Consider the following 112256-nt stretch of genomic DNA (forward strand, 5'->3'; position numbering starts at 1 on the left):
CCGCCATTGGCCAGTGGTCCCCAGCGACAGCGCCGTGCTCGAGATGCGGAAGGCCTGCGGCGAGATGTAATCATAGCCGTTTAGAAGTTTGCGACCTCCTGACCTGTGTCTGCTTTGCGCAGTAATTCCCTCGACTTGATCTTCCCCTTGGCCTCTTTGGAGCTGTGCCGGAAACGGTATGACTCATTGCCGGTCTCAACGATGTGGCAGTGATGGGTAAGTCGGTCAAGCAAGGCCGTGGTCATCTTGGCATCCCCGAACACGGCCGACCACTCAGCAAACGTCAGGTTGGTGGTAATCAGAACGCTGGTGTGCTCGTAGAGCTTGGACAGCAGATGGAAGAGCAAGGCACCTCCTGCCTGGCTGAATGGCAAGTAGCCCAGTTCATCCAGAATCACCAAGTCCATACGCATCAAACTCAGGGCTATGCGTCCTGGAATTCCTTTGGCTTTTTCATGCTCCAACGCGTTGACCAGATCCAATGTTGAATAGAACCGCACACGCTTGGAATGGTGGGTCAAGCCAGAGATTCCCAGCGCAGTGGCCAAGTGGGTCTTGCCGGTAGGCCACCAGCCAGAAGGCACGGCTGACCGCGCCCGCTGCAATGCAGATTCCGTTGGAGATGGCTTCAGGCTGGTTGCGGACGTTCACTACGGTCGACTTTGTGATGGTCTAGTTCAACATCGTTCAGAAGTGGTTTATGGCTCTCGGCATCTTGCCTTCAACTCAATCTTTATAGCTAGTTTTGCTGAGCCGCCTCCTGATGTAACCAGGTTAAAAATGCCTCGACGGGTTTGCGCTTGGAGTACCGCGGTGGGTAAACCGCGAAATGGGCTTTCACCTTGATGGCCATGTCCATCGAAAACACCGGGCGCAGCTTTCGTTCTTTTAAATGCAAATTGGCCGTCGTTGTGCTTTCCAGCGCCACCCCCAGACCTTGTGTGGCTGCGTCCAGTGACATTTGGGCGCGGTCGAAGCGCACAGCAAAACGCTCAGGTACGCGCAGGTTGGTGAATTCTGAGAACCAGTTGGACCACTGCACCACACTTACGTTGCTCTGAATTAAGGGGATGTCAAGCAGCTGTTCAGGTCTGCGCAAACGGTGCTCCTTGATAAAGGCAGGGCTTGCCAGCGGAACAATGCGCTCCTCGAAGAGCGGCTCCACCACCAGATCGGGCCATTGAGGAATGCCGTATCTGATGTCAATGTCGGCTTGGCCCAGGGCGAAGTCGCTAGGCGTGTGTGCTGCGGACAGGTTCAGAGAAATATCCGGATAGGCCGTGGCAAACGCGCGTATGCGCGGCATCAGCCATAGGCTCGCAATGCTGGGTGCCGAGTGCACGTACAAACTGTTGCTCACACCTTGGCGCAAGTCCTCACTGGCAGCGGTGATGGCAATCAAAGCACCGCTGATCCGGGTGAGGTATTGCTCTCCTGCCATGCTTAGTTTGACGCCGTGGGCACTGCGCTCGAACAGGCGCACACCCAGGTGTTGCTCCAGCTTGGCGACTTGGTGACTGACGGCGGAGGCAGTCAGGTGTAGCTCGTTGGCGGCCAGGCTGAAACTGCGGCGCCTGGCGACCGACTCGAAGGCCTGGAGGTTGGATGTGGGCGGAAGACTGGCCATAGGGTGAACCCCTGCTTTAAATGAATATCCATCATCTTAGACTGATGAAACATCGCTTGTCATCAGCTTGGGGGCATTTGAGAATCCGCTCACACCAACTTCTGAGAGATTCCACCCATGCTTCTGAAAGACAAAGTTGCCGTCATCACCGGTGGCGCCGGACTGAACGGTCTGGGCTTCGCGACCGCACGCCATATGGTCGCCCAGGGCGCCAAGGTTGTGATTCTGGATCTGGAGCGTGCCAAGCCTGCCGATGCGGCAGCCCAACTGGGTGCCGATCACCTAGGCCTGGTGACCGATGTGACCAACAAAGACCAATGCGAAGCCGCTGCCGCTGCCATCGTCAGCCGCTACGGCCGCATTGACATTCTGGTGAACAACGCGGGTATCACCCAGCCCGTCAAAACGCTGGAGATCACCGGCGCCGACTACGACCGCATTCTGGACGTGAGCTTGCGTGGCACGCTGTACATGTCGCAAGCGGTAATCCCCCCCATGCGCAAGCAGCAGTCCGGCTCCATCGTTTGTATCTCATCGGTGTCCGCACAGCGCGGCGGCGGCATTCTGGGTGGGCCTCACTATTCCGCCGCCAAGGCCGGTGTGCTGGGCCTGGCCAAAGCCATGGCGCGGGAGTTCGGGGTTGAAGGCATTCGTGTGAACTGCATCACGCCGGGGCTGATTGAGACCGACATCATCCAGGGCAAGCTCGACGATGCCAAAAAGGCCGAAATCGCCACAACTATTCCCATGGCACGCCTGGGCCACGCCAGTGACATCGCGGGCGCCTGCGTGTTCCTGGCCAGTGACTTGTCGGCTTACTGTACCGGCATCACTCTGGATGTTAACGGTGGCATGCTGATCCACTAAGCCCGACGCACTATACCCATAACTGAGGAGACTGAAATGACCGAATCCACCATGAAAATATCCCGCCGCCAGCTGCTGAGTGCGGCCTCTGCGCTGCCACTGTTTTCCATCGCATCGCGTCCGGCCTTTGCTGCGGAATTCAACTACAAGTTTGCCACCGGACAGGACCCTTCACACCCGGTAAACAAGCGCGCGCAGGAAGCTATTGACCGTATCCGCAACGCCACTAACGGACGCCTGGACATCAAATTGTTCCCGGCCAACCAATTGGGCTCGGATACCGATCTGCTGTCCCAGGTGCGTTCAGGTGGCGTCGAGTTCTTCAACCAAGCCAGCGTGGTGCTTTCCACGCTGGTACCCGCCGCAGGCATCCTCAACACCGGCTTTGCCTTCCATGACTACAACGAGGTGTGGAAGGCCATGGATGGACCGCTGGGCGCCTATGTGCGCGCCCAGATTGAAAAAATTGGCTTGCTGACCATGTCCAAGCCCTGGGACAACGGCTTCCGAAATATCACCACGTCCACGAAAGCGGTCAAGACACCCGACGACCTGAAGGGCTTGAAGATGCGTGTGCCCGCTGCACCCATGCTGTCCTCATTGTTTACCTCCCTGGGGGCCAGTCCGACCCCAATCAATTTCAACGAGTTGTATTCCGCGTTGCAGACCAAGCTGGTCGAAGGCCAGGAAAACCCCCTGGCCATCATCAGCACCGCGCGCCTGTACGAAGTGCAAAAGTTCTGCAGCCTGACCAACCACGTTTGGGACGCTTACTGGATTTTGGGTAATCGCAAGGCCATGGATCGCTTACCCAAGGACATCCAGGAAATCGTCTACCGAGAACTCGACAAGGCTGCAACGGAAGAACGCGCTGACATTGCCGGGCTCAACACCTCCTTGCGCTCGGACTTGGCGTCCAAGGGCATTCAAATGATTGATCCGGACAAGAAGGCGTTCAAGGATGCGTTGGTCAAAAACGGCTTTTACAAGGACCTGCGCGCCAAGTTTGGTGAAGAGGCTTGGAAGTTGCTGTCTGACAGCGTCGGCGGCCTAGGCTAAGCACCATGATGTTGGCTGCTACCAACCCACACCGGGAGGGCTCCCTCCTGGCGCGCATGGAGGCCTGGCTGGGCCACTTCATCGAGATTCCTGCTGCGGTACTGGTGATCGGCGAAGTGGCCGTCCTGCTGGCTGGCGTGGTGATGCGCTTCATCTTCAACAGCCCCATCCCCTGGGCCGATGAACTGGCATCCATTTTGTTCCTCTGGCTTGCCAATCTGGGGGCTGCCGTGGCACTGCGTCGGGGTATGCACATGCGCACCACGGCGCTGGTGTCAAGGTGGAGTGAACGCGCTCAGTCCCGGGCCGAGGTGCTCGCCGTTGTGATCCCCGTGCTCTGGCTAGCCATACTGATCTGGCCTATGACTGAATACGCACTGGACGAATGGGTGGTGCAGACGCCCGCGCTATCCTGGCCGAATACGATCCGAGCCGCCGCCGTGCCGGTAGGTGGCGTCTTCATGCTGACCCTGTGCCTGCTGAAACTGGCACAACATGGCATTGCTGAAATCGCCAAGGTCTGTGTGACCATTGCCATCGTTGCCAGCGTTCTGTACCTGGGCGCTGACTGGCTGCAGTCCATTGGAAACTGGAATCTCTTCATTTTCTTTGCGCTGATGCTGGGTACCGGTGTGCTGCTGGGAGTGCCGATTGCGTTCTGCTTTGGCATGGCCACGGTCGCCTTCCTCCTGACAACCACATCAACACCTTTATCGGTGGTGAGTGGCCGCATTGATGAAGGCATGAGTTCCCTGATTCTGTTGGCGGTGCCGCTCTTCATCATGCTGGGGCACCTGGTGGAAATGACGGGCATGGCCAAGGCCATGGTGGATTTTCTGGCGTCTTTGCTGGGCCATGTGCGTGGTGGATTGAACTATGTGTTGCTCGGCGCCATGTTGCTGGTCTCTGGTATTTCGGGTGCCAAGACTGCCGACATGGCTGCCGTGGCACCCGTGCTGCTACCAGAGATGAAAAAGCGCGGCAACCCGGAAGGTGAACTCATCGCGCTGCTGGCGGCATCTGGCGCCATGGCCGAGACCATCCCACCGTCGCTGGTATTGATCACCATCGGTTCCGTGGCCGGCATCTCCATCAGCGCCCTCTTCACCGGGGGCATCCTGCCAGGCGTAGTGCTGGCCATCATCCTGGCCGTGCTGTCACGCTTTAGAAGCGCCGAAGTGACGCAGGGCCTGAAACGTGCGCCAATGAAGGTGGTGGGCAGCACCCTCTTGATCGCGCTGCCTGCGCTGGCCCTGCCGGTGCTGATCCGTACAGCGGTGGTGGAAGGCATTGCCACAGCGACGGAAGTTTCGACCATTGGCATTGCCTACGCAGTGTTTGCTGGCCTGTTGATTTACCGCCGCTTTGACTGGAAACGCCTCTATCCCATGCTGGTGGATACCGCCGCCTTGTCGGGTGCCATCCTGTTCATCATCGGTACAGCAACGGGCATGTCCTGGGCTTTGACCCAATCGGGCTTCTCACACAGCCTGGCCCATCTGATGACCAGTGTTCCGGGTGGCAAGTACGGTTTCCTGATGGTGTCCATCGCCGCATTTGTGGTGTTGGGCAGTGTGCTCGAAGGCATCCCGGCCATGGTGCTGTTCGCCCCACTCCTGTTCCCGGTAGCCAGAGCCATTGGCGTGCATGAGGTGCATTACGCCATGGTGATCATTCTGGCGATGGGCATTGGCCTGTTTGCGCCACCCTTTGGTCTGGGCTACTACGCCGCATGCACGATTGGCCGAGTGCACCCCGATGTCGCCGTCAAGCGCATATGGCCCTATCTGGGCGCGTTGCTGGCGGGCCTGATCTTCGTGGCCTTTGTGCCCTGGTTCTCGATTGGCCTTCTGGGTTGATCAAAAGATTTCTACTTCACTGCAAAGGACATCATGTCTGATTCCACCACCAAACTCAAAGACTGCGCGTACCGCATTCGTCGCTATGCCCTGCGCATGGGTGAGGTCCAGGGCCAGGGCTATATCGGCCAAGCCTTGGGCTGGGCCGACGTGCTGGCCGTGGCCTATGGCCATGCAATGAACATCCGCGCCGCTGATCCCGAATGGGAAGGGCGCGACCGTTTCCTGCTGTCGCACGGCCACTACGCCATTGCCCATTATGCGGCGCTGATCGAAGCGAAGATCATTGCCGAAGACGAGTTGGAAACCTATGGCAGCGATGACAGTCGCCTTCCCATGTCTGGGATGGCAAGCTACACGCCTGGCATGGAAATTTCCGGCGGATCCTTGGGGCAGGGCTTGCCGATTGGCGTGGGCATGGCACTGGCCCTGCGCCATAAGCAGAGCAAGGCTTTTGTCTACAACTCCATGTCCGACGGCGAGCTGGACGAAGGCTCCACTTGGGAGGCGGCCATGTCCGCCTCCCACCATGGCCTGGGCAACCTGATCTGCCTGGTGGACATCAACAACCAGCAGGCCGATGGCCCGTCCACCAAGATCATGGGCTTTGAGCCGCTGGCCGACAAATGGTTGGCTTTTGGCTGGCATGTGCAACGGGTAGACGGCAATGACATGGCTGCTGTGCTGAACGCTTTTGACACCGCGCGCAATCTGACCGAAGCCAAACCACGGGTGATCCTGTTCAACACGTTGATGGGCAAAGGCGTTCCGTTCCTGGAGACCCGTGACAAAAATCACTTCATTCGCGTGGACCCGCCGGAGTGGCAAAAGGCCCTCCAGATTCTTGACGACGCACAGGCAGAAGGAGCCAAGGCATGAACACCCCCACCGCAGAAAAGAAACCCCGTCTGACTACCTCCGCCATGATTGCCTCAATTGCGTCCGAGGGGCAACGGGTTGTCGCGGCGCCCTTTGGCAAGGCTCTGGTCGAGCTGGCCGCCAACCGCCCCGAAATCGTCGGCCTGACCGCCGATCTGGGCAAGTACACCGACATACACCTGTTTGCCCAAGCCTACCCGGAGCGCTTCTTCCAGATGGGCATGGCCGAACAACTGCTGATGGCAGCGGCCGGCGGCATGGCCAAGGAAGGCCTCATGCCTTTTGCCACCACCTATGCGGTATTCGGCACCCGGCGCGCCTATGACTTCATCCACCAGGTGATTGCGGAAGAAAACCTCAACGTAAAGATGTGCTGCGCCTTGCCGGGCTTGACTACCGGCTACGGCCCCAGCCACCAGGCCACCGAAGACATCGCCATGATGCGCGGCATTCCCGGCCTGACCATCGTGGACCCCTGCGACGCATTGGATATCCAACAGGCCGTGCCTCAGATCGCCGCCCACAAGGGCCCGGTCTATATGCGCCTGCTGCGTGGCAGCGTGCCCATGGTGCTGGATGAAGTGGAGGGCTACAAGTTCGAGCTGGGCAAGGCCAAGATGCTGCGCGAAGGTGCGGATGTGCTGGTGATCTCCAGCGGCATCATGACGATGCGCGCGCTGGAAGTAGCTGCTGATCTGGCCAAGGACAACATTGGTGTGGCCGTGCTGCACTGCCCGACTATCAAGCCGCTGGATGAGGCCGCCATCATTGAAGCCGTCAAATACCAGCATCGCTTGGTGGTGGTTGCTGAGAACCATTCTGTCATCGGTGGGCTGGGTGAGGCGGTTTCCAGTGCCCTGCTGCGCAATCGGGTGCAGCCGGCGGGATTCGAGTTGGCTGGCTTACCCGATCAGTATTTGGATGCCGGAGCCTTGCCCACGCTGCATGATCGCTATGGCATCAGCCGTGAGGTCTTGGGCCAGCGCGTGCGCAAGTGGCTGGGTTGACGTAAAAGCATCGGTGAGCGCGGCGGTATCCCAGCTGATGAATGGTCGCTGCGACTCGCTTGCCCAGTTTGATGTAGAGCTTGACTGCTCGAATTCGATCTTCGTAGGAATACATGAACTACTTTCAGGTAGTCCAAGTTTTTATCCGCACCCCCAGTTGGTCAGTTTTGGATCGGCTCTAACACCCAGGACCGCCAATCAGGGGAGCTACTACTGCGATCGTACTTTGCTGCAGTATTCAGAACAAGGCCGGAGCTATGTCAGTACCTGCCATAAATTTGCCAATGACGAGCTTATCCGCCGTTTTGGCCAAAGTCTCATAGACGATTCGACCAGCGTTCATGACGACGACGCGATCCACCAAACTGATCAATTCATCCAAGTCTTCGGAAATGAGCAGCACGGCGGCACCGTTGTTGCGCGCATCGAGAATTCGATTGTGTGTCTCTTCACACGCCATAAAGTCGAGGCCAAACGTTGGGTTGGACGCAATCAACAGTTTCATGTTTTTGTTCAGCTCTCGGCCAAGGACTGCGCGCTGTACATTTCCGCCAGACAGCGAGCTCACGCGTGCCTCAAGTCCAGGCGTTTTGACACGGAACTGTTTGACCAAACGTGCTGCTTGTTCCATAAGGGGTTTACGTAAAAGAAAAATGCCCCGCCGTAGCGGTGGACGGTCAAAGTTGCGTAGTGCAAGATTCTCAGCCAGCGACATGCGGGCCACACAAGCGTTCTTCAGTGGTTCCTGTGGTAGGCCGTAGACCCCAAGGCGCGCAATTTCCTTCCGGGTTCCGTGGAATTCTTGGCCCGCCACCTTGACGACTCCAGCACGGTCTCGTTGCCCCATTAGGGCCTCAACCATCTCAAGCTGCCCGTTGCCAGACACGCCTGCAACACCCACGATCTCTCCCGCGCGCACTTCAATGCCCAGGTCATGCACCGCTGACAGCCCAAGATCGTTCTTGACCGTAAGGTTGTTAACGGAAAGCGCTACACCGCCCACCGTTGTCGCTCGAACGGCGAGGGAGTCGGTCCGTTTTGAAAACGGCTCACCTATCATGGCTTCAGCCAACTGATCATTGGACAGTAGTGACACAGACGCGCTGCATGCAGCCGCTCCGCGACGCAGTACCGTCACATCATCGGTGTAACGGCGTACCTCATCAAACTTGTGCGTAATCAAGATTGCACTTACCTGGCCATCCTTCGCGAGGCTTCGCACGTAGCCAAGCACTTGGTCGGCCTCCTGCGGTGTCAGAACCGAAGTGGGTTCATCCAAGATCAGAAGACGGCGACCAAGATACAACTGTTTGACCAGTTCGGCCTTCTGTTTTTCGCCAGCTGACAACTGCGACGTACGGATGTTGAGGTTCAGGTGAAAAGGCAGCCGACTCGTCAGTTCATCCAGAACCTGAAGCTCCTTTTTCCAGTTGATGAACCCTGGTAATTTGGCACGGCTAACCACGAGATTCTGTGCAATCGTCATGGATGGCACCAGTGTGAAATGCTGGTAGACCATGCCAATACCCAATGCATCAGCGTCTTTCGGTGATGCGATTCGGTGTGCGCTCCCATCGATACTGATCTGACCTTCGTCGGGTTGATAGAAACCAACGAGGCATTTCACCAATGTGCTCTTGCCAGCGCCATTTTCTCCAAGTAAAGCGTGGACGCTACCTGCCGCGACTGACAGCGATACATGGTCCAGGGCAACGATCGATCCGAAAATTTTCGTCATGCCCACAAGGTCTAGTTTGAGCGCGTTCATGGTTATTCCTTGGGAATGTTGCGTAGGTCAGTCGGGTTATCGATGCAGGCTCAGTTCACCAGGTGCATCGGCAAACGGCGCGGCCCGGGAGGTCGATGCGATCATGATCGCCAGCGTGAGGACATACGGCGCGGCATTGAACAGGTAGTAATAGCCGGTGACCCCGACGCCTTGAAGAGCGGGGCCCAATGCACCGGCCGCCCCAAACAGGAGGGAGGCGCCGAGTGCGCTCATCGAACGCCATCGTGCGAAGATGACGAGCGCGACAGCCATGATCCCTTGTCCACTGGAAAGCCCTTCACTCCAACTGCCTGGATATGACAACGAGAGGAAGCTGCCACCAACACCGGCGAGAAAGCCTCCGAACATCGTCGCTGCAATTCGAATGCCCAGTACGGGGAAGCCAAGGGCACGCGCACCATCCTCACTGTCTCCGACGGTACGCAACACCAATCCCCAGCCAGTGCGATTGAGGAAAACGTAGACAGCGATCGCCAAAAAGATGCCGACGAAAAAAAGTGAGTTGATGTCCAATGCCGAGCGCAGTTGCGGAATATCCGACCAAAACCCGAGTGGAATCGACGGCAGTGCTGGCGCCTTGGGTTCGATAAACGGCTTTCCCCAGAAGAAAGCCAAGCCGGTGCCCAGCACCATGAGGCTAATGCCGATGGCGGTGTCATTGACCCGCTTTACACTGCACAGCAGGCCGTGTAGCAAACCGAAGAACATACCTGCCATGCCTGCGGCGAGGACACCGAGCCAAGGTGAGCCGGTGAGGAACGAAACGGCATACCCAGCCATTGCGCCCAGCACAAGATTCCCCTCCAAGCCAAGGTTGATTCGACCTGACTTTTCGGTCACGAGTTCGCCGAGGCTCACAAAAATGAAGGGAGTGGAGACGCGGATGGCGCCGCCGAGAAGGGCGAGGGGCAAGGTAGCCCATCCAAGGGTGGTGGTTTCCATCATCAACTCCTTTTTGACTCGTTGAGCTTCTGCGCAAGCGCATCGCCAACCAGCACGCAGACAAAAATCAGACCTTGAAAGACCAGGATGGTCGCATCCGGAAGTTCTAGTCGACGTTGCAGAAGGCTGCCGCTCGCCTGCATTCCACCTATCAAACAGGCGATTGGAATGATCGCCAGCGGGTGGTGGCGAGCGAGAAATGCCACCAAAATGCCACTGTTTCCATAGCCAACAATGAGGGAAGAGTTGGCGGTACCCTGCACGGCGGCGACTTCAATGGCTCCGGCTAAACCGGCCATGGCGCCCCCCACTGCGGTTGCACCGATCACCCAGCGGTTGACCGCCAGACCGACCATCTTCGCCACCCGGGTGCTCCCGCCGACGACGCGCAGTGCGAATCCCCAATGCGTGAAGCGCAGCACCACATAGGCAAGCACTGCGAGCAAGATGCTGATCGCCAAGCCAACGTGCACGTCAATTCCTGGTATTACCGGCAACATGTATTGCGTGTTGATGGGGTGCGTGGAGGGTTTGTCCAAACTCGCCGGATCGCGCAGTGGGCCTTCCGTAAGATGGTGGAAGGCTGCAAGCGCAATGTAGGACAGGAGCAGGCTTGAAATGGTCTCGTTCAATCCTCGGAACTGGCGCAATGCGCCCACGCCGGCAAACCACGCCGCACCCACCAAAGCACCTGCGGCCAACATGGCAACTTGCATGGACAGCGGAAACGAACTTGCAAACGGCAATGTGACAACCGCCGCTGCAAGACCTCCAATCACCAGCGCTCCTTCGCCTCCGATGATCACCAGCCCAGCCTGGGCTGGAATGGCCACTGCCAAGCCCACAAGGATAAGTGGCGCGGCGCGAGAAAGCGTGTCTTGCCAGGCGAAGCTGCTGCCGAACCCTCCCTGCATGATGAGGCTGAAAACCTCCAGGGGATTGCGGCCGTAGAACGCCACAAAGCCCGCAAATACCGCCGAGGCTGCAAGCACCGCCAAGACGGGCAACAAGGCGCTGATCTGAAGGGGCGATAGTGTCCAGGCTGGCTTGGCCGGCGGAATGGGGATGGTCGATTGCATGGGGCAGTTCTTCTTTACATCTGGCCGATCACACCTTCGACGAGATAGTTGATCGGATCGAGTGCCCGATCGTTATCCCTAAGCGCAGTTCCCGCTGGAATGACGACGTTACCTTTGTTGTCTTTCAGCGGTCCATTGAAGATGATCCGGGTGCCCGCGATCAGTTCTGATCGCGCCTTGTCTGCCGCAGCTCTGGCCTGTGGAGAGACCACCTTGCCGAACGGCGTGTTCTTCACAAAGTTTTCCGTCAGTCCGCCGCGCAGATAGTGAGTCGGCTTGCTTCCTTTGCGCACGCCATCGACGAACGCCATGTAGGGCTCAATCCAGTTCCACTCCGCCCCGGTAAGAAACAGCTTGGGTGCGACATCCGCTTGACTTGAGTGATACCCGATGGACATCACCCCTCGTTTCTCCGCCGTCTCCACTACCACCTTCGGGCTATCGACGTTGCAGGCAATGACATCGACGCCTTGGTCGGCGAGAGTGTTCGCTGACTCGGCTTCCCGAACCGGGAGTACCCAGTCCCCTGTAAAAATGACTTGAACTTGAATCGTCGGATCGACCGAGCGCGCTCCGATCGTGAAGGCATTAATGCTGCGAACTAAGTTGGGAGTCGGCTTCGCGGCGACGACACCAAGCTTTTTGCTCTTCGTCATGTGACCTGCGACGACGCCGGAAAGGTACTGGGCCGCAAAGATGTAGCCATAGAACGTTCCGACGTTCTCGGGCATGCCGGATTGCCACACACCGCCTGTATGGGCAAAGGTCACATCCGGATACTTGGCTGCCATCTCGAGGACATGGGGCTTGAAGTAGCCGAAAGATGTGGCGAGGATAAGCTTGGCACCGTCCTGCCGAATCATCCCCTCCATGCTGCGCTGAGCGGCGATCGTTTCAGGGACCCGCTCTTCTTCGACCACCTTGATGCCCGGCACCTTCTTGAGCGCCAAAGCCGCTTGGGCGTGAGATTGGTTGTACCCATAGTCCTGCTTCGAACCAGAGTAAAGAATCCCTACGGTGAGCGGTGTTTGCGCATGGGCGGTGCTTTGGCCTAGCGCATAAGGCACGGTACCGGCTGCTGCAAGCAGTTTCAAAAGTGATCGACGGTCAATAGGATGGGTGTTCATCTGAGCTCCAGGAGTTAAGGGGAAAAAAGATCAATTGCGTACGGAGAAGGTCAGACCGGGTGCATTGCAGTTCCTCAGGTCGGTTTCCAGTTTTTGCTTGTCGGCACTCGACAATGAATGCAGTGGCTGGCGCACGGAACCACCTGCAAGACCGATCAGATTGCACCAATGTTTGAGCGCTGCGCATGGCATGTGGCCGCGCATCAATGGGGCCATTACCCAGTTGTTGAACACGCTGCGAAGTTCAGCGAGTGCCGCAAAATCCCTTTCAGCCTGTGTCTTAAGGCCCAAATCGAGCTTTTCCGTGTAGTCCCTTAGGGGGCGGTAGCCGGGGACTTGGTAAAGGAACGGTTCGGGATCCGCATACAGAATGCGCTGACCATGGGTCGTGTAGCTTGCAAAAAAATGTTCTTCCAGTGGATCGCTGACGACCACTCCGTTTCGCGCAGCTAGACGAAGCGCATCGTTCTCAGCATACGCCGTGGTTTTCAGCATCTTCAACTGTGGGATTTCGCAGAGCTGCGAGAACACCTCGGGTTTCAGAGGGCTGCCTGCTGCAGTTGCCGCATTGAAGATCACCACCGGCATGTCCAGCCGAGTGCAGATGTACCGAAAATAGTCAAGCTGCTGCTGGTCCGATCTGGGTCCAGATGTGGGTACCATCAACACGGCGTGTTCGGCGCCTACTTTTTTTGCGTGAGCACCCAGTTCCAGCGTTTCTTCAAGGGACGATGCCGAAACGACAACTGAGATACCGAGCCGTCCTTTGCTCTCGTCGATCAGCACCTCAACAACTCTTCGTCGCTCAGGATGACTCAGCGCCCACACTTCCCCCATCAAGCCATTGCAGAAGATGCCACGCAATCCCAAATCGATATATCGTTGCGTGTTGTGCCGTATTCCATCTTCGTCAAGTGCCAAGCTGGGGGAGAAGGGTGTGGGAATTGCGGCCCACAGGGCTGTTCTTGGCTGAGCGGTTGTCATAAAAAATTTAAGCGGTTCGAGTTGATGTTGTAAATTTAACCGTATAAATAGGTTAAATGCATAGGCACAATGGCGTATTGTGGAAAAAATTTATATGTGCTAAAGGTTTTTCGGGTGATGCGCGCGGTGGCATCCATACTGTGTGCACTTAGGTAACTCCTTATCTGCCCTAGAGACTGATAAAGAAGCGCTGCGAACTGATCAGCCGCTGTAAGAGCGGTATGTACCAGCAGTTGCTAAAGGACAGAAAGGCGCTTGTGTGTAACGCCGCTGCTAGCGGCGCGTGGATGATGCGACCAATCGCGGGCTAGGTGCGTAATGCATACTGCAGTCCCCAAGTCATAGATGGTGGATTACGCCCCGGAGCTGCAGGACATGGAGCCCTCGGCTCGTCTGTAGACCACATACGATGAGCCACTATTTAGCCGCATTCGGTTGGTGCGAAATAATTTCCCAGTGTCGGCCATGGCGTCAGGGGATTGACGGCCCTTTTTCTATCCGGTTTATCATGTGAATTTGAACCACAGGACAACGCATGACCATGGCGCCGCGCAGGGGAACCCGCCAGAAACTTTCCGATCTAATCGTCGAAGATGTGAAACGCTGGATCGTTGCAGAACGCAAACAGCCAGGCGATAAGCTACCCAACGAAAAGGAACTGGTTGAGCTGTTTGGTTATTCGAAGAGTACGGTGAGGGAAGCGCTGAAGGCTCTCGAGGTTCGTGGGTTGATTTCCATCCGTACAGGTCCTGGTGGTGGTGCATTTTTACAGGAAATGACGCACGAACATGCTTCCGAACCGTTGCGAAATTTCCTGCATTTCCATACCTTGAACGGACATCACATCTATCAACTGCGCAAAGTACTTGAGCCAGCACTTGCCGCAAGCGTCGTGGGACTTTTGACACCGCGTCACCTTGAGCGGTTGCAAGAAAATATTAAATTCTGTGCGATGCCGGTAACCAACGCAGAAGAGTTACGCGCTCACCGCGAGGCAGAACTTGCTTTTCACTCTATCCTTGCTGAGTGTTGCACCAATCCTGTTTTGGCGTTCGTCTGCCGATTTCTTAACGATCTTCTAACCGATCTGATGGTTTACAAAAATGCCTTGGACGGTCACGAGCTTGGTAAGGCGAATGTTGATTACCACACGCAATTGCTTTTGGCCTTTCATGCGAAGGATGCGGATAAGGTGCATGCCCTGATGGAGGAACATATGGCCGATGCAGAAACTCACATGCACCAAATGGAAGTCGTGGCCGATGTCAAACAGTTGATGCTGCCGAGTGGTCAACACTCGACCGCGTTGTCCAGCATTTCTTAGCAAATCCGCGCCCTCAAATGTGATTTGTCCTTTACTTTTCAACGCTGTAAACAGCATGTTGAACGCCTGAGAGACAGTCAATCCAACTAGGAGCACCAGGACGGCCGTCGTTGGCAGTGTGGGCCAACGTTGTACAACTAGAAGAACCAGCTTCTGGGACGTGAGACACTTGCATCCATGAAACGCACCAATCAATCCCCGCAGGAGCGAGAGCGCGAAGAGCTTGAGCGCCAGGTTGAGGTCCTGTGCCGCGAAGTCCAGCAGCTGCGGCTTGAGCAGGACCTCTTGAACAAGGCCAATGAACTGCTAAAAAAGGGCCTGGAGATGCACGGTCACAAGCAATTCACGATGGCCACCGATATCCAGGTCTACTTCTGTGATCCTCACAGTCCCTGGCAACGCGGCAGTAACGAGAACACCAATGGGCTGCTCAGGCAATACATGCCAAAGGGCATCGATATCTCGGGCTACTCACAGCTACAACTCAACGCGATTGCGAGACAATTGAATGAGAGGCCGTGCAAGACGCTCGGCTTTCTACGCCCGCTGAGATGTTCCGCGAATGTGTTGCATTGACCGGTTGAATCCGCCGCCTGAAGCGGCCGTAGGCAGGGAAGTTTTAGCAGCGCAAGGAGTCCTCACGAGTGGCTGCTATCTGAATGCCCAATTCCACGATCCGCATGCATGGTGCATGCAAATTCAACTGTAAACCGGAAGCACGCCAATTGTGCGACGGGTGACGAGCCATACAGGTGTCCCGCATTCTGCGGACTCCTCTGGACGGAATTTCATTCAGATTACGCTCATCCCATTTCGGGTGTTACAAGACTGTGGAGAGATTTCACCTCAATCTTTGGCTGGACGCCCGAAGGAATATTGGGTGCGACATACTTCGCAAAGAATCGATCCAGCTGGTCTTTTGATTTCCATATTTCCATGATGCGCCATCCACCCTCAATGGGATGAGCCGTGTGCATAACGAACCCATCTGCCTGCTTCAAAGGCTCTCTCAGCATATCAATCATGTCGTCGTAGCTTTGCTGTGTTTGCCCTTGTATTTCACTGGTGAGCAAAATTGTCATGGTGCGTCCTTTCTGTGCGTGCTGGTGAATTTGATCTATCCGTTTTTGGCAGCCTGACTAGGAACGAGGCACAGCGGGTACCAAGCCGTATTGCTGCATCGTGCTGAGCAACTTGGCTTTGTCCGGTGGCCCGCCTGCGTTGATGATTGCGGCCATATCTTGGAAGTATCCAATGCCGATGTCGGGTGTATTGACAACCAGGGCTCTTGCGATCACCGCATGGGGGTTGCTAAATCCATGTGTTTCACCCGGTGGTGTCGACATGCTTTGGCCCGGCTGCAAGTCGCGTGTCTCGTTTCCCACAGTAAAGCGCAAGGTCCCTTCCAATACGACGATCAGTTCCTCGCTTGCTGCGTGGCTATGAGGCAGGGGAACGTTGGAACCAGGTGGAACCGTCAGCTCAAAACACCCCATGCGACTGGCATTGGTTGCCCCTTGTAAGTAGCGGATTTCAAGTTGCCCCACATTGACCACATTGCGGTCGCCTGGCGTTGCGTTCGTTTCCATGACACACTCCTATGTAAAATTATTTTACAGATTGAGTGTACAGAATTTTTACCAAATGGCCAACTCCATCAAAAAAGCTCCTGCCTCCCAAACTCCCCATATTGGGAAACCACTCATAGGCGCATTGCTGCGGATTCCTCGCGAACATGTGGTGCTGCGTATGCTGAAAACGGTCAACGAGCAAGGTTTTGATGTGTCTGCAACTGAGCTATCTGTATTCATGTATCCAGGGCCGCATGGACAACGTCCCATAGAGCTGGCCAGGCGATGCAACATGTCCCGCCAAGCCATGAATTACGTTCTAGTCGAGCTGGAAAGACGTGACTACATAAAGCGTCACGCCGGGCCAACCGCTGCGTCCGCCGTTGTGCATATGACCGAGCGCGGCGCATCCATGCTGAAACTCATGCGTAACTGTGTTGAAGTCGTTGAAATGGAGTGGATGGAGCACCTTGGCAGGCCGCGTTTCAACGCACTGAAGGATGCGCTGATGGATTTATCGGTTTGGTTGGGCAAGACAAATGGTGCTTGAGCACTTCAGAGGCGCTTGAGTTACGAATGCCCGGTCTGAATCGAACAGAGGGCAAACCGCTACTTGCCAACATCGCCCCCATGACCATGCTGTTTACATCCCTGTCAGATGACGAGCTGCAAGTGCTCGATGTGATTTTCGGTGCGTCATAAAAAAGGACAATAACGCGGGCAGCATTAGCTTGTTTGGCGGGTGCATCCCCTTAGATGATCCGCCGAGATCCAGGATGATATTCAGCCATAGCCCCAACCTTTGCCTACTGCCATAGCATCGCCTGTATCACTGTAGGGCCAAGCGTCAGATTTTTCCGCTAGGGCGTGGCAGGTGCCGACGCATGTGTCGGCGATGGCGCTGGGTTAGGACGGGCAGCTGGTAATGTTTCCAGCTTCAACCAGTTCTCATTTGCCCGCACCAACCGTGTGTCGAACTCCGATGTCCACTTATCAAATGCCGACTTAGAGCAAAGCAGATACAAATGCCCTCCGACGACCTGCCATAACTCCGGAATGCCTCCGCTCTTACGGCCTTCGGATACTGCGTAGGCGCAATGGCCATCATAGGCGGGCGCATAGCGCGAAGGTTATTTATGCGGACAATTGCAGTTGTCCTCAATCGGGTCGAGACTGGGACAACGGCTGGCCACACAACTGAGAGTGATGACCTTGCAAGAAAAAGGGGAGTGGTCATGCCAACGTTTATGCTGTCCATAATAGTGGGCAATTATCTCAACCAACGAAAAGCAATTTCGTTGATTTTCGATCAACATTTGTCGCCATTCGATCAATCGGAGTAGATTGCAGCTATACGGTCAACGTCGAACAACATGCCGATCAACGAAGTTCGACGGACATGTCTTGCCAATGCATCAGCGACGCCCGTTCCATCTGATTTCGAACGCCGAAACCATTGGACCGTATGCCCTCCCCCTCGAAGACCTCGCGCCACTCGCATGGATAGACAAAGCTTTCGTTGCTCCTTCGCTTTAGCGCGAGTCATTAGGAGGAACATTCAAAGTCAGCGCGCATCGCCATTGTCTTAATTAGTGTCACAGGCCGCTGTACCAGTTGTAGCCCTGATCCTCCCAATAGCCACCAGGGTTGGTGTTGCTTACGAAGATGGCTGCAATGTGCTTTGGATTCTTGAAGCCGAGCTTGGTCGGCACGCGCAGCTTCAAGGGAAAGCCATATTGGGTAGGCAACGGCGCATCGCCGAAATCGAGTGCCAACAGCGTTTGTGGGTGCAACGCGGTTGCCATGTCTAAGCTCGAGTAGTAGCGGTCGGCGCACTTAAAGCCAACGTAACGCGCCGTTGTGTCTGCTCCTATGCGCTCCAAAAATGTGCGGAACGGTACGCCCCGCCATTCGCCAATTGCACTCCAGCCTTCGATACAGATGTGGCGAGTGATTTGCGCCGCTTGTGGCAATTGGCGCAGGCGTTCGACCGTCCAAGATCGTTTGTCAGAGACTAGGCCGGAGACTTCAAGCCGATAAGTCGAGAGCTCAATTTCAGGCGCATCGAACTCCGGATAGAACGCGTTGAACGGATACGGCTTCGTAATCTGGCTGGCCGCATAGGTTGGTGCAAGGCGTTTTGGGTTGAAGAGCCACCCCTGCGTGCGATCATTCCAACGCGACATCGCCCACAGGACGCGATCGACCCGATCACCGTCCTGCAGATTGCAACCCGAAAGCATCGTTAGTGCGCCGATAGAGAGGGATGAACGCAGCATCAGCCGACGCTCCAAGTCTACGAACTGCCTGGCGTGATCAGCGAGCACCGGGCGCGGAAGTTTTCGGTTTGAACTCATGAGCTGATCGCTGCGCGATGTGAACGCCCGGTCACCATGGGCAGTAAGGTTCGTGGCACGATAGCGACCAATGCGAGGTGAATGACGACGAAGCCAACGATGCCCGCCATCGCAATGAAGTGTATCGAGCGCGCCGTGTCGAACCCCCCGAATAGCTCGGCGAGCGCAGCGAACTGCACCGGCTTCCAGATCGCGAGGCCCGAGGCGACGACAAGTACACCCAGTAACAGGACAACCACATAGAGCAACCGTTGAACCGCGTTGTAGATGCCAGGCTGATGAGGTAAACGCCCACGCAATGCGAGTAGCGCATCACGGGCGATTTCGCGCCCCCGCAGCGACAGAAAATGTCGCTTGAAGTGCCCACTGACGCAACCGTAAACCACGTAGAACAGGCCGTTGACAACAAGTAACCACATCGCCGTGAAGTGCCAGGCAACCGAGCCGCCGAGCCACCCTCCCAGCGTTGCCCAGGCTGGGATGCTGAACCGGAAGATTGGCGAGGCGTTGTAAATGCCCCAGCCGCTCATCGCCATACACGCCAAAGCAAGGGCGTTGGTCCAGTGCGCAATACGAACCGCAAACGGGTGTATATGCATTACATTGGCGGCGTAACGCCGTTTTTACCTGCGGAGATAAAGAGTGCGCTCAAATTCGCACCCGCGTCCTTCTTTGCGAGCAGCACGACCTTTGTGCCCGGCACAAGTAGTGAACGGTCGCCGAATTCGAGTTTAACGATAGGCACGTCCTCCGGTATCACGATCTTCTTCTCGCCACTCTTGTACTTGACGATGATAGTTCGGCCATTGCTTACAACGAGATCGCCAATGGTGCCATTAGTCATGGTGCCGTTTTTGCCGAGATCCCATGCGCGATGACCTTCACCGGTGCCACGCATGTCAGGCGGAAAGACGTGAATCTCCAGCGCCTTGAGGGAGCCGTCCGGCTGGGGGGTTGCTGCGGAACCGATGTAGCTGCCGGGCACGACTTCGCTGATATTGGCGAGCGTTACACCACGGATTTGGGTGCTTTTTGTCAGGCTTACAGTCACATCTTCGCCGCGGATGGTGTGGATTTTCATTGCGTCGCCATCGACTGCAGTGATCGCGCCGCGCACCCCGATGGGCGGTACCTCTTGTGCCATGGTAGCCGTAGCGCTGATTACCAAGGCGCTGGCAAGTAGCGCCGGTATCATCAAGGTGTTGAGGAGCCCGTCTAGTTTACGCATCTGAAGCTTTCAATAGTGGAAGACAGCGCAAGTCTATGCAAGCTCAAGCTCCTATGAGTGACGTATTGATTACAAAAATGTCATTAATACAGCCGAGGTTTTCGGAGAAAATTTCGACGCATGACCATCCTGGTGATTGAAGACGACCCGAAGACGGGTGACTACCTGAAGAAGGGCTTGACAGAGTGCGGCTATGCCGTAGACCTCGCACGCACCGGAACCGATGGGCTGCATATAGCGTTAGAGAATACCTACGAGCTGGTGGTGCTCGACGTGATGTTGCCGGGCATTGATGGCTGGCAGATTATGGGGGCACTGCGTGAGCGACGCGACCTGCCGGTCCTCTTTCTCAGTGCCCGCGACCAGTTGCATGACCGAATTCACGGCCTTGAGCTCGGTGCCGATGACTATCTTGTCAAACCCTTCTCGTTCACCGAACTGGTCTTGCGCATCCGCACGTTGCTGCGCCGCGGCGTGGTGCGTGAGGCTGAGGTGTTCGAATGTGCTGACCTGAGGCTCGACGTCTTGCGACGTAAGGTCACACGTGGAGGCGTCGAAATTATGTTGACCAACAAAGAGTTCCTACTGCTGCATCTCTTAATCAGGCGGGAGGGCGAAGCGCTATCTCGTACGCAGATCGCCTCGGAAGTATGGGACATGAATTTCGACAGCGATACCAACGTCGTCGATGTAGCAGTCAAGCGGCTGCGCGCAAAGATCGACCAGCCCTTCGACAAGAAGCTGATTCATACCGTGCGTAGCATCGGCTACAGCTTTGGCGATGGCACATGAAGATCGTGACCCGTAACTCGACAAACTCGCTTGCCACGCGGGCGACCCTGTTGCTCGCCCTCGTCGCCTGCCTGGTTACCGCCTCGCTGGGAATGTACTTCTATCAGACGGCACGGATGTCAATGAACCGGTATCAGGACCTGCTACTGATCGGCCGTGTAGAGCACTTCCGCCGGTTGGTCGGTGACAGCTACACGGTAACCGGTCTGCGCGATCGGCCAGTGTTATCCGAGACAATGCTTGGCGCAGAGCGCGATGTGTTGCTACTCCGCCGGTCTAGCGCAGTCCCGTTTATTCAGGTCAACCCTGAGCGGGTGCCAGTGCCAGAGCTTGCGACGGCGGCGATCAACCGTCCGCTGACGTTGGACGACGTATTGACGCAGACGCATGCCGGCATACCGATGCACTGGGTAGCAGCCATTGCCCGCTCTGGTGAAGATGGCGAGCCAATTGAGATTGTCGCGGGGCACCCGTTTCTCAATGAAATGGAGATGATCACCGCGTTGCGCGACCGTATCTTCCTAGCGAGCGCAGTTGCAATGCTCGCTGCAACGCTGCTCGCCTACACCGTGATGCGCCACGGTCTGCGGCCCTTGCGCGAACTCGCAACAAAGACGGAGCAGATCGGTCCGATCAATCTTGCAGCACGCCTTGACGCGCGGAGGCTGCCGCACGAAGTGCGGCAGATGGTGGAGGCCGTCAATGCGATGCTTGACCGCATTGCATTCGGTTATGAGCGCCTGTCGCAGTTTTCGGCAGACCTCGCGCATGAAATTCGAACGCCCATCGGCGCATTAATCGGCCAGACCCAGGTGGCGCTTCGTTTGCTGCGTCCGGCCGATGAATACCGCGAGACGCTCGAATCGAATCTCGAAGAGTTGAACCGGTTGCGCTCAATCGCTGAGAATATTCTGTTCCTCGCGCAGGCCGACCATGCTGCGTTAAGCATCGAGCGTAATGAGATTTCGCTAAGCGACACCTTGCAGAAAATCGCCGACTACTTTGAAGGGCCCGCCGATGAAAATGGGCTGCGCTTCGAGATCGTGGCCGAAGGGGTCGTGCATGCCGAACCTGCACTGTGCCAGCGAGCCATAAACAATTTGGTGCTCAATGCTGTGCGACATGCCACGAAGGGCACGACAGTGCGGCTGAGAGGGACCCAAGGCCCCACTGGTGCGACGATCGCCGTCGAAAACGATGGCGGGCTCATATCCCCCGAACACCTTGGGCGCTTCTTCGACCGCTTCTACCGTGGCGACACAGCGCGCAGGCACGACACCGAGTCCAATGGACTTGGCCTCGCAATTGTCAAGGCCATCATGATCCTGCATGGCGGCGCGGCCGAGGTGTCATGCCCAATACCAGGATTGATTCGCTTCGAATTGCGATTTCCTGACATAGCATTCACCCCGACATGACCCATCGACTGAATGTGCTTCAATCACTTGGTTGGCATCAACATAGGTCAAGCTGCGTGAATTGTCAGGCATTTCTCAAAAAATGAGCCAGGAGCGGTACCTCTGTTTGGATCGGCTCTAACAGCGCGAGCTTCATTGCAGTAGATCAACAAAATCGTCAACAAAAAAGGCCGACAACTTGCTGCAGCCGACCTCAGTCCACAAAGTCTTCCTGCGAACTGCAGTCGCAGCGACCAGCTTCGAATGGCACTCATTATTGCCGCGTTAATCACTCTTTGCATCCTACCGCTTAGGGGAAACATTTCATGTTACGCAACTGGAAAGTCATGAAGGCTCCTCAAAAGACGTTGGCGCAAGCCCCTCAAAACCGAAACGAGAATTACCAGCAATTGATGTTGATTATTTGGCCTTAAGGCTATTAGTACTTTGACTGGTCGTTCGAAGCTTGCCCTCTGCTTGACCGTAATGCCCGAGGAAAATGGTCACCGCCTGCTCTACAACGTCGTTGATTTGCGCCTTCGTCAGCTTTTTTTCGCTTCCCATCACCCGAACCCACAAGACCGATTCATCGATCATTCCGAGAAACTGGGCAGATGCGAGAGCCGGGTTTATCACGTTCAATGTTCCGCGTCGACCGAGTTCAGCGATGTAGTTCCGCACCGCGCTGACAGCAGGTGTTTTGCCTACTTCAAAAAATCGGCGTGTCAGATCGGGAAAGCGGGGACCTTCGGCAATCACCATGCGAAGAAATGCAACCGCAAGAGGCGGTGCCCAGAAGGCTGCCACACCATATCCGATACGTCGCAATCCGGCCTCAGGATCAGACAGTGCATCCTCGTCAGTGGCAATATCCATGACCGGAAACGCGCGCCACATGCGCTCGGCAACGGCGCTAAACAAGGATTCCTTACCGTCAGGGAACTGGTTGTACAGCGTGCGGCGTGCTTGCTGGCGATGGCCCTGTCTGTGGCCGTTGCTTCTTTCCGGGGGGGCATCGGTGGCTGCGCTGGTGCTGGCAGTCAACCTGCTGGACTTTGGGGTCCAGAGCGGCCAAGTTGCTAACCAGACCCGCATTTTTGGACTGGGTGACACTATCCGTGGCCGCCTGAATAGTATCTACATGGTTACTACCTTTACAGGCGATGCATCGGGTGCTCTTGCGGGCGGTTGGACTTGGTCCATCGGCAGCTGGCAGGCAGTTTGTGCGTTGGCTGCGGGGCTGATTGTTCTTGCCGGACTGGTGCTTGCATGGTCTGGTTTTTACGGGCAACAAACTAATACGCCAGTATGGCAAGTACCACAATGAAGACCCGCTTCATTCCCTCGACCGGCGAAGCCATTCCGGTCATCGGTTGCGGTACATGGCTGGGTTTTGACCATGCCCCAGGCAGCCCGGGGTTTGGCAAGCTGCCAGGGGTGCTGGATGCACTGTTTACAGATGGCGGCAAAGTTGTCGACAGTTCCCCCATGTATGGCAAATCCGAGGCTGCGGTCGGCCAACTCCTTCAAGCGCACAAACCACCATATGGCGCGTTCATTGCCACCAAGGTCTGGACGAACGGACGTGAAGCGGGTGTACGCCAAATGGAGGAGTCGATGCGAAGGCTGCGGGTCGCATCCGTCGATTTGATGCAGGTGCATAACCTTGTCGATTACCGCACCCATTTGCCGACTCTGCGCGCCTGGAAAGACGCTGGTCGTGTGCGATATCTGGGGATTACCCATTACACGTCATCAGCCTACGACGAGGTCGAGGCTATTCTGCGCACTGAGAAGCTTGATTTTTTACAGATCAATTATTCGATTGATGACCGGGGCGCCGCCCAGCGTCTGTTGCCGCTGGCTTCAGAGCGCAGTGTAGCGGTTTTGGTCAATATGCCGTTCGGTGGTGGTGGCCTGCTGTTGCGTCTCCAAAAAAAGGCTCTGCCGGGCTGGGCCGGTGAGATCGGCTGCATGAGTTGGTCGCAGATTCTGCTCAAGTTCGTCCTAAGCCATGCGGCAGTTACTTGCGTTATTCCAGGCAGCAGCAATGCTGCTCATATGGCAGAGAACACCGAGGCAGGCATGGCAGAACCTGTCCCTGAAGGGTTCTGGCGGGACAAGTTAAGCTTACTAGACGATTGAAACTCGGAAATCGGTTCAGTCGAGCTTAGTGAGCGTTTTTACTGGCTAGCTCGGAATAGATGGCTTAGCTAGCCAGGCGTGTCCGAATTTCCGTGTGTAAGGCTCGTTGAACCTTTACCGATTAGTGAAACTGGTTGGGGATTTTAGGTACCCAATTTTGTGAACCGGTCCTCGTAGAGGATCGCGAATTGGTTCATTGCTGATTTCCAGTTGTTGGCCGCCCGTCCCCAGTCCTCGGTGATGTTGCGCAGCGCTAGCCAGATCAACTTGGTGGCCGCATCGTGGCTAGGGAAGTGTCCACGCGTCTTGATGATCTTGCGCCACCTCGCATTCACACTCTCAATGGCGTTGGTCGTGTAGATCACGCGCCGCACCTCGGGCGGAAAGGCGAAGAACGGGATGACCTTGTCCCAGGCCCTGCGCGAGGCACCAACGACGGTCGGGAACTTCTGGCCCCAGAGTCCAGCCTCAAACACGTGCAGTTCGCTCCCGGCCGTCTCGGCACTCACTGCCGTGTAGATCGGTTTGATGGCCGCAGCAAGTGCCTTGCGGTCCTTCCAACTGGCGAAGTCCAGGCTGTTACGGATCAGGTGCACGATGCAGGTTTGCAGTGTCGTAGCAGGAAACACCACCCCCAGCGCCTCGGGCATGCCCTTGAGGCCATCGGTGACGGCAATCAGGATGTCGTGCACCCCGCGCGTCTTGAGCTCGTTGAAGACTTTCATCCAGAACTTGGCACCTTCGGTGTTCTCCATCCAGATGCCCAAGATGTCTCGGCTGCCGTCGGGCAGCACGCCCAGGGCCAGATAAACTGCCTTGGAGCGCACCACCGCATCCTCGCGGATCGGCGTCCACGACAGATTCCCGAGGGCCATCCCGGCCCTGCTCCATCGCGAAGCTCAAGGCGTCACAGACGTTACCTGCCCTCCCCCCGGTCCTTGAACCGGAATCGCCATCGCCCCACGAGGTGACGGCACTGTGGTTTCCTCGTAGTACAACGCCCTGTGGCCTTGCCAGCGTTCATCGCTGGGCATTCCTGAAACCTGCCATGGTTGTCGAGCATTTGGTCGGCACCCGATGCCGTACCCATAATCCCGTCATCCTGTGAGCACGCGTTGCACGCGGTTGTGTTTGCCTCTTTAGGCTCCCCGCGCGTCCTCGCTCACACACTCTGCACCACCCTGGACTTTCGGTCAGCCGGCTGGCTGCTGTGCGCCCTGGCAGGGCAGCCGAAAAAGGTGCTGCACGCGGTGCAGGACGTCAGCTTCGATATACCCGGCGGCAGCAGCTTCGGGCTGGTCGGCGAATCGGGCTCGGGCAAATCCACCATGGCGCGCATCATTGCCGGCCTGACGCCGCCGACCGCAGGACGCGTGTTGATCGACGGCATAGACCGATGGGCCGACGCCCGAGGTACAGTGCAATTGCGCAAGCGCTTTCAAATGATCTTCCAGGACCCGTATGCCAGCCTCAGCCCGCGCAGGCGCGTGGACAGCCTGATTGCAGAACCCCTGGAGGTTCTGGGCCTGACCCACAGACGCGCGGAAACCGAGGAACGCGTGGCCGACGCGCTGCGCCGCGTACGTATGTCGCCGGACGACGGCAGGCGCTACCCGCACCAGTTTTCAGGCGGGCAACGCCAGCGTATCGCCATCGCCCGGGCCCTGGCCAGCTGGCCCGCATTCATCGTCTGCGACGAACCCACGTCCTCGCTAGACGTGTCGGTGCAGGCCCAGGTGCTGAACCTGATGCGCGACCTGCAAGAACAATTCGGGCTGACCTACTTGCTGATCAGCCACAACCTGGCTGTAGTGCGGCATATGTGCGACCAGGTCGGGGGCATGTAGCGTGGGCAGTTGGTAGAGGTGGGGCCTGCTGACGCAGTTTTTGCAGCCCCGCAACATGCCTACACCCGCGAGCTGCTGGCAGCCATTCCCGGCCAAAACGTCGATGCACGACATCGAACGCCATAACCCACAAGCCCCATAAGAATGGAATGGGCCGCTGCGCCAGTCTCATAGACACCGCAGCATAGTCACTGCTCCATCCATGGCTGGCTACTTTTCATTACCGCCATCCGCATAAACAAACACGGTTTTCGAATTTGTCGCCGCACAGCTACGTCGCTAGCATCGCACCTTTGCATTCTTGCACGTAGGAAATTTTGATGAAACGCCGTTCAGTCCTCCACGGCGCCGTTGCAGGCGCTACGACCTTTGCGCTGCCTGTCATAGCGCGCGCAGCTGACACACTCAAGGAAGTTCGGCTCGACTATGCCTACTACTCCCCTACCAGCCTGGTATTGCGGCGCTTCGGCTGGCTAGAACAGGAATTCAAGAAAGATGGTATCGACGTCAAGTGGGTTCTGAGTGCTGGCAGCAACCGAGCCCTGGAGTATCTAAATGCCAACAGCATCGATATTGGCTCGAGCGCTGGGCTGGCAGCAGTGCTCGCCCGTGCGAACGGCAACCCCATCCGAACCCCTTATATTTTTTCCCGACCTGAATGGACGGCACTGGTAGTCCGGAGAGACTCCAACATCCGCACCTTGGCTGACCTGAAAGGCAAGAAGATTGCGGCAACAAAGGGAACTGATCCCTACCTATTTCTGCTACGCGCACTGCAAACTGTGAAGTTGCGCCGCAGCGACATCGAGCATGTCAGCCTGCAACATGCTGATGGGCGCACAGCTCTTGAACAGGGCCGAGTAGACGCCTGGGCCGGGCTCGACCCGCTGATGGCCGCAAGCGAGCTCGACGCCGGCTCACGGCTCATCTACCGCAACGTAGCCTTCAATACCTATGGCTTTCTGAATGTACGCGAAGATTTTCTGGCAAACCATCCGGCCGAAGTGCAGCGCGTGATCAGTGCCTACGAAAAAGCACGCAAATGGACGCTGGCCAATACGACCGAGGCCGCGCGTATCCTGTCGGAAGAAGCCAAGGTCAGCCTCGAGGTTGCGCTTCTGCAGCTGAAACTGCGCACCGACCTGAGCAATCCAACTCCCTCGTCTGAACACGTCAAGGCCCTGCAAGCCGCCTCGCCGATTCTTCTCGAAGAACAGCTGGTCAAACCTGGCACCAACCTCAACCAGGTCATAACCGACCTGGTCGACACGAAGTTCGCCCGTGCCTTGAGCACTGGCGCAGCGGCGTGACACGGATATGAGCGCCTTGCCGCCGCCGGAATCGATGGCCCCGCTGGTACCCGTAGTACGGCAGGTTCCGCCCGCGCGCTCGCACTCCGTGCGCCGCCTACCGTCCCGCTGGTTGGGTGCGGTGATTCCCATCACCCTACTGCTCGGCCTGGAGCTCGCCGTGCGCCAAGGTTGGGTGGAAGCCCATTTGCTACCGCCGCCGAGCGAGATCACTCGCACATTGGTCGAACTGGCGGGCCGAGACCTTGCTAACCATGTGTTGATCAGTACGGCACGGGTACTCATCGGTTTCATCTTGGGTGCCGCATTGGCGATATCCCTAGGGGTCTGGGTGGGCCTGAGTCAGCGCGCTGAAGCACTGCTGGACCCGACCTTCCAGGCGTTGCGAGCTATACCCTCACTGGCATGGGTTCCGCTGCTATTGCTATGGCTTGGCATCGACGAAGCTGCCAAGCTGGCACTCATCGCCATAGGCGCCTTCTTTCCCGTTTACATGGGAGTCGCTTCAGGACTGCGGGATGTCGACCGCAAGCTGATCGAAGTCGCAGAAATGGCCGGCCTCGGCTCTATCGCTCTGGCGCGTCGCGTGTTGTTGCCTGCGGCGCTGCCAGCGATCTGGACAGGTCTGCGCAATGGGTTGTCCCTGGCATGGATGTTCATGGTGGCCGCGGAGCTGATTGCAGCAACACGGGGCCTGGGCTATCTGCTGACCGATGGGCGCGAAACCGGTCGCGTGGACATTGTGCTGGCAGCCATTGTCCTGCTGGCAGTCATGGGCAAGCTCACTGACAGTGGCATGCAGGCCATGGAGAGCCGCTGGCTCGCTTGGCGCGACACGGTAGTCACGCGATGACTGCACTTTCAACGTTGCTCGACGTCCATATTCGACGCAAGCACTTCGTGGCCAGCGAAGTGCTGCACGATGTTCGCTTGCAGCTTGCCGAGGGTGAGTGCGTCACGCTGGTCGGAACAAGTGGCTGCGGCAAGAGCACGCTCCTTCGCATCGTTGCCGGGCTCGACCGCGACTACCAGGGGCAGGTTCTACTGAATGGCCAAGCCATCACCGCGCCGACGCGCGACATACGCTTTGTCTTCCAGGAACCCCGGCTCTTTCCATGGTTGACAGTTGCCGCCAACGTGGCGTTCGATGGCCGCGGTGCAGAAGACATCGCACGAGCGACAGTACTGCTCCAGGAAGTCGGCCTGGCCGGCTTTGGCGAACGGCTTCCCAAGGAACTGTCAGGTGGGCAAGCGCAGCGCGTGGCAATCGCCAGAGGCCTGCTGGTACAGCCACGGGTACTACTGTTGGACGAGCCGTTTTCCGCAGTGGACGCCTTCACCCGCCTCAAACTGCAAGAATTGCTGCTGCATGTCGCTCGCGCGCACCGCATCGCGGTGCTGATGGTGACCCACGACATCGACGAGGCAGTGCACCTGGGCGACCGCGTGCTAGTGTTCGAGGCGGCACCCGGCCGCATTGCAGAAACAGTACCCGTGACAGCGCCACACCCGCGTGATCGTGACAGCGCAGCCGTAGGTTCAGCCGTAGCCTCGGTACGCCAGGCATTGCAGCAGGCACACGCGTTCTGATCGACTTATATAGCCCGCTTAGGAAGTACGGGCCGTAGAAGCTGGGTTGCCAGGCTCCAGTTCGATCAGCGCACCGTGCGTGCGCCTTACATCCAGGTTGCCATCTGCCTGCGTGCGCAACACCAGAGCGTAAGGGCCCTGACCACCTGCGCTCCGCGCGCTTCGGCTGGCTTGACAAATACATCACGGCTTGTACGACCCCAACCGGTGTTCAGAAACAGCACCGCTACACGTTTAAAACCCAGCGTCTTCACTGCTAGGTCGGCCAGCAGCGGCTGCGCGTTGGTTGGACTGACAGAGGGGTTCCAAATGTAATCTCCTCTCTTCGTGAAGTCGGGATGGAAATTTGCGAAGCCAAACTGCACCAGCCCAGCACGCTGGTAAATGGGCCACAGGGTCATGAGCGCAGGACTCGAAAAAACTCCGATCTCTATACGGATGCGTGGGTCGTTGACAAACTTTTTCGCCAGCCCAACAGCCTGACGCAGATCGCTCTGGCTGTCCTCGAATACGTAGGCAAGTGGCTTGCCGTGGACAACTTCCGTCACCAACCTGACAGGCCCTTGGTTGCCCACAAAAATCATCTATCCATATTCAAGAAGCTTCCATAAGAGAGTGCCCTATCGGCGCTATGGTTACTGCTTTATTTTGTCAGCACCAAGCTCTCCCCATGTTTTTTGAATCGCATCTCCACATTTCTGCAGCCACCTTAAAACGGTGGCTGAATGACAACCAAGAAATCGCATTACTTGATGTCCGTGAAGCAGGACAGTTTGGTGAAGGGCACCCGTTTTTTGCTGTACCACTGGCCTACAGCCGCCTAGAGCTGGAAGTGGTGCAATTGGTGCCGCGCAGAGACACCCGCACCGTTCTTATAGATGCAGACGATGGCGTTGCACAACGCGCTGCCGATGAACTGCACGCCTTAGGCTATACCCAGGTACATGTGCTCGCAGGTGGCGCCCCCGCATGGGCAAAGGCCGGCTACACCCTGTTCCAAGGCGTGAATCTACCCTCCAAAACTTTTGGCGAACTGGTAGAGCTCGCTTATGCGACGCCGCATATTTCGGCCCATGAACTCAGCGCGCGCCAACTCTCCGGTGAGCCCTTGCTGCTATTGGATGGACGTACTTTTGAAGAGCATCGCAAGATGACATTGCCGGGTGCAGTATCGGTACCCAACGGGGAGCTTGCACTACGTTGGCGAGGCTTGGTCAAGGATGCGCAGACCCCCATCGTGGTCCATTGCGCAGGCCGTACCCGTAGCATCATTGGTGCCCAAATTCTGCGCAGCCTGGGTATTCCCAATCCGGTGGTAGCGCTGGAGAATGGCACCCAGGGCTGGGCACTGGCTGACCTGCAGTTGGAGCGCGGCAGCACGCGCCGAGATACCAACACAGCCGAAGCCCATGCCGAAGACCAAGCCGCTGCTTCGCGGGTTGCCGTCGAGGCAGGCGTCCTCACACTCACGGCCCAGCAAGCCCAGGAATGGCTGGACACTCCGCAGCGAACCACCTATGTGCTGGACATTCGCAGCGCCGAGGAGTTTTCCGCAGGCAGCCTGCCTGGCGCCCGCCATGCACCCGGCGGACAGCTGCTGCAGGCCACTGACCAGACCATTGGCGTACGCGGTAGCCGCGTGCTGCTGCTGGACGATGAGGGCGTACGCGCACCTGTGGTCGCGGCATGGCTGCGCAGGCTTGGCTTCGACACCGCCGTTGTGGAAAAAGGCATCCATGCGCCATTGCGTGTACCGCCCTCCACCACCTATGAACCACCTCCGTTGCCGGGAATTTCCGCTGACGCCTTGGAGTTATTCCTCGCGCGCCATAGACCTGTGCTGCTGGATCTGCAAAGCTCTATGGCATATCGCCAGCGGCACCCTGTGGGGGCCCGATGGTCCGTGCGGCCCAAGGTGGTCGCAGACGCGAAGACACATGGCGACAGTCGGGCCATTTTGCTGGTGGCATCCAGTGCCGCAATCGCTCAGCTTGCGGCCAAGGATCTACACAAAGCAGGCTTGCACGATGTGCACTGGACATTCATAGACAGCTGGGTCACCGCCGGCCTGCCCATAGAGGCAACACCCAATATGCCGACGGAAACTGATGCGATCGACTATCTGTTTTTCGTGCATGACCGGCATGAAGGCAACCTGGATGCTGCGCGCCGATATCTGGCCTGGGAAACCGGCTTGATCGCCCAATGCGCACCCGACGAGCTTGGCATTTTTCGCTTGCCAGGTTCCCAAACCGCGCATATCCATATCTGAATAGCTTCGTTGGCTAGAACAGTTGGTTATTAGAAGATAGCCGCTTATTCATTTGCGAATCTGTCGGCTATGCCATATATCGGAAAAAACATTTCTTTTGCAAGCCATCTGCGTCTGTGGGTGGGCTGCGCATCTCTGCTGGGGTTGGTGGCGGGCACTGCCCATGCCGACGCTACTCTGGACAAAATCAAGCAACGCGGAAAGGTCGTGATTGGCGTCAATATCAGCGGTGGTCCGTTTGGTTCCATCGACCCGGCCACGCAGCAACCCGTGGGCTGGAACCCCGAACTGGCCCGCAATCTGGCGAAGAAGCTTGGCTACGATGTTGAACTGGTGCAGGTACAGCCATCGACACGGGTGCAGCTGCTGCAGTCCGGCAAGGTTGACCTGCTGATCGCATCGATGGAATACAACGAAGAGCGCGGTGAGATTCTTGGTTACGCGCCCACCCCCTTCTACCGCGTTGGCGGAACGGCGGCCACCCTCAAGACTTCGGGCATTACCAAGTGGGAAGATTTGCGCGGAAAGACAGTCTGCGCCTCGCAAGGCAGCAGCTTTGTCAAGCCACTGCAAGACAACTACGGCGTACAGGTGCGCGGCTTCAAGACGTCCTCCGAATCTCTGCTTGCACTGCGTGGCGGCAACTGTGTAGCGGCTGTGCATGACGCGACGCTGATCTACCCACTGCTCAAGGACAGCACTGAATGGGCCGGCTATGTCGCCCCGATCACTGAAGAGTTGCGTCCTGCACCATCGGTAGTCTGGACCCGCAAGGGTGAGGCCGACACGATTGCTGCGGTAGACAAAGTCATCCAGGACTGGCACCGCACCGGCTGGCTGATTAGCACCGAGCGCAATCTGGGCATCCGGCCGGCGCAACCGCTGCTCGCCGAATTGCAAGCCAAATTCAAAGCCACCCCCTGATCTTTTCTTTTGTATTCCTGATACCCACAATTTCTCCACGATTTCTGTGGGTCAGAAATTTCTGTATGACATCCCTATATTCTCTGCGCGCACTACTGAGTGCCAGCCTGATGCTCGGTGGACTGGGCGTGGCCCATGCCGATGCTACGCTGGACAAGATCAAACAGCGCGGCAAGCTGTCCGTCGGCGTTGATGGCGTTGGCCCTCCGTTTGGCGTGCTGGACACCGCAACAGGCCAGATAGCCGGCTTCCAGGTAGACCTGGCACGCGATATTGCCAAACGCCTGGGTGTAGAACTTGAAGTCGTTTCCGTCGTTGCATCAACGCGCGTGCAGTTCTTGCAGGCTGGCAAGGTAGATCTGCTGATAGCCAATATCCAGTGGACCAAGGAGCGCAACGAGATTCTCAGCTTCGCACCAACCCCCTACAACCTGGTGGGCGGTGGAGCCATAGTCGCCAAGAACAGCGGCATCCACAAGTGGGAAGACTTGCGCGGCAAGGTAGCTTGTGTGTCGCAAGGCAGCAATTTCACCAAACCCCTGCAAGAGACTTATGGTGCGATTGTCAAAGGACTGCGCGGCATTCCCGAATCATTGCTGGCCCTGAAAGGCGGTACCTGCACAGCCTCGGTCCACATCTACCCAGCAATGCACTACACCTTGAACGGTGAAAGTGCGGCGGAATGGAAAGACTATGCTTTAGCGACCACCGAACAACTGATTCCCTCACCCACCGTGATCTGGACGCGCCGTGGCGAAGCGGATACCCAAGCCCTGGTGGACAAGACCATTCAGGACTGGCACCGCTCAGGCCTGCTGCTGGCCTTAGCCCGCAAAAACGGTGTACCGGACGAATACATCCGTGCGGCCAACCAGAAGGCCCAGCAGGGCCGCTTTGACCGCGCGCCCTTCGAAGCGGATCTGAAATAAGCATCCGCAACAGCCACGGGATCTGCATATGGCCACTCTGCTCACACTGTTGCGCGACATCGTTGGCGATGCGCATGTGTTGCTGGATGCTGATGCAGAACCTTTTCTGACAGACCACCACCGCCGTTTGACGGGGCGTGCACTGGCCGTGGTACGTCCGGCACATACAGCGCAGGCGGCCGAAGTCGTCCGCCTCTGCCATGCCCACCGCACGCCCATCGTGCCGCAGGGCGGTAACACAGGCTTGATGGGCGCAGCAACACCCGACAACCTTGGCCAGTCCATACTGCTGTCGTTGGGGCGACTTAACAAGATACGCAACGTCGATACGGAGAACGACACCATCACCGTCGAGGCCGGCTGCGTACTGGCAAATGTGCAGGCTGCGGCCCATAGCGCACAACGGCTGTTCCCGCTGAGTCTGGGCTCCGAAGGAAGCTGCACCATCGGTGGCAATCTGGGCACCAACGCGGGTGGAACACAGGTGTTGCGCTATGGAAATGCGCGCGAGCTTACCCTGGGCCTGGAAGTCATCACCGCCGAAGGCGCCATCTGGAACGGCTTGCGCGGTCTGCGCAAGGACAACACCGGCTATGCACTGCGAGACATCTACATTGGCAGCGAAGGCACGCTGGGAATCATCACCGCTGCAACGCTCAAGCTCTACCCCCTGCCTGCCGCGCAGCAAACCGCTCTGGTGGCCTTTGCCTGTATTCGGGATGCCATTGCCTTTCTGGGCCAAGCCAAAGCTGGCTTTGGGGTTGGTCTGACGGCATTTGAGCTGCTGTCTGATACAGCGCTCGGCTTGATTGCACAGCACGTACCGGAGCAACAGATACCCCTGAAGAACTTGGAACACCCCTGGTATGCGCTGGTAGAACTGTCGGACGAGGAGAACGAAGCACATGCCCGTACGCTTTTCGAGTCCGTTGTGGGCGCCGCGTATGAAGATGGACTGGTAGGTGATGTAGCGGTAGCCGAAAGTCTGCAGCAGCGCGAGGCTTTGTGGCGACTGCGCGATCAGGCGTTGGGCGAAGCGCAGAAGCGCGACGGCGGCAATATCAAGCACGATATTTCCGTACCTATTTCGCAAGTGCAGGCCTTCTTACGCTATACGGCAGAGCGGCTGCAGGCGCAGTTCCCAGGAGTCAGGCCCGTTGCGTTTGGTCACCTGGGAGACGGCAATCTGCACTACAACGTGTCTCATGCCCCGGGCCAGGACATCCAGGCATTTTTTGCACTTGAAGACGCCATCCACGTCGTGGTGCACGACAGCGCACATGCGCATTGCGGCTCCATCAGCGCGGAGCACGGCATTGGCCAGACCAAGCGCGGCCTGCTGGCGCAATACAAAACACCGATTGAACTCAGCCTGATGCACCGTATCAAGCAGGCCCTGGACCCCTTGGGCCTACTGAACCCCGGCAAGGTATTGCCATAAACCTCTAGACCCACACCCGTGCCCACTCCACCCTTTGCTCTTTCGCAGCGCGTACAGCGCGTCAAACTCTCCGCCAATGCCGCCGCCAGCGCACGCGCCGCTGCATTGGCAGCCCAAGGCCGTGACATCTTGGTATTGACCGCAGGCGAACCCGATTTTGATACTCCTGAGCCCATCAAGCAGGCCGCCATTGCAGCCTTGGCCCAGGGCGATACCAAGTACACCGCAACACCCGGAACACTAGCACTGCGTCAAGCCATCAGCGCCAAATACCAGCGGGAAAATGCGCTGGACTACGGCCCCTCCCAGATCATTGTGGCCAATGGAGCCAAGCAGGTGATCTACCAGGCGTTGGCTGCTACTGTGGACGCCGGCGATGAGGTGATCGTGCCCACTCCCTACTGGCCATCATTTCCCGATATCGTGCGCATCAACGATGGCACACCCGTCATCGTGACTTGCGACGAGAGCAGCAACTTCAAACTTAGCCCGCAAGCGCTGGAGCAGGCTATTACGCCGCACACCCGGTGGCTGATCCTAAACTCCCCAGGCAACCCAACAGGTGCGGTGTACACGCTGGAAGAACTGCTGGCCTTGGCCGAGGTGCTGCGTCGCCACCCCCGCCTGCTGGTGCTCTGGGATGAGATTTACGAGCACATCTGGTTCACGACAGAGCCTCCCGTCCATCTCTTGCATGCAGCACCTGACTTGCACGAGCGCACCCTGCTGGTCAATGGTGCGTCCAAAACCTATGCCATGACGGGATGGCGAATTGGCTGGGGTGCAGGCCCCGAGCCCTTGGTCAAGGCGATGACGGTCGTCCAATCGCAGGTGTCGTCCGCACCGAACTCCATTGGTCAGGCTGCGACCGCATGGGCCTTGCAATCTGCAGACCAAAGCTTCGTCGCCCAGTCACGTCTGGCCTATGCCGGGCGCGGTCGCTTTGTGACCCAGGCACTCAACGCGATTCCCGGTCTGAGTCTGCTGGGCCCCCAAGGCGCCTTCTTTGCCTATGTGAACTGCTCTGCCTTGATCGGCCAGCAACGCCCCGACGGTAAGCTGATCAGCTCAGATGCCGATGTGGTGGATTGGTTGCTGGAGTCGGAAGGCGTTGCCGTGGTCGATGGCGCATCCTATGGCTTGTCACCCTACTTTCGCATCTCCATCGCAGCCAGTGACGCGGTGCTGGAAGATGCCGTCACCCGCATTGCGCGCGCTGTATCCACCTTGCGCAGAGGGCATACCTCCCCCTTAGAACTGGCAACGGTATGAGCGACGTAACGTGGCTTTCCACCGCGGTGGCGGTGCTGAAGCCTATTGGTTTGAACTATGCATTCATGCTGGACACCGGCGAGCGGCAGGCTTTCCTGCGCGGCCTGGGCGTAACCCTGCAGCTGTGCGCAATCACCATTCCATGCAGCCTGCTGGCAGGGGTGCTGATCGCCAGTGCGCTGACCTCCGGCAAAGCTTGGCTGGCCCAGCCTGCGCGAGCCTTTGTGGAGGTAACCCGCAATACGCCCACGCTGGTGCAGCTGTACTGCGCCTTCCTGGTGCTGAACATGCTCATCACCCAGCAATTCAAGACACCGGGCAGCAACCCACTCACTCCCTTTGTATGGGTAGTGATCGTGGTGGCACTGCACAAAGGGGTTTTCCATGCCGAGGCCCTGCGTGCCGGTATAGAGGCCGTGCCGCGTGTGACCTTGGAAGCCGCCCGCTCGCTGGGCTTTTCACGGCGCCAACTGCTGTGGCGGATCGAACTGCCACTGGCCTTGCGGTTTGCATTGCCTTCCCTGGTCAACAACCTGGTGGACCTGGTCAAGATGACCGCCGTAGCCTCAGCGATTGCGGTTGGCGATGTGACCTACGAGTCCATCATGATCTGGACCCAGCGCGACAACGTGTTGGAGCTGCTGCTACTCATCTTGCTGTATTTCGGCTTGCTGACCTGGCTGGTCAGCCGCGCGGGGCGGTGGCTGGAAAACCATTTAAGGATGCCTGGCTATGGCCAATGAGTTTGCTTTGTCTGCTGGCGATAGCTCTGGCGCTCCAAGCCATGGTCCCTGGCGCAGGCCATGGACCGTCGTTGCGCTTGCAGCGCTTGCCGTGGTGGCTTTCTGGATATTGACAGGCACCACGCCTGCCGCATTTGTGCACCTGTGGAAATGGCTGCCGGCCTTGCTGCGTGGCTTGCTGGTGAATATCGGCATCAGCGTGTTGGCCATGGCATTGGGCACCTTGGTGGGCCTGGTGGTAGGCGCCTTGTCACTCTCACCCACGCGCATCCTGCGAAACACCACATCCTGGTACGTGCAGTTCTTCCGCAACGCGCCTATCCTGGTTCTGATCTATTTCACCACCTATGTATTTCCCTTTGAAATCCATCTGGTGTCCTGGACATTTCCCTTCCCCGACTGGGTCAAGGTGGTGCTGGGCCTGGCGCTGCCGGCCAGTGCCAACGTAGCGGAAATCTTCCGTGGTGCCATCCAATCGATCCCCAGCGCCCAATGGGAAGCAGCCCAGTCGCTGGCATTCCGGCGGAGTGAAATATTTCGCCTGGTGGTACTTCCCCAATGCCTGCGCCGCATGCTCCCCCCCTGGATGAACCTGTACGCCAGCATCACCATGAGCACCTCCCTGGCGTCTCTGGTCGGTGTACACGACGTGGTCGATATCGCCCAGATTGCCAGCAACACTGTGGCCCGCACGGATTTCACCGTGCTGGTGTACTTCACCATGCTCAGCCTATTCTTTGCTTACTGCTATCCGATTGCCCGTGCCACACGCACGCTGGAACAACGCCATGACCGCTACTGATTCCTTTCTATCTCCCTCCCCTGCCGTTGGCGAACCACCCCTGGTAGCACTGCGCGATGTACACCTGTCCTTCGGCTCCAACGATGTCCTGCGCGGTGTCAACCTGGAGGTGCGGCGCGGTCAGGCGGTGTCCATCATCGGCCCATCCGGTTCGGGCAAGTCCACCATCCTGCGCTGCATGACCGGCTTGCTGCGCCCCCAGCGTGGCCAGATCCGGGTTGGCGATACCCGCGTGGATGTCCTGCGTACCGAGGCCGAACTCATCGCACTTCGCAAGCGCGTGGGCTTTGTATTCCAGCAATACAACCTGTTCCCCCATCTGTCGGTGTTGGAAAACCTGGTCATTGCCCCGACCCGCGTGGTCGGGCGCAGCCGCGCCGATGCGGTACGTGAAGCACGCGTTCTGCTGGACAAGGTTCGCCTGTCCCACAAGGAAAGCGCCTACCCAGGTGAATTGTCCGGCGGCCAGCAGCAGCGCGTGGCGATTGCCCGGGCACTGGCCATGCAGCCCGAGTTGATTCTGTTTGATGAAGTGACCTCGGCACTCGACCCTGAGACAGTTGGCGAAGTGCTAACCGTGATCCGGGACCTGGTGCAAGGGGGAATGACCTGTGTACTGGTGACGCATGAAATGCGCTTTGCCGAGGAAATCAGTGACGAGGTGTACTTCACCGAAGCCGGTGTGATCGTCGAACACGGGCCTGCGGCACGTATCTTTGGAGACCCTGCTAGCGACCGTACCCGCGCCTTTCTACACCGTGCTTTGGGTGATGGCGCACGTGGCCGCATGCCACCAGCCCCCGTCTATGACCCGCTGCCGTTTGAGCGCCTGCGCTTTTCCTTCTGAATTGAAACCAAGGACCTACCCATGACCACCGCCAAAACCATTGCCGAACAACGCCACGCAGCCATCCAAAGCGCACTCACCGATATTCGCCAGATTGCAGGCAATCACAGTATTGACCGCATTACCCTGGCCCATATCACTGCCCGCCTGGAAAAGCTGGCCACCCAGTCTGCGCTGTTCACCCGCGATGCATTTCCACCACCGGCCATCACAGAAGGCGTTGGCGCATCCACCCGCTACCGCCTGAATCCAGAAGACGGTGGCAGCGGCATTGCGCTGTACTTGAATTCCATCAATCCCGGCAAGACCACCATCCCCCACAACCACACAACCTGGGCATCCATCGTGGCGGTCGAGGGCCAGGAGCAGAACCGCATCTACCGCCGCACCGACGATGGCAGCAATCCCAGCCGCGCCCAGCTGGAGCTGGTACGCGAGTTGACCGTACAGCCGGGCACCTCGGTCGACTTCTTGCCTGACGATATCCACAGCATCTATGTGGTAGGTGACCAACCCACTTTGCACTTCCACCTGTATGGGCAGCCACTGGAGACCTTGACTGGTCGTATCGGCATAGACCTGGAAACCGGCGCTGTCGTCAATTACAACGCCACCCAATTCAAGCCCAGCAAAGTCGCTGCATGACGACAAACACGCCTCACGCCACTCTAGGCGCTGCCACGCAGTTGCTGCATGCCGGCGTTCCGGCCTTGCGCAAAGGCTCTGGGCCAGTGAACGTACCGGTCGTGCGCACCAGCACCGTCCGGTTTGAGAATACCCAAGCCCATGCGGACTACCACCATCGGCGCGCAGCGGGCGAGAGAGTCGCTGCCTACGGCCGCCATGGACTGGACACCCACCAGGCACTGGAAGATGCCGTCACCCAGCTGGAGGGAGGGTACCGGGCCTTCCTGACTCCTTCCGGCTTGTCCGCCATCTCCCTGGTCCTGTTGGCCTTGCTGTCTCCTGGCGACCATGCGCTGGTGGCAGACAGCGTGTACTCTCCCGTGCGCCGCGTTGACACGACGCTGCTGCAACGACTGGGCATCACGCTGGAATACTTCTCACCCGCGCGCGATGACCTGGCAACGCTGTTACGCCCCAACACGCGCCTGGTGTACCTGGAATCTCCCAGCTCCTTGCTGTACGAAGTGCTGGACCTGCCCAAGCTGGCAGCCATCGCCCGCGCGCATGGCGCCACCGTCGTGGCCGACAACACCTGGAGCGGTGGTTGGTTTTACAAACCGTTAGCCCTCGGCGCCCATATATCTGTGCAGGCTGCTACTAAATACATAGCAGGTCACTCGGACGTGATGCAAGGCGTCGTAGTGGTGGACAGTGCTGCACTGGCGGCCAAGCTGAGCTTGGCTTACGAAGCCCTGGGTTTGACCATTGGTGCAGACGACGCCTATCTGGCCTTGCGGGGCTTGCGCACCCTGCCGGTACGACTGGCTCAGCACCAGCGCAACGCCACCGAAGTGGCGCAGTACCTGCAGCGCCACGCACAGGTTGCACGGGTGTTTTACCCTGCCCTGCCCGATGACCCTAGCCATACGCTCTGGAAGCGCGACTTCAGCGGTGCCAGCGGACTGGTGTCGTTTGAATTCCGGCAGGACGGCGTCCACGCTGCCAACGCGTTCGTCGACGCACTGCAGTTCTTCGGCATCGGCGCATCCTGGGGTGGCTACGAGAGCCTGGCGCTGATTGCGGCCCCCGAGCGGCTGCAAGAACACAGCCACTGGACAGGTAACAATCCTGTGGTACGGCTGCACATAGGCCTGGAAGATCCTGCGGACCTCATCCGTGATCTAACCCAGGCATTCCTTATCCACGACAAATTGCTCCGCGTGTGACCGACAAGGAGGCTGCGTAGTTGTAGACCAGCCGCCAGCAGAGTTTGCTGTGTATTACCCAACACAGCAGCTTCCGGTACACGGAAAAAAAGGCTGACAAACTACTGTGTAGCTGGTCAGCCCAAGTCTAGCGTCCCCACGCAGACTACCCTCAGGATTCGCAAGATATATGCCTCTAGCGCAGACAAATACTGCGCTAGCAGCTACTATTTAAATAGCAATTAACCCTCCACTGGCAGCAGCCGAATACCGGTATCCCCCTCGCGCTCCAGCTGCGCAACCAGACCCAACTCCCAGCTCAGGTAGGCCCGAAATCCCGCGTCACGCAGTGACAGATCGGTATGGGCATACGGGCTGTACCAGTGGTCATCATCTCCTGTCAGTACACCATCGGCACCGCTTGCCGTGGGCAAAGCTGCCGCCACCCAGGCGTCCAGCCCACCGGTAATGGCGCGCACATCGCGGCCTGTACGGTATGCCAACTCCGCGGCCACCGTCGTAGCCAGCACTCCGTCTGGAGAAACCAGCAACACGGTTTGGCTGACGGGAATGTCGGCCGTGAACTCCTCCAGCCGGTCTGGCACCGCAAAACGGGCCCCTTGCACGTGGCGACGTTCATAGGCCGCACGGCGATCGATCTCAAATACAGATGCGCCGCCAGCCTCCAGCAACTTGGCCGCTTGAACCGGCGCAATCTGCACCGCGCTACCGCGCGTGGCCTGTATCCGTAAAGGCTCAGTCCCGGTCACCCGGGTTGTCGCCTCCGGAGGTGCATATACAAACACCTCGTAGCCACCCAACTGGGCCAACCAGGCGGCGGTAGTCAGCGCACGTACACCGTCCCAGTCGGCCAGCACAATGCGCGCCCGGCGCGTGCCTGCGTACTCGTCACTGGCCTGCACCAATTGCCCGCCTGGTGCCCAGCGCCATCCCTCCAGGTGCCCGGCCGCATATTCCTGCTGGGTGCGTACATCGAAACGGTAGAGCGTGCGCTCGACAGCCTCGGCCTCAAAGCGAGCCAGCGTGTCTGCATCGATGCGCTGCACACCCGCGCGTTGAGCCACCGCAGCGGCACGCTGACGCGCGGCTGCCAGCGTGTCCGGCCCAGGCTCGGGCAGGTCTCCGCTACGGCCGTAGGCTAGGCTGCGGCCCGACAGCAACCAGGCCATGGTGCCGTCTTTCAGTGACACCACCGGGTTGGGAATACCTGCGTCAATCAGCGTTTGCGCACCCACAATGCTGCGGGTGCGGCCTGCGCAGTTCACCACAACCAAAGTGGCAGGGTCGGGTGCGATTTCACCAATCCGGTAAACCAGCTCGGCACCCGGCAGGCTGTGCGCAAACGGCAAGCTGAACTGCGAAAACTCCTCCGATGTGCGGCTGTCCACCACCACAATGTTCTCGCCATTCGCAATGCGCTGATGCAGCGCGTCGCTGTCGATCCAGGGTGTGTGCTTTTGGTGTTCGATCACCTCGCCAAACGCTTTACTGGGTACGTTGGTACCGCTGAAAATTTCAAATCCTGCTGCCGCCCAGGCATCGGTACCGCCAGCCAGCACGGACACATTGCGCCAACCCAGCCGTACCAGCTTCGCAGCCGCTTGGTGGACCAAGCTTTCGTTGGCATCCACCAGCACGATACGGGTGTCTTTGCGTGGCACAAGCCGGTCGATCAACAGTTCCACACGCCACAGTGGCGCAGAGGCCGCAAACAGAATGTGGCGGTGGCTGAAGACGCCCGTCTCGCGCACATCAAGTACGGCAATTTCTTCATCATCGCCCAGTGCCGCTTTCAGTTCCTGCGGACTGGTCAACGCATGCCGGATCGACGCGGGCGGCGCAAACCTGCGGAAGGTGCCGCCCTCTTTACTGGCAAAGACAACCCGGTCATGGAGCAGCTCGAGCGCCAAGCCGTAGAAATGCAAGTGCAGGCCGGGTTCACTATCTTGCAGCTTAATAGTGTGCACATCGTCGGGCAACAGTGTGACCGAGGTACCAGGCACCACGTCCACGGTGTGCCGCAGCTCCAGCCTGTCTTGTAAGGGGTCCTCCGTCTTGTGGCGGCGGTATAGCATATTGCGCTCATTGCCCTGGATGCCCGCGATGATGGCCCAGGTAGTGTGGTCGTGCGGTGGCTGCGCCTTGCCAGGCAAACCAGCAGACACATACAGCGCAAAATCGCCGTCCAAGTCCTCTGCCAGGCGATACACCTGCGCGGGGTTTTCGGTCGACACCGGGAACTGCGCCTGTGGGAACAGGTCTTGTCGCAGCCCTAACTGCTCCAGCGCCTGGGCGACAGTACGCAGCTGCTCTGCTTGCGCTTTGGCCGGCTCTGGCAAAAGCCGACGGGCCGTATGGATGAAAGCCGTTACGGCCTGGGCGCGCTGGCTAGCGATATCGCTGCCACTGAAATCGAGAGATATGTGGGTCTGGGTCATGTGGGACATGCGTCGAAGGACATGGGCAGAGCGTAGACGGCCCGCGCTGCAACAACAACGAAGAAAATCGATTGAAGATATGCGCACACCTGCTTGTACAGATGCTCCCAGCGACCGTCAGCGAATGCTCAGATACTCAAGCAGGCAGGCGAAACGTACTACCAAGTACGAACTCGTAACGCTCAGGGCGGATGTAGAAAAAAGATTGGTCACAGCACTGACCACCCGCGAAATAGGATGTGCGCTTAAGTACCAAGAGCGCCTCGCCGATCTGTGTTTGTAACAACTCCGCCTGTGCCGCGTCAGCGCCTTGTGCACTGATTGCCATGTCGGCACGCGCCGGTGCTTCACCCATCAACCGGGTCAGCAAGCTGTAGGCTGGTTGTTGTTCGGCTTCAATCCAGCTCGCAGCGTTCAATTCGTCGGGCAGGTAACTGATGCCAATCGCCACGGGTTGGTCATCGACCAGATGCAGGCGTTTCAGCTGCATCAACTGAGTGGCCGGCGCGAACTGATGACGAAGGCGTACGGGTACTTCTATACGCTGTTTGTCGAGTAGGCGCATCCCGGCATTGAGCCCCTGTTGGCGCAAGGATTCGTGGAAGCTGCGCAATGTATCCAGCCCGTGCCTGACCTGTTTGCCCGCGACAAAAGTGCCCTTGCCCTGGCGTCGCACGATGCGCCCTTCTGCCGCAAGGTCGTCAAGCGCTTGGCGCACGGTCACGCGGCTAGGGCAAGATTGCGTCCATCAACGGCCACGGGCGAATCCGTGCCGCTGGCCCCGAACAGGTGCTCCTATGCGTTACCCCTAAAATATTTTCACGGCCCAACCGGGTCGGTGTCCTCCAACAACCAGTGAAATCACATGGCAACCACCAAAAAAGCGCCCGCCAAGACCGCGGCACCTGTCAAGAAAACCACCGCAGCCAAGAAGGTCATGCCGGCTAAAGCGGTTACCGCCAAAGCCGCTGCCGAACCAGTCAAGGCCAAGCCTTTCAAAGACAAGCTGAACAAAACCCAGCTGACCGCGCATCTGGCGGCAGTATCTGGTGTGGAACCCAAAGGCGTACGTGCCGTGCTGGCCGCTTTGGAAGCGACGATGCTGGCATCGCTGCACAAGAAGGGCGCTGGAGAATTCGCTATTCCCGGCCTGGTACGTGTAGCGGCCATCCAGGTGCCGGCCAAAAAGTCCCGCAAAGGTATCAATCCCTTCACTAAGGAAGAACAGGTGTTCAAAGCCAAGCCTGCCACGGTGAAACTGCGCGCGACTTTCTTCAAGAAGCTCAAGGACGCAGCGATTTAAACCTACTGCCCCTACTGCCCTTGCCGCATGGCCAGCGGCATACGCTGCAGGGAACTCGCCCCACGCAAAGGACGCCTTGAGCGTCCTTTCTCTTATGCTTCAACGTTCCCCTTTTAGAAACCCTATGACAAAGACTCTGCTTAGCATCCACAAGAAAATTGAGCGTCTGCAAATAGAAGCCGCGCTCATCCGGACGAGGGAAGTCGGAGGTGTGATCGAGCGGATCAAGGTTGCCATAGATTTCTATGGACTCACCGCAGAGGACCTCTTTGGGAACGCTACCGCGAAGGGTAAGCGCAAGAGCAAAGCCAGCACGGGTGCGTCGGCACGTATCGCCGGCAAGCAGACCAAGTCAAAGGGCGTTATCAAATACCGGGACGAGGCGGGCAATGCCTGGACCGGACACGGCAAGCGGCCGAACTGGTTCAATGCCGCATTGGCAGGTGGCAAAACTCCGGATGATTTGCTGGTGAAATCGTAACTGTCGCACTCCATATCCCAATATTCCATATCCCGGCTCCCAACATGGAGCGGGCCGGCGCATGCCAGGCAGCAGGTAAGTCGAATTTCCTGGCTACCTTGGCCGCCATCGCGGTATAGCGGTTGCGCCCTCGCAACACCGATGGTTTCCGAGATATTCGCCACGCTAAACCACCAGCGGAAACCGACCCAACTGCTGAAACCATAGGACTTGCTACGGGGTTCTTCCCCATAATAGTGAGCCCCACACTCGCTTTTGCAGACCCGGATGCCTGTCGCACTGGCTCTCTTGGTCTGCCTTTCCATGCAACTCCAGCTCGCGTCCGACCTGCATCTTGAGTTCCTGACGGAACGCTTCCCCGGGGTGCGCATCATTGAGCCCGCACCCGATGCGGACCTGCTGGTGCTGGCTGGCGATATCGCCAATGGCGTGGACGCGGTCACTGCCTTTGCCGACTGGCCGGTACCGGTGCTCTATGTCGCGGGTAACCACGAGTTCTATGAGCATGCTTGGGAGGAGACGCGGGCCCAACTGCGCGCGGCCTGTGCCGGCACCAATGTCACCTTCCTGGACAACGACCGTGTCGAGATCGGCGGCGTGCGTTTTCTGGGCGCCACCCTGTGGACCGACTTCCAGCGCCCAGGCTTCACGCATGCGCAGTGCATGGAGGAAGTCGAACGTGCACTCAACGACTACGTCCTGATCCGCACGGAGACCGGCATCTTGCGGGCTTGGGAGACCTTGCAGGACCACCAGCAGTCACGCCTTTGGCTGGAGCAGGAGTTGGCACAACCGTTCGACGGTAAGACGGTCGTCATTACCCATCACGGTCCCCACCCTTTGAGTGTCCACCCTCGGTATGCGGGCGATATCGTCAGTGCCGGATTTGTCAGCAACCTGACCCCGCTGCTGGCCCATGCCGATCTGTGGCTGCATGGCCATGTGCACGATTCTTTCGACTACACCGTGGGGAACCGCTGCCGGGTGGTGGCCAACCCGGCCGGCTATGTGGTGAACCGGCGCAAGGCGGTATCGCCTGCACGCTTCGGGTTCGAGAACGCGCGCTTCAAGAAGGCCTTGGTGCTGGAGCTGGCGACATGAAGCAGCGGGTACGCAAGCGGCAGCTCTATGGCCGCTACGGGAATTCCAGCCAGCGCCAGATTTGGCTGTGGGAAGCTGAGCTGCGTGCCTGGGGCGACATAGTGCCCGTGGGACGAGAGTTTGGCAGTCCGGACTACGAGCGGCTGGAGATTCTGGATGCGTACAGCGCGGGCCACATCAGCGAACAGGAAGCCATGCAACAACTTGGGATCGATCGCGATGCGCTGATAGCCATGGTTGCGGCCGACAGGATCCCTCATCATGGGTACGGTGACGGGAACAAGAACGGCTAACCATGGCCCGAAAACTAGCCATTTTTGACTTGGATGAAACACTAGAAATGGTTGCACGGCAGCCGTGCAACCATCTGCAGGAGAAACCGTATTGGGGGAGTGTGGAAGACAGAGAGCTTTGGGTAATTCCTTCTAACCTCGACATCGTCGGATATGGATTCAAGTGCGCAGCATCTGCTGGATACGCTGGGCCAGCGCTTGGGCGCTGACTTCGTCCAAGCCCAACTTTCCGTCGGTCTGCACCAGGTGTGTCGAAAACGGCCGAAACAGCCATGGCCGATCGTCCAGCGCCAACCACCGTACCGAGGACCCGCGGTACGCACGGAGCCAGGCCACGCATTCCGCTTCACGTTGATAGCCCAGCAATCTATCTGGGATATCGGCAAGATTTGCGTAGGTTGGCGTGATCCCGACGACGCGTGACGCGATGTCGGGAGAAAACTGTGCCCTCAGAACATCGAATGCGCGCAGCTGCCGCCAAGTGCTAGAGATCACGATTTCCACGGACGGGGCTGCACGCAGGATATCTTCCAAGATAGACAAGCGGCAGAAATGCTTCGACTCATGGCAGAACTCGGGGTGCAGAACGCCGTCGAAATCGGTAAACAAGGTTAGGATTTCAGTCACCTGTACGCCTGAACTCAATCTGCTGAGATAGCTGTCAACCGGATTCCCGTATTCAGTTTCTATGAACATTTCACCGCATTCGACTGATGGGCGGTATTGTCAGGTCCAAAGATTGAAACAAATCCTTGTGGTTTATGGAACCCGTGTCAGCGCTGTGCGCATGAACGGCAGGTGTCCTGGCTCCAATCCCACGTCCATCTCGCAGAAGATAACTCTCTTGCGGCGGTCATGCACGGAGTTTCGCAGGCCCGTGCCGCTCCGGTCATCGTCAAGGATGACATAGGGCTCGCCGCGGTGGTTGGCGGCCAGCCATCGGTCAATTGCTTGCGCGCGCGTGTCACTGCGTTCTGGCAGAGCCTCCCAAGCGCCATGTAGGTTTTCTGACAGTACTTCAAGCGCCGTCTTTTTGAAAAGGTCTTCGAACGCGTCTCGCGTCATGAACCTCAACCAACTGGTGGTGATGACGACTTGCGCGTGGTGCTCAGTGATCGCCTGTACCAGGGTCTGGACAGCGGGCTGGTGAAAAAGCCGTTCCCACAGCCCGGGCGGCGGATTGCGGGAAATGACGTCAAATCCGCCGAAGTCACCGGGGCGGTTGAGGACGATGACCTCGTCGAAGTCCAACATGATGATGGGCCGGGTGTTCATCGCAAAGTTGCCAGTACAGGGTGATTCGAATCAGTTTAAGTACGTCGTGGAAAACATGGCTTTGAGGCATCAACTAGGCGTTATGCAATGACTAACTCGCATGTACCAGCACGACGTGTGTCCACAGCAACGTTCCCTCTTTCAGGCTGAGGAACAGAGATCTCCACAACCAGCCGCCGATCCAGAAACTCCACTGCGGCGTCGTCATGCAGCCCGGCGATGAAGTCGACGCCTGCAAGATCCCGGAACACTAAAGCTTCAGTTCCCCGGTGTGGGTCCAGTACCCGCCAAATCGAGCCGACCTCGCGGCTCGACCATCTACCGATGGGCGAACTCCACGGCGGCATGACGCAGAGTAAAGCAGCCAGTTTTCCGTCTGAACCCTCCTCAATACGGTCCACCAGATCCCAATCTGAAGATACGCCCCAGGTCGTATGGAGTGAACCACCGCTAACACCAGTATGAAATGTTGCGACAAACCACGGATGGGGATAGGTCAAATGGAAAGCGCTCCAGTAGTGCGCCCCAGGCGCTCCGAGTGCAGGTGGAACCGGAAAGGCCAGCTGAGGATAGGTAGCGAACATGGACGTGGTATGCAGTAAGTCGAGCTTCACCAGAGGAAAATGGCTTGCGTTATATAAAACGTGAAAATTATGCTCGGGCATCGCCAATTCCGTCCATTAGCTCTGCATAGGCGACCCCAGCAAGGGTAGATAGATTCGGTTTCGGAATACGCGGAAAACTGCGCTATGGTCGAAGTCCAAGGTGGTCCATGCTTAAGTCTCTACACAGTCGACACAACGATGTTTTCCTAGGCCTACTGCGAAGCAGGCGCGAATTGCTGCGGCTTCGCCAGCTTGACTTGGCGGCCCGTCTTGGCCGGGGCCAGGCCACTGTCAGCAAGGTGGAACGCGGCACCCGCCGTCTGGACGTGGTGGAGCTTTGGGCCTGGTTGAACGCCTTGGACATTGACTTCGTCGAGTTTGTAAGAGAGTTGGACCAGCGCCTGAAGGTCTATTCCGTGCCGGAGGCACGCTTTCGTGCGGCAGGCCACCGGGCTACCGCAGGAACGCTCAGGAAACGACGGAACACTAGCGGTTAAGCGGAGTTCTGGCCGGCTCTTCCACATTCAAAGGAAAATTATTCTGCGTTTTAAATAACGTGGTTTCAAAGGGACGAAAACGAGACGCTTGGGTGGATGCCCTCCCGTCCCAAGAATTCTCCCCCTGCCCGCGGTCGACCGCGTGGCGCCAAAAGCTTTGATGCTGACGTGGCGATAGCTTTCGGTTCGATCGCGCGGGAAGATCGACTTGCTGCAGGGATATCGCAGGAAGCTTTGGCGCACCTGGCAAACGTCGAGCGCTCCTACTACGGCCGCATCGAACGTGGGGAAAGTCAACCCACCCTGTTTGTGGTGCTGAAGATATGTACGGCACTCGGTAGCGACAGTGGGGGCGTTGTGAGTCGGGTCGAAGATTTCATGCGCCGGCTAAAACGGCGGAACACGTCTAATGAAAACTAGATTAACCGGAGGAAACACGGGATCGATAAAAACGTACGCATCTTCGTTTTTGCGCATGATGTGAGCACGCGTACTCTGATCAATCTTCGGTGACGAGCCGAATCCACCTGGTATTTGCTCGCGTAATATTTACTATCGACCTATCATCGCAGCATTCGTGGCATTAGCACTCCAAAACCGGTGATTAGCATCTGTAGCTAAGTCTTCATACCAATGCGGAGAATCAGACGGTCTGGCAGATTCAGACCACAACGGTCTATTTCCTGGGTCCCACAAAAAGCCCCTACTCTGCTCTACGTGACATAGCCTAAGTGCCGCCAATGCGGCATGCAGGGGGATCCTAAAATCGCACTCAATTTCGTGCACCTTGGTGGTCACTGTATCGGTGTTAAGAAAATAGCGAGGAACGAATAGATGTAGCTCCAAGTATCCATATGGAGTTGTCGACGGCCCACTCACCGAACGAATATGGGCACCTTTCGGGTCCATGATCGAATCGCCGTATAGCTCTCGCACGAGATCGATTTCATCGTTATGTCCGCCCAACATTCCAAGCATGCGCAACGAAAGACTGGAAAAAATGGAAGACGCCGCAAATGCCGCATCATTCGGTGTCGTCGGCAACATCTCGATCAGCCACTCACGGTAACCTGACAGGGGGGCAATCCCGTGCTTCACCTTCGAAAAATATTTTAGAAGACCAAAATGGAATGCTAGACGCGCTTTCCACCAATCCAACACTGCACAACATGGGCACCCCCCATGCCGTAGCCTTAGGAAATACTCCTTGGCATAGCTATCAACGTAGTCACTGCCATATTGCAGATGGGCGTGGCGTCGATGGCCACATATCGCCTGAATGCTCTTGACAAGACTTCTACCGATCGACTTATAGATACGACTCAAATGGAGCAGCCTATCATTGACCGTCTCTGTGTCTATTTCAGGGGCGATTGGATTCTTCGAACCTGGAGGCTCTCTAAGATTGCCGACTGTGAGCTCGAAATTGAATAGCCATATTGGTGGTTTTTCAAGTGGATAAGTAGCCTTAAAGCTGCAGTTAAAGAAGAATTTAGAAGCCGCGGCAGATTTAAGATTGAACTCGGACAGGAGTGACGCTTTGACGTTGACTTTCACGGCTCGCGCCAACAGCCCAGTTTCCTTTGTGAAAAGCAACTCTGCCTCTGGAAATCCCTCGATGACCTGCCTCCCAATCACTTCGTCGACAAATGGCTGGTGACAGAACGAACACTGAAGAGGGGCAAGCTGCTCGCTTGGCACAAAGAGCCCTTTGGCGAGTCCTCTCCCGCACCTGACGCACGCAGTCAACAGCGTTTCGTCATGGAAGGGACATCGCAACACAGCTGGTAACTCAAAAAACTTCCAGTGAAAACACCGCCTCAAACAACTGGGGCAATACCTGATGGCACTCCGGGGAGGGGTCAGGCGGGTGTTACTGTAAATACCCAGTTCGGCAGAACCTGTTTTAAGATCATTACAAAAATTGATAGTAAACGGCAATCCATCGAGCCTTAGATCCTCCCAAGGTGTGGATGATTTTAAGAGATCTGTTGTCAAAGAACGACGCGGACCCAATAAACAGCGGATCAGATAGCACAAATCCTCCCCCTGCATACCATTCAGATACATGAAACGCTGTACCGCCATCCAAGCGCTTTCATGTTTAAATGTTTTTCGACGGATCCAGAGAAACTGCGGTAAAGTGAAATTTCCACTAAACGACATAGTACTAGGTATTTACAGAAGAAAACTAACATCCGTACTATCCCGCAATATGCTATCCCATAGCGGAATTGATCCATGAAATCCCGGATTATCTAATTCCATGCAATCCAAAAAGAACCCATGAACAGTGTCCAATACCCAAGCCATGCGAAAGCCTGAAGCCTCAATATCACTTGATTTCGCTTGAGAGCAGTTGCACAGCGCTGGCCAATAATTCTCACCTTCTTTTTCTAAGCGCCAGCCGTTGTCGAAAGCCTCTTTCATAAAGAAACGACTGTAGGGCCATTCACTTTCGGCCGGATAAAAGAGCTTAGAATCAAATTGACTTAAAATATTACAAAGTATTTTTTGCGATTTTATGCCGGTTAAAGTGTGTCCTTTCACAAAAAACCTACTTACTACGGCTCCATGGTCTAACTCACCTGTAATTTCGCGGAGATGCTTCAGATCTGGCTGACCGACTAGAATGGTGGTAAGTATAAAGCCCCGGTCTTTTAGTATATTCCATAGTTCGAGTAAATATCTGTAGTGCACCACCGAGAATAATTGAGCCTCGTCTATAAACAGCACGCATTGATTTCCTCCAACCTCGGCGCAACTGACCATAATAAAATTGGCGACAGCAATATCCGGCCGCACATTGCGTCCAATCTTGAGAGCCGGGCAATTGAAGCAGCTTAACAAATATAAAAAGAAGGCCTCTTTTGATTTATTCGTTAACCGTTGCCCGATGCAGGAAAGGAACGCCACGAATGGAAGATTATTTCTGAGCTCCAATATTACCGATGCAATAGCGGTTGTTTTACCTTGGCGATGTAGCCCTGTCACATATAGTCCACTTTTTCTTGCCACAACCCAATCGTAGATAATTTCATGGAAGTTAAATATGGCTGACGTTAAAATTAGATACTTCTGTTCGAGCATCGGATGTCGTGGTGCCAAGCTAATGCGAAATTTTTTTTATTTAAATCTACTTCGAATAGCTTGGCCCTGACATCACCTAATGATTTTATAAAATCATCCGCTATATAAAGTACGCCAACCTCGGATTCATTGCCAAAGCGATTTTTATTCTCAGAAGGTTTTTCTGCTTTTGTCATCTTAACTCCTATGAGTTCGAATTAAAAAAACTCCGCCTATTCCTCGACTTTATTTCCAGCTCATACTCCTTTGTTTTTTCATCCAAGCGATGGCGATATACAGGCTCTGGTCTGTCTGCGAGACTGTTGGCGAGTTCTCCTGCTTCATTTGTAATCTTATTTATTTTTTTGTGAGAATTTCTAATTGCTTGTTTTCCGAGGTGGTCGCTGTATGAAGTGACGGGGCAGAAATCGTCTAATTTCAGTATTTTTTCTTTCTGAAGTCTTATTATTTCCTTTCGTGTCTCACGTGTATGAAATTCATTGGACCAATGACCAGTCGCTCCCAAGACTCCATACTCGGCGCCGTCCTCCTTAAATGCTCGTATTTTTCTATAGTCACCCTTGATATGTACCACAAGGCGTTTACCAATCATGGACCAATGTTGTTTTAACAAGTCGTTTGTATAACGACATTTATCCAATTGAACATATGGAGGAACTCCTTTTTGTTGCGACCCGCGGACTGTTACAGGCAATATCTCAACGGCCAGCTGCGGGTCATTTATAAAGGAAGCTGGAAATTTTGGCACTACCGAAATTCGACGCGTTTCACCCAACTCCATTGCTAACGCCTCATTCGGTGTTTTGGTCATCTGTGTCATTCGAGGTAATGCATTATGGTTCGCAATCAACACATCGATCAATTCGATCATTTGCTCCATCCGTACGCGATGTTTTACGGATTTGCCTACGGGATCATTCACAGCAGGGTCATTTATTCCACTCCCAGTCGTTGATGGAATTCTTGAAAACCCCATTTTTTGTAATTCTGAAAATATTCCTTCCACTGCGTAGCGTGAAATCCAGTGTTTGACTTTTCCATATCGAATAATCGCACCCGTTCGAATTCGAAGATGCGAAACAATTGAATTTGCGAGATGCGATAAATGGTTGTCGACTGATATTATCGAAATTCGCCGCCCCTGGGCCTCCGGAACGACACCCGAGGGTAAGCCTGAACCAGGTGCATATTTCATGTTTGGAACGGATAACACGCGGGGTTTCCAAGGTGTTACAAATGTTTCATAAGCATTTAACAAATCTAATGCTCTAAAACGTTGGGCAATGGCGATACTATATCCAAGTATATCGACTGTTCTTTGATCCATCAAAACACACAGATAACCGCGTCTCATAGGTACATCAATTTCTTTTCCATCTATTTCGATCACTAAAGTAGCAATAAATGGCAGCATTTGCTCGTCGTAACATGCAATTTCAAGTGGCGCAAGAGGCCGCAGAATTGGTACTTCTCCAGAGTATCTTTGCAATCCGTCTCGACACTCCTTTCCAAATCGCGCTTCAGCGAGGTCGCAGTCGCCATTGGCGATAAGCTTATTAATAAAGGTGCACAGTGAAACATAACCACATGATTTAGTATTAAAGGGGTATTCTTTCGCCGTAAGCTTTTCTTCGTCTCGAAGATATTTAGTTATTTTTAAAAGTAAATCTTTTACGTTAATCCCAACTTTAAATCGAGAAACCTCCTTTTTTATAATTTTCAGTATCGCTGGATATCTTAAAACCAGTTCCTCGAATGCCCCGGCCAGACCATACCCGTCAGAGTGAGCCAATACTGTGGAATCCTTTTTTCTAGTGTAGGCGGCTTGGCGACAGTCTTTTATCAAAGCTCTAAAGCCCCAAGGAAAACCGTCAGAATGAATCCTTGTACAACGGCTCAAGAGGTAAGATAAACCACTTCGACTGATCTCATATTTCTTACATATTTCCGATAATTTGAAGCCGTCACACCATTCCATTATGGCTGCTTTCATATGACGATATCGATCAATTTTTTTCGGATCTATTAATGATTCATCAACTCCGGGCCACCTAGAATAATTCAAGTCTTCCGGTGTGTGTTTTGTGTTAGTCATGGCGCGATTCGCACTATGGTGGACCAATCCAAGGGACTCGCGTCTATATCATCGATTAATCGACCACGTTGGCACAACTGAAAGATGCATGGAAATAGAATATCCCATGATGAGATATTAAGCATGCTAAGCTCGCGTAACGTTAATTGCCCATTTTTAATTATGATTGACAGCACTTCTTTTTCTAAAAATTTATAATTTGTGTTAACGCTAGCAGAAAGCGCTGTAACAATATTAAGCCAATCATGAATAAAACGCTCATCACGTTTGGCGTTCTGATCGGAGTAGTGACACCACAAGGCTCCAATTTTTTTGCGGCTTCTTTTTGCATTTCAAGCTTTAATAAATATGGGGTGTCTTGATCATTTTTTTTAGAGTATTTAACTTCGACTAGACACTTTTTCCCTGATCTAAGTGTTACGACCGCATAAGGTTTATCGCCAACATAGCCGTTTTCAACCAGATAGGATGAAATTCGATCGAAATCCAAGTCGTATGTATCGACGTCGGCGCGGCCTTCTAGTGCCAAAACGTAAAGTAGCTTTATATCGGAACTTATAACTAAATCACAATGATTTTTGGGGCTGTAAAAGTACGAAATAGAGCCGACGCCAGCGCCTCTTTGAGCCAAAGCCGATCGGATTTCATAACTGGCTCTTAAAGGTGCACGTCCTTTAACTGTATTAGCGTATGCAGCATCCATTGCATTTCCAAGTAAATTAAAAATAAGATATAAGAGGAAAGCCCTTGCTAGCTAAATTGCTTTCTGACGACTCCACGAGAGGCAATATAGCGTCGCGATTCGATTGAAGTTACCCGAAGTCGCTCTATGGAAAAATGCGCAAAAACGAGTGTTCCACGCTGGAGGACTCGCCCAAGCAAATGCGACTTTAGTTTTATTCGCACATGACATTTTTTTCAAATGCTATGGTGTGGGATTGTGGTTTTCCCAACTGAACGCCAACAATTCTTTTGGGTGTGCGGTGTCTGAGCCGCCGCGTGAAGGGACTATGCTGGGTTATCTTGTTCCGGGTCCAGCGTTCGCCTCATGCTTGGTTGGTTCGTCACCAACGCACCGTACTCGGATGGCGTCCTCGCAACGTCTTCAGTCTTGGGCTAGTCATTGAATATGTCGATATGAATGAGTTGAAGAGTTCGCAAATTGCGCTTGTTTGCTGGCAACAGACTCAATCGAGATCCCCTTCGCCACAGTATTTGACAAAGACAATCCTTCCAGGTTCAAAGGCCTTTTCGCCTTTGCGTATTTCGAATCCTCGTGGACACCGATTGCGGTCCATCATTACCGCGAATTCCGAAAAGATATGAACGCCGGGCCGGCATGCTAGCCTTTGGGTGCAGCCGACCTGTGCACACCTTTAGTGTAGGTTGACCACACGCTTTCAGCAGTTGCGGCGATTAGGGCGCGAATCTCGCGCGTCATGTCAGCCGCCTGCGGAGTGTTCAGCAACACTGACAGCCCGTGGAGCACCGGTTTGGCCTCGTGTAGTAGCTCGCGGGACCCTTTTATGCGCCCTTGTTCACGCAGCAGTTCAGCCAGCAGAAAGAGTGTCACATCGGTATCGCGTCGCACTTCGGGCGTGTCGAACTTGGTCACCAGGTCCCTACTTACTGACAGGCTTTCGCGATAGGCCGTCGCAGCCGCATGTAGCTGGCCCTGCTCCCGTTCCACCACGGCCACGTTATACGGGGGCACCGAGAAGGATCAACCCGTTCAAACGATAAGCCCATTGCCTCTATCCAATTGAACGGGAAAGAGTGACTACGCCGCCGGAATCTTTTTCCGGCCCCATTGAACAAAGTCAGAAAGTCAGAAAGTCAAAGTCAGCAGGCTCTCACTCTTTGTACGAATCTTTGTTTAAACGGAATTAAACCAATCTCTGAATAACAGTGACGTGCGATTACGACTTACAGAGGAGCCCAGTCGCAGTGATGTGTACAGAGATTACTTAGAGTACCTGCTCTCGTCCCTGCAACAGCACTCAGCCAGGCGATATAGTCGGCGCTGTCAGACTCCTATCCATAAAAATTAGAACAATAACTACGCCTTGCGTCATGAAGATTACATACCCCACACGCTTGCTGCGCACCATACCTATCAGGTTGCTCGGCTTTGCGGTGTTTATGCTGACCGCCGTCGCTACGGCTCTGCTGATATGGAACTTGGAGCAACGCCGCATTCAAAGCCAGCGCACCCATGTGGACAGTGTTGTAGCGGACCGAACCCATGCAATCCAGGCGACCATTGAACGGGCTTTGTCCAGTGCTTATGCCTTGTCTGCCATGGTGCACCAGGCCGGAGGGGAATTCTCGAACTTTGAGGGTGTGGCTGGTGAAATGTTGCACCTCTACCCTGGTGTCACCATGTTCAGCCTGTCACCCGGAGGCGTTGTCAGCCGCGTGGTGCCTCTGGCTGGAAACGAGGCGGTAATGGGGTTTAATCAACTTGAAGATCCTCTACAAAGCAAGGAAGCAGCGCGTGCGGTTGCAGCTCGCGAATTGACATTGGCCGGCCCGCTTAATTTGGTGCAAGGTGGTTTGGGGCTTGTGGGTCGACTACCGGTGTATTTGCCGGTTCCTACGCTAACGACTCCACACAAAGACCATTTTTGGGGATTTATCTCTGTCGTAATCCGTGTCCCCGAAGCCCTGGCCAGCAGCGGCATTGCCCAATTGCAGGAGCAAGGTATTGCGTATGAGTTGTGGCGCACCCATCCAGATACCCATCAAAAACAAAGTATCACGGCCGCGGGTAACCAGTTCTTGCATGATCCGGTGGACCGCAACATCCAAGTGCCCAATGGACGATGGGTACTCAGTGCCACACCTATTCACGGCTGGGGTGATAGTGGGGCTTTGGCGTTTGAAATTGCACTAGGTTTGTTGTTCAGCACAACGCTGGCCTGGGGAGCTCAACTAATGCTTCAACTCAAACGCCAAGAACAAAACTTGGAAGCCCAGGTCGTTGCCCGCACCCAAGAAATTTCAGCCACGCAAACCAAGTTAGAAGCGACGCTGGACGCCATTCCCGATCTATTGTTTGAATTGGGCCCAGACGGCACCGTACACGATTGCCGCCTGCCCCGCTTTTTGTTGCCTGACATTCCTCTTGAGCAATTTTTAGGAAAGAACGTGATGCAAGCCTTACCAGCCGATGCCGGCAAGGTCATTGCCGCGGGACTGGAAGAAGCCCGGCTCAACGGAAACTCGGAAGGCGGCCAGTTCGAGCTCCAGTTGATGCACAACGTTTTATGGTTTGAAATTTCGGTTGCACGCAAAGACGTTACCGGCAATACCGAGCCCCGATTCATTGTCTTGGCTCGCAATATCACGCTACGCATGCAAGCCGAGCTGGATTTGCGTATCGCAGCAACGGCCTTCAACGCCCAGGATGGTATGGCGATTACGGATGCCCAGCGCCAGATATTGCGTTGCAACCCTGCATTCACCCAAATTACAGGCTATACCGAGCAAGAGGCTGTAGGTAAAAGCCTGCACATTCTCAATTCAGGTCGACACGACCGGGCCTTTTACCAAAACATGTGGGATACGGTGGAAGCCACCGGAAACTGGCGTGGTGACGTGTGGAACAAACGCAAAAATGGCGATATTTACCCAGACTCACGGACAGTGACCGCCGTGCACGGCAAAAACGGCAAGATTACCCATTTCGTCAACACCTTCAACGACATTACGCTGCGCAAAGCGGCCGAAGAAGAGATCAACAAGTTGGCCTTCTATGATCCCCTCACCCACCTGCCGAATCGGCGCCTATTGTTGGATAGGTTGCGTCAGGCAATGGGCTTGGGTGTTCGCAATGGCAGATGCGGCGCGCTGCAAGTAATTGACCTGGACAACTTCAAAACCCTCAACGACACATTGGGGCACGATGTGGGCGACCAGCTATTGCAGCAGGTCGCCATCCGATTGACCGAATGCGTTAGCGAAATCGATACGGTTGCGCGCCTGGGCGGTGATGAGTTCGTGGTACTACTGACCCAGCTCAGCAGCTACAACGCCGAAGCGGCAGCGCACGCCGAAGCCGTAGGTGAAAAAATTCTACAATCCATCAGCCAACCCTACCAGCTGGGGTCGCACGAACATCAGATTTTTGCCAGTATGGGTGTGACACTGTACTTTGGCCACCAGGACAGCACGGACGAGCTTTTCAAGCAAGCTGATTTGGCCATGTACCAGGCCAAATCAGCAGGACGCAACACACTCCGTTTTTACGATCCACAAATGCAGGCTGTCGTAAATGCCCGCGTAAGGCTGGAGGCCGACATACGCCGAGGTTTGGCACAGCAGCAGTTTGTACTGCATTACCAGGCACAGGTAGATGGGCAAGGGCACGTTGTAGGCGCAGAAGCTTTGTTACGCTGGCCTCACCCGCAAAAAGGCAATATATTCCCGGCTGAATTCATTCCCTTGGCCGAAGATTCCGGACTGATATTGCCCCTTGGCCATTGGGTTTTACATACCGCATGTATGCAGCTGCAACGCTGGAGCCAAAACCCACGTACTCAAATGCTCAGCTTGGCTGTCAACGTTAGCGCTCGGCAGTTTCGGCAAGCCGATTTTGTGGAGTCCGTTCTGCACATATTGCAGACCACAGGTGCGCCACCTCACATGTTGAAACTAGAGCTGACCGAAAGCCTGTTGGTGGATGACGTAGAAGAAACCACTGACAAAATGCACGCGCTTAAAGTCCATGGCGTGGGGTTTTCGCTGGATGACTTCGGCACCGGCTATTCATCACTGACCTATTTGAAGCGCCTGCCGCTGGACCAGTTGAAAATTGACCAGTCGTTTGTGCAAGACCTGTTGACCAACCCCAAAGACGCCGCCATTGCCCGCACCGTCATTACACTGGGCCATAGTTTGGGTTTGAGTGTGATCGCGGAGGGTGTGGAAACCCAGGAGCAGCAACATCTTCTAGAAGCCGAGTGCTGTGATGCCTACCAGGGCTACTTCTTTGGTCGTCCCGTCGCCATTGCAGATTTTGAAGCCAGCCTAACGGCTGCTTGATAGTCTACGGTTCAGGCTTTCAAATCAAAATATTGTCAATACTGTTGCGCATCGCTAGCTGAACAATGGCATCCATCGCTTCATCAACGACCATCTGCGCCTTCACCACACGCATGCTTCCGTCGTGCATGCGTTTGTCATAGTTGCGCTTGCTCATGGATAGGCAATGGCCCTGGGCATCTGTGAAAAGGAACATGGTTCCATGGGGCGTGGCCCAAGTCAGCTGTGTTCGAACCCACGCGCCCTGCGCCAGTACTTCGACCCAATCACCAATCGCCATGGCCAGATTGGCTTGCGCAGGTGCCTGAACACTTTCTGTCTCTGTGTTTTCCGGCTGAATCTCTGCTGTCGTAGGCACGGTTGGCAGATCATCCATGAAGCCTGTCGCAACAACCTCAGCGGGAGCGATCCAGGCTGGCGGGGGCGACGGCTCCGCAGAGGTAACTGTCTGCACAGCTTGCGACTTGGTTGGCGGTTTAAAAGCTTGCTGGTGCAGCGCAAACAAGGCATCAAAGAACGCCTCCGTTTGGGCCGATGGATACTGGATCAGTGCCAGGCCGTCCCGTAAATTTCGCAACAGCTTGGGTAGCAAACGGGTCAGCTTGCCGATGTTCTTGCGCGTCAGGTCCGGCTGTGCACTCCACACTAATGTTTCTATCGACGCATTGACCATGCCAGGATCGCTGGCCCCGCTTCTATCGTGTAGCTGGATATGCGCAGCAACCTGGGCCCATGGACCGCACAGGAAGTCCACCAACACCTTGGGGACGTTTCGAAGCAAGGGGTTTTGCTCCATGTCTTTTGCCAGCTTCTCGGCCAACAAGTTGCGCTGCTCTGCCTGCTGCAAAGCTTCCATTGCCTCCTGACGCTGACTGGCCTCCATTGCATTGGCCGGCATCCGAGCCTGGGTCAGCTCTGTTACTGCCTGGTCAAACGGCGCTGCATCCTGCGCGATTTGGACATTTCCGGAGAGCAGAGGCGCTACAGAGGTTTGCAAAGCCTTCCAGAAACTGGGATAGCCCGCAGATTGGATGCTGGGATAAGCCTGGCTTAAACGGGTGATCTCCTCCAGAAGAACTCTGGCCGGGTGCTGCTTGTCATTCAGAAACCGCGGGTCCACCAAAGCCAGTCGCAGTAGCGAAGGTTCCATGCTGCGTATGAGTTGCTGCACGGGTGCCAGCAATCGCGGGTCACCAGCTACGTTGTCGATCAGCAGCCGTACTACTTCCTGGCCAATTTCCGCACCTGGATGTGGGTGTTGTTCGCTGTAGAGTGGCATGCCCCCGCTGGCCGCAAGCGGGTGTGCACTGTCGAAAAACTCCGCCGAATGATCTGGAGTCAGCTGCAATGTGGCTGATACGCCCTGCTCTTCTTCAAAGTCTCCCACCAAGAGCTGATTCAGCTTGTCCAGCGTCAAAACCAGCTGCTTTTGACTGGTTTTCCCCTCGGAATGTTGCCGTCGCGTAGCTGCGCCCCCGACATGCCCCACTTCCCGATCTTCGTGGGCTGCACGTGCGCTTGTTGCGGTACGTGCAATTGCAAACCCAACAGACCTCACACCTAGTTCTCGCAAGCGCTTCGTTAATGCCACGTACAGCCGAGCCAGTTCCTGGCCCAGCACATTGCTGGAATGTTGTATCCAATCCAGCTGAACTGCGTAAGGCACACCGCAATCCAACATGACAGTTTGTACGGCGCGCACGAATACTTCGGGGCGGAACGGATTGCGTTCTGGGCGCACAGACAATAAGCCTAAAGACGCACACACATACGTATTGAGCTCAACCAAAGATGCATCCACTGCCAACAGAATGGTTTGCTGGATCCGGGCCAACGCAATCCCCTCTTGGACCTGATCCTGTTCCATCAATTCCAACTGGTCGAAACGGATTTTCTGCGGCGGTGCAGCCGCTTTTACGGTGCGACTTGGTTCTATGAGCGTATTTAAAAGTACCGCGGGAAAGCGCTCAATCAGCATTTCGGTATGCTGGCGTAACAAGTCCAGTGCGGCATCGACTTGCTCACGCCCTCGCGAACGATGCAGTTGCTGCCGCTCCAGATCTGCCTGGAGCAGGCCCAGTAGCCTGGTCAGAATGGGCTTTCCGCTACTTGCCGCCAGCGCCAGCGCGTCGCGGTAGGGCTCGGAGTACACCGGCGTGTCTATGGACACGGAAGGCCCATCCTGTGTCATGCTGGGCAGACCTTACTTCAGTGCCTTGTAACGCATACGCTTGGGCTTGGCCCCCTCCTCGCCCAGGCGCTTCTTCTTGTCGGCTTCGTACTCTTGGTAGTTGCCGTCGAAGAAGGTCCACTGGCTGTCGCCTTCGGCGGCCAGGATGTGGGTGGCAATACGGTCCAGGAACCAGCGGTCATGGGAGATGACCAGCATGGTGCCGGCGAATTCCAACAGTGCATCTTCCAGCGCGCGCAAGGTTTCCACGTCCAAGTCGTTCGACGGCTCATCAAGCATCAGCACGTTGCCGCCGGCGATCAGGGTCTTGGCCAGGTGCAAGCGGCCACGCTCACCACCGGACAACATGCCGACCTTCTTCTGCTGGTCTGCACCGTTGAAGTTGAAGCGGCCGCAGTAGGCGCGGCTGGCCATCTGGAACTTGCCTACGTTCAGGATGTCGAGTCCGCCGGACACGTCTTCCCAGACGGTTTTTTCGTTCGACAAATCATCACGATGCTGGTCGACGAAAGCCATCTTCACGGTGGAGCCGATCACCACTTCACCCGAATCCGGCTTCTCCTTGCCCGCGATCAGTTTGAACAGCGTCGACTTGCCGGCACCGTTGGGACCGATGATGCCGACGATGGCGCCCGCAGGGATGTTGAAGCTCAGGTTGTCGATGAGCACGCGGTCGCCAAAGGACTTGGTGACGTTCTTGAACTCGATCACCTGGCTACCCAGGCGGTCAGCCACGGGGATGAAGATTTCGTTGGTTTCGTTGCGCTTTTGGTATTCGAAGTCGCTCAGTTCTTCGAAGCGGGCCAGGCGGGCCTTGCTCTTGGCTTGGCGGGCTTTGGGGTTCTGGCGCGACCATTCCAATTCCTTCTTTAAGGCCTTGGCTCGGGCTTCTTCGCCCTTCTGTTCGGCTTCCAGGCGTGCGCCCTTCTGCGTCAGCCAGTCCGAGTAATTGCCCTTGTAGGGAATGCCGGAGCCACGGTCCAGTTCCAGAATCCATTCGGCGGCGTTGTCCAGGAAGTAGCGGTCATGGGTAATGGCCACCACGGTGCCGGAATAGCGTTGCAGGAACTGCTCCAGCCAGTCCACCGATTCGGCATCCAAGTGGTTGGTGGGCTCGTCGAGCAGCAGCATGTCGGGCTTGCTCAGCAAGAGTCGGCACAGCGCCACGCGGCGCTTTTCACCACCGGACAGCACGCCGATGTTGGCATCCCACGGTGGCAGGCGCAGTGCGTCGGCGGCGATTTCCAGTTGGTGTTCGGAGTCGGTGCCGGCGGTGGCGATGATGGCCTCCAGCTCGGCCTGTTCGGCGGCCAGGGCGTCAAAGTCGGCGTCTTCTTCGCCATAGGCGGTATAGACCTCTTCCAGACGGGCCTTGGCGGCGAACACCTTGCCCATGCCGGCTTCGACGCTTTCGCGCACCGTCTGGGTCGGGTCCAACTGGGGTTCTTGCGGCAGATAGCCGATGTTCAGGCCGGCCATAGGGATGGCTTCGCCTTCAATTTCCTTGTCCAGGCCAGCCATGATCTTCAGCAAGGTGGACTTGCCGGAGCCGTTGGTACCCAGCACGCCGATCTTGGCGCCGGGAAAGAAACTGAGGGAAATGTCTTTAAGAATGTGGCGCTTTGGCGGCACGATCTTGCCGACGCGGTTCATGGAAAAAACGTATTGAGCCATCTGTTTTGAAGGTCTGGTTAGTGCAAAAAAATCTGCCGAAACTAGTCGGGCGAACCCTGATTATCCCAGCATGCGACAATCTACCTGTTGCGGCATTCCAATTGGCTGCAACGCCAGCACTTCGCTGGGGGCCAAAACGACTTGTTTTGCGTCCATTTTTAAAAAAATGTCTGCCTTTGATTGGTGCCCGTGTTGACTGTACGGGCGATAGGCCAGGCTTCCAAGCGCCCAGGACGGGCGCAACAAAATGAACTTTGAAGAACTGAATCTGGCCCCGGCCATTCTGAAGGCCGTGCAAGAGCAAGGCTACACCGAGCCCACCCCCATTCAAGCGCAGGCCATTCCGGTCGTCTTGGCTGGGCACGATCTGCTGGGCGGCGCGCAAACCGGCACCGGCAAAACCGCAGCGTTCACCCTGCCCCTGCTGCAGCGCCTGACCGAAAGCGCTCCCGCGCAAAACAAATTCGGCGGCAAGGGCATCCGCGCCCTGGTGTTGACCCCCACCCGTGAACTCGCCGCCCAAGTCGAGGAATCGGTACAAACCTATGGCAAATACCTGGAACTGACTTCCACCGTCGTCTTTGGTGGCGTGGGCATGAACCCGCAAATCACCAAGGTCAAAAAGGGCGTAGACATTCTGGTCGCCACCCCTGGCCGCCTGTTGGACTTGATGCAGCAAGGCATGCTGGACCTGGGCCAGGTGCAGATCCTGGTGCTGGACGAAGCCGACCGTATGCTCGACATGGGCTTCATCCACGACGTGAAGAAGGTGCTGGCCGCCGTGCCCAAGGACAAGCAAAGCCTGCTGTTCTCCGCCACCTTCAGCGATGAAATCCGCGACTTGGCCGCCACCCTGCTGAAGAACCCGCAAAGCGTGCAGGTCACGCCGCGCAACACCACCGTGCAGCGCATCACCCAGGTGATCCACCCGGTCGGTCGCGGCAAGAAAAAGGCTTTGCTGGCCCACATCATCCAGGAACACAAGTGGAGCCAGGTGCTGGTGTTCACCCGCACCAAGTTCGGCGCCAACAACGTGGCCGAATTCCTGGAAAAGAATGGCATCACCGCCATGGCGTTGCACGGCAACAAGAGCCAGTCGGCGCGTACCCAAGCCTTGCAAGGCTTCAAGAGCGGCGATGTACGCGCCCTGGTAGCTACCGATATCGCAGCACGCGGTATCGACATCGATGACCTGCCGCACGTGGTGAACTACGAAATCCCGAACGTCTGCGAAGACTATGTGCATCGCATCGGCCGTACCGGCCGCGCGGGTGCCGAAGGCGCTGCGGTGAATCTGGTGTGCCTGGACGAAGAAGGCTTCATGCAAGACATCGAGCGCTTCACCAAGCAAGAGATTGCGGTGCAAGTCATCGAAGGCTTCATGCCCGAGCCCGGCGAACGTGCCGAACCCATCGCCATGGGCCGCCAGACCATCTGGGGCGGCGCTGGCAAACCACCCAGCCGTGACGTGATGCAAGCCGCAGCCAAGGCTGCACGAACCGAAATGCTGCAACGCGTGCGTGAGAACAAGGCTTCGCAAGGCGACGGTGGCCAGCGCGCTGGCAATGGCGGTGGCCGCAACGGACCGCGCGGTGGCCCACGCAGTGCGCCGCAAGGCGACGGCATGGCGCCTCCCCGTCCACAAGGTGCACGTCCGCCCCAAGGTGGCCGGGGCCCGCGTCCCGGTGGTAGCAACGGCGGCGCACGCTCCGGCGGTTACAGCGGCGGTGGCGGTTATGGCGGTGGCTACGGTGGTGGCGCACAGCCTGACCACACCCGCTCAGCTTCCATGGGCGGCCAAGCGCCTGCGCCCCGCGCAACCCAGGGCGGTCAACCCGACCCCATGCGCACCAGCGTAGACAGCATGTTGGACCGTGGTCGCCGCGGCGGCTTTGGTGGTGGCAACCGTAATGGAGGCGGTGGTGGAGGCTATGGCGGCGGCAACGGCGGTGGTTATGGTGGCGGTCGCGGCAACGGTGGTGGCTCCCGGGGCCCCGGCGGCGGTTCGCGCGGCCCTTTCGGCCGTTAAGCCGGTAATTTTCAAGTAGATTTTGGGCTCTAGCGCAGATTGCACCAGCGGCAAGCGCTATAAAAGATAGAGCAGATGAAATCTGCTCCTAAAGGCGCATGCTCCAGGGCATGCGCCTTTTTTATTTGCTATTATTTTTGCAGCTACTTGCGTAGATGCCACCTGCGCCAGAGCTTGTTTTTTCATAAAAAATCTATACCCCGTATAGCGACCATTAAATAACAAGCCGGTAGTATTTGCGCCCTACCCTTTTTCCACCACAAGGCCCCACGATGAGACTCCTCCACACCATGCTGCGCGTTGGCGATTTGCAGCGCTCCATCCAGTTCTATACCCAAGTGTTGGGCATGCAACTGCTGCGTACGTCCGAGAACACCGAATACAAATACTCGCTGGCGTTCGTGGGCTACGGCAGCAACCCCGACCATGCCGAGATCGAGCTAACCTACAACCACGGCGTCAGCAGCTATGAGCCCGGTACAGCGTTCGGCCACATTGCCCTGGGCGTGCCCGATGCCTACGCGGCCTGCGCCAAGATCAAGGCGGCCGGCGGTAATGTGACGCGGGAAGCCGGCCCGGTCAAAGGCGGCAGCACCGTGATTGCCTTTGTGACCGACCCCGATGGCTACAAGATCGAACTGATCCAACGTGCAGAGCACGCCGGCGGTACCGGTCTGTAACAAAGCCACTCCCCCGCCCTGCGTCGCCGCTTGACAGTTGAAGACAAGCGGACGGAATATGCCCCTCCAACTACTACACGGGGGACACCATGGCCAGCCCAAAAACCACCACGCCCGCAGCGGCCAAAGCGCTGTCGCTGCACATCGGTCTGAATGCCGTCAGTGGCGCTGCCTATTCGGGCTGGACCGGACCGCTGGCGGCGTGCGAGTTTGATGCCAACGACATGGCGGCCATCGCCAAGTCCAAAGGCATGAAGTCCACCGTCTTGCTGACCAGGCATGGCACGCGCGCCAAAGCCCTGGCGGCAATTCGCAACGCAGCCAAGAGCCTGCGTGCCAGCGACCTGTTCTTTCTTACCTACTCGGGCCACGGTGGCCAGGTGCCCGACGCCAATGGCGACGAAGCCGACAAACAAGACGAAACCTGGTGCCTGTATGACGGACAGCTGATCGACGACGAGCTGTATTTCGAGCTCAGCCAGTTCGCTGCGGGCGTGCGCATTTTGGTGCTGTCCGACAGCTGCCACAGCGGCTCCGTCACCCGGGCCATGCCAACCGGACCGCGAGAACGCGCCATGCCCACGGCCGTAGCGATGCGTGTCTACCGCGACCACCAGGCCTTCTATGACAAGTTGCAAACAGAGGTAGCCAAGGCCGCCGGCACGGCAGCGGTCGACCCGGACACCGCGCTGGCCCAGGTCGCGGCCAGCAGCCGCCTGACGGCCATCATGAAGAAATTCAAGCCCTCGGTGCTATTGATTTCCGGCTGCCAGGATAACCAGACTTCGATGGATGGTGACCACAACGGCGCCTTCACCGAACAGGTATTGAAGGTCTGGAACCAGGGTGGTTTCATCGGCAACTACGGCCAGTTCTACGCCCGCGTGAAAGCGAATATGCCCCGCACACAGTCACCTAACCTGTTCACGCTCGGCATAGCGGGCAGGTTCCTGGCGCAAACGCCGTTTTCAGTCTGAAAAAAAGCGCCTCGGGAGGCGCTTTATTGATTCTCTGGTTTAGGCTACTTTTTTCTTCAAAGCTGCCGTGTCCAGACACAGCTGGGTGATGCGACCCCAGTCGCCAGCCTTCATGGCATCCGTCGGTACGATCCACGAGCCGCCGACGCACACTACGTTGGGCAGAGCCAGAAAGTCCGGCGCGTTCTGCAAGGTAACGCCACCCGTGGGGCAGAACTTCACGTCAAAAAATGGACCACTCCAGGCCTTCAGCATGGCCGGGCCGCCCGCTTGCATGGCAGGGAAAAACTTCAGCTCGGTAAAGCCGTCTTCCTGCGCCATCATGACCTCGCTACCAGTGGCCACACCAGGCAACAGTGCCAAGCCCAGATCGCGGCAAGCCTGGCCGACCGCGCGGGTGTAGCCCGGGCTGACGCCAAACAAGGCGCCTGCCTTGACCGCTGCTGCCGCATCCGCCGCACTGCGGATGGTGCCCGCACCGATCACTGCTTCAGGGACTTCCTTGGCGATGCGCTCTATACATTCCAACGCCTGCGGTGTGCGCAACGTGACTTCCAACATACGGATGCCGCCCGCCACCAGGGCGCGCGCCAGCGGCACGGCATGGGCGACGTCGTTCAGCACGATCACCGGGATCACCGGCGCGTCTTCCATGACCTGGCGCGCCGTCCAGCGGCCGTTTGCGTTCTTGTTTACATCCATGTGAGAGCTCCTTGTTCTGCAGTCAGGGCATTGCGACGCATGCCCGAAAATAATTCACGGCCCATGCCCAGGCCATTGGCCACGCGCAAGGCTTCAGGCATGGTGGCCAATGGCCGCGCAGCCCATTCATCATCCGGCACCAGGGCCTGCAGGGTGCCAGCAATCGCATCCAGGCGCACCACGTCGCCATCCAGCAACTTGGCCAGCGGGCCACCGGCCAGCGCCTCGGGAGAGACGTGGATGGCCGAGGGCACTTTGCCCGATGCGCCACTCATGCGGCCATCGGTCACCAGCGCCACCCGGTAGCCTTTACCTTGCAGCACGGCCAGCGGTGGCGTCAGTTTGTGCAACTCTGGCATACCGTTCGCCTTCGGGCCTTGCCAGCGCACCACACAAATCACGTCCCGGTTTAGTTCTCCGGCATTGAAGGCCACATGAAGTGCCTCTTGCGAATCAAACAGGCGCACCGGCGCTTCGATGACATAGCGGTCTTCCGGCACGGCGGATGCCTTGATGACGCTGCGCCCCAAGTTGCCCTGCAACAGCTTCAACCCACCTGTTGCACTGAACGGCGCACTGGCTGGGCGCACGATGCTGGTGTCCTTGGACGGGCCCGTAGGTTCCCACTGCAGGCTGTCACCGGCCAGTACCGGCACGCCTGTGTATTCACGGATACCACCGGCGCGCACCGTCAACACGTCTTCATGCATGAAACCGGCATCCAGCAACTCGCGGATGATGAAGCCGGGGCCGCCTGCGGCCTGGAACTGGTTCACGTCGGCACTGCCGTTGGGATACACATGCGAGAGCGTGGGCACCACATCAGACAATGCGCTGAAGTCGTCCCAGTCGATCACAATGCCGGCTGAAGCGGCTACCGCGACCCAGTGAATCAAATGGTTGGTGGATCCGCCGGTGGCCACCAAAGCTACCATGGCATTGACGATGCAGCGCTCGTCCACCACCTTGCCAATGGGGGCGAAGCGTTTGGATTTGACGGCACTCAGCACAGTGCGGGTCGATTCGCGGGTCAGTTCATCACGCAGTGCACCACCGGGGGCCACAAAAGCCGTGCCGGGTACATGCAGACCCATGGCTTCCAGCAGCATCTGGTTGCTGTTAGCGGTACCGTAGAAAGTGCAGGTGCCGGGCGCATGGTAGGCGGCAGATTCCGCCTCAAGCAGCTCGGCACGGCCAACCAGGCCTTGGGCCGCCTGCTCGCGCACCTTGGATTTGGCGCTGTTGGACAGGCCGGACGGCATCGGACCCGCAGGCACAAAGACCATGGGCAAATGGCCAAATTGCAGCGCGCCAATCAGCAGGCCTGGCACGATCTTGTCGCACACACCCAGCATCAGGGCGGCATCGAACATATCGTGGCTGAGAGCGACCGCAGTGGCCATGGCAATGACATCCCGGCTGAACAGGCTGAGTTCCATTCCCGGCGTGCCTTGCGTCACGCCATCGCACATGGCGGGCACGCCGCCAGCGACCTGGGCCGTGGCGCCATGCAGGCGGGCTTCGGCCTTGACCAACTCCGGGTATGTGAGCAGCGGGCTGTGGGCCGACAACATGTCGTTGTAAGCGGTCACGATGCCGATGTTCAGCGCTTTTTCGGCAACCACCTTGAACTTGTCATTGTTCGGCATACCGGCAAATGCATGGGCCACGTTGGCGCAGCCCATGCGTTCGGCACCGGGCTTGCGCTGTGCAGCGGTCTCAAGGCGTTCCAGATACGCGCTGCGACTAGGCCCGCTGCGTGCGCGAATGCGGTCTGTGACCGCGCTGACGGTGGGGTGGAGTTTCATGTTTTTTGGTAACAAAATTACAACCTCCATGGTACCCCTTAACTGCAATTTTGTACCGCCCCGCAGTTACCAGTGGGTTACGAACGCCCCAGGGCAAACCCTTGGCCGCAGCCTCACCACAGGCCTTATTTGGAGCCCAATTTGCGGTACAGCGTATTGCGGCTGACGCCCAGTTGGCGTGCCGCCTGGGACACATTGCCGTCGCATTGCTGCAGCACCCGCTCCATGGTTCGCACCGCCTGCGTATGCAAGGGGCCGTCGTCAATTTCATCTTTTTGCGGCGTGGACACGCGCACATCCTGGACAAAATCGTCAGGCAAATGCTGCCAATCGATCACACACTCACCGCTATCTAGCAGCGCACAGGCAGTGCGTAAAACGTTGGCCAGCTGGCGTACATTGCCTGGCCAGGAGAATGCAGCAAAAGCCTGCGCCACTACGGGAGCCAGCTGTACCGCCTGGCCTGGCGCCAGCGACTGCAACAGCCGCTCGACCAGGGCTGACTGGTCACTGCGTTCGCGCAATGGGGGCAGCAGCAAGGTCAGGCCGTTGATGCGGTAGTAAAGGTCCTCCCGAAAGCGGCCTGCCTGCATTTCTTCCCGCAGGTTGCGATGCGTGGCGCACACCAGTGCAAAGTCCACGGCGACAGACTTGCCGCCGCCCAAGGCCTGTACCTCGCGCTCTTGCAACACGCGCAATAGCCGAGCCTGGAAAGCCAGCGGCATGTCACCCACTTCGTCCAGTAACAGCGTACCGCCCTGCGCCTCACGCAGGCGGCCAGGCGAACCCTCACGACGGGCTCCGGTAAAAGCACCTGGCAGGTAGCCAAACAGCTCGGCCTCGATCAAGGACTCAGGCAAGGCCGCACAATTGACCGCCACGAAAGGCCCGTCCTTGCGTGGACCGGCCGCATGTACGGCCCGCGCAAACACCTCTTTACCCACCCCGGATTCGCCCTGCAACAGCAAGGGGATCGGCTTGCCGGCCACGCGGCGCGCCTTGTCCAGGGCAGCTCGAAACACGCAGTCACCGGTATCCAGGGCTTGCAATGGGTCGGTGGCAGGAAGGCTCTTCGGGAGCAGATTGCCCGCAATGCTGACCGCACGCACACGCCCGCCGTCCACACGCAACCAGAGCGGCCGCCCGTCGGGGCTGCGCAATTGGCGTGCAGTGCCAGCAATAGGCAATATTTCATGCGCCAACGGCCACACGGACTCAAGCGGCACCCGGCCCATATTGTCCCGGGGCAGTCGCAGCCATTGCAGGGCCGCGGTATTGGCGCCCAGAATCCAGCCCTCTTCAGACAAGGCCAATAGGCATTCCGTCACCGTCCCTATGCCTTCCAGCTGGGTGTGGAAGCGCAGCCTGATCTGGCCGGCATAACGGGTTTCAAATAGCTTGTGCTCGATCATGCGGGCCGCTGACCGTACCAGGCCCAAGGTGTGCGGGTGGTAGCCACGGTGGTCACCAGAAATATCCAGTACGCCCAGCAAACGTCCAGCGGGGTCGTGTATGGGTGCTGCGGCGCAGGTCAGAAAACCATTGCGCTCAAGATAATGCTCACTGGCATGGACCACCACCGGAGACTGCTCCGCCATGGCCATACCAATGGCGTTGGTGCCCCTATATTGTTCGTGCCAGGTTGCCCCCGGGCGCAAGGCCACGCGGCTGGCCCGGTCCAGAAAGTCGTCATCGCCCAGGGTGTGCAGCAGCATGCCGCTGCCATCGGCCAACACCACCATGCAGTCGCTGTCACGGGTTTGCTCAAAAACAAACTCCATCACCGGCCGGGCGTGGGCCACCAGCTCACGTTGGTGTTCCAAGGCCCGGGTCAGTTGCGCCGAAGATGCATGGGGCGCCCCCGGTGTACGCCCGCTGGCTTGCAAGCCAAAGGACAGACTGCGCCCCCAGGAGCGCGCCAGCCTGTCGCCCAGCAGCTCCTTGGGGATATCTCCTTGGTTCAATAACTGGCGCCGTGCCTGTCGCAGGGCCAGCGCGGGCGTTCTAACGGTACTGTGTCCGGAATCCATGGTCTGTCTCCTTGCCACGCCCGGTACGTGCCGGGTGCAGTCATGTAGTGCCACTGTAGTGGGCTGGCGCATATGTGCAAGCGGTTTAACACAAGCCTGGTAGTGGCTGCTCCATTTTGGAACACCTGTCCCACAACAAGCTGACAACTGCAGGCCCATTGAGTGCGGCGTACCGCTACTTTCGCGCAGGAAACCGGCTTTCACGGCCCACAAAAGCATGTGGCACACACCCTGCACTACTTGCTGCGCACTAACTTGCAAGTGCTCAATAACCCAAAAGGAGACATCCATGCTTTATCCCCATCCCGGCAGCGACAATGCCCCCGTACAGTTCAAAGCGCGTTATGACAACTACATTGGCGGCAAATGGGTTGCGCCCCTCAAAGGCGAGTACTTTGACGTCGTTACGCCTATTTCTGGCAAAGTATTCACCCAAGCCGCCCGGTCGGGTCCAGAAGACATCGAACTGGCCTTGGATGCCGCGCATGCCGCGGCTGATAGCTGGGGCCGCACCTCGGCTGGTGAGCGCTCCAATCTGCTACTGAAGATCGCCGATCGCCTGGAAGCCCACCTGGAAAAGCTGGCCTACGCCGAAACCGTGGATAACGGCAAACCCATCCGCGAAACTCTGAACGCGGATATTCCGCTGACCATCGACCATTTCCGCTACTTTGCTGGCTGCCTGCGGGCCCAGGAAGGTGCTTTGAGCGAGATCGACGAAAACACCATTGCGTACCACTTCCACGAACCCCTGGGCGTGGTGGGCCAGATCATTCCCTGGAACTTCCCTATCCTGATGGCCGCCTGGAAGCTGGCGCCCGCCATAGGGGCCGGCAACTGCGTGGTGCTCAAGCCGGCCGAATCCACACCAGTCAGCATCATGGTGATGCTGGAGCTGATCGCCGATCTGCTGCCAGCGGGTGTGCTGAACGTGGTGAACGGCTTTGGCCGCGAAGCGGGCATGTCGCTGGCCACCAGCAAACGTATTGCCAAGATCGCCTTCACCGGCTCTACCGCCACAGGCCGGGTGATCGCCCAGGCTGCCGCTACCAATTTGATCCCGGCGACGCTGGAGCTGGGTGGCAAGTCGCCCAATATCTTCTTTGCCGACGTGGCTGACGCAGACGATGACTTTTTCGACAAAGCCATCGAAGGCTTGGTGCTGTTCGCCTTCAACCAGGGCGAGGTCTGCACCTGCCCATCGCGTGCCTTGATCCACGAGTCCATCTACGACAAGTTCATGGCCCGCGTGCTGACCCGCGTTAAAGCCATCAAGCAAGGCAGTCCGCTGGACACCGACTGCATGATGGGTGCCCAGGCGTCCCAGGTGCAGATGGACAAAATCATGTCTTACATGGATATCGGCATCAACGAAGGTGCTGAACTGCTGGTGGGCGGTCAACGCGCAACCATGCCAGCCGATCTGGCTGGCGGCTACTATGTTCAGCCAACCCTGTTCAAGGGCCACAACAAGATGCGCATCTTCCAGGAAGAAATTTTTGGCCCAGTGCTGGCCGTGACCACATTCAAGGATGAGGCTGAAGCCTTGGCGCTTGCCAACGACACGCCATACGGCCTGGGAGCCGGCGTTTGGAGCCGTGATGGCGGCGTGGCCTACCGCATGGGCCGTGCCATCAAGGCCGGCCGGGTCTGGACCAACTGCTACCACGCCTACCCTGCCCACGCGACCTTTGGTGGTTACAAGGAGTCGGGCATAGGGCGTGAAACCCACAAGATGATGCTGGACCACTACCAACAGACCAAGAACCTGCTGGTGAGCTATAACCCCAAGAAGCTGGGCTTCTTCTAAGCCCCTACCTGCAGTAGCCTTATCGCAGTACTGCCGCTGCAGGGTCTGAAATTAAGCCGCCCATGGATGGCCATGGCGGCTTATCAGGCTTGGTTCGGCGGCACAATCCAAGCCATGAGCCTAACTACTACCCAGCTTGCCGATCTGCGTAAAAGCTACGAGCGCGCAGAACTCAATGAAGAGGCATCCCACGCAGACCCGCTACAGCAATTCGAACAGTGGCTGAACGAGGCTGTAGACGCCCAGGTACCCGAACCCAATGCCATGACCCTGGCTACGGTGGCACACAATTTGCGGCCATCGACCCGTATCGTGCTGATCAAAGGCTTTGATGCCCGTGGCATCGTTTGGTACACCAATTACGAAAGCCGTAAGGGCCAAGAACTGGCGGGCAACCCCTATGCGTCCCTGCAATTCCACTGGGTGGAGCTGGAGCGTGTAGTGCGTATAGAAGGTGTGGTGGAAAAGGTCAGCGATGCCGAAAGCGACGCCTATTTCCAAAGCCGCCCGCTGGATTCCCGGTTGGGTGCATGGGCATCCCCCCAATCACAGGTGATTTCTAACCGCAGTACCCTGGTGGCCAATGCCGCCAAGTACGGCGCGCAGTTTCTTTTGAACCCGCCGCGCCCTCCCCATTGGGGCGGCTACCGCCTGCAGGCCGATCGCTGGGAGTTCTGGCAAGGACGCAAGAGCCGGCTACATGACCGCCTTCGCTATACATTAGATAGCAACACCCGCTGGATTCGCGAGCGCTTGGCGCCTTAAATATTTATAAGTCTGCAGGCATGTCATCCTCGCGTCCGCCTCCGGTCAAACCTATTCCCTGGCTCTTGCCGGGTGAACCCTTTCCACCTGTAACACAGGCCTGGGGTCCAACCGATCCTGCCCCTGGCCTATTGGCTGCGGGCGGCGCGCTGGATGTAGACAGTCTGCAGCGCGCCTATCGACAAGGTATTTTTCCCTGGTTCAGCACGGGCCAGCCCATCCTGTGGTGGAGTACCGATCCGCGCATGGTCTTGCACACCCAGGAGTTTCGCCTGCACCGTTCGCTGCGCAAAACTCTGGCACGCTTCGTCCGGACGTCGGGCTGCGAGATCCGCATAGACCATGCCTTTGCGGACGTCATCCGGGCCTGCTCAGGCAGCGCACGACCAGGGCAAACGGGCACCTGGATCGTGGCCGACGTCATGCAGGCATATATAGAGCTGCACCAGGCCGGCTACGCACACAGCATAGAGACCTGGATAGACGGAGAGCTCGCTGGCGGCTTGTATTGCGTGGCTCTGGGTCAGGCTGTCTTTGGCGAATCCATGTTCACCCGCATGCCCGACGCGTCCAAGATCGCGCTGGCCGCCCTGGTATGCTTTTGCCGTGCCCATGGCATCCCACTGATCGATTGCCAACAGAACACGGCCCACCTGGCGTCCATGGGTGCGCGCGAAATCCCCAGGGCAGACTTTTGCATGCAGATCGTACGCAACGCAAGCCAAGCCGCACCGCACTGGCAATTCAACCCCTTATACTGGGATGCACTGCTTGCTTCTAAGCCCGGCCTGTGACAAACCTCCATGAATTGCCGCTGCAAACCCTGCAGTTTTATGCGACGGCACCCTATCCCTGCAGCTATCTGTCGGACCGGCAGGCACGGTCCCAGGTGGCAACCCCCAGCCATTTGATCCAAACGGAAACCTATTCGGAGTTGGTACGCATGGGTTTTCGCCGCAGCGGCCTGTTCACCTATCGCCCCTATTGCGACGGTTGCCAGTCTTGCATGCCATTACGCGTGTTGGCCCATAGTTTTAAACCCGATCGCAGCCAAAAGCGCGCCTTGGCCCAGCACGGCTCATTGCAATCACGCGTGTTGGAACTAGGCTTTGTACGTGAGCATTACGAGCTGTATCTGCGTTACCAAAATGGCCGCCATGCGGGCGGCGGCATGGACCAGGACAGCATTGACCAGTACACGCAATTTTTGCTGCAAAGCCGGGTCAGTTCGCGTTTGGTCGAATTCAGGGAATTAGCCGTAGACGGATCGGCCAGCCGACTCAAGATGGTGTCTATTTTGGATGTGCTGGACGACGGCTTGTCCGCTGTGTACACCTTTTACGAACCTGAGCAGCACACGAGCTACGGCACCTATAACGTTCTATGGCAGATCGAACAAGCGCGGCAGCTGGGTTTGGACTACGTATATCTGGGCTACTGGATTGCGCAGAGCCCCAAGATGCTCTACAAGTCCCGGTTTGCACCCCATGAAATCCTGAAAGATGGTGTCTGGACCGCTGTGGCAAGCTAGCCCAGCACATCTTTAGCGGGCTTCATCAACGATGAGTTGATTTCATATTGTGCAACCGTACATTTCATAAGGTAAGATCCAGTATCTCTTAATGGGAACTGCAATGAAGCCATCAGAACCCAGTGCACCCGCCACTCCGACCGTCCAAGTCATCGAGCGCATGTTTGCGCTGATCGATGTTCTGGCATCCCGTGAAGATGCCATGTCGCTCAAAGAAATCAGCGAAAGAACGGGTCTGCACCCCTCCACCACCCACCGTATCCTGAATGATTTGGCAACCGGTCGCTTTGTAGACCGGCCAGAGCCTGGCAGTTACCGCCTGGGTATGCGCTTGCTGGAGCTGGGCAACTTGGTCAAAGGTCGTTTGAACGTACGCGACGCCGCCCTGGTCCCCATGCGCGAGTTGCACCGACTTACCCAGCAGCCCGTGAACCTGAGCCTGCGCCAAGGTGACGAAATTGTTTACGTCGAACGGGCGTACAGCGAGCGCTCGGGCATGCAGGTTGTGCGCGCCATTGGCGGGCGGGCCCCATTGCATCTCACCTCGGTAGGCAAGTTGTTTCTGGCCATGGATGAACCACAGCGCGTACGCGCTTACGCCATGCGTACGGGCCTCAGCGGTCAGACAAAAAACAGCCTGACCGATATCCACATGCTGGAGCGTGATTTGGCCAAAACCCGGCAGTACGGCATCGCACGCGACAACGAGGAGCTGGAATTGGGGGTACGCTGTATCGCCGTCGGCATTTACGACGACCAAAGCAAGCTGGTGGCAGGCCTGTCAATCTCTGCTCCAGCGGACCGCCTTGACGAAGGATGGTTGCCGAAACTACAAAATACGGCCAATGAAATATCCGCCGCCTTGGGTTACAAGACGGCGGATATCAACTAAGCAGCAAAGCAACTGCTGCGGACGAGATGCACTCAGCCCGCAGTCTTGACTACAGGGTTGGATTCCACCCAGTGGCGCACGCGTTCTGCATCGGCAATGCGGCTCAGTTTGCCGGCAGAGTCCAAAAACACCATGATCAGTTTGCGTCCAGCAATCTTGGCTTGCATCACCAGGCACTGACCGGCCTCCGAGATGTAGCCGGTCTTTTGCAGGCCAATGTCCCAATCCGGGCTTTTCACCAAACGGTTGGTGTTATTGAACTGCAGGGTTCTGCGGCCAATGTCAACTTGATAACCAGGAGAAGTGGAGAGCTCGCGCAGAGTAGGTTCGTTGTAAGCAGCATTCACCAGGGTGGCTAGATCACGGGCGCTGGATTGGTTGCTGCTAGACAACCCCGTAGGTTCAACGTAGCGGGTGTCCTTCATGCCCAGCATCTTAGCTTTGGCATTCATCAGGGAAACAAAGGTAGCCAAGCCGCCTGGATAGGTGCGCCCCAACGCATGGGCAGCACGATTTTCGCTGGACATCAAGGCCAGGTGCAACAATTCGCCTCGGCTCAAAGTGGTACCTACGGTCAGCCTGGAGCGGCTCCATTTTTCGGTGTCCACATCATCTTGGCTTATTGTGATGTCCTCGTCCATCGGCAGATTGGCTTCGTTAATTACCACACCCGTCATCAGCTTGGTCAAGGATGCGATTGGCAAAACCGCCTGGTCATTCTTGCTGAAAAGAACTTCGCGCGTGTCTTGGTCAATCACCAGAGCGACACTGGATTTGAGTGCCAAGGCATCTGGGGCACCGTGCAAACCCGCCAATTCACCAAAGGACTGCTTGGCAGGAATGATGGCTGCTACAGGCCGTGCCACCTTCTTGGTAGCGACCAAGGTTTTGGATACACGTGCATTGCGGCTAGTTTTCACGACCACCGCACTGCGCTTGGACTTGGTTGTTACGGCTTGAACCTTCTCAACACTCACTTTTTTACGCTGCGCGGCATGCGCCGGGGCACTTGCCATGAGCGCGGAACAGGTAATAACAGAAACAATATGTAGCAGGCGGTTCAAAACGGGGCTTTCAGGGAGTGGCATGAGTTCATCTCCGGTTCAGAAACGATCCAGAAGGAGTGTATCCAAATCAAAAACTTCACACAAGATCAAAGACTTAGCGAATATATTTAAGGTGATATTTTTGGCCTGAACTTTACACAAGGTCTACCAGGGAAAGACAAACCATAGAGCCCGCAGCACCGTCGTATACAGCTGGAAAATGTACGGACTGCAATAGCGTGTAATAACGTTCTGCGCATGGTTCTTGCTGACAAGACAAAGCACAAAAGTTGTAAAACTTGCCTCGTAGAATCAAACAAACAACCCAGGGAAATCAATGAGCTCTATCAATTTTATTGGCGGTGAAAAAGGTGGCGTAGGCAAATCGGTCACAGCGCGCGTGCTCGCACAATATTTCCTGGATGCCGGCCTGGCATTCACGGGGTTTGACACCGACCGCTCGCACAACTCGTTTACCCGCTTTTATCCCGACTTTGCTTCCCCCGTCTTGGTTGACAGCTTTGAAGGACTGGACCGGATCGCTGAGGCTTTTGAGGCCAACCCCCACCAAAACGTCATCGTAGACTTGGCGGCGCAGACAGCCGCGCCTCTGGCGCGTTGGATCAAAGACTCAGATTTGTTTGAGGTACTCGCTGATCTGAACATAGCCGTCAACTTCTGGCACGTTATCGATGAAGGCAAGGATTCGGTCAGCTTGCTGACGGAACTAATGCAGAACTTTGGCAGCGCACCCACCTACATCATTGTGATGAACCACGGACGTGGTTCGGATTTTTCGCTCATGCGCTCCTCCAGCGCCATGGACGAAGCCCTGAAGCTAGGCGCCCGCGTCATCGAACTGCCCGCACTACAAGACGCTTGCATGCGCAAGATCGACCGCCAGAACGCCAGTTTCTGGAGTGCAGTACACGAACGTAGCGAAACCGATGGCCTGGGTATTCTGGAACGCCAGCGCGTCAAAACCTGGTTGAAAAAGACTTACACGGCACTGGAAGGCTTGCCACTGTAAGGCATCAACCAACACGAGCAGCACCAAATAAAAAGGGGCGGTACCCAAGAGTACCGCCCCTTTTTTGTTCTGCTGGTCAGCTCAACCCGCTGTTGCCTCTTCCGACTCAGGCTTGGCTCGGCCTTCCTTCTTGGGCAAAGGCTGGATGTCCAGCTCCACTTCACCGGACTCCACGCCTTTTTCGTCCTTGGTGATCTTCATGTCCACCGTCAGGCGGCCGCCATCGATCAAACGGCCAAACAGCAATTCGTCCGCCAAAGCGCGGCGAATCGTGTCTTGGATCAGGCGCTGCATCGGACGGGCGCCCATCAACGGGTCGAAGCCCTTCTTGCCCAGATATTTACGCAGAGTGTCGGTAAACGTTACGTCCACCTTCTTCTCGGCCAACTGGGTTTCCAGTTGCAACAGGAACTTGTCCACCACACGCAGAATGATGGTTTCATCCAGCGCCTTGAAGCTTACGGTGGCATCCAGACGGTTGCGGAACTCCGGTGTGAACAGGCGCTTGATATCGGCCATTTCGTCACCCGATTCACGCGGGTTGGTGAAGCCAATGGTCGCCTTGTTCATGGTCTCGGCACCCGCATTCGTCGTCATGATGATGATGACATTGCGGAAGTCGGCCTTGCGTCCGTTGTTGTCGGTCAGCGTACCGTGGTCCATGACCTGCAGCAGCACATTGAAAATGTCCGGGTGGGCCTTTTCAATTTCGTCCAGCAGCAGCACGCAGTGCGGCTTCTTGGTAACGGCCTCGGTCAGCAAGCCACCTTGGTCGAAACCGACATAGCCTGGAGGCGCACCAATCAGGCGGCTAACCGCATGGCGCTCCATGTATTCAGACATGTCGAAGCGGATCAGCTCGATGCCCATGATGTAGGCCAGTTGCTTCGCCGCTTCGGTCTTGCCCACACCTGTGGGACCGCTGAACAGGAAAGAGCCGATCGGCTTGTCGCCTTTGCCCAGACCCGAACGCGCCATCTTCACAGCGGATGCCAGCACGTCCAGCGCCTTGTCCTGGCCAAACACCACGCTCTTCAAGTCGCGTTCCAGCGTCTTGAGTTTGCCGCGGTCGTCGTTCGAGACATTCGCGGGCGGAATACGGGCAATCTTGGCCACGATCTCTTCCACCTCGGCCTTGGTAATGGTCTTTTTGCGCTTGCTGGTCGGCAGGATGCGTTGGGCGGCGCCGGCTTCGTCGATCACGTCAATTGCCTTATCGGGCAGATGGCGGTCGTTGATGTACTTGGCGCTCAACTCGGCAGCGGCCTGCAGAGCAGCCAGGGCGTACTTGACGCCATGGTGTTCTTCAAAGCGCGACTTCAAACCCTTGAGAATTTCCACCGTCTCCTGAACAGACGGCTCCACCACGTCCACCTTTTGGAAGCGGCGTGACAGCGCAGCGTCTTTTTCGAAGATGCCACGGTATTCGGTAAAGGTGGTGGCGCCAATGCACTTCAGCTGGCCGCTGGACAGCGCCGGTTTCAGCAGATTGGAGGCATCCAGCGTGCCGCCCGAGGCTGCACCGGCACCGATCAAGGTGTGGATTTCATCGATGAACAGGATCGCGTTGGGCTTGTCCTTCAAGGACTTGAGCACACCTTTCAGGCGCTGCTCGAAGTCACCGCGGTACTTGGTACCCGCCAACAGGGCGCCCATGTCCAGGGAATAGACCTGCGCCTCGGCCAGGATTTCCGGCACGTCTTTTTGCGTGATGCGCCATGCCAGCCCCTCGGCGATGGCGGTCTTGCCCACGCCGGCTTCACCCACCAGCAGCGGGTTGTTCTTGCGGCGGCGGCACAGGATCTGGATGGTGCGCTCGACCTCGTACTCGCGGCCAATCAGCGGGTCGATCTTGCCCTCTTTGGCCATCTGGTTCAGGTTCTGGGTGAACTGCTCCAGTGGGGAGGCTTTTTCATTCTTCTCGCCGCCGCCCTCTTCGCCTTCAGCCTGGCTGTCGGCGGCCTTCAAGGGCTCGGGGGGATCACTCTTCTTGATACCGTGGGCGATGAAGTTCACCACGTCCAGGCGCGTCACGCCTTGCTGGTGCAGGTAGTAGACGGCGTGAGAATCTTTTTCGCCAAAGATGGCGACCAGTACGTTGGCGCCGGTCACTTCCTTCTTGCCGCTGCCGGTGGACTGCACGTGCATGATGGCGCGCTGGATCACACGCTGGAAGCCCAGCGTGGGCTGGGTATCCACATCGTCGGTGCCGGCGACCTGGGGTGTGTTGTCCTTGATGAAGTTGCTCAGCGACTTGCGCAAATCGTCAATATTTGCGGAGCAGGCACGCAGAACTTCGGCCGCGCTGGGGTTGTCCAGCAAAGCCAGCAGCAGGTGCTCAACCGTAATAAATTCGTGGCGTTGCTGGCGCGCTTCCACGAAAGCCATGTGCAAACTGACTTCCAATTCTTGGGCAATCATGTGAATTCCTTTTTTGCCTTGCTGTTACAACACTCTGATGACGCACTCTACTTGGGATGCAATTTGACTTATTCAAGCAGCCGTTATTCCAACGGCTCGCTGACACACTGTAGCGGGTGTCCAGACTGTTTGGCGGCTTCCAGAACCTGGTCTACCTTGGTGGCTGCCACGTCCTTGGAATACACGCCGCACACGGCTTTTCCATCCAGATGGATCTTGAGCATGATCTGGGTGGCGGTTTCGCGGTCTTTGTTGAAAAACTCTTGGATTACCACCACCACGAACTCCATGGGGGTGTAATCGTCATTGAGCAGCAGCACCTGGTACATATGCGGCGGCTTGATCTTTTCGGTGCGACGCTCAAGCACGACCGAATCGCCGTCGTCGGATTTCGACGGCTGGTTCACGGGCGGCGGTGGCTTTTTGGGAATTTTGGTGGCCATGCTGTCATTCTATAGACGCATTCACACCGTTACCGGCAGAGGTGAATTAGGGGGCTACTTCACCGCGTTTGCGTCCACCATACGGTAATACAAACCGTAGGGATCATCGTTCAGAACGGCAAAACGCCCTTCCACAACCACGGGTTCCATGCTGTATTTCACGGGAGTCTTGGTTTTTATTTCGACCATGCTCTCTGGCCCACCTGGCAGGCAGAAGGCACAGGTCAGCGGCACCGAGGTCAGCAGGAAATGTTTTTGCTTCTCGCCCGGCTCCAACGGCATCATGAAGCCCTGCACGCGCTGCACCTTCTGGTGCAAGGCGAGCTGGGGCAGGCCGAAATTGGGCAGGATGCGGTTTTTCTCGGCCCGGGTCTTCACGGCGGTCAGCACCGACCAGGGCACCACGTCTGCACGCTCCTGCAGCGGTGCAAACGGGCTGTTGGGGCTGTGGTAGCCGGGGCCAGAGCCGGCCGGCAGGTCGATGGAGCCCAGAGGCGGTGTCTGCGCCAGCGCGGAGCCCAGCGTCAAGGCACTCAGCAGGGAGATGGCGGCGAGTTTCATGGCGTGCTCCGGTGGCTTCTCTGTGAATTGCAAGTTTAATGCTCGTGCTTCATGCCGCAGAATTTGCCAATGGCAATGCCCTTGCAGGCAGCTTGCAATTCCTTGAAGCACACGTCTTCGCCCTTGCCAGCTTCGCGGCATTGCGCGGCAGCTTCATGTGCCGCCGCCATGGCGCGGTGGCGGGCAATGTCTTCCTTGGCCTGGCTCATGTCTTCGGCGGCAAAGGCGCTGGCAGTCAGCAGGGACAGCAGCAAGGCGGTGGCGGTTTTGGTCATGGCAAAGCTCCGATTCAAAAATTTAACGGCTATTCAATAAGGTAGTGACATCCAGCCGGTAGGCTTCCAGCGCCGGCAAGGCTGCGGCCAAGGTGGCCACCACGCCGCCCAGCAGTGGCACCCACCATTCGGACGGCAACCAGATCCAGCCAGTCAACGGCAGCGAGCGTTCGGCCTGCAGCCAGCTGCCCACCAGTTGGGCCAGCAGATGGCCGCCCAGCAAGCCCAGGGCCGTGGCCATGGCGGCCAGCAGCAGCGCCTCGCACAGCACCAGGCCGGCCACCTTGTAGGGTGACGCGCCCAGCATGCGTAGCATGGCCAGGTCGGCGCGGCGTTCGCGCACGGCATTCCACAGGGCGATGAAAACGCTCAGGCCGGCGGTCAGCAGCAACACGGCGCCGAAGCCGCGCAGCACGTCGGTGCCCACCCCCACCATGCGCAGCAGGCGGGTGATTTCCACTGCGGGCGCCGCAGCCTGCATCTCCGTGGCGGTGTTGATGTAGCGCGGGAAGGTCACGGCGGCCAGTGGGCTTTTGTAGGTGATCAGCGCCAGCGTGATCTCGCGCTCGGCTTCCATGATCTTTTGGTCTTCGTCGTCCACGGCAGTGGCTTTTTCATGCACCTTCCAGACCGATTCGGTGGCCGTCAGCACCAGCCGATCCAGCACGCAGCCGCAGGGGGCCAGTACACCGGTCACGAAGTACGGAAAGTCGCCGTGGATATGGCCGCCGCCGCCCAGACCGTGCGAGCCGTAGAACTTATTGCCCATCGCCAAACCGGTGTTCTGCGCCACCTGGGCGCCCACCACGGCCTGCATGGGCTGGGTCCACATGCTGCCGGTGGCCAGCTTGGCGTCGTAATGCTCGGCGTAGGCGGTGGTGGTGCCGACAATGCGGAAACCCCGAAAGGTGTCGCCCAGGCTGATGGGGATCAGCTTGGCCACGCGCTTGTCTTTTTCCAGCTCTTGCACGGCGGTGAGCGGGATATTGCCTGGTGGCACGTCGATATGAAACACGCCGGCCAGTATCAGCTGCATGGGGCTACCCTTGGCCCCGACCACCGCGTCGATGCCGGCCAGGTCGCGGTCAAAAGCGCGGTCCATTTGCTCGCTGGTTAGCCATACGAAGGTGATGGACGCCAGGCCCAGCGCCAGTAGCAGCAGATTAAGTGATGCGGCCAGCGGACGCGACCACAGGTATTTGAAGGCTATTGCTACTATTTTCATAGCTTCTCGCGCAGCTTATCCGCGCGTTGCAGGCCAATTTGGCATGTAACTGCATGAGGTAAAGCGGCTGCTACCCGCGCGTCGTGCGTGGCGATGACCAAGGTGGCCTGGCAACGGGCGGCACTGCTTTGCAGCAAGGCCAGGGCCGCCTGGGCCGCGTCGTCGTCCAGGCTGGCGGTGGGCTCGTCGGCCAGTATCACCTTGGGCTGCAGCAGCACGGCCCGGGCCAGGGCCACGCGCTGGGCCTGGCCGCCGGACAGCTGGCTGGGTTTGCGCTGGGCCAGCCCGGCTAGGCCCAGCACCTCCAGCGTGGACTGCACCGCTTGCGGGTCGTCGACCACGCCGGCTGCCCACTGCGCCATGGCCAGGTTGCCGCGCACGGTCAGCGCCTCACTCAAATGCAAACGCTGGGGTAAAAAGCCGATGGCGCCCGCCCGCCATGCGTCGGTAGCTAGCTTTTGAATAGCATTCAGGTTCTGCCCGGCGATCTCAATGTGGCCACCGCTGGCCCGCAGCAGGCCAGCCGCCAGTGCCAGCCAAGTGGATTTACCCGCGCCAGACGGTCCTTTAAGCAGCAGCGTGCCGCCCTGGGCCACATCGATATCGGGGAAAACGAGTTCGCTACCTTTGCCGTACCGGTAGGCCAGGCCCGCCGTACGGATCACGCGCTGGCCCCGGCGGCGCAGTCTATGCATACGCCGCGCACGGCGAAATCCATGCTCATGTCCTGGTAGCCCAGCGCCTGCAAGGCGGCGATGGCGGACTGGGCGGCGCGCTCCAGGTCGCTGGCATTGGCTTTCAGGGCGCCGGCCAGCGGGCTGTCGCGGTGGCAGCTTTGGCATTCGAAATGGGGGATGGCGTGCACGCTGGCCGGCATGGCCTGGTAGCGGCGCACGCGGTTGGCGTCGACCCGGCACAGCAGCAAACCCACCTGAGTCAGTCGGTCGATCAGGCGGTACAGGGTCACACGGTCGAGGCTTACGGGGTCCTGTGCCTCGCTGCTGTCGCTGGCCAGGGCCGCCTGCAGCTGCGCATGGGTGTAGCTGGTGTCCGGGTGGGCCAGCAGCCAGCCCAGCACGAGGCGCGCGGCACTGGTGCGGCGCAGGCCGTGGGCCGACAACAGCGCGTCAATCGGGTCGGCAGCAGTGGGGGGCAACGAGGAAGCCATGGCGTGGTGCTTTGTAAATCTTGACGAAAAATTTAATAACGCAACAAAGTTGCATTACATTAACCGCAATCAGGTTGCATTATTACCGCAACCGGGTGGCTTTATGCCATCTCATTATGTAAAGCCATGTTCACCTTATTCCTACAAAAACTCTTCCAGCGCAGTGTGCTGGCCTGGCCCGCCTGGTTGCGGGTACTGACACTGTTGCCCGTGGTGGCGCTGCTATGGCTGGCCGTGGCCTGGGCCAATATGGATGTGGCGCCATGGTGAATGACCTCACGTTGTACAACCTCACGGTCAGCTACCGCCAACACCCTGCCCTGCACCACATCAGCGGTCAGTTTGCTCCCGGCTCGCTGACAGCCGTAGTGGGACCGAATGGCTCGGGCAAAAGCACGCTGCTAAAAAGCATCATGGGCCTGTTGCCCTTGGGCGGTGGCCGGGTGGACCTGCCTGTGCCGCGCCAGCGTATTGCCTACCTGCCGCAGCTGGCCGAGATAGACCGGGGCTTTCCCATGGACGTGCGCGACTGCGTGCTGCTGGGCTGCTGGCCGCGCCAGGGCGCCTGGGGCGGTGTAGATGCAGCGCAACTGGCCCGCGCCGATACCGCCCTGCAGGCCGTGGGGCTGGGCGACTTTGGCCGGCGGTCCATCGGCTCCTTGTCCAGTGGGCAACTACAACGCGTGTTGTTTGCCCGCATGGTGGTGCAAGACGCGGACCTGATCCTGCTGGATGAACCTTTCAACGCCATGGACAGCAAAACCACTGCCGCCCTACTGGGCCTGATCCGCGAATGGCATAGCCAGCAGCGTACGGTGATTGCCGTGCTGCACGACGACGCGCAGGTGCGCGAGCATTTCCCGCAGACCCTGCTGCTGGCGCGTGAACTGGTGGCCTGGGGGCCAACCGCACAGGTAATGACCGATAGCAATCTGCGCCGCGCGCGCGCCATGGCCGAGGCCTGGGACGAGACCGCCCAAGTCTGCTCCATCGACAACTTGGACCAGGTACAAGCCATGCGCGCACTATCCGCCCAGAAAGTACCCGCGTGATGGATCTGCTGCACAGCCTGTGGGACATCGCTTTCGCCCCGTTCGCCGACTTCGCCTTCATGCGCCGCGCGCTGGTGGCCACGCTGGCCCTGTCGCTCAGCGCAGCGCCGCTGGGCGTGTTTTTAACGCTGCGCCGCATGAGCCTGCTGGGCGATGCGCTCAGCCATGCCATCCTGCCCGGCGTGGCCATCGGCTTCATGCTCTGCGGCCTGTCGCTGACGGCCATGGCCCTGGGTGGTGTGATCGCCGGCATGCTGGTGGCGGCGCTGGCCGGCTGGATCAGCCGCGCCACCGCGCTGAAAGAAGACGCCAGCCTGGCCGCCATCTACCTGGTGTCGCTGGCGCTAGGCGTCACCTTGATATCGCGCCACGGCACGCAGTTGGATCTGCTGCACATCCTATTCGGCAGCGCCCTAGGGGTGGACGGGCCGGGCCTGCAGCTGGTGGCGACGGTGGCCAGCGTCAGTGTGCTGGCACTGGCGGCGGCCTACCGCGGCCTGGTGCTAGAGAGTTTCGACCCGGTATTCCTCAGCGCTGCCGGCAAGCGCGGCTGGGGTACCTGGGTATGGCAGCAAGGCTTTTTGATGCTGGTGGTCATCAACCTGGTGGCCGGCTTCCAGACCCTGGGCACGCTGATGGCCGTGGGGTTGATGATGATCCCGGCCGTGTCGGCCCGGCTCTGGCACGACACCCTGCCCGCCCAGTTGGTCAACGCCAGCCTGCAGGCCATGCTGGCCGGCGTGGCCGGGCTGCTGCTGTCCTACCACTTCGACACGCCCTCCGGCCCCACCATCATCGGCTGCGCCGGGGCTTTGTACGCGGCTTCGCTGCTGCTGTCGCCCGGCGGCTGGCTGCAACGTAACTGGGTACGCACGCATCGCGTGGCCTAACTGCTTTTCCACTCCACCCTGTCTATCTCTATGCACAACATCGTCCGCAAACTGCTCGTCCCCCTGGCCGCCGCCGTGCTCAGCACCACCGGCTATGCCGCCGACAAAATCCCCGTGGTCGCCAGCTTCAGCATCCTGGGCGACCTGGTGCGCGTGGTGGGCGGCGACCGTGTGAACGTCAGCACCCTGGTCGGCCCGAACGAAGACGCTCACGAGTTCGAACCCAAGCCGGCGGACGCGAAAAGCATCGTCCAGTCCAAGCTCTTCGTGGTCAACGGCCTGGGCTTTGAGCACTGGGCGCAGAAGCTGGCCAAGTCGGCCAACTACAAGGGCGTCACCGTGGTCGCATCGACCGGCGTGAAGGCCCGCACCATGGCTTCTGAGGACGGCAAGGGCGTGGAAACCGACCCCCACGCCTGGCAAAACCCTGAAAACGTGGTGCTATATGTGCGCAATATCGCCACCGGCCTGGCCAAGCTCGACCCCGAAGGCGCCGCTAGCTACAAGGCCCATAGCGAAGCCTATGTGAAAGAGCTGCAAACGCTGGACAGCTGGGCCAAAGAGCAGTTCGCCAGCCTGCCCAAAGAGAAGCGCAAGGTGATTACCTCGCACGATGCGTTTGGCTACTTTGCCGCGCACTACGGTATCCGCTTCCTGGCGCCGCAGGGCATCTCCACCGACGCGGAACCCAGTGCCAAGCAAGTCGCCCAGCTGATCAAGCAGATCCAGCGCGAAAAGATCAACGCCGTGTTCCTGGAAAACATGAGCAACCCCAAGCTGCTGGAGCAAATCAGCAAAGACGCCGGCGCCACCGTGGGCGCCAGCCTGTATGCCGACGCCCTGTCCGTCCCCGGCCAGCCCGGCGCAACCTACCTGGAAATGGCCCGCTACAACGTCAGCGCCCTGCTGGCAGGCATGCAGAAGAACTGAACAGCATTGCTATTGATTAGATAGCTACCAGCGCAGGTATTACCTGCGCTAGAACCCTAAAAATCTTGTAGACATCCCCGAGCCCGCCGCCGGGGCTGGACAACCCACGCCCATACCATGCCACAGCAGCAACTCACTTTGACACCCCTGGCGGCCAGCATCCTTGCCCTGGCCGCTCATGGCGCCCACGCCCAGGACGCCGCGCCCAAGTCACTCGCCCCGGTGGTGGTGAACGCCAACCCTACGGTCACCCAGCCCGGCTCGCTGCGCAGCGACATCGTCAAGACCGAAAGCATCAACGCCAAAGAGATCGCCAAGACCGGCGCCACCAACCTCACCGAGTTGATGGCGCACCGCCCCGGCGTGGACGTGCAGGTGGAATGCTCAGTCTGCAATGTGCGCAACATCACGCTAAACAACCTGCCCGGCCGCTACACCACGCTGATGCTGGACGGTGTACCCATCTTCTCGTCCGTCTCCAATGCCTACGGCCTGGACATGGTGGGCGTGAACGGGCTGGAGCGGGTGGACATCTCGCGCGGCGCGGGCACCAGCCTGGTCGCCCCCGAATCGCTGGCCGGCACGGTCAACCTGGTCACCCGGCGGCCCCACAAAGACGAAGGCGAGCTGGACCTGAGCGCGGGCAGCTACGGCATGCGCCGCGCCACGGCCTATGCCGCCAAAGCCTTTGACGGTGGCGCCATCACCTTCAACGCCACCCAGCAGCAACACGACAGCGTGGACGGCGTAGGCACCGGCGTGTCGCAATACACCGGCTACCACCGCACGCTGGGCGGCCTGGGCCTGTTTCTGGACGATGTGGGCGGCTTCAAGCTGAAGGCGCGCTTCGACTCCATCGAAGAAAAGCGTATGGGCGGCCCGCTGGGCGACGACTATGACGGCGTGCGCGCCGACACATCCGGCAATCCGTTCGATTTCAGCAAGGGGCCACACGCCTCGCCGGTAGCGAACAGCTGGGTCAACCCGTCGGACGGCAGCACTATGCCGGCCTATGACGACGGCCGCTTTGGCCTGGCGCAAATCATCTTCACGCACCGCGACCAGTTCGTCAGTACCGCCGAGCGCGACTTTGGCGACACCAAGCTGCGCTTTGCCTTTGGCTATGCCGAGCACAAACAGGACTCCTGGTACGGCGGCGACGCCGACTACTTCGGCAAGCAAAAGCAGTACTACCTGGAGAGCAGCCTGCAGTCCTGGGTCGGCGCCACGCTGCTGACCGGCGGCATCAACTACCGCTATGAAGACCTGCACAGCCTGTCGGTCAGCGAAGACCCGTCCACCCCCACCTTCGGCATTCCGCGCAGCGATGCGGACACCTACACCTACCGCACGCCGGGCGTATTCCTGCAGGGCTACCGCACCTTTTTTGACGACGACCTGGAAGTGACCGGCAGCCTGCGCTATGACCGCAACAACGTCTACGGCGGCATCACCACCCCGCGCCTGGACATGCTGTGGCACCACACGGACAGCATCTCCAGCCGGCTGGCGCTGGGCCAGGGCTTCCGCCTGCCGACCTCGTTCTTCGAGTTGGAGCATGCCATACTGTCGGCGCCCGCGGTGGACCGCTCGCAGGCCAAGGCCGAGAAGTCGAACAACATCTCCTACGCCTGGAATATCGAGACCGACCGCAACTCCTTCACCGCCTCGGTCAATCACACGCGCATCAACAACCTGGCGCTGTTCGTGGACGATACGGCCAACTCCGGTGCCTTCCTGCTGCAGCCGGCCAAGAGCGGCTACACGGTGAACAACGTGGATGTGGTGGGCACCTGGCAGGCGACGCCGGCCGACAAGCTCAGCGCAGGCTTCGAGCGCTACCAGTACCGATTCAACACCACAGACTTCCAGGGCAGCCTGTTCGCCCGGCCCGATTACCGCGCCACCTTCGGCCTGGATCACGACGCGGGCGGCTGGAACTTCAATCTGCGCGCCACCTACACCGGCCCACAAGACCTGGCCAAGTTCTACGACTATGCCGACACCCCGCGCTTCAACCTGGACGGCACACCCAAGCCCGACAAAAGCCCCGGCTTCTGGCTGGTGGATGCGCGCACCTCCTACCAGTGGAACAAAAACGTCTCCACCTACCTGGGCATCAACAACGTATTCAACTACCAACAGGCCAAGAAGGACAGCTTTCTGTGGCTGGACCAGAACGGCAATATCGACGTGACCCACATCTGGGGCCCGAACATAGGCCGCAGCATTACGGCGGGCGTGAAGCTCACGTTTTGATGGCGCAACGTTTCCTCCTCTCGCGGCGGCAACTGCTGGGCCTGGCCGCCTGTGTGTTGGCTAGCCCGGCCCTGGCCGCGCCCGCCGCCTGGGACTTCACCCTGCCCACGCTGGAAGGCGACCGCTTTGTGCAGCTATCCCAGCTGCGCGGGCCGGTGCTGGTCAACTTCTGGGGCCGCGACTGTCCGCCCTGCGTGGCCGAGCTGCCGCGCCTGCAGGCCTTTGCCAAAAACCAAGCCGGCTGGACCCTGCTGCTGGTAGCCACCGATGCGCCGCAACTGGCCCAGCAGTTCCTGCTGCAGCGCGGCATAGTCGGGCTGACCGTGTTGCGCGCCAGTGCCAACCCCGCAGCGCTGATGCGCGGCGCCGGCAACCGCAGCGGCGCCCTGCCCTTTAGCGTGGCACTGCGCGACGGGCGCATCTGCCAGGCGCATACCGGCGAGCTGACCGATGCCGATCTGCAGACGCTGCTTACGGCCTGCGCCGGCCTGGCTTAGAAATTCGCCTGATTAGCTACTTGCCTCAGATACACCACCACAACCGTTCGCCCTGAGCCTGTCGAAGGGCTCTATCAGCAAGCCCTTCGACAGGCTCAGGGCGAACGGGGTCGTTTATGTGCGTGCTTGCAATCTGAGGCAAGTAGCTAATCAGGGAAATTCGTGCCTGGCGCAGATATTCAGGCGCTTTGCTGCTATCTTTTCAATAGCTTACAGGCAAATACGCACTGCTTTGCAGACCATGGTCAGCACATCGCCGCCCAGCATGGAGAACTGGAACAGCTTGTGCTCGTCCGGTACGAGCTGGTGCGCAAGGGGCTCGGCCAGCTCCAGGCCGTTTTCACTGTTGGTCAGCATGACAAAGCCATCCCCGGTTTGAAGGGACGCCATCACGAATGCGCGGTAGCCGGTGTTATTGCCCCAGTGCCAGATATAGAGCCACTGGCGGGTGGTTTCCAGTCCCCAGCCCAATCCCCAAGAGATGCCCAGGCGGGGCTCCACCGGCACGGGAGAAACCGTCAGCTGCTGGAGCAAGGGCGCATCGTTCAGCACCGTGGCCAGAAACTTGCCATAGTCTTCGGCCGAGGTGTACAGCGAGAAAGCGGCAATCGGCTGCTTCAACTGCAGCGTCGTCCTGGGCGAGCCGTTGGCTTTGGTCCCAGGCACGACCTTGAGTGCAAGGTCATCGTTCCACACATAGCTGCTGTGCTCCATACCCAAGGGCTGGAATACCTGGGCGGACATGAAACGGTCCAGCGGCTCGCCGGTCAGCGCTTCCACCGCCCGCTGCAGCAGCACAAAGCCCTCGCCGGAATAGCCCCAACGGGTACCTGGCGCCGCATCGAAGCCCAGCGGACCGGATGCCCAGTTGGGTAGCCCGGAGGTGTGGGTCAGCACCATGCGCGCCGTCACGGCCTCGATGCGCGGGTCCGCCACCAGGTCGTAAGGCTCAGCCTTCAAAGGCTGGTGCCGGTGCTTATAGCCCTGGGGCAGGTAGTGCATCAAGGGCGTATCCAGTGCCAACCGGCCCTGCTCCACCAACTTCAGCACCGCGTAGGCAAATACCGGCTTGCCCAGGGAGGCCGCCTGGAAAACGCTGTGGGTGTCCAATGCCGCCGCCGGAGTGCAACCGGAGGCTGTTTCGATGGCATCCAACTCGCGGTTCTTGATGACCGCCAAGCCCACGGCGCACACATGGTGTTGTTGCGCCAGTGTTTGCAGAGTGTTGTGCAGGTTGTCAGTGCTGGAATCCACCCGGCCCGGGGACGCACATCCGTACAAAAAAATAGTGACAGCCGGCGCCAGCGCCCGGCATTTGCGCCAATGCCGTGTCCATGGCATCGAACGCCCGAATGGCTTCTGTGCCCCCTTCATCGCGTGAACACCAGCAGCAGGTTATTGGCCGGCATCTGCACCCGCTCGCGCAGCTGCAGGCCCGCCAGCTTTGCCTGCTGAGCCACATCGTCCAGCTGGCGCAAGCCCCAGGCGGGGTTGCGCTGGCGCAGGTCGGCATCAAAGGCCAGGTTGCCCGGGGACGTCGTTACACCCGCTTCCAGATACGGACCATAGGTGATAAGCACGCCTTGTGGCGTCAATTGTCTTGCCGCGCCCGCCATCAGCGCCGCACAGCAAGCCCAGGGTGCGATGTGCAGCATGTTGGCGCAGTACACCAGGTCCACGGCTTGTACGGGCCAGTCTGGCGCCAGCACGTCCAGCAGCACGGGCGACAAGGCATTGGCCACTCCAGCCTGGGCACACCAGTAGGCAATCGAGCCGAAGGCGTCCGCCTGGGCGTCGCTGGGCTGCCACTGCCAGCCGGGCAGGCCCCGGGCAAAGCCGGCTACGTGCTGGCCGGTGCCGCTGGCGATTTCCAGCGCATGTCCCTGGGCGGGAAGGATGCGCTGCAACTCGGCAAGGATGGGAGGCAGATTGCGTTCGGCGGCGGGGCTGTGCAAGGGTTCGAAATGCGAGGTCATCTACCGAGCTTAGCGTGGCATCCAGGCACCGCAACTCCAGCATTGTTCAAAGCCGCCCTCCACCAGCTCGCCGCAACAGCACTGCCAACGGCGCTGGGGCACATTCTGCAGGTGGTGCAGCAGCGTGCGGGCCTGGGCTTCCTGGGCCGGGTGCTGAATCCAAACCTCGGGCAGACACTGGTCGGGGGGCAGTTCGCCAGCCACGCCCACCAGGTACTGGCGCTGCACGCTGGCGGCAATGCCCTCTACCGCCAGGGCGTCGGCCCACAGCGTGGCAATGGCGAGATTGGGGGCCTGGGTCAAGCGCAACATAGCTATAAGCATACGCGCTATGGGGGCGTTTTCGGCAGTGTTTTTGCTGCTTTTTTGATAGCTGCTTGCGCAGGTGAATCCTGCGCTACAGGCCTATTTTTCCTGATTAGCTACTTGCCTCAGATTGCAAGCACGCACATAAACGACCCCGTTCGCCCTGAGCCTGTCGAAGGGCTTGCTGATAGAGCCCTTCGACAGGCTCAGGGCGAACGGTTGTGGTGGTGTATCTGAGGCAAGTAGCTAATCAGGCTATTTTTTATAAATCTTTGGCACCCCGCTCAGACGCTGGGCAGCGTGTAGTCCTTGAGCAGCTCGCGCAGCCGCATCTTTTGCATCTTGCCAGTGGCGCCCATGGGGATGGCGTCCACAAACACCACATCGTCCGGGATCTGCCATTTGGCGGTTTTACCCTGGTAGAACTGCAGCAAATCCGCCACGTCCACGACCGCGCCCGGCTTTTTCACGGCCACGATCACCGGTCGCTCGTCCCACTTGGGGTGCTTCACGCCTATGCAGGCCGCCATGGCGATGGCTGGGTGGGCCACGGCGATGTTTTCCAGCTCGATGGAGCTGATCCATTCGCCGCCGGACTTGATCACGTCCTTGCTGCGGTCGGTGATCTGCAAAAAGCCGTCGGGGCAGATGGTGGCCACGTCGCCGGTGGGGAACCAGGCCATGCCGTTGGCGTCACGCACCAGCGGGTCGCCACCCTCGCCCTTGAAATACTCCGCCACCACCCAGGGGCCTTTGACCAGCAGGTCGCCCGCCGTGTGGCCGTCATGCGGCAGGGCCTGGCCGTTGGCGTCCACGATTTCCATGTCCACCCCAAACACCGCACGGCCTTGCTTCTGGCGGATCTTCATTTGCGCATCCGGCGGCAGGGCCAGATGCTTTTGCTTGAGCGAACACAGCGTGCCAACCGGAGAAAGCTCGGTCATGCCCCAGGCATGCAGCACCTCCACGCCGTAGTCGTCTTGAAACGAGCGCAGCATGGCCGGCGGGCAGGCCGCGCCGCCAATCACCGTGCGTTGCAAGGAAGAAAAGCGCAGGCCGCCGGCCTGCAGATGGCCCAGCAGCATCTGCCACACGGTGGGTACGCCAGCCGCCATGGTGACCTGTTCGGCCTCCATCAGCTCATAGACCGACTTGCCATCCAGCGCCGGCCCGGGAAACACCAGCTTGCAGCCCACCATGGCCGCCGCGTATGGCAGGCCCCAGGCATTGACGTGGAACATGGGCACCACCGGCAGCACGGCGTCGCGCGCGCGCAGGCACATCACGTCGGGCAAGGAGATGGCATAGGCGTGCAGCACGGTGGAGCGGTGGCTGTACAGCGCGGCCTTGGGGTTGCCGGTGGTGCCACTGGTGTAGCAGAGGCTGGAGGCGGTGTTTTCGTTCAGGCTGGGCCAAACGTACACGTCTGACTGGCCGGCGATCCAGGCCTCATAGCTGCACAGGCCGGGGATGCCGGTGTCGGCCGGCAAGGCATCGGCATCGCACAGCGCCACCCAGTGGCGGACGGTGGGGCAACGGCCGCACACCGACTGGACGATGGGCAGAAAACCAAGGTCAAAGCACAGCACCTGGTCTTCGGCATGGTTGACGATCCAGGCCAACTGGTCGATATGCAGGCGCGGATTCACGGTATGCAGCACCCGCCCGGAGCCGCTGACGCCATAGTACAGCTCCATGTGGCGGTAGCCGTTCCAGGCCAGGGTGGCGACACGCTCGCCAGCGGCCAGGCCCCAGGCGTCCAGCCCGTTGGCTACCCGGCGCGCCCGGGCCGCCACCGTGCGGTAGTCGCTGCGGTGGATGTCGCCCTCGACCCGACGCGACACGATCTCGGCATCGCCGTGGTGGCGCTCGGCGAATTCGATCAAGTTCGAAATCAGCATCGCCTGGTTTTGCATCAGACCCAGCATTTCTTGTCTCCTTTTGCTATCTCCCCAGTATCGGCGGGGCTTGGCAGACGCGCGTCAGTGTTGTCCCGCAACTTGGGGATGCCTGCAGTTTGCTTCCAAATGGATAGCAGATGGCGCAGATAGTTCGTGCGCTAGAAGCCTATTTGGCACATAAAATACCTGGCAAGCAGAACCAAACCGGCCAGCCCGGAGTCCCAGGCTTGTAAGCCGGGGTCTGCGGCCTCACATGGTTTCCACGCCCAGAAGGGCTTTTACCCACGCTGTAAGCTCACCACCATGACACACAAAATTGAAAAGACCGACGCCGAATGGAAGGCCTTGCTGGCCGAAAAAGGCGCGGAACCCGTGGCCTTCCAGGTGACACGCCACGCTGCCACCGAGCGCCCGCACACCGGCAAGTACGACCAGAACTGGGCCAAAGGTGAATACCGCTGCATCTGCTGCGACGCCAAGCTGTTCGACTCGGCCACCAAATTCGACGCTGGCTGCGGCTGGCCCAGCTTCTCGCAAGAAGCCGAGCCCGGCGCCATCGAAGAAATCACCGACACCAGCCACGGCATGCGCCGGGTGGAAACCGTCTGCTCTCAGTGCGGCGCCCACCTGGGCCATGTGTTTGAAGACGGCCCGGCGCCCACCGGCTTGCGCTATTGCATGAATTCCGCGTCGCTGGACTTCAAGGCCAGTTAAGCTTGAGGGGTGGGCCTTCGGCCTCCCTTCCCATGATGCCACCATGAAACTCCTGCTCGACTTCCTCCCCATCCTGCTGTTCGTCGTCACCTACAAGCTGTCCACCATTTATGTGGCTACGGGTGTGCTGATGGTGGCCACCATCGTCCAGATGGGCATTACCTACGCCATCGAGCGCCAGCTCACCACCATGCACAAAATGACTTTGGGCATGGTGTTGGCCTTTGGCGCCCTGACCCTGGTGCTGCAAAACGAAACCTTCATCAAGTGGAAGCCCACCGTGCTCTACATCGCCATGGCCCTGGCCATGTGCATAGCCATGTGGGTCATGAAGAAGAACTACCTCAAGCTCATGCTGGGCAGCCAGTTGGAGCTGCCCGACGCAGTGTGGATGCGCCTGAACGTAGCCTGGATGCTGTACTGCCTGTTCATGGCCGGCATCAACGGCTATGTAGCGGCCTACTACAGCACCGACGAGTGGATCAACTTCAAGATCTGGGGCTATGTGTTCCCGCTGGCCTTCATGGTCGGCCAGGGCATTTACATCTCGCGCTACCTGGGCCCGGAGCCGGCTGCCGAGGCGGACGCCGCCGACAAGCAAGCATGAGCCCTACCGCCGACCAACTCGCCCAGCGCCTGCGCGGCACTCTGGCCCCCACGCAGCTGGAGGTGCTGGACGAAAGCGCAGCCCACGCCGGGCACAGCGGCTCCAACGGCAGCAACTGGGGTACCCACTTCCGCGTGCGCATTGCTTCACCCTTGTTTACCCAGCAGTCCCGGGTGGCGCGCCATAGGCTTGTGTATGATGCGTTGCAAGAATTTATCGACCAGGGCGTACACGCGATTGCTATTGAAGTGCTGTAAACCGGGTCCGAACCTCTTCTTATCTTGAGCTGTCCATTCCAGGCTGGCTCGCAAACCCCCTTCTAGGAAAACGCATGAAGAAAACACTGTTATCCACCATGGTCGCTGCTGCTTTGCTGGGCAGCCTGGCGCTGTCGGCATCCGCACAAAACGTTGCCATCGTGAATGGCAAGGCTGTTCCGAAGACGCGCGTCGACGCGCTGGCCCAACAGGTCGCCCAGTCGGGCCGCCCGGTGACGCCGGAAATGGAAGGCCAGATCAAGGAAGAAGTCATCGCCCGTGAAGTCTTCATGCAGGAAGCCCAAAAGCGCGGCCTGGACGCCAGCGACAACTTCAAGAGCCAAATGGAACTGGCCCGCCAGACCCTGCTGATCCGCGAGCTGTTCACCGAATACCAAAAGGCCAACCCCGTCAGCGAAGAAGACATGAAGGCCGAGTACGACAAGTTCGTGGCAGCCAACGGTGGTAAGGAATACAAGGCCAGCCACATCCTGGTGGAAAAAGAATCTGAAGCCAAGGCCATCATTGCCCAGCTGAAAAAAGGCGCCAGCTTTGCCGCCATTGCCAAAAAGTCCAGCACCGACAAGGGTTCTGGCGCCAAGGGCGGCGATCTGGACTGGGCCAACCCCAGCAGCTACGTGAAGGAATTCACCGAAGCGCTGATCCAGCTGAAGAAGGGCCAGACCACCGACACCCCGGTGAAGAGCCAGTTCGGCTACCACATCATCCGCCTGGACGACGAGCGCCAAGCCCAGTTGCCCAAGTTCGAAGAAGTGAAGCCACAAATCGCCCAGCAACTGCAACAGCAAAAGCTGGTGGCGTTCCAACAAGAACTGCGTGCTGCAGCAAAGGTGGAATAACCCCCAGGCTTGCCCACTTCGTGTGGCCTCCTCCCCCCTTGCAGGGGGCGATACCAGCGGCCTGGCAGAGCCAGTTCCGCGGTATCTCTGGAAGGGGTGTTTACACGATGGGTCAAAGGGTTTTAGGCCGCTGGCGCTTATGCTATCTGCGCGACAAGCTCCTGAAACCATAGCAAAAAGCGGCTTCGGCCGCTTTTTTACGTTTTCAGCCAAGCGAAAGCTGTCACTACGCCAATCAACACAGGCTGGTGCAGCATGTAATACGGCAGGCTCCAGCGGCCCAGCCAGGCCAGAGGTCTAGGCGCCGTACCGTCCAGCCATAGGGGCCGGTTTTTCAGCAGCCAGAATCCCGCAGCCATGCCCCACCACAACACACCCAGCCAGGGGAACAAGGGCACATAGTCTTCGGTGATGGGTTTTTGCGTGATCCATCCCAGCCAGTTCACTGACTTTTGGTTGAAAAAATCGCCTGTAGCGCTGATATCTATTGCGTAAGCAGCTATGAATTTGGAAGTAATCGCCAGCACGCCCATCGGCCACAGCCAGACGCCACAGCCGGCCGTCAACCGCGCCACGATCAGCATCAGCGCGATGCCGTGCAGCACGCCAAAATAAATGAAGCTGTGCGGAAACATAAAGGCCGAACCGGCCGTCACCAGCAGCGCGCAGCCCGCAATCTGCGCCCAGCGCCGCCAGAAGCGCGGCCAGGGTATGGACTGCTGCGCCGCCACCGCCTGGCCCAGCCCCGCGCAAAACAGAAACAGGCTGACGATGGCCGTACGCTGCCAGGTCCAGAACGGATCGAGGTAGAAGTTCTGCCGCCAAAAGCCCGCGTGGACCAGGTCAAAAGAAAAATGGAAGGCCGTCATCCAGACGACGGCCAGCCCACGCAAAGCGTCTATACGTTGGAACCGATTTGAATGCTCCATGATTCCGTTTCTAATGCGATGCGAGATTAGGCGCACCGCCCGCAGACAGTGCGCCCGCACGGCAAGGGCGGAGCAACGACATATCGCGTCGCATTAGGAGCGGAATCAGCCCTGTGCTGCGACGCGGTCCGCCTTGCTCTGCAGCTTGTTCAGTGCGCTCAGGTAAGCCTTGGCCGACGCGACGATGATGTCTGGGTCGGCGCCCACGCCGTTCACAACGCGACCGCTGTTCTGCAGGCGCACCGTCACTTCGCCCTGGCTCTCGGTCGAGCCGCTGATGGCGTTGACCGAGTACAGCACCATCTCGGCGCCGCTCTGCACGTGGGCTTCGATGGCTTTCAGGGATGCGTCCACCGGGCCGTTGCCGTCAGACTCGCTGCTGACTTCCTTGCCGTCCACCGAGAAAACGATCTTGGCACTGGGGCGTTCGCCGGTTTCGCTGTGCTGCGACAAGGAGACAAAGGCATATTGCTCGTTGTCATTGGCAACTGCCTCATCACTGACCAGGGCCAGGATGTCTTCGTCGAAGATCTCGCTCTTGCGGTCGGCCAGCTCCTTGAAGCGTGCGAAGGCGGCGTTGATGTCGGCCTCGCTCTCCATGGTCACGCCCAGGTCCTGCAGGCGTTGCTTGAAGGCGTTGCGGCCGCTCAACTTGCCCAGCACGATCTTGTTGTGGCTCCAGCCCACGTCTTCGGCGCGCATGATTTCGTAGGTGTCACGGGCCTTCAGCACGCCATCCTGGTGGATGCCGGAGGCATGGGCAAAGGCATTCGCGCCGACCACCGCCTTGTTGGGCTGCACCACGAAGCCAGTGGTCTGGCTGACCATACGGCTGGTGGCCAGGATGTGCTTGGTGTCCAGGCCGATGTCCAGGCCGAAGTAGTCGCGCCGGGTTTTGACCGCCATGACGATTTCTTCCAGAGAGCAGTTGCCAGCGCGCTCGCCCAGGCCGTTGATGGTGCATTCCACCTGGCGTGCGCCGCCGATCTTCACTCCAGCCAAGGAGTTGGCCACAGCCATGCCCAGGTCGTTGTGGCAGTGCACGGACCAGATCGCCTTGTCGCTATTCGGAATGCGTTCGCGCAGGGTTTTGATGAAGTTGCCGTACAGCTCGGGGATGGCGTAGCCGACGGTGTCGGGCACGTTGATGGTGGTGGCGCCCTCGTGGATCACCGCCTCCAGCACGCGGCACAGGAAGTCCACATCGCTGCGATAGCCGTCTTCGGGGCTGAATTCCACGTCGGCTACCAGGTTGCGCGCAAAGCGCACCGACTGCTTGGCCTGCTCGAACACCTGATCGGGCGTCATGCGCAGCTTCTTCTCCATGTGCAGCGGCGACGTGGCGATGAAGGTGTGAATACGCGCATTGGCCGCGTCCTTCAGGGCTTCGGCGGCACGCGAAATATCGCGGTCGTTGGCGCGCGACAGGCCACAGATGGTGGCGTCCTTGATGGCGCGGGCGATCGCCTGTACGCATTCGAAATCGCCAGCGGAGCTGGCGGGAAAACCGGCCTCGATCACGTCTACCTTGAGACGTTCCAGCTGGCGCGCGATACGCAGCTTTTCGTCGCGCGTCATGGACGCGCCCGGAGACTGTTCGCCGTCACGCAAGGTGGTGTCAAAAATGATGAGTTTGTCGGTCATGGCTGGCTCCTGTGGGTGTCGTTTTTTTAAACGGATACGGATTCGGTCAACTGGGTATTTTCGCGCTTTTGGATGCGCTGCAAGCCGCTGGCGATGGCCTTGAGCGAAGCCGACACGATATTCGCGTCCATGCCCACCCCAAACACCGTGTGCTGCTCATTGATGCGCAACTCCAGATACGCCACGGCCTGGGCCTGGGCACCGGAACCCAGCGCATGCTCGTGGTAATCCAAGACCCGCACCTGGGTGGCTGAAGTGGCGTTCCAGTGGGTCACAAATGCATCGATCGGGCCCACGCCCTGCCCGCTGGCGGGCAATGGCGGCGTGGTAGTGCTGGCCAGGGCGTATTCACGATCAAACAGATTCCACAGGTCTTGCGCCGTGAGCTCCTTGTTCGCTCCGTCCATCACGGCCTGCACGATCTGGCTGAACTCGATCTGCAGCCGGCGTGGCAATTCCAGGCCGTATTCGGTTTCCAGTAAATACGCCATGCCGCCCTTGCCCGACTGGCTGTTGACGCGAATCACCGCCTCGTAGCTGCGGCCCAGGTCTTTCGGGTCGATCGGCAAGTAGGGAATGGCCCACACCGCATCTTCGGTATGCAGCGCAAATGCCTTCTTGATCGCGTCCTGGTGGGTACCGGAAAAGGATGTGTAGACCAGCTCGCCCACATAGGGGTGACGCGGGTGCACGGGCAACTGGTTGCAGTGCTCCACCATGCGGCGGATCTCGTCGATCTGCGAGAAGTCCAATTGGGGCGACACGCCCTGGGTATAGAGGTTCAGCGCGATATTCACGATGTCCACATTGCCGGTGCGCTCGCCATTGCCGAACAAGCAGCCTTCTACCCGCTGGGCGCCGGCCATCATGGCCAATTCGGCTGCTGCCACGCCGGTGCCACGGTCGTTGTGCGGGTGTACCGACAAGACGATGCTGTCGCGCCGCGCCAGGTTGCGGTCCATCCATTCGATCATGTCGGCGAATACATTGGGCGTGGAATGCTCCACCGTGGTCGGCAGGTTGATGATGCAAGGCTGGGCCGGCGTTGGCTGCCAGACATCGGTGACCGCATCGATGACGCGCTTGGAGAAAGCCAGCTCGGTGCCGGAGAAATGCTCGGGCGAGTATTGGAAGGTCCAGGCCGTGGCCGGCTGCTGCCGCGCCAAATTTTGGATCAGGCGGGCGTGGCTGGTGGCCAATTCGACGATCTGGTCTTCGTCCATGCCCAAGACCACGCGGCGCATGAGCGGCGACGTGGCGTTGTACATATGAACGATGGCACGCTTGGCGCCGACCAGAGCTTCCATCGTGCGGCGGATCAGCGGCTCCTTGGCCGGAGTCATGACCTGGATGGTCACATCGTCGGGCACCATGTTGTCGTCGATCAGGCGGCGCACAAAGTCGAACTCGATCTGCGACGCGGCCGGGAAGCCGACTTCGATTTCCTTGAAGCCGATCTCCAGCAGGTGCTTGTACATGCGCAGTTTGCGCTCCATGTCCATGGGCTCGATCAGCGCCTGGTTGCCGTCGCGCAGGTCGGTGCTGAGCCAGACCGGGGCCTGGGTCAGCTGCACATTGGGCCAAGTACGGTCGACCAAACGGATGGGCTGGAACGCTGGATATTTGCTGGCAGGTTGCTTCAACATGGTGTACTTCTCAAGGTTCAAAAAACCAGCAACCCAATGAAAAACGGCCCGTTGCTGGTGCATACGGGCCGTTGTGACTGGAATTGCGCGTGCGCTACCGTCTCCGCCCGGAGGGGATCAGTAGTAGCGCTAGCGAAATTTTGTTCATAGCGTGCGATTCTAGCGGTTTTTTTATTTGTGCAGACCGCGCTCGTCGGGTTCGTCCTTCGATGTGCTGATCACGCTGGTCTGCACGCCCTTGAAGCGGCGCCAAGCGTACACACCGTAGCCGCTGAAGCCATAGATCACAAACGCACCAAACAACACGATGGGCGGATGGATGGTGATGACGGCAATGCCCAGCGCGATCAGCACGATCACCACAAACGGCACGCTCTTCTTCATCTGTATATCTTTGAAGCTATAGAACGGCGCATTCGTCACCATGCTCAGGCCAGCGTACAGGGCCAGCGCAAACATCACCCACGCAACGTCCGCAGGCGACACATTCAGATCGTTCATCAGCCAGATGAATCCGGCGATCAGCGCAGCTGCGGCAGGCGACGGCAGGCCCTGGAAATAGCGCTTATCGACCACGGTCGTATTCACATTGAAGCGAGCCAGGCGCAGTGCGGCGCAAGCGCAATGCACAAACGCCGCAATCCAGCCCCAGCGGCCCAGGCCTTTCAGGGTCCACATATAGGCGATCAGCGCCGGAGCCGCACCAAACGACACCATGTCGGACAGCGAGTCCATCTGCTCACCAAACGCGCTCTGGGTGTTCGTCATGCGGGCCACACGGCCATCCAGGCTGTCCAGCACCATGGCGCAAAACACGCCCACAGCGGCCTGGTCGAAGCGCCCATCTACCGCCATCACAATGGCATAGAAGCCGCCAAACAAGGCAGCCAGCGTGAACAGATTGGGCAGTATGTAGATGCCCTTGCGGCGCTTGCGCACCAGGACGGGCGCGCCCGGAACCCGGTCGGAGTCGTTGCCGTTATGCATGGCGAAAGCCTGATAAATGGATATAAAACAAAAGAAACGCGGCACACGCCAAAGGCGCAAGCGGTATGAAACAGAGGGACCGCAGTGTAAGCCAGCCCTGACCCAAAAACCGCGTCTGAGGTCTGCGCAAATTTAGCCGCGCACAAACATGGTCACCAGTGGCTCGTCGCCCACTTGCTGGCTCCAATGGCCATGGATGGCGGGATCGAACGTAGCGCCCTCGGGCAGCACATCAGCCGAATAGAAATGCTCCCCCGCCTTGAAGATGCGCGACACGCCGCCTTGCAGCCCAATTTCCATCTGCCCGCCCAGAATCAACACCCATTGCGGCGCGCCCGTGCAGTGGAAGCTGCTGCGAAACCCGACTGGGCTCTGCCGTAGTTGGTAACCACCACTGGCCATCAGCGGCGACAGCTGCGAGCTGGGCGTACCTTCACCCAGCTCCACCGCCTCGTCGCGAAAACGCGCACGGCCATCGGTGTCGGTGAACAGCACTACTTTGGTAAATACGGTCATGGCAAATTCCTTGGGATTCCTCGGGGATAGGACTGGAATCATAAATTGCGTTTACCTAGGGCCACACGATCTGCGACCTGGGGCTGTTCCATAATCCCACCCCATGAATCCCTTGCTTTCCAAACTCCAGCCCTACCCCTTCGAGCGGCTGAAGCAACTTTTTGCCTCTGTCACACCCAACCCCGCTTACCGCGCCATCAGCCTGGGCATTGGCGAGCCCAAGCATGCTACGCCTCACTTCATTGAAGAAGCCTTGGTGTCCGGCCTGCCCGGCTTGGCCGGCTACCCCGCCACCGGCGGTGAACCGCGCTTGCGCGAGGCCTTTTGCGGCTGGGTGCAACGCCGCTACGACCTGAAGCTGAACCCGGCCACCCAGGTGCTGCCGGTGAATGGTTCGCGTGAAGCGCTGTTCGCCTTTGCGCAGACCGTGATCGACCCGACCCAGCCGCAAGCCACAGTGGTCTGCCCGAACCCGTTCTACCAAATCTACGAAGGCGCGGCACTGCTCGGCGGCGCAACGCCCTATTACGCGCCCAGCGACCCGGCGCGCAACTACGCGGTGGACTGGGACAGCGTGCCGGCCGAGGTCTGGGCCCAAACCCAGCTGCTGTTCGTCTGCTCGCCCGGCAACCCCACCGGCGCGGTAATGCCGCTGGACGAGTGGAAAAAGCTGTTCGCCCTGAGCGACCGCTACGGCTTTGTGATCGCCTCTGACGAGTGCTATAGCGAGATCTACTTCCGTGACGAGCCACCGCTGGGCGGCCTGGAAGCAGCCGCCAAGCTGGGCCGTAACGACTTCAAAAACCTGATCGCCTTCACCAGCCTGTCCAAACGCAGCAATGTGCCCGGCCTGCGCAGCGGCTTTGTGATGGGCGACGCCGCCTTGGTCAAACCCTTTCTGCTGTACCGCACCTACCATGGCAGCGCCATGGGCCCCGTGGTGCAGGCCGCCAGCGTGGCCGCGTGGAACGACGAGCAGCATGTCGTGGAAAACCGCGCGCTGTACCGCAGCAAGTTCGCCCAGGTCACGCCGATACTGTCCGAGGTGATGGACGTGGCCCTGCCCGACGCCGGCTTTTACCTCTGGGCCCAGGTGCCCGGCCCGGCCGTGGTCGACGGCCTGGACAGCGACGTGGCCTTCGCCCGCGACCTGCTGGCTGCCTACAATGTGACGGTGCTGCCTGGCAGCTACCTGGCCCGCGAAGCCAACGGCCAGAACCCCGGCCGCCAGCGCATCCGCATGGCCTTGGTGGCAGAGACGGCCGAGTGCGCCGAGGCCACCCAACGCATCCGACAATTCATCCAATCCAAAACCTGAAGCAGAGAACAACATGACACAACAACTCCAAGCCACCATCGACGCCGCCTGGGAAGACCGTGCCAACCTGTCGCCCACCGCCGCCTCGGCCGAGGTGCGCGACGCCGTCGCCCACGTCATCAACGAGTTGAACAACGGCCACCTGCGTGTCGCCACCCGCGAAGCCGTCGGCCAATGGACCGTGCACCAGTGGATCAAGAAGGCGGTGCTGCTGTCCTTCCGCCTGAAGGACAACGAAATCATCAAGGCTGGCGACCTGGGCTTCTACGACAAGGTGCCGACCAAATTCGCCCACCTGAGTGCGGATGAGATGAAGGCCACCGGCGTGCGCGTCGTGCCACCAGCCGTTGCCCGCCACGGCAGCTATATCGCCAAGGGCGCGGTGCTGATGCCGTCCTACGTGAACATCGGTGCCTACGTGGGCGAGAACACCATGGTCGACACCTGGGCCACCGTGGGCTCCTGCGCGCAGATCGGCAAGAACGTGCATTTGAGCGGCGGCGTTGGCATTGGCGGCGTGCTGGAGCCCCTGCAGGCCGGCCCCACCATCATCGAAGACAACTGCTTCGTCGGCGCCCGCTCCGAAGTGGTTGAAGGCGTGGTGGTCGAAGAAAACTCCGTCATCTCCATGGGCGTGTACATCGGCCAAAGCACGCCGATCTATGACCGGGCGACCGACACAGTGACCTATGGCCGCATACCATCCGGCTCGGTGGTCATCAGCGGCACCCTGCCCAAGGACGGCGGCAAGTACAGCCTGTACGCGGCCATCATCGTCAAGCGCGTGGATGCACAAACCCGCTCCAAAACCAGCCTGAACGACCTGCTGCGCGACTGATAAATAAGGTCCAGCCGGCACGCAACGTCCTTGATGCAATAACCGAGGTAAACCATGAGCAATATGGAGCGCATTCTGCGTTTAATGCAGGAAAAAAATGCCTCGGATGTGTATCTGTCGGCCAATGCGCCGGCCATGATCCGTATCAACGGGCAGTGCGTGCCCATCAACGGCCAGGTGCTGCAGTTCGACACGCCGCGCAATCTGCTGGCCGAAGTCACCACCGTAGAGCAGATGCGCGAGCTGTCTGCCACTGGTGAGCTGAATGTGTCGGTCTCCATGGCCAGTGTGGGTCGCTTTCGTGTCAGCGCCATGCGACAGCGCGGCAGCTACTCGGTGGTGGTGCGCTACATCAACATCGAAGTGCCGCAGCTGTCCTCGCTGAATGTGCCCGCTGTGCTGGGCGACCTGGTGATGGAAAAGCGTGGCCTGATCCTGATGGTGGGTTCTACCGGCGCCGGTAAAACCACCACCCAGGCGGCAATGATCGAGCACCGCAACCAGCGCGCCAGCGGCCACATCCTGACCATTGAAGACCCGATCGAATTCCTGTTCAAGAACAACCGCTCGGTGATCAACCAACGCGAGATCGGTTCCGACACCGCGTCCCTGGCCATTGCCCTGAAGAACGCGCTGCGCCAGGCGCCAGACGTAATCCTGATCGGCGAAATCCGCGACCGCGAAACCATGACCGCTGCGCTGGCCTATGCCCAGACCGGCCACCTGTGCATGGCGACTCTGCACGCCAACAACAGCTACCAGGCACTGAACCGCATATTGAACTTCTACCCCGTGGAAGTGCGCGCCACCATGCAGGCCGACCTGGCTTCGGCACTGAAAGCCATCGTCTCGCAGCGCCTGCTGCGCACCCCCAAGGGCACGCGCGTGCCAGCGGTGGAAGTCATGCTCAACAGCCTGCTGGTGGCCGACATGATCTCCAAGGGCGATATTGGCGGTGTGAAAGAAGCCATGGAGAAATCCATAGCCGAAGGCTCGCAGACCTTTGAAGCCGATATTGCGCGCCTGATCACCACCGGTTTGATCGATCGCGCCGAGGGCCTGGCCCACGCCGACTCGGCCACCAACCTGATGTGGCGACTGCAGAACGACTTTACCCGGGGCTCCACCGCACCTGCGGCGGCCCCCGAGGTGCCCGACGACGAACCCTCCTTTACCGAATTCACCCTCGACGTGAAGACCTGATGTCCCACACCCTGTACCTGGCAGAGCAACTGATCGCCCTGCCCTCCATCACACCGCTGGATGCGCAGTGCCAAGACCTGATCTCCCAGCGCCTTGCGCCCCTGGGTTTCACTTTTGAGACCATCATCAGCGGGCCGGACGACTTCCGCGTCACCAACCTGTGGGCGGTTCGCAAAAGTACTTTCAAGGGTTTTGCCCCTGCAGCGCAGGCAACATCTGCGTCGGGAGCTCCTAAATTGATAGCATTTGCCGGCCATACCGATGTGGTGCCCACCGGCCCGCTGGCGCAGTGGAGCAGTCCGCCCTTCAGCCCCACGCACCGCGATGGCAAGCTGTTTGGCCGGGGCGCCAGCGATATGAAAACCTCCATCGCCGCCTTCGTGGTCGCGGTGGAAGAATATGTCGCGGCCCAGCCAGATACTCCGCTGTCCATCGCCCTGCTTTTGACCAGCGACGAAGAAGGTCCGTCGGTGGATGGCACGGTAGTGGTTTGCAAGCTGCTGAAAGAACGCGGCGAGACGATCGACTACTGCATCGTCGGCGAACCCACCTCGGTGGAACGTACCGGCGACATGGTGAAGAATGGCCGGCGCGGCACCATGAGCGGCAAGCTCACCATCCGCGGCGTGCAAGGCCATATCGCTTACCCGCAATTGGCAAAGAACCCCATCCACATGGCCATGCCAGCGCTGGCCGAGCTGGTGGCGATGGACTGGGATGCTGGCAACGACTTCTTCCAGCCCACCAGCTGGCAGATGAGCAATATCCACGCAGGCACCGGCGCCAACAACGTCATTCCCGGCACCGTGGTGGTGGACTTCAACTTCCGCTTCTGCACCGAATCCACGCCCGACGGGCTGCAAGCCCGTGTGCACGAGGTGCTGGACCGCCACGGCCTGAGCTACGACATCGCCTGGACCGTCGGTGGCCTGCCCTTCCTGACCACGCCCGGCACCCTGGTGGAGGCACTGCGCAACGCCATCCGCGCCGAGACCGGGCTGGAGACCGAACTGTCCACCACCGGCGGCACCAGCGATGCACGTTTCATCGCCCAGATCTGCGCCCAGGTGGTCGAATGCGGCCCACCCAACGCCACCATCCACAAGATCGACGAGCACATCGTGGTGGCTGACATCGAGCCGCTGAAGAACATCTACCGGCGCACGCTGGAGAACCTGGCCAGCACACCATGACCGTCATCGAACTGATAGAACAATCTGTCGCCCAGCTGACCGCCGCCGACGTGTCCTTCGGCCACGGTACGGCCAACGCCTTTGACGAAGCCGCCTGGCTGGTCATGTGGCGCCTGGGCCTGCCCCTGGACGATCTGGATTCCGTGGCAGATCAGCCTGTAGCGCAGGACAGACAAGCGCTGGTAGCTACACTTTTGGAAGCACGCATCCAGACCCGCAAGCCCGCCGCCTACCTCACGCAAGAGGCCTGGCTGCAGGGTGTGTCGTTCTATGTGGACGAGCGCGCCATCGTGCCGCGCAGCTTTATTGCCGAACTGCTGATCGACGGCGGCATCGACTACTGGCTGCACGAGCACACCCACGCGGTGCTGGACCTGTGCACCGGCAACGGCAGCCTGGCCGTGCTGGCGGCCATGGTCTACCCCGAGGTGCAGGTCACCGGCGCCGACATCAGCCCCGACGCCCTGGCCGTAGCCCGCATCAATGTGGACAAGCACCAGTTGCAAAGCCGCATCCAGCTGGTCGAGTCCGACGGCCTGGCACAGCTGGCCGGTCCGTTCGACTTGATTCTGTGCAACCCACCCTACGTCAACAGCCAGAGCATGGCCGCCCTGCCGGCCGAGTACCAAGCTGAACCGGTGCTGGCCCTGGCCGGCGGCACGGATGGCATGGACTTCATCCGCAAGCTGCTGCAAGACGCCGCCGCCAAGATGTCGGCCGACGCCGTACTGGTGCTGGAGATCGGCAACGAGCGCGAATATTTCGAGGCCGCGTTCCCGGCACTCGAAGTGGTCTGGCTGGAAACCAGCGCGGGCGAAGACCAGGTGCTGCTGGTCACGCGCGAGGCGCTGGACGCCCTCTAAGCCGGACTCAACCGATCACTTCCGGCCACTCGGTATGGAAGAACTGGCCTTCCGGCTTGTCGGTGCGCTCGTAGGTGTGGGCGCCAAAGAAGTCGCGCTGCGCCTGCAGCAGATTCGCCGACAGGCGGTGCGAACGGTAGCTGTCGTAGTACGACAGTGAGGAGCTGAAGGCCGGCACCGGGATGCCGTGGCCGACCGCCAAAGCCACCACTTCGCGCCAGTTTTGCTGTGCGTTGTTCAACACGTCCTTGAAGAACGGCGCCAGCATCAGGTTGACCAGCGCCGGGTCGGTGCGGTAAGCGTCGGTGATGTGGTTCAGGAAACGCGCGCGGATGATGCAGCCGCCGCGCCAGATGGACGCGATGCCGCCAAAGTCCAGGCCCCATTGCTTCTTTTCGCCCATGGTCTTGATCAAATCGAAACCCTGGGTGTAGCTGATCACCTTGGAGGCATACAGCGCGTCGTGCACCTTGGCGACCAGGTTCTTCTTGGCAGCGCTCAGGTCGGCCACGGGGCCTTGCAGATGCTCGCTGGCCGCCACGCGCTGCTTCTTCTGCGACGACAGCACACGGGCTTCCACGGCGGCGTTGATGGTGCCGATGACCACGGCGTTCTCGGCCGCGTTGAGCTGCGTCCACTGGCCGGTGCCTTTCTGGCCGGCCTTGTCCAGGATCAGGTCCACCAGCGGCTGGCCGGTTTCGGGGTCTCTTTGCTCCAGCGCTTTGCCGGTGATCTGGATCAGGTAGCTTTGCAGCGCGCCTTCATTCCACTCGTTGAAGATGGCGGCCATTTCGTCGGTGGTGAAACCGGCCGCCTTGAACAGGCTATAGGCCTCGCAGATCAGTTGCATGTCGCCGTATTCGATGCCGTTGTGGATCATCTTCACGTAGTGGCCCGCGCCGCCGGGGCCGATGTGGATCACGCAGGGCTGGCCGTCCACCTTGGCGGCGATACTCTCGAAAATCGGCTTCATCACCTCCCAGGTGGATGCCGGGCCGCCGGGCATGATGGCCGGGCCCTTGCGCGCGCCCTCCTCACCGCCCGACACGCCGGCGCCGATGAAGCGCAGGCCCTTGCCGGCCAGATAGGCGTCACGGCGCTCGGTATCGGTGTACAGGCTGTTGCCGCCGTCGATGATGATGTCGTCCTTGTCCAGCAGGGGAATCAGTTGCTCGATTACCTGGTCCACCGGTGCGCCGGCCTTGACCATGATCTGGATCTTGCGCGGCGAAGCCAGGCTTTGCACAAAGGCCTCCAGCGTGTCACAGCCGACCAGTTGTTTGCCGGGGTTGGCGGCAACGAATTCGTTGGTCTTGTCCACGGTGCGGTTGAACACACTGACCTGGAAGCCGCGGCTTTCCACGTTCAACACCAGGTTCTGGCCCATCACGGCCAGGCCAATCAATCCGAAATCACTTTTCTTGCTGCTCATAAACACTTTCTTGGGATAGCGCTGTCAACGCCTGGTGCGGAATATCGCCCGGCATTTTTACAGACCTGCGGCCCGGCTGCAGCGCGCTCCTGTAAAATTAAGGAAAAAGGCTGGCAGCGCTTATTCCAATTGCGCAAGTGGCTATCATTTAAATAGCAGAGACAAAACCCTCCTCCTCGCATAGCAAAGCGCGGCGGTGGGCTCCCGCAGCAGCCAGGGCCGAGCCGCCTAAAATCCCCGTATGCCGTCGGCCGCAACACCTTGCGGCAGTCCAGGCCACATCTCTTATCTTCCGGCCGCCGACGGCTGTCACATTGTCATGATCACCCTTAAAAATGTAGTTCTGCGCCGCAGCGCCAAAGTTCTGCTCGACAGCGCCAACGTCACCATCAATCCGGGTGAAAAAGTCGGCCTCGTCGGCCGCAACGGCGCAGGTAAATCCACGCTGTTTGCCCTGCTCAACGGCACGCTGCACGAAGATGGCGGCGACTTCAATGTGCCGGCCCAATGGCGCCTGGCCCAGGTGGCCCAGGACATGCCTGAAACCGAGCAAAGTGCCACCGACTTCGTGATCGAAGGCGACGTGACCCTGCTAGCCGCCCAGCAGGAAGTCGCGGCTGCAGAAGCGACCGATGACGGCGAACGCATGGCCAATGCCTATATGGCCTTGTACGACGCCGGCTCCGGTGACGCACAGGCCCGCGCCCAGGCGCTGATCCTGGGCCTGGGCTTCAAGACCACCGAACTCGACAACCCGGTGAACAGCTTCTCCGGCGGCTGGCGCATGCGCCTGCAGCTGGCGCGTGCGCTGATGTGCCCGTCCGACCTGATGCTGCTGGACGAGCCCACCAACCACTTGGACTTGGACGCCCTGGTCTGGCTGGAAGCCTGGCTGAAGCGCTACACCGGCACCCTGCTGGTGATCAGCCATGACCGTGAATTCCTGGACGCCATCACCGACGTCACCGTACACATCGAAACCGCCAAGCTGAACCGCTACGGCGGCAACTACACCAAGTTCGAGGACATGCGCGCCGAGAAGATGGAGCAGCAACAGGCCTCGTTCAGCAAGCAGCAAGAGAAGATCGCCCGCCTGCAGAAATTCATCAGCCGTTTCAAGGCCCAGGCCAGCAAGGCGCGCCAGGCACAAAGCCGGGTCAAGGCCCTGGACCGCATGGAGAAGATCGCGCCGCTGCTGGCCGAGGCCGAATTCACCTTCGAATTCAAAGAGCCCGCCAACCTGCCCAACCCGATGCTGTCCATGTCAGACGCCACCTTTGGCTACCCGCCACCTGAAGGCGCGCCCGAGGGCACGGGCCCCACGGTCATCGTGCAGAAGGTCAGCAAATCGGTGCTGGCCGGCCAGCGCATCGGCATCTTGGGCGCCAACGGCCAAGGTAAATCGACCCTGGTGAAGACGGTAGCCCGCGCACTCACGCCCATCCACGGCGAGATCATCGAAGGCAAGGGCCTGAACATCGGCTACTTCGCCCAGCAGGAGCTGGACGTGCTGCGCCCGGCCGACACCCCGCTGGAACACATGATCCGCCTGGTGAAGGAAACCACCGCCGCCGGCAAGCTGGCTGGCCAGGGCACGCGCGAGCAGGACTTGCGCAGCTTTCTGGGCACCTTCAATTTCAGCGGCGACATGGTGAAACAGGCCGTGGGCAGCATGAGCGGTGGCGAAAAAGCCCGCCTGGTGCTGTGCATGATCGTCTGGCAGCGCCCCAACCTGCTGCTGCTGGATGAGCCAACCAACCACTTGGACCTGGCCACCCGCGAAGCGCTGGCCATGGCGCTGAACGAATTTGAAGGCACAGTGATGCTGGTCAGCCATGACCGGGCTCTGCTGCGCTCGGTCTGCGACGAGTTCTGGATGGTGTCGCGCGGTGGTGTCGAACCGTTTGACGGCGACTTGGACGACTACCAGCGCTACCTGCTGGACGAATCCAAGCGCCTGCGTGAAGAGGCCAAGAACGCCAGTGCCGCACCGGCCCCCGTGGTGGTGGCAGCACCTCCACCCGCGCCCGTGGTCAATACCAAGGCCCTGCAGCGCGAGCTGGAAAAGCTCGACAAATCCATCGCCGCTCTGCAAACCGAAAAAGACGGCCTGGAACAGCGCCTGATGACCCAGCTGCCGCCCGCCGAAATCGCCCAGGCCAGCAAACGCCTGAAGCAGGTGGTGGCCGAGCTGGACCCGCTGGAAGAACGCTGGATGAGCCTGTCCGAACAGGTCGAAGCCGCCGCTTAAACCACGCGTCAACGCGCAAACCTGGGTGCCACCATGACTCTGTCCACCTATCTGCTCTACATCGCCGCCGTGGCGGTACTCGTGCTGTCTCCGGGCCCGACCATGTTGATGTGCATTACCCGTGCGCTGCAGCACGGCTGGGCGCGTGGCGTGGTGTCGGGTGTGGGCAGCATCACGGCGGCGCTGGGCATCATGCTGCTGTCGGCGATTGGCCTGGGTGCGGTGCTGGCAGCGTCTGAAGTGGCGTTTACCGTGCTCAAGGTCTGTGGCGCGGCCTATCTGGTCTATCTGGGCATCAAGACTTGGCGCAGCCCGGCGCTGGCATTCACGCCCGAACGGGCCGGCTCCGTCGCCCTGCCCAGCCTGCGCGCCTGCTACGTGCAGGGCCTGATGGTGGGTGCCAGCAACCCCAAGGCGCTGCTGTTCTTTGCCGCATTCTTCCCGCAGTTTCTGGACCCGGCAGCCGCCTGGGGTTCGCAAATGGCCATCCTGGCCAGCACCTTCATGGCCATGGAAATGTCAGTGCTGACCCTGTGCTCCCTGGGCACGGCCCGGGTGGCGCCATTTTTGGCATCCAGCAGCCACATCCGCTGGGTCAACCGCGTCTGCGGTGGCCTGTTCGCTACCATGGGCGGCATTTTGCTGACCGTGCGCCGCCACGCCTGACGCTATACATTCGATAGCTATCAGCGCAGGTATTATCTGCGCCAGCAGCCTAAAACGTGCCTTAAATCCCTGCAGGCTTCTGCATGGTGTTCATGCGGTCCACGGCCTTGAGCACAATGGTCTTGATGTCGGCGCCCTGCAGCACCGTTAGCTCTATGGAGGCGTCGGGCTCGGCGTGGTCCCACAACTTTTTGTAGAACGACTCGAGGGTCGTCACCTTGACGCCGTCCACCGCCAGCACCAGGTCACCGGGCTGCAGGCCGGCCTGCTGGGCCGGACTTTCCTGGTTCACCCTCACGATCTGCACCCGGCCGGCCTGTTCGCTGGAGCTCAGTCCCACCCAGGGGCGGTGGCTTTGCTGGCTGCTGCCGGTCTTTTGCATCTCGCCCAGAATGGGTTTGAGCAGGTCCACCGGTACAAACATATTGCCGGGCACGCCGCGGCTGCTGCCAAACGCATCGCCCACAAACAAGCTGCCTATACCCATCAGCTCACCCTTCTGGTTGAACACGGCCGCGCCTGAGTGGTTACTGATGGGTGGGCTGGTGAAAAGGGCTGCATCAATGTGGTATTCCCAGTAGCCGGAAAATGGCCGCTTACTCACCGCCTGAACCATGGTGATGTCGCCGCCGTCCCCGCTGGGCTGCGGACCGGTCACGGCCATCAGCGGCTCGCCGTTGTGCAATTCACCCAAGCTGCCCAACGGCACGGGCTGCACGCCACGCAGCGGCACCAGCGGCCGCACCAATCCGAAGCCGGTGGCCAAGTCGTAGGCCACGGCCTGTGCCGGCAGGGTTTTGTTGTCCTGGGTGGTGATTTGGATGGTCTGTGCTTCCAGCATCAGATAGCCGATGGTGAGCACCAGGCCGTCGTCACCAATCACCACGCCGGAGCCGGCACGCTGCTGCCCCAGGGTCTGGGCCGAACGCGCGTTCTCTGCCACGCTGACCTGCACACCTACCACGGCTGCATTCGCCTTGGTCAGCGCGGCCACGGCCGTCTGTATGGCCGCTGGCGGCTGCTCCACCGCCGCCCATACGGGGCTCCATAGCAGCAAAAGAACACCCAGAGCGCGCCGCGTCCGGGTTAAAAACAAGTGCGTACCGATGGACATGGCGGACTCCTTGTAAACAGCCAACGCCGGCTTCCAAAGAATGCGCCTAAATCAATCTGGAC

At 58.7% G+C, this 112256-nt stretch carries 106 protein-coding genes and 4 pseudogenes; 60 read left to right on the top strand and 50 right to left on the bottom strand.

Annotated features, from left to right (window positions below):
* Positions 1-80: 80 nt before the first annotated feature.
* Together AC07O2_RS02785 and AC07O2_RS02790 are read right to left on the bottom strand one after the other, a co-directional pair.
* Positions 81-605, bottom strand: a pseudogene (locus AC07O2_RS02785) (ATP-binding protein); the annotation flags it as partial.
* A gap of 134 nt (positions 606-739) precedes the next feature.
* Positions 740-1627 carry a LysR substrate-binding domain-containing protein gene (locus AC07O2_RS02790; protein WP_495074227.1) on the bottom strand — a complete coding sequence of 296 codons (888 nt, stop codon included), beginning with the start codon at positions 1625-1627 and terminating at the stop codon, positions 740-742.
* Positions 1628-1744: 117 nt separating this feature from the next.
* Between AC07O2_RS02790 and AC07O2_RS02795 the strand changes: the two genes are divergently transcribed.
* Genes AC07O2_RS02795 through AC07O2_RS02815 form a run of 5 tightly spaced genes read left to right on the top strand, consistent with a single transcriptional unit; the run spans position 1745 to position 7298 of the window.
* The gene (locus AC07O2_RS02795) at positions 1745-2494 is read left to right on the top strand and encodes an SDR family NAD(P)-dependent oxidoreductase (RefSeq protein WP_495074228.1); all 750 of its coding nucleotides are present in this window, start codon (positions 1745-1747) and stop codon (positions 2492-2494) included.
* 36 nt (positions 2495-2530) lie between these two features.
* A complete protein-coding gene (locus AC07O2_RS02800) occupies positions 2531-3553 on the top strand; it encodes a TRAP transporter substrate-binding protein (protein ID WP_495074229.1) in 1023 nt (340 codons plus the stop codon).
* Positions 3554-3561: 8 nt separating this feature from the next.
* Complete coding sequence (locus AC07O2_RS02805; RefSeq protein WP_495074710.1) at positions 3562-5412, top strand: TRAP transporter large permease; 1851 nt, start codon at positions 3562-3564, stop codon at positions 5410-5412.
* 33 nt (positions 5413-5445) lie between these two features.
* Complete coding sequence (locus AC07O2_RS02810; RefSeq protein ID WP_495074230.1) at positions 5446-6291, top strand: transketolase; 846 nt, start codon at positions 5446-5448, stop codon at positions 6289-6291.
* Positions 6288-7298: a transketolase family protein gene (locus tag AC07O2_RS02815; RefSeq protein WP_495074231.1), complete on the top strand. Its 1011-nt coding sequence runs from the start codon at positions 6288-6290 to the stop codon at positions 7296-7298. The genes AC07O2_RS02810 and AC07O2_RS02815 overlap by 4 nt, the downstream gene beginning before the upstream one ends.
* A 238-nt stretch (positions 7299-7536) precedes the next feature.
* Here the strand turns inward: AC07O2_RS02815 and AC07O2_RS02820 are convergent, their stop codons facing one another.
* Genes AC07O2_RS02820 through AC07O2_RS02840 form a run of 5 tightly spaced genes read right to left on the bottom strand, consistent with a single transcriptional unit; the run spans position 7537 to position 13219 of the window.
* Positions 7537-9066 (bottom strand): ABC transporter ATP-binding protein, encoded by a 1530-nt coding sequence (locus AC07O2_RS02820; RefSeq protein WP_495074232.1) that lies wholly within the window; start codon positions 9064-9066, stop codon positions 7537-7539.
* Between the two features lie 36 nt (positions 9067-9102).
* Positions 9103-10029, bottom strand: a complete 927-nt coding sequence (locus AC07O2_RS02825; RefSeq protein ID WP_495074233.1) for an ABC transporter permease — start codon at positions 10027-10029, stop codon at positions 9103-9105.
* A gap of 2 nt (positions 10030-10031) precedes the next feature.
* Positions 10032-11108, bottom strand: coding sequence for an ABC transporter permease (locus AC07O2_RS02830; protein ID WP_495074234.1), 1077 nt, complete (start codon positions 11106-11108; stop codon positions 10032-10034).
* 14 nt (positions 11109-11122) lie between these two features.
* A complete protein-coding gene (locus tag AC07O2_RS02835) occupies positions 11123-12235 on the bottom strand; it encodes a BMP family ABC transporter substrate-binding protein (RefSeq protein ID WP_495074235.1) in 1113 nt (370 codons plus the stop codon).
* Between the two features lie 30 nt (positions 12236-12265).
* Positions 12266-13219, bottom strand: coding sequence for a dihydrodipicolinate synthase family protein (locus AC07O2_RS02840; protein WP_495074236.1), 954 nt, complete (start codon positions 13217-13219; stop codon positions 12266-12268).
* Between the two features lie 535 nt (positions 13220-13754).
* Between AC07O2_RS02840 and AC07O2_RS02845 the strand changes: the two genes are divergently transcribed.
* Together AC07O2_RS02845 and AC07O2_RS02850 are read left to right on the top strand one after the other, a co-directional pair.
* Positions 13755-14543, top strand: coding sequence for a FadR/GntR family transcriptional regulator (locus AC07O2_RS02845; RefSeq protein ID WP_495074237.1), 789 nt, complete (start codon positions 13755-13757; stop codon positions 14541-14543).
* A gap of 321 nt (positions 14544-14864) precedes the next feature.
* Positions 14865-15127 (top strand): annotated as a pseudogene (locus AC07O2_RS02850) (IS30 family transposase); the annotation flags it as partial.
* Between the two features lie 219 nt (positions 15128-15346).
* Here the strand turns inward: AC07O2_RS02850 and AC07O2_RS02855 are convergent.
* Positions 15347-15625 carry a hypothetical protein gene (locus AC07O2_RS02855; protein WP_495074238.1) on the bottom strand — a complete coding sequence of 93 codons (279 nt, stop codon included), beginning with the start codon at positions 15623-15625 and terminating at the stop codon, positions 15347-15349.
* A gap of 57 nt (positions 15626-15682) precedes the next feature.
* The gene (locus AC07O2_RS02860) at positions 15683-16132 is read right to left on the bottom strand and encodes a cupin domain-containing protein (protein ID WP_495074239.1); all 450 of its coding nucleotides are present in this window, start codon (positions 16130-16132) and stop codon (positions 15683-15685) included.
* Positions 16133-16187: 55 nt separating this feature from the next.
* On the opposite strand from AC07O2_RS02860, the gene AC07O2_RS02865 reads away from it, so the two are divergent.
* Entirely contained in the window at positions 16188-16664 is a 477-nt protein-coding gene (locus tag AC07O2_RS02865; protein WP_495074240.1) for a MarR family winged helix-turn-helix transcriptional regulator, read from the top strand.
* Between the two features lie 1045 nt (positions 16665-17709).
* On the opposite strand, the gene AC07O2_RS02870 is transcribed toward AC07O2_RS02865, so the two are convergent.
* Genes AC07O2_RS02870 through AC07O2_RS02880 form a run of 3 tightly spaced genes read right to left on the bottom strand, consistent with a single transcriptional unit; the run spans position 17710 to position 19699 of the window.
* Positions 17710-18471 carry a molybdopterin-dependent oxidoreductase gene (locus AC07O2_RS02870; protein ID WP_495074241.1) on the bottom strand — a complete coding sequence of 254 codons (762 nt, stop codon included), beginning with the start codon at positions 18469-18471 and terminating at the stop codon, positions 17710-17712.
* Entirely contained in the window at positions 18468-19070 is a 603-nt protein-coding gene (locus tag AC07O2_RS02875) for a cytochrome b/b6 domain-containing protein (RefSeq protein WP_495074242.1), read from the bottom strand. Before AC07O2_RS02875 ends, AC07O2_RS02870 begins: the two co-directional genes overlap by 4 nt.
* Positions 19070-19699, bottom strand: a complete 630-nt coding sequence (locus AC07O2_RS02880; protein WP_495074243.1) for a hypothetical protein — start codon at positions 19697-19699, stop codon at positions 19070-19072. Before AC07O2_RS02880 ends, AC07O2_RS02875 begins: the two co-directional genes overlap by 1 nt.
* A 120-nt stretch (positions 19700-19819) precedes the next feature.
* Here AC07O2_RS02880 and AC07O2_RS02885 point away from each other — a divergent pair, with 120 nt between their 5' ends.
* Complete coding sequence (locus tag AC07O2_RS02885) at positions 19820-20491, top strand: heavy metal response regulator transcription factor (RefSeq protein ID WP_495074244.1); 672 nt, start codon at positions 19820-19822, stop codon at positions 20489-20491.
* A complete protein-coding gene (locus AC07O2_RS02890; protein ID WP_495074245.1) occupies positions 20488-21909 on the top strand; it encodes a heavy metal sensor histidine kinase in 1422 nt (473 codons plus the stop codon). Before AC07O2_RS02885 ends, AC07O2_RS02890 begins: the two co-directional genes overlap by 4 nt.
* A gap of 399 nt (positions 21910-22308) precedes the next feature.
* On the opposite strand, the gene AC07O2_RS02895 is transcribed toward AC07O2_RS02890, so the two are convergent.
* Positions 22309-22932 carry a TetR/AcrR family transcriptional regulator C-terminal domain-containing protein gene (locus tag AC07O2_RS02895; protein WP_495074246.1) on the bottom strand — a complete coding sequence of 208 codons (624 nt, stop codon included), beginning with the start codon at positions 22930-22932 and terminating at the stop codon, positions 22309-22311.
* Here AC07O2_RS02895 and AC07O2_RS02900 point away from each other — a divergent pair.
* On the top strand, positions 22919-23215 hold the full coding sequence (locus AC07O2_RS02900) for a hypothetical protein (RefSeq protein ID WP_495074247.1): 297 nt from the start codon (positions 22919-22921) through the stop codon (positions 23213-23215). The two genes, AC07O2_RS02895 and AC07O2_RS02900, sit on opposite strands and share 14 nt — an antisense overlap.
* A complete protein-coding gene (locus AC07O2_RS02905; protein ID WP_495074248.1) occupies positions 23197-24033 on the top strand; it encodes an aldo/keto reductase in 837 nt (278 codons plus the stop codon). Before AC07O2_RS02900 ends, AC07O2_RS02905 begins: the two co-directional genes overlap by 19 nt.
* A 143-nt stretch (positions 24034-24176) precedes the next feature.
* Here AC07O2_RS02905 and AC07O2_RS02910 read toward each other — a convergent pair.
* Positions 24177-24878, bottom strand: a pseudogene (locus AC07O2_RS02910) (IS256 family transposase); the annotation flags it as partial.
* 282 nt (positions 24879-25160) lie between these two features.
* Between AC07O2_RS02910 and AC07O2_RS02915 the strand changes: the two are divergent.
* From AC07O2_RS02915 to AC07O2_RS02935, 5 genes are all read left to right on the top strand, one after another.
* A complete protein-coding gene (locus AC07O2_RS02915; protein ID WP_495074249.1) occupies positions 25161-25880 on the top strand; it encodes an ATP-binding cassette domain-containing protein in 720 nt (239 codons plus the stop codon).
* Positions 25881-25898: 18 nt separating this feature from the next.
* Positions 25899-26006, top strand: coding sequence for a hypothetical protein (locus tag AC07O2_RS02920; RefSeq protein ID WP_495074250.1), 108 nt, complete (start codon positions 25899-25901; stop codon positions 26004-26006).
* A 194-nt stretch (positions 26007-26200) separates the two neighbouring features.
* Positions 26201-27190 carry an aliphatic sulfonate ABC transporter substrate-binding protein gene (locus tag AC07O2_RS02925; protein WP_495074251.1) on the top strand — a complete coding sequence of 330 codons (990 nt, stop codon included), beginning with the start codon at positions 26201-26203 and terminating at the stop codon, positions 27188-27190.
* Positions 27191-27197: 7 nt separating this feature from the next.
* Positions 27198-28043 carry an ABC transporter permease gene (locus AC07O2_RS02930; RefSeq protein ID WP_495074252.1) on the top strand — a complete coding sequence of 282 codons (846 nt, stop codon included), beginning with the start codon at positions 27198-27200 and terminating at the stop codon, positions 28041-28043.
* A complete protein-coding gene (locus AC07O2_RS02935) occupies positions 28040-28780 on the top strand; it encodes an ABC transporter ATP-binding protein (protein ID WP_495074253.1) in 741 nt (246 codons plus the stop codon). Before AC07O2_RS02930 ends, AC07O2_RS02935 begins: the two co-directional genes overlap by 4 nt.
* A gap of 134 nt (positions 28781-28914) precedes the next feature.
* On the opposite strand, the pseudogene AC07O2_RS02940 reads toward AC07O2_RS02935, so the two are convergent.
* Positions 28915-29316 (bottom strand): annotated as a pseudogene (locus AC07O2_RS02940) (ABC transporter substrate-binding protein); the annotation flags it as partial.
* 134 nt (positions 29317-29450) lie between these two features.
* On the opposite strand from AC07O2_RS02940, the gene AC07O2_RS02945 reads away from it, so the two are divergent.
* The 10 genes from AC07O2_RS02945 to metC all read left to right on the top strand — a co-directional run bounded on the left by AC07O2_RS02945 (position 29451) and on the right by metC (position 39863).
* Complete coding sequence (locus AC07O2_RS02945; RefSeq protein WP_495074254.1) at positions 29451-31052, top strand: rhodanese-like domain-containing protein; 1602 nt, start codon at positions 29451-29453, stop codon at positions 31050-31052.
* 69 nt (positions 31053-31121) lie between these two features.
* Positions 31122-31976: a transporter substrate-binding domain-containing protein gene (locus AC07O2_RS02950; protein ID WP_495074255.1), complete on the top strand. Its 855-nt coding sequence runs from the start codon at positions 31122-31124 to the stop codon at positions 31974-31976.
* Between the two features lie 65 nt (positions 31977-32041).
* Complete coding sequence (locus AC07O2_RS02955) at positions 32042-32905, top strand: transporter substrate-binding domain-containing protein (RefSeq protein WP_495074256.1); 864 nt, start codon at positions 32042-32044, stop codon at positions 32903-32905.
* Positions 32906-32933: 28 nt separating this feature from the next.
* Positions 32934-34346 (top strand): FAD-binding oxidoreductase, encoded by a 1413-nt coding sequence (locus tag AC07O2_RS02960; protein WP_495074257.1) that lies wholly within the window; start codon positions 32934-32936, stop codon positions 34344-34346.
* An 18-nt stretch (positions 34347-34364) separates the two neighbouring features.
* Entirely contained in the window at positions 34365-35618 is a 1254-nt protein-coding gene (locus AC07O2_RS02965; protein ID WP_495074258.1) for an aminotransferase class I/II-fold pyridoxal phosphate-dependent enzyme, read from the top strand.
* Positions 35615-36361, top strand: a complete 747-nt coding sequence (locus tag AC07O2_RS02970; protein WP_495074259.1) for an amino acid ABC transporter permease — start codon at positions 35615-35617, stop codon at positions 36359-36361. Before AC07O2_RS02965 ends, AC07O2_RS02970 begins: the two co-directional genes overlap by 4 nt.
* On the top strand, positions 36351-37163 hold the full coding sequence (locus AC07O2_RS02975; protein WP_495074260.1) for an amino acid ABC transporter permease: 813 nt from the start codon (positions 36351-36353) through the stop codon (positions 37161-37163). The genes AC07O2_RS02970 and AC07O2_RS02975 overlap by 11 nt, the downstream gene beginning before the upstream one ends.
* Entirely contained in the window at positions 37150-38010 is an 861-nt protein-coding gene (locus AC07O2_RS02980; RefSeq protein WP_495074261.1) for an amino acid ABC transporter ATP-binding protein, read from the top strand. Before AC07O2_RS02975 ends, AC07O2_RS02980 begins: the two co-directional genes overlap by 14 nt.
* A gap of 21 nt (positions 38011-38031) precedes the next feature.
* A complete protein-coding gene (locus AC07O2_RS02985; protein ID WP_495074262.1) occupies positions 38032-38655 on the top strand; it encodes a cysteine dioxygenase family protein in 624 nt (207 codons plus the stop codon).
* The gene (metC, locus tag AC07O2_RS02990) at positions 38652-39863 is read left to right on the top strand and encodes a cystathionine beta-lyase (RefSeq protein WP_495074263.1); all 1212 of its coding nucleotides are present in this window, start codon (positions 38652-38654) and stop codon (positions 39861-39863) included. The genes AC07O2_RS02985 and metC overlap by 4 nt, the downstream gene beginning before the upstream one ends.
* 221 nt (positions 39864-40084) lie before the next feature.
* Here metC and AC07O2_RS02995 read toward each other — a convergent pair whose 3' ends face one another.
* Positions 40085-42301: a rhodanese-like domain-containing protein gene (locus tag AC07O2_RS02995; protein ID WP_495074264.1), complete on the bottom strand. Its 2217-nt coding sequence runs from the start codon at positions 42299-42301 to the stop codon at positions 40085-40087.
* A gap of 136 nt (positions 42302-42437) precedes the next feature.
* Positions 42438-43025 (bottom strand): GntR family transcriptional regulator, encoded by a 588-nt coding sequence (locus AC07O2_RS03000; RefSeq protein ID WP_495074265.1) that lies wholly within the window; start codon positions 43023-43025, stop codon positions 42438-42440.
* A 141-nt stretch (positions 43026-43166) separates the two neighbouring features.
* Between AC07O2_RS03000 and AC07O2_RS03005 the strand changes: the two genes are divergently transcribed.
* The 4 genes from AC07O2_RS03005 (at position 43167) to AC07O2_RS03020 (ending at position 45479) form a co-directional block, all read left to right on the top strand.
* A complete protein-coding gene (locus AC07O2_RS03005) occupies positions 43167-43604 on the top strand; it encodes an HU family DNA-binding protein (RefSeq protein ID WP_495074266.1) in 438 nt (145 codons plus the stop codon).
* Positions 43605-43728: 124 nt separating this feature from the next.
* Positions 43729-44085 carry an H-NS histone family protein gene (locus tag AC07O2_RS03010; protein WP_495074267.1) on the top strand — a complete coding sequence of 119 codons (357 nt, stop codon included), beginning with the start codon at positions 43729-43731 and terminating at the stop codon, positions 44083-44085.
* A gap of 303 nt (positions 44086-44388) precedes the next feature.
* Entirely contained in the window at positions 44389-45186 is a 798-nt protein-coding gene (locus tag AC07O2_RS03015) for a metallophosphoesterase (RefSeq protein WP_495074268.1), read from the top strand.
* The gene (locus AC07O2_RS03020) at positions 45183-45479 is read left to right on the top strand and encodes a hypothetical protein (protein ID WP_495074269.1); all 297 of its coding nucleotides are present in this window, start codon (positions 45183-45185) and stop codon (positions 45477-45479) included. The genes AC07O2_RS03015 and AC07O2_RS03020 overlap by 4 nt, the downstream gene beginning before the upstream one ends.
* 159 nt (positions 45480-45638) lie before the next feature.
* Here AC07O2_RS03020 and AC07O2_RS03025 read toward each other — a convergent pair whose 3' ends face one another.
* From AC07O2_RS03025 to AC07O2_RS03035, 3 genes are all read right to left on the bottom strand, one after another.
* Positions 45639-46088, bottom strand: coding sequence for an HAD domain-containing protein (locus AC07O2_RS03025; RefSeq protein ID WP_495074270.1), 450 nt, complete (start codon positions 46086-46088; stop codon positions 45639-45641).
* A gap of 150 nt (positions 46089-46238) precedes the next feature.
* Positions 46239-46754, bottom strand: coding sequence for an HAD domain-containing protein (locus tag AC07O2_RS03030; RefSeq protein ID WP_495074271.1), 516 nt, complete (start codon positions 46752-46754; stop codon positions 46239-46241).
* A gap of 80 nt (positions 46755-46834) precedes the next feature.
* Positions 46835-47419, bottom strand: coding sequence for a hypothetical protein (locus tag AC07O2_RS03035; protein ID WP_495074272.1), 585 nt, complete (start codon positions 47417-47419; stop codon positions 46835-46837).
* Between the two features lie 107 nt (positions 47420-47526).
* Here AC07O2_RS03035 and AC07O2_RS03040 point away from each other — a divergent pair, with 107 nt between their 5' ends.
* The gene (locus AC07O2_RS03040; protein WP_495074273.1) at positions 47527-47856 is read left to right on the top strand and encodes a helix-turn-helix domain-containing protein; all 330 of its coding nucleotides are present in this window, start codon (positions 47527-47529) and stop codon (positions 47854-47856) included.
* A 96-nt stretch (positions 47857-47952) separates the two neighbouring features.
* Positions 47953-48276, top strand: a complete 324-nt coding sequence (locus AC07O2_RS03045) for a helix-turn-helix domain-containing protein (RefSeq protein WP_495074274.1) — start codon at positions 47953-47955, stop codon at positions 48274-48276.
* Positions 48277-48408: 132 nt separating this feature from the next.
* On the opposite strand, the gene AC07O2_RS03050 is transcribed toward AC07O2_RS03045, so the two are convergent.
* From AC07O2_RS03050 to AC07O2_RS03075, 6 genes are all read right to left on the bottom strand, one after another.
* The gene (locus AC07O2_RS03050; protein WP_495074275.1) at positions 48409-50022 is read right to left on the bottom strand and encodes a hypothetical protein; all 1614 of its coding nucleotides are present in this window, start codon (positions 50020-50022) and stop codon (positions 48409-48411) included.
* 12 nt (positions 50023-50034) lie between these two features.
* Positions 50035-50946, bottom strand: coding sequence for an AAA family ATPase (locus AC07O2_RS03055; protein WP_495074276.1), 912 nt, complete (start codon positions 50944-50946; stop codon positions 50035-50037).
* Entirely contained in the window at positions 50925-51122 is a 198-nt protein-coding gene (locus tag AC07O2_RS03060) for a hypothetical protein (RefSeq protein ID WP_495074277.1), read from the bottom strand. Before AC07O2_RS03060 ends, AC07O2_RS03055 begins: the two co-directional genes overlap by 22 nt.
* 8 nt (positions 51123-51130) lie before the next feature.
* A complete protein-coding gene (locus AC07O2_RS03065; RefSeq protein WP_495074278.1) occupies positions 51131-53041 on the bottom strand; it encodes a hypothetical protein in 1911 nt (636 codons plus the stop codon).
* Positions 53042-53225: 184 nt separating this feature from the next.
* Entirely contained in the window at positions 53226-53744 is a 519-nt protein-coding gene (locus tag AC07O2_RS03070) for a hypothetical protein (protein WP_495074279.1), read from the bottom strand.
* 639 nt (positions 53745-54383) lie between these two features.
* Entirely contained in the window at positions 54384-54656 is a 273-nt protein-coding gene (locus AC07O2_RS03075; RefSeq protein ID WP_495074280.1) for a hypothetical protein, read from the bottom strand.
* A gap of 458 nt (positions 54657-55114) precedes the next feature.
* Here AC07O2_RS03075 and AC07O2_RS03080 point away from each other — a divergent pair, with 458 nt between their 5' ends.
* Entirely contained in the window at positions 55115-58087 is a 2973-nt protein-coding gene (locus AC07O2_RS03080) for a bifunctional diguanylate cyclase/phosphodiesterase (RefSeq protein ID WP_495074281.1), read from the top strand.
* 19 nt (positions 58088-58106) lie between these two features.
* Here the strand turns inward: AC07O2_RS03080 and AC07O2_RS03085 are convergent, their stop codons facing one another.
* Complete coding sequence (locus AC07O2_RS03085) at positions 58107-60257, bottom strand: DUF1631 family protein (RefSeq protein ID WP_495074282.1); 2151 nt, start codon at positions 60255-60257, stop codon at positions 58107-58109.
* A gap of 33 nt (positions 60258-60290) precedes the next feature.
* The gene (gene ettA / locus AC07O2_RS03090; RefSeq protein ID WP_495074283.1) at positions 60291-61952 is read right to left on the bottom strand and encodes an energy-dependent translational throttle protein EttA; all 1662 of its coding nucleotides are present in this window, start codon (positions 61950-61952) and stop codon (positions 60291-60293) included.
* A 247-nt stretch (positions 61953-62199) separates the two neighbouring features.
* On the opposite strand from ettA, the gene AC07O2_RS03095 reads away from it, so the two are divergent.
* From AC07O2_RS03095 to AC07O2_RS03105, 3 genes are all read left to right on the top strand, one after another.
* Positions 62200-63981, top strand: a complete 1782-nt coding sequence (locus AC07O2_RS03095) for a DEAD/DEAH box helicase (protein ID WP_495074284.1) — start codon at positions 62200-62202, stop codon at positions 63979-63981.
* A 272-nt stretch (positions 63982-64253) separates the two neighbouring features.
* The gene (gene gloA / locus AC07O2_RS03100) at positions 64254-64661 is read left to right on the top strand and encodes a lactoylglutathione lyase (protein ID WP_495074285.1); all 408 of its coding nucleotides are present in this window, start codon (positions 64254-64256) and stop codon (positions 64659-64661) included.
* An 89-nt stretch (positions 64662-64750) separates the two neighbouring features.
* On the top strand, positions 64751-65638 hold the full coding sequence (locus tag AC07O2_RS03105) for a caspase family protein (protein WP_495074286.1): 888 nt from the start codon (positions 64751-64753) through the stop codon (positions 65636-65638).
* A gap of 39 nt (positions 65639-65677) precedes the next feature.
* Here AC07O2_RS03105 and eda read toward each other — a convergent pair whose 3' ends face one another.
* The 3 genes from eda to AC07O2_RS03120 all read right to left on the bottom strand — a co-directional run bounded on the left by eda (position 65678) and on the right by AC07O2_RS03120 (position 70178).
* Entirely contained in the window at positions 65678-66340 is a 663-nt protein-coding gene (gene eda, locus AC07O2_RS03110) for a bifunctional 4-hydroxy-2-oxoglutarate aldolase/2-dehydro-3-deoxy-phosphogluconate aldolase (protein WP_495074287.1), read from the bottom strand.
* The gene (edd, locus tag AC07O2_RS03115; RefSeq protein ID WP_495074288.1) at positions 66331-68148 is read right to left on the bottom strand and encodes a phosphogluconate dehydratase; all 1818 of its coding nucleotides are present in this window, start codon (positions 68146-68148) and stop codon (positions 66331-66333) included. Before edd ends, eda begins: the two co-directional genes overlap by 10 nt.
* Before the next feature lie 125 nt (positions 68149-68273).
* The gene (locus tag AC07O2_RS03120; RefSeq protein ID WP_495074289.1) at positions 68274-70178 is read right to left on the bottom strand and encodes a sigma-54-dependent Fis family transcriptional regulator; all 1905 of its coding nucleotides are present in this window, start codon (positions 70176-70178) and stop codon (positions 68274-68276) included.
* A gap of 289 nt (positions 70179-70467) precedes the next feature.
* On the opposite strand from AC07O2_RS03120, the gene exaC reads away from it, so the two are divergent.
* From exaC to AC07O2_RS03145, 5 genes are all read left to right on the top strand, one after another.
* Positions 70468-71988 (top strand): acetaldehyde dehydrogenase ExaC, encoded by a 1521-nt coding sequence (gene exaC / locus AC07O2_RS03125; RefSeq protein ID WP_495074290.1) that lies wholly within the window; start codon positions 70468-70470, stop codon positions 71986-71988.
* 114 nt (positions 71989-72102) lie between these two features.
* The gene (pdxH, locus tag AC07O2_RS03130; protein WP_495074291.1) at positions 72103-72753 is read left to right on the top strand and encodes a pyridoxamine 5'-phosphate oxidase; all 651 of its coding nucleotides are present in this window, start codon (positions 72103-72105) and stop codon (positions 72751-72753) included.
* A gap of 20 nt (positions 72754-72773) precedes the next feature.
* Positions 72774-73547 carry a leucyl/phenylalanyl-tRNA--protein transferase gene (gene aat, locus AC07O2_RS03135; protein ID WP_495074292.1) on the top strand — a complete coding sequence of 258 codons (774 nt, stop codon included), beginning with the start codon at positions 72774-72776 and terminating at the stop codon, positions 73545-73547.
* Positions 73544-74284, top strand: coding sequence for an arginyltransferase (locus tag AC07O2_RS03140; protein WP_495074293.1), 741 nt, complete (start codon positions 73544-73546; stop codon positions 74282-74284). Before aat ends, AC07O2_RS03140 begins: the two co-directional genes overlap by 4 nt.
* 103 nt (positions 74285-74387) lie before the next feature.
* Positions 74388-75176: an IclR family transcriptional regulator gene (locus AC07O2_RS03145; RefSeq protein ID WP_495074294.1), complete on the top strand. Its 789-nt coding sequence runs from the start codon at positions 74388-74390 to the stop codon at positions 75174-75176.
* A 32-nt stretch (positions 75177-75208) separates the two neighbouring features.
* Here AC07O2_RS03145 and AC07O2_RS03150 read toward each other — a convergent pair whose 3' ends face one another.
* Complete coding sequence (locus AC07O2_RS03150) at positions 75209-76264, bottom strand: serine hydrolase (protein WP_495074295.1); 1056 nt, start codon at positions 76262-76264, stop codon at positions 75209-75211.
* A 295-nt stretch (positions 76265-76559) separates the two neighbouring features.
* Here AC07O2_RS03150 and AC07O2_RS03155 point away from each other — a divergent pair, with 295 nt between their 5' ends.
* A complete protein-coding gene (locus AC07O2_RS03155) occupies positions 76560-77252 on the top strand; it encodes a nucleotide-binding protein (RefSeq protein ID WP_495074296.1) in 693 nt (230 codons plus the stop codon).
* An 81-nt stretch (positions 77253-77333) separates the two neighbouring features.
* On the opposite strand, the gene clpA is transcribed toward AC07O2_RS03155, so the two are convergent.
* From clpA to AC07O2_RS03190, 7 genes are all read right to left on the bottom strand, one after another.
* Positions 77334-79673: an ATP-dependent Clp protease ATP-binding subunit ClpA gene (gene clpA / locus AC07O2_RS03160; RefSeq protein ID WP_495074297.1), complete on the bottom strand. Its 2340-nt coding sequence runs from the start codon at positions 79671-79673 to the stop codon at positions 77334-77336.
* 83 nt (positions 79674-79756) lie between these two features.
* Positions 79757-80116 carry an ATP-dependent Clp protease adapter ClpS gene (gene clpS / locus AC07O2_RS03165; protein ID WP_495074298.1) on the bottom strand — a complete coding sequence of 120 codons (360 nt, stop codon included), beginning with the start codon at positions 80114-80116 and terminating at the stop codon, positions 79757-79759.
* A 54-nt stretch (positions 80117-80170) separates the two neighbouring features.
* Positions 80171-80677, bottom strand: coding sequence for a DUF3299 domain-containing protein (locus AC07O2_RS03170; protein WP_495074299.1), 507 nt, complete (start codon positions 80675-80677; stop codon positions 80171-80173).
* A gap of 35 nt (positions 80678-80712) precedes the next feature.
* Positions 80713-80952: a hypothetical protein gene (locus AC07O2_RS03175; RefSeq protein WP_495074300.1), complete on the bottom strand. Its 240-nt coding sequence runs from the start codon at positions 80950-80952 to the stop codon at positions 80713-80715.
* 22 nt (positions 80953-80974) lie between these two features.
* Positions 80975-82177, bottom strand: a complete 1203-nt coding sequence (locus AC07O2_RS03180; protein WP_495074301.1) for an FtsX-like permease family protein — start codon at positions 82175-82177, stop codon at positions 80975-80977.
* Positions 82174-82842, bottom strand: coding sequence for an ATP-binding cassette domain-containing protein (locus tag AC07O2_RS03185; protein ID WP_495074711.1), 669 nt, complete (start codon positions 82840-82842; stop codon positions 82174-82176). The genes AC07O2_RS03180 and AC07O2_RS03185 overlap by 4 nt, the downstream gene beginning before the upstream one ends.
* Positions 82839-83345: a Fur family transcriptional regulator gene (locus AC07O2_RS03190; RefSeq protein WP_495074302.1), complete on the bottom strand. Its 507-nt coding sequence runs from the start codon at positions 83343-83345 to the stop codon at positions 82839-82841. The genes AC07O2_RS03185 and AC07O2_RS03190 overlap by 4 nt, the downstream gene beginning before the upstream one ends.
* A gap of 126 nt (positions 83346-83471) precedes the next feature.
* Between AC07O2_RS03190 and AC07O2_RS03195 the strand changes: the two genes are divergently transcribed.
* The 6 genes from AC07O2_RS03195 to AC07O2_RS03220 all read left to right on the top strand — a co-directional run bounded on the left by AC07O2_RS03195 (position 83472) and on the right by AC07O2_RS03220 (position 88973).
* Positions 83472-83615 (top strand): hypothetical protein, encoded by a 144-nt coding sequence (locus AC07O2_RS03195; RefSeq protein WP_495074303.1) that lies wholly within the window; start codon positions 83472-83474, stop codon positions 83613-83615.
* On the top strand, positions 83609-84397 hold the full coding sequence (locus tag AC07O2_RS03200; protein ID WP_495074304.1) for a metal ABC transporter ATP-binding protein: 789 nt from the start codon (positions 83609-83611) through the stop codon (positions 84395-84397). The genes AC07O2_RS03195 and AC07O2_RS03200 overlap by 7 nt, the downstream gene beginning before the upstream one ends.
* Positions 84397-85287, top strand: a complete 891-nt coding sequence (locus AC07O2_RS03205; RefSeq protein WP_495074305.1) for a metal ABC transporter permease — start codon at positions 84397-84399, stop codon at positions 85285-85287. Before AC07O2_RS03200 ends, AC07O2_RS03205 begins: the two co-directional genes overlap by 1 nt.
* Positions 85288-85317: 30 nt before the next feature.
* Complete coding sequence (locus AC07O2_RS03210; RefSeq protein WP_495074306.1) at positions 85318-86217, top strand: metal ABC transporter substrate-binding protein; 900 nt, start codon at positions 85318-85320, stop codon at positions 86215-86217.
* A 117-nt stretch (positions 86218-86334) separates the two neighbouring features.
* Positions 86335-88476 carry a TonB-dependent receptor plug domain-containing protein gene (locus AC07O2_RS03215; protein ID WP_495074307.1) on the top strand — a complete coding sequence of 714 codons (2142 nt, stop codon included), beginning with the start codon at positions 86335-86337 and terminating at the stop codon, positions 88474-88476.
* The gene (locus tag AC07O2_RS03220) at positions 88476-88973 is read left to right on the top strand and encodes a TlpA family protein disulfide reductase (RefSeq protein WP_495074308.1); all 498 of its coding nucleotides are present in this window, start codon (positions 88476-88478) and stop codon (positions 88971-88973) included. Before AC07O2_RS03215 ends, AC07O2_RS03220 begins: the two co-directional genes overlap by 1 nt.
* 210 nt (positions 88974-89183) lie before the next feature.
* Here the strand turns inward: AC07O2_RS03220 and AC07O2_RS03225 are convergent, their stop codons facing one another.
* From AC07O2_RS03225 to AC07O2_RS03240, 4 genes are all read right to left on the bottom strand, one after another.
* Positions 89184-90227 (bottom strand): serine hydrolase domain-containing protein, encoded by a 1044-nt coding sequence (locus AC07O2_RS03225; protein WP_495074309.1) that lies wholly within the window; start codon positions 90225-90227, stop codon positions 89184-89186.
* 116 nt (positions 90228-90343) lie between these two features.
* Positions 90344-90949, bottom strand: coding sequence for a DUF938 domain-containing protein (locus AC07O2_RS03230; protein WP_495074310.1), 606 nt, complete (start codon positions 90947-90949; stop codon positions 90344-90346).
* A 9-nt stretch (positions 90950-90958) separates the two neighbouring features.
* Positions 90959-91261: a DUF2007 domain-containing protein gene (locus tag AC07O2_RS03235; protein WP_495074311.1), complete on the bottom strand. Its 303-nt coding sequence runs from the start codon at positions 91259-91261 to the stop codon at positions 90959-90961.
* Positions 91262-91539: 278 nt separating this feature from the next.
* Positions 91540-93183: a 3-(methylthio)propionyl-CoA ligase gene (locus AC07O2_RS03240; protein ID WP_495074312.1), complete on the bottom strand. Its 1644-nt coding sequence runs from the start codon at positions 93181-93183 to the stop codon at positions 91540-91542.
* Between the two features lie 276 nt (positions 93184-93459).
* On the opposite strand from AC07O2_RS03240, the gene msrB reads away from it, so the two are divergent.
* From msrB to AC07O2_RS03260, 4 genes are all read left to right on the top strand, one after another.
* Positions 93460-93870, top strand: a complete 411-nt coding sequence (msrB, locus tag AC07O2_RS03245) for a peptide-methionine (R)-S-oxide reductase MsrB (protein ID WP_495074313.1) — start codon at positions 93460-93462, stop codon at positions 93868-93870.
* Positions 93871-93913: 43 nt separating this feature from the next.
* On the top strand, positions 93914-94477 hold the full coding sequence (locus AC07O2_RS03250) for a septation protein A (RefSeq protein ID WP_495074314.1): 564 nt from the start codon (positions 93914-93916) through the stop codon (positions 94475-94477).
* Positions 94474-94734, top strand: coding sequence for a BolA family protein (locus AC07O2_RS03255; RefSeq protein ID WP_495074315.1), 261 nt, complete (start codon positions 94474-94476; stop codon positions 94732-94734). The genes AC07O2_RS03250 and AC07O2_RS03255 overlap by 4 nt, the downstream gene beginning before the upstream one ends.
* A 74-nt stretch (positions 94735-94808) precedes the next feature.
* On the top strand, positions 94809-95594 hold the full coding sequence (locus AC07O2_RS03260; protein WP_495074316.1) for a peptidylprolyl isomerase: 786 nt from the start codon (positions 94809-94811) through the stop codon (positions 95592-95594).
* Positions 95595-95791: 197 nt separating this feature from the next.
* On the opposite strand, the gene AC07O2_RS03265 is transcribed toward AC07O2_RS03260, so the two are convergent.
* From AC07O2_RS03265 to AC07O2_RS03285, 5 genes are all read right to left on the bottom strand, one after another.
* The gene (locus tag AC07O2_RS03265) at positions 95792-96523 is read right to left on the bottom strand and encodes an acetyltransferase domain-containing protein (protein WP_495074317.1); all 732 of its coding nucleotides are present in this window, start codon (positions 96521-96523) and stop codon (positions 95792-95794) included.
* 105 nt (positions 96524-96628) lie between these two features.
* Positions 96629-98167 carry a 2-isopropylmalate synthase gene (locus AC07O2_RS03270; protein WP_495074318.1) on the bottom strand — a complete coding sequence of 513 codons (1539 nt, stop codon included), beginning with the start codon at positions 98165-98167 and terminating at the stop codon, positions 96629-96631.
* Between the two features lie 26 nt (positions 98168-98193).
* Complete coding sequence (locus tag AC07O2_RS03275; protein ID WP_495074319.1) at positions 98194-99813, bottom strand: 2-isopropylmalate synthase; 1620 nt, start codon at positions 99811-99813, stop codon at positions 98194-98196.
* Positions 99814-99984: 171 nt separating this feature from the next.
* A complete protein-coding gene (pssA, locus tag AC07O2_RS03280; protein ID WP_495074320.1) occupies positions 99985-100800 on the bottom strand; it encodes a CDP-diacylglycerol--serine O-phosphatidyltransferase in 816 nt (271 codons plus the stop codon).
* 132 nt (positions 100801-100932) lie between these two features.
* Positions 100933-101316: a cupin domain-containing protein gene (locus tag AC07O2_RS03285; RefSeq protein ID WP_495074321.1), complete on the bottom strand. Its 384-nt coding sequence runs from the start codon at positions 101314-101316 to the stop codon at positions 100933-100935.
* Positions 101317-101419: 103 nt separating this feature from the next.
* Here AC07O2_RS03285 and dapC point away from each other — a divergent pair, with 103 nt between their 5' ends.
* Genes dapC through prmB form a run of 5 tightly spaced genes read left to right on the top strand, consistent with a single transcriptional unit; the run spans position 101420 to position 106731 of the window.
* Positions 101420-102634, top strand: coding sequence for a succinyldiaminopimelate transaminase (dapC, locus tag AC07O2_RS03290; RefSeq protein ID WP_495074322.1), 1215 nt, complete (start codon positions 101420-101422; stop codon positions 102632-102634).
* A gap of 13 nt (positions 102635-102647) precedes the next feature.
* Positions 102648-103472, top strand: a complete 825-nt coding sequence (gene dapD / locus AC07O2_RS03295; RefSeq protein ID WP_116608554.1) for a 2,3,4,5-tetrahydropyridine-2,6-dicarboxylate N-succinyltransferase — start codon at positions 102648-102650, stop codon at positions 103470-103472.
* Positions 103473-103526: 54 nt separating this feature from the next.
* Positions 103527-104675 (top strand): PilT/PilU family type 4a pilus ATPase, encoded by a 1149-nt coding sequence (locus AC07O2_RS03300; protein WP_495074323.1) that lies wholly within the window; start codon positions 103527-103529, stop codon positions 104673-104675.
* Positions 104675-105868, top strand: a complete 1194-nt coding sequence (gene dapE / locus AC07O2_RS03305) for a succinyl-diaminopimelate desuccinylase (protein WP_495074324.1) — start codon at positions 104675-104677, stop codon at positions 105866-105868. Before AC07O2_RS03300 ends, dapE begins: the two co-directional genes overlap by 1 nt.
* Positions 105865-106731, top strand: a complete 867-nt coding sequence (prmB, locus tag AC07O2_RS03310) for a 50S ribosomal protein L3 N(5)-glutamine methyltransferase (protein ID WP_495074325.1) — start codon at positions 105865-105867, stop codon at positions 106729-106731. The genes dapE and prmB overlap by 4 nt, the downstream gene beginning before the upstream one ends.
* Positions 106732-106738: 7 nt before the next feature.
* Here the strand turns inward: prmB and gnd are convergent, their stop codons facing one another.
* Positions 106739-108163 carry a decarboxylating NADP(+)-dependent phosphogluconate dehydrogenase gene (gene gnd, locus AC07O2_RS03315; RefSeq protein ID WP_495074326.1) on the bottom strand — a complete coding sequence of 475 codons (1425 nt, stop codon included), beginning with the start codon at positions 108161-108163 and terminating at the stop codon, positions 106739-106741.
* 319 nt (positions 108164-108482) lie between these two features.
* Between gnd and AC07O2_RS03320 the strand changes: the two genes are divergently transcribed.
* On the top strand, positions 108483-110414 hold the full coding sequence (locus tag AC07O2_RS03320) for an ABC-F family ATP-binding cassette domain-containing protein (protein ID WP_495074327.1): 1932 nt from the start codon (positions 108483-108485) through the stop codon (positions 110412-110414).
* 33 nt (positions 110415-110447) lie between these two features.
* Complete coding sequence (locus tag AC07O2_RS03325; RefSeq protein ID WP_495074328.1) at positions 110448-111080, top strand: LysE family translocator; 633 nt, start codon at positions 110448-110450, stop codon at positions 111078-111080.
* Positions 111081-111141: 61 nt separating this feature from the next.
* Here the strand turns inward: AC07O2_RS03325 and AC07O2_RS03330 are convergent, their stop codons facing one another.
* Entirely contained in the window at positions 111142-112194 is a 1053-nt protein-coding gene (locus AC07O2_RS03330) for a S1C family serine protease (RefSeq protein ID WP_495074329.1), read from the bottom strand.
* Positions 112195-112256 lie beyond the last annotated feature (62 nt).

This window comes from Rhodoferax sp. GW821-FHT10B06, assembly GCF_059415605.1.

What these genes read in the sequence shown, in the direction of transcription:
- AC07O2_RS02790 (WP_495074227.1), bottom strand. Translation starts at nt 1,627, where the DNA reads ATGGCCAGTCTTCCGCCCACATCCAACCTCCAGGCCTTCGAGTCGGTC.
- AC07O2_RS02795 (WP_495074228.1), top strand. Translation starts at nt 1,745, where the DNA reads ATGCTTCTGAAAGACAAAGTTGCCGTCATCACCGGTGGCGCCGGACTG.
- AC07O2_RS02800 (WP_495074229.1), top strand. Translation starts at nt 2,531, where the DNA reads ATGACCGAATCCACCATGAAAATATCCCGCCGCCAGCTGCTGAGTGCG.
- AC07O2_RS02805 (WP_495074710.1), top strand. Translation starts at nt 3,562, where the DNA reads ATGTTGGCTGCTACCAACCCACACCGGGAGGGCTCCCTCCTGGCGCGC.
- AC07O2_RS02810 (WP_495074230.1), top strand. Translation starts at nt 5,446, where the DNA reads ATGTCTGATTCCACCACCAAACTCAAAGACTGCGCGTACCGCATTCGT.
- AC07O2_RS02815 (WP_495074231.1), top strand. Translation starts at nt 6,288, where the DNA reads ATGAACACCCCCACCGCAGAAAAGAAACCCCGTCTGACTACCTCCGCC.
- AC07O2_RS02820 (WP_495074232.1), bottom strand. Translation starts at nt 9,066, where the DNA reads ATGAACGCGCTCAAACTAGACCTTGTGGGCATGACGAAAATTTTCGGA.
- AC07O2_RS02825 (WP_495074233.1), bottom strand. Translation starts at nt 10,029, where the DNA reads ATGGAAACCACCACCCTTGGATGGGCTACCTTGCCCCTCGCCCTTCTC.
- AC07O2_RS02830 (WP_495074234.1), bottom strand. Translation starts at nt 11,108, where the DNA reads ATGCAATCGACCATCCCCATTCCGCCGGCCAAGCCAGCCTGGACACTA.
- AC07O2_RS02835 (WP_495074235.1), bottom strand. Translation starts at nt 12,235, where the DNA reads ATGAACACCCATCCTATTGACCGTCGATCACTTTTGAAACTGCTTGCA.
- AC07O2_RS02840 (WP_495074236.1), bottom strand. Translation starts at nt 13,219, where the DNA reads ATGACAACCGCTCAGCCAAGAACAGCCCTGTGGGCCGCAATTCCCACA.
- AC07O2_RS02845 (WP_495074237.1), top strand. Translation starts at nt 13,755, where the DNA reads ATGACCATGGCGCCGCGCAGGGGAACCCGCCAGAAACTTTCCGATCTA.
- AC07O2_RS02855 (WP_495074238.1), bottom strand. Translation starts at nt 15,625, where the DNA reads ATGACAATTTTGCTCACCAGTGAAATACAAGGGCAAACACAGCAAAGC.
- AC07O2_RS02860 (WP_495074239.1), bottom strand. Translation starts at nt 16,132, where the DNA reads ATGGAAACGAACGCAACGCCAGGCGACCGCAATGTGGTCAATGTGGGG.
- AC07O2_RS02865 (WP_495074240.1), top strand. Translation starts at nt 16,188, where the DNA reads ATGGCCAACTCCATCAAAAAAGCTCCTGCCTCCCAAACTCCCCATATT.
- AC07O2_RS02870 (WP_495074241.1), bottom strand. Translation starts at nt 18,471, where the DNA reads ATGAGTTCAAACCGAAAACTTCCGCGCCCGGTGCTCGCTGATCACGCC.
- AC07O2_RS02875 (WP_495074242.1), bottom strand. Translation starts at nt 19,070, where the DNA reads ATGCATATACACCCGTTTGCGGTTCGTATTGCGCACTGGACCAACGCC.
- AC07O2_RS02880 (WP_495074243.1), bottom strand. Translation starts at nt 19,699, where the DNA reads ATGCGTAAACTAGACGGGCTCCTCAACACCTTGATGATACCGGCGCTA.
- AC07O2_RS02885 (WP_495074244.1), top strand. Translation starts at nt 19,820, where the DNA reads ATGACCATCCTGGTGATTGAAGACGACCCGAAGACGGGTGACTACCTG.
- AC07O2_RS02890 (WP_495074245.1), top strand. Translation starts at nt 20,488, where the DNA reads ATGAAGATCGTGACCCGTAACTCGACAAACTCGCTTGCCACGCGGGCG.
- AC07O2_RS02905 (WP_495074248.1), top strand. Translation starts at nt 23,197, where the DNA reads ATGGCAAGTACCACAATGAAGACCCGCTTCATTCCCTCGACCGGCGAA.
- AC07O2_RS02925 (WP_495074251.1), top strand. Translation starts at nt 26,201, where the DNA reads ATGAAACGCCGTTCAGTCCTCCACGGCGCCGTTGCAGGCGCTACGACC.
- AC07O2_RS02930 (WP_495074252.1), top strand. Translation starts at nt 27,198, where the DNA reads ATGAGCGCCTTGCCGCCGCCGGAATCGATGGCCCCGCTGGTACCCGTA.
- AC07O2_RS02935 (WP_495074253.1), top strand. Translation starts at nt 28,040, where the DNA reads ATGACTGCACTTTCAACGTTGCTCGACGTCCATATTCGACGCAAGCAC.
- AC07O2_RS02945 (WP_495074254.1), top strand. Translation starts at nt 29,451, where the DNA reads ATGTTTTTTGAATCGCATCTCCACATTTCTGCAGCCACCTTAAAACGG.
- AC07O2_RS02950 (WP_495074255.1), top strand. Translation starts at nt 31,122, where the DNA reads ATGCCATATATCGGAAAAAACATTTCTTTTGCAAGCCATCTGCGTCTG.
- AC07O2_RS02955 (WP_495074256.1), top strand. Translation starts at nt 32,042, where the DNA reads ATGACATCCCTATATTCTCTGCGCGCACTACTGAGTGCCAGCCTGATG.
- AC07O2_RS02960 (WP_495074257.1), top strand. Translation starts at nt 32,934, where the DNA reads ATGGCCACTCTGCTCACACTGTTGCGCGACATCGTTGGCGATGCGCAT.
- AC07O2_RS02970 (WP_495074259.1), top strand. Translation starts at nt 35,615, where the DNA reads ATGAGCGACGTAACGTGGCTTTCCACCGCGGTGGCGGTGCTGAAGCCT.
- AC07O2_RS02975 (WP_495074260.1), top strand. Translation starts at nt 36,351, where the DNA reads ATGGCCAATGAGTTTGCTTTGTCTGCTGGCGATAGCTCTGGCGCTCCA.
- AC07O2_RS02980 (WP_495074261.1), top strand. Translation starts at nt 37,150, where the DNA reads ATGACCGCTACTGATTCCTTTCTATCTCCCTCCCCTGCCGTTGGCGAA.
- AC07O2_RS02985 (WP_495074262.1), top strand. Translation starts at nt 38,032, where the DNA reads ATGACCACCGCCAAAACCATTGCCGAACAACGCCACGCAGCCATCCAA.
- metC (WP_495074263.1), top strand. Translation starts at nt 38,652, where the DNA reads ATGACGACAAACACGCCTCACGCCACTCTAGGCGCTGCCACGCAGTTG.
- AC07O2_RS02995 (WP_495074264.1), bottom strand. Translation starts at nt 42,301, where the DNA reads ATGACCCAGACCCACATATCTCTCGATTTCAGTGGCAGCGATATCGCT.
- AC07O2_RS03005 (WP_495074266.1), top strand. Translation starts at nt 43,167, where the DNA reads ATGGCAACCACCAAAAAAGCGCCCGCCAAGACCGCGGCACCTGTCAAG.
- AC07O2_RS03010 (WP_495074267.1), top strand. Translation starts at nt 43,729, where the DNA reads ATGACAAAGACTCTGCTTAGCATCCACAAGAAAATTGAGCGTCTGCAA.
- AC07O2_RS03015 (WP_495074268.1), top strand. Translation starts at nt 44,389, where the DNA reads ATGCAACTCCAGCTCGCGTCCGACCTGCATCTTGAGTTCCTGACGGAA.
- AC07O2_RS03020 (WP_495074269.1), top strand. Translation starts at nt 45,183, where the DNA reads ATGAAGCAGCGGGTACGCAAGCGGCAGCTCTATGGCCGCTACGGGAAT.
- AC07O2_RS03030 (WP_495074271.1), bottom strand. Translation starts at nt 46,754, where the DNA reads ATGAACACCCGGCCCATCATCATGTTGGACTTCGACGAGGTCATCGTC.
- AC07O2_RS03035 (WP_495074272.1), bottom strand. Translation starts at nt 47,419, where the DNA reads ATGCCCGAGCATAATTTTCACGTTTTATATAACGCAAGCCATTTTCCT.
- AC07O2_RS03040 (WP_495074273.1), top strand. Translation starts at nt 47,527, where the DNA reads ATGCTTAAGTCTCTACACAGTCGACACAACGATGTTTTCCTAGGCCTA.
- AC07O2_RS03045 (WP_495074274.1), top strand. Translation starts at nt 47,953, where the DNA reads ATGCCCTCCCGTCCCAAGAATTCTCCCCCTGCCCGCGGTCGACCGCGT.
- AC07O2_RS03050 (WP_495074275.1), bottom strand. Translation starts at nt 50,022, where the DNA reads ATGTCGTTTAGTGGAAATTTCACTTTACCGCAGTTTCTCTGGATCCGT.
- AC07O2_RS03055 (WP_495074276.1), bottom strand. Translation starts at nt 50,946, where the DNA reads ATGCTCGAACAGAAGTATCTAATTTTAACGTCAGCCATATTTAACTTC.
- AC07O2_RS03060 (WP_495074277.1), bottom strand. Translation starts at nt 51,122, where the DNA reads ATGACAAAAGCAGAAAAACCTTCTGAGAATAAAAATCGCTTTGGCAAT.
- AC07O2_RS03065 (WP_495074278.1), bottom strand. Translation starts at nt 53,041, where the DNA reads ATGACTAACACAAAACACACACCGGAAGACTTGAATTATTCTAGGTGG.
- AC07O2_RS03070 (WP_495074279.1), bottom strand. Translation starts at nt 53,744, where the DNA reads ATGGATGCTGCATACGCTAATACAGTTAAAGGACGTGCACCTTTAAGA.
- AC07O2_RS03080 (WP_495074281.1), top strand. Translation starts at nt 55,115, where the DNA reads ATGAAGATTACATACCCCACACGCTTGCTGCGCACCATACCTATCAGG.
- ettA (WP_495074283.1), bottom strand. Translation starts at nt 61,952, where the DNA reads ATGGCTCAATACGTTTTTTCCATGAACCGCGTCGGCAAGATCGTGCCG.
- AC07O2_RS03095 (WP_495074284.1), top strand. Translation starts at nt 62,200, where the DNA reads ATGAACTTTGAAGAACTGAATCTGGCCCCGGCCATTCTGAAGGCCGTG.
- gloA (WP_495074285.1), top strand. Translation starts at nt 64,254, where the DNA reads ATGAGACTCCTCCACACCATGCTGCGCGTTGGCGATTTGCAGCGCTCC.
- AC07O2_RS03105 (WP_495074286.1), top strand. Translation starts at nt 64,751, where the DNA reads ATGGCCAGCCCAAAAACCACCACGCCCGCAGCGGCCAAAGCGCTGTCG.
- eda (WP_495074287.1), bottom strand. Translation starts at nt 66,340, where the DNA reads ATGGATGTAAACAAGAACGCAAACGGCCGCTGGACGGCGCGCCAGGTC.
- edd (WP_495074288.1), bottom strand. Translation starts at nt 68,148, where the DNA reads ATGAAACTCCACCCCACCGTCAGCGCGGTCACAGACCGCATTCGCGCA.
- AC07O2_RS03120 (WP_495074289.1), bottom strand. Translation starts at nt 70,178, where the DNA reads ATGGATTCCGGACACAGTACCGTTAGAACGCCCGCGCTGGCCCTGCGA.
- exaC (WP_495074290.1), top strand. Translation starts at nt 70,468, where the DNA reads ATGCTTTATCCCCATCCCGGCAGCGACAATGCCCCCGTACAGTTCAAA.
- pdxH (WP_495074291.1), top strand. Translation starts at nt 72,103, where the DNA reads ATGAGCCTAACTACTACCCAGCTTGCCGATCTGCGTAAAAGCTACGAG.
- aat (WP_495074292.1), top strand. Translation starts at nt 72,774, where the DNA reads ATGTCATCCTCGCGTCCGCCTCCGGTCAAACCTATTCCCTGGCTCTTG.
- AC07O2_RS03145 (WP_495074294.1), top strand. Translation starts at nt 74,388, where the DNA reads ATGAAGCCATCAGAACCCAGTGCACCCGCCACTCCGACCGTCCAAGTC.
- AC07O2_RS03150 (WP_495074295.1), bottom strand. Translation starts at nt 76,264, where the DNA reads ATGCCACTCCCTGAAAGCCCCGTTTTGAACCGCCTGCTACATATTGTT.
- AC07O2_RS03155 (WP_495074296.1), top strand. Translation starts at nt 76,560, where the DNA reads ATGAGCTCTATCAATTTTATTGGCGGTGAAAAAGGTGGCGTAGGCAAA.
- clpA (WP_495074297.1), bottom strand. Translation starts at nt 79,673, where the DNA reads ATGATTGCCCAAGAATTGGAAGTCAGTTTGCACATGGCTTTCGTGGAA.
- clpS (WP_495074298.1), bottom strand. Translation starts at nt 80,116, where the DNA reads ATGGCCACCAAAATTCCCAAAAAGCCACCGCCGCCCGTGAACCAGCCG.
- AC07O2_RS03170 (WP_495074299.1), bottom strand. Translation starts at nt 80,677, where the DNA reads ATGAAACTCGCCGCCATCTCCCTGCTGAGTGCCTTGACGCTGGGCTCC.
- AC07O2_RS03175 (WP_495074300.1), bottom strand. Translation starts at nt 80,952, where the DNA reads ATGACCAAAACCGCCACCGCCTTGCTGCTGTCCCTGCTGACTGCCAGC.
- AC07O2_RS03180 (WP_495074301.1), bottom strand. Translation starts at nt 82,177, where the DNA reads ATGAAAATAGTAGCAATAGCCTTCAAATACCTGTGGTCGCGTCCGCTG.
- AC07O2_RS03190 (WP_495074302.1), bottom strand. Translation starts at nt 83,345, where the DNA reads ATGGCTTCCTCGTTGCCCCCCACTGCTGCCGACCCGATTGACGCGCTG.
- AC07O2_RS03195 (WP_495074303.1), top strand. Translation starts at nt 83,472, where the DNA reads ATGTTCACCTTATTCCTACAAAAACTCTTCCAGCGCAGTGTGCTGGCC.
- AC07O2_RS03200 (WP_495074304.1), top strand. Translation starts at nt 83,609, where the DNA reads ATGGTGAATGACCTCACGTTGTACAACCTCACGGTCAGCTACCGCCAA.
- AC07O2_RS03205 (WP_495074305.1), top strand. Translation starts at nt 84,397, where the DNA reads ATGGATCTGCTGCACAGCCTGTGGGACATCGCTTTCGCCCCGTTCGCC.
- AC07O2_RS03210 (WP_495074306.1), top strand. Translation starts at nt 85,318, where the DNA reads ATGCACAACATCGTCCGCAAACTGCTCGTCCCCCTGGCCGCCGCCGTG.
- AC07O2_RS03215 (WP_495074307.1), top strand. Translation starts at nt 86,335, where the DNA reads ATGCCACAGCAGCAACTCACTTTGACACCCCTGGCGGCCAGCATCCTT.
- AC07O2_RS03220 (WP_495074308.1), top strand. Translation starts at nt 88,476, where the DNA reads ATGGCGCAACGTTTCCTCCTCTCGCGGCGGCAACTGCTGGGCCTGGCC.
- AC07O2_RS03230 (WP_495074310.1), bottom strand. Translation starts at nt 90,949, where the DNA reads ATGACCTCGCATTTCGAACCCTTGCACAGCCCCGCCGCCGAACGCAAT.
- AC07O2_RS03235 (WP_495074311.1), bottom strand. Translation starts at nt 91,261, where the DNA reads ATGTTGCGCTTGACCCAGGCCCCCAATCTCGCCATTGCCACGCTGTGG.
- AC07O2_RS03240 (WP_495074312.1), bottom strand. Translation starts at nt 93,183, where the DNA reads ATGCTGGGTCTGATGCAAAACCAGGCGATGCTGATTTCGAACTTGATC.
- msrB (WP_495074313.1), top strand. Translation starts at nt 93,460, where the DNA reads ATGACACACAAAATTGAAAAGACCGACGCCGAATGGAAGGCCTTGCTG.
- AC07O2_RS03250 (WP_495074314.1), top strand. Translation starts at nt 93,914, where the DNA reads ATGAAACTCCTGCTCGACTTCCTCCCCATCCTGCTGTTCGTCGTCACC.
- AC07O2_RS03255 (WP_495074315.1), top strand. Translation starts at nt 94,474, where the DNA reads ATGAGCCCTACCGCCGACCAACTCGCCCAGCGCCTGCGCGGCACTCTG.
- AC07O2_RS03260 (WP_495074316.1), top strand. Translation starts at nt 94,809, where the DNA reads ATGAAGAAAACACTGTTATCCACCATGGTCGCTGCTGCTTTGCTGGGC.
- AC07O2_RS03265 (WP_495074317.1), bottom strand. Translation starts at nt 96,523, where the DNA reads ATGGAGCATTCAAATCGGTTCCAACGTATAGACGCTTTGCGTGGGCTG.
- AC07O2_RS03270 (WP_495074318.1), bottom strand. Translation starts at nt 98,167, where the DNA reads ATGACCGACAAACTCATCATTTTTGACACCACCTTGCGTGACGGCGAA.
- AC07O2_RS03275 (WP_495074319.1), bottom strand. Translation starts at nt 99,813, where the DNA reads ATGTTGAAGCAACCTGCCAGCAAATATCCAGCGTTCCAGCCCATCCGT.
- pssA (WP_495074320.1), bottom strand. Translation starts at nt 100,800, where the DNA reads ATGCATAACGGCAACGACTCCGACCGGGTTCCGGGCGCGCCCGTCCTG.
- AC07O2_RS03285 (WP_495074321.1), bottom strand. Translation starts at nt 101,316, where the DNA reads ATGACCGTATTTACCAAAGTAGTGCTGTTCACCGACACCGATGGCCGT.
- dapC (WP_495074322.1), top strand. Translation starts at nt 101,420, where the DNA reads ATGAATCCCTTGCTTTCCAAACTCCAGCCCTACCCCTTCGAGCGGCTG.
- dapD (WP_116608554.1), top strand. Translation starts at nt 102,648, where the DNA reads ATGACACAACAACTCCAAGCCACCATCGACGCCGCCTGGGAAGACCGT.
- AC07O2_RS03300 (WP_495074323.1), top strand. Translation starts at nt 103,527, where the DNA reads ATGAGCAATATGGAGCGCATTCTGCGTTTAATGCAGGAAAAAAATGCC.
- dapE (WP_495074324.1), top strand. Translation starts at nt 104,675, where the DNA reads ATGTCCCACACCCTGTACCTGGCAGAGCAACTGATCGCCCTGCCCTCC.
- prmB (WP_495074325.1), top strand. Translation starts at nt 105,865, where the DNA reads ATGACCGTCATCGAACTGATAGAACAATCTGTCGCCCAGCTGACCGCC.
- gnd (WP_495074326.1), bottom strand. Translation starts at nt 108,163, where the DNA reads ATGAGCAGCAAGAAAAGTGATTTCGGATTGATTGGCCTGGCCGTGATG.
- AC07O2_RS03320 (WP_495074327.1), top strand. Translation starts at nt 108,483, where the DNA reads ATGATCACCCTTAAAAATGTAGTTCTGCGCCGCAGCGCCAAAGTTCTG.
- AC07O2_RS03325 (WP_495074328.1), top strand. Translation starts at nt 110,448, where the DNA reads ATGACTCTGTCCACCTATCTGCTCTACATCGCCGCCGTGGCGGTACTC.
- AC07O2_RS03330 (WP_495074329.1), bottom strand. Translation starts at nt 112,194, where the DNA reads ATGTCCATCGGTACGCACTTGTTTTTAACCCGGACGCGGCGCGCTCTG.